This window comes from Janthinobacterium glycogeni, from assembly GCF_051380725.1.
Lineage (GTDB): Bacteria > Pseudomonadota > Gammaproteobacteria > Burkholderiales > Burkholderiaceae_D > Janthinobacterium.
Genome location: NZ_JBNYXP010000002.1, coordinates 112,745 through 228,087, shown reverse-complemented (window position 1 = coordinate 228,087; position 115,343 = coordinate 112,745). Strand labels below are relative to the sequence as shown.

The following is a 115,343-nucleotide window of genomic DNA, read 5'->3' as shown; positions in this document are numbered from 1 at the left end:
ATTTCGAGGACTTGAAGACGGGCGACTCGCTGCTCACGCACCGCCGCACCGTCAGCGAAGCGGACATCGTCGCCTTCGGCGGCATCTCGGGCGACTTCTTCTACATGCACTTCGATGAAATCGCGGCCAAGGAATCGCAATTCGGCAAGCGCATCGCCCACGGCTATTTCGTGCTGTCGGCCGCCGCCGGCCTGTTCGTCTCGCCTGGCGTCGGTCCCGTGCTGGCCAACTATGGCCTGGACAACCTGCGCTTCGTCGCCCCCGTCGCCATCGGCGACACCATCCGCGCGCGCCTGACGTGCAAGCGCAAGGTCGACCGCAACCGCAAGGACGTCTTTGGCGTGGGCCAGGGCGTGGTCGCATGGGACGTGCAGGTGACGAACCAGAACGAGGAACTGGTGGCCAGCTACGACATCCTGACCCTGGTGTCAAAGCGCGAGTAAGCGTTTACTGCAGAACTGGTTTGAACGGCGCCGCCCGCGATCTTCGCGCGGGCGGCGCTTTTTTTCATCATGAATTATCCATAAGTGTATGAAAAGTATAGTGAAACTGTGGTTTTGCACGGCGTGCTATTTAGATAAATCCCTCTAGAATGCGTGCTTTTTTCATGAAAAGGGGCGAAATAGCGCATTGCCTCAAGAAAACTTTCCAACGTAAAACCTTTTCTCTGTAGCATGGTTTTACTCACTGGTCACGCCGCCAAGCACGCTCCACGCCGCGCTGGCGGCGCGAAAAAAACGGACCCGGCCTTTTGCGGCCGGTGAGCCATCGACCTCGAGTCCAACTCCACGTTCACCGCTACGGGTATTTAATTACTATGAATAAACACGTCCTGATTTTCCTGTTGGCCATGCCCTTGGCCATCAGCCATGCCTACGCCGAGGAGGCTGCTGGCCCTGCGGTCAAGATCAGCGGTTATGGCACTGCCGCCCTGACCATGGCCGATACCGACAACGCGCAGTTCGCGCGCCCGAACCAGGCTGCCGGCGCCGGCCGCACCGCTCGCACGGGTATCGATTCCAACCTGGGCTTGCAAGCGAATGTCACTGTCAATCCGTGGCTGTCGGCCACCGTGCAGGGCCTGGCGCGCAAGGATGGCGAGGATGATTTTGGCGCCGAACTGGCGTGGGCTTTTGCCAAGGCCAAGGTGTCGGACAGCTTCAGCGTGCGCATCGGCCGCATGGGCCTGCCTGTCTTCATGATTTCCGATTACCGCAACGTGGGCTATGCCAACACCATGCTGCGCCCGCCCGGCGAAATGTATTCGCAGGTGCCCCTGAACAGCATCGACGGCATCGACGGCACCTACCAGTTCAGCGCGGGCGACACCAGCATCACCACGCAGCTGGCGCTGGGCCGCACCAAGGCCACCCTGGCCACGGGTCCCGCTTCGACCGTGCAGGTGGAAGGCAAGTCCATCGTCGCCTTGAACGTGGTGGCCGAACATGGCCCCGTCACCGTGCGTTTCGGCCGTGCCGAGACCAGGTTGACGATCAACGATTCTCCGAGCCTGAATACCCTGATGGGCAGCTTGCGCGCGGCCGGCAGCGGCTACAAAATCGCCCAGCTGGGCGCGCTGGCCGATGCGCTGGAAGTGAAGGACAAGAAGGCGTCGTTTACCTCCGTGGGCCTGGGCCTGGACTGGAACAACGTGCTGCTGCAGTCCGAATATGCGAAGCGCAAGACGGACAGCTATGTCAGCGACAGCACCTCGTGGTACATGATGGGCGGCTACCGCATGGGGGCCTTCCTGCCCTACTACAGCCACGCCAGCCTGAAGGCCGATGGCCGCGTGAACAACACCGTGCCAGCGGCTTGCCCGGCCGGCTATCCCGCCGCCTGTACGCCGACCCTGCGCGCCCTGTCGGCCGGCGTTGAGACCCTGGCCACCATGCGCAATCAGCTCGAGCAATCGACGGACAGTATCGGCGTGCGCTGGGACTTCCACCGTTCGGCCGCGCTGAAGGTGCAGATCGACCGCATCAAGCCGAAGAACGGCCCGGGCCTGTTCGTGCAAGCCAAGCCAGGCTTCCATGGTCCCGTCACGGTGGCTGCCGCCGCCATCGATTTCGTTTTCTGAGGAGCGCCGCATGAAACCATTGATCTTGACTGTGGCTGCCTTGCTGGCCTTGTCGACCGTCGTTCCCGCCATGGCCGAAGTGGTCGTGGTGGTCAATGCCAAGAGCGCCGCCGGCGCGATGACGAACGAACAGGTGGCGCAATTCTTTCTCGGCAAATCGACGGCCATGACGCCGATCGACCAGCCGGAAAGCGCGCCCGTGCGCGCCGAGTTCTACAAGAAGGTGACGGACAAGGAGCCGTCGCAAGCGAAGGCCCTGTGGTCCAAGCTGGTCTTCACGGGCAAGGCCACCTTGCCGAAGGAAGTAGCCAATAGCGCCGACGTGAAGAAGGCCGTGGCCGCCGATCCGAAGGCCATCGGCTATATCGAAAAGAGTGCCGTCGACGGCACCGTCAAAGTGGTGCTGACGGCGCCATAAAGCCTGATCGGGCCGCGCGCCATGCTGCGGCCCGATACACATACCATCAGGAGACAGCAATGAGCATCAAACGCAAGATATGGGCGCTGCCCGTCGTCTCGGCCGTGATTTTCGGGCTGGGATTGGCCGTCAGCGCCTATCTGTCCACGGCCACGCTCAATTCCATCCACGCCACGGAAAGCGCCGACTATCCCGTGCTCGACATGGCCAAGTCGCTGACCCTGGACGTGGCCGCCGTCGGCGACGCCCTGCGCGATGCCGTCAGCGAGGGCGACAAGGAGCGTATAGGGCAAGTAGGCGGCCAGGCGGTCAAGCTGCGCGAAAAACTGGCCGCCTTCGCGGCGATCCCCGGCCAGCGCCAGCACGGTGCGCGCCTGGCCAGGGAATTCGATGCCTATTATGCGCCGGCGCTGAGCGCGGCGCGCATCATGCTGGAAATGGAAGAGGGCGACCCGCAGGCGACCGTGGCGCGCATGCAGGGCGCGCTGGCCGTGCTCAATGCTGACCTGGCAAAGACCAACGAGCAGGCGCAGACGCAGTTCAGGCAGGGCATTGAACGCAGCGCGGCCAACGTGCGCAATGCGCTCAATACCAGCATCGCCGTGGCGCTGGCCGTCATCGTCTGCCTGGTGGTCGTGTCGCATTTCGTCGTGCGCGCCATCTGGCAGCAACTGGGCGGTGAACCCGAATACGCGTGTCAGATCGCGCGCGCCGTGGCCGATGGCGACCTCTCGATGGAGATTGCCACCGAGGCGGGCGACCAGGCCAGCCTGCTGGCGGCGCTGAAGGACATGCGTGCCAAGCTCGGCGGCATGGTTTCCGACATCAAGGCGTCGGCCGAAACCATCCAGGTGGCCAGCGCGGAAATCGCCCAGGGCAATGCGGACCTGGCCGCGCGCACGGAATCGCAGGCGGGCAGCCTGGATCAGACGGCGCGCAGCATGGACAGCCTGACTTCCACCGTGCGCGACAACGCCGCCAACGCGGGCCAGGCGCATGCACTGGTGGTGTCGGCATCGTCGGTTGCCGTGAAGGGCGGGCAGGTGGTCAGCCAGGTGGTCACCACCATGGGTGAGATCAATGACTCATCCAAACGCATCGTCGACATCATCGGCGTCATCGACGGCATCGCCTTCCAGACGAATATCCTGGCCTTGAATGCGGCCGTGGAGGCGGCGCGCGCCGGTGAACAAGGGCGCGGCTTTGCCGTGGTGGCGTCCGAGGTGCGTAACCTGGCGCAGCGCAGCGCGGCAGCGGCGCGCGAGATCAAGCAACTGATCGGCGATTCGGTGGCCAAGGTGAATATCGGCTCGAAGCTGGTCGACGAGGCGGGGCTGACCATGGGCCAGATCGTCGATTCCGTGAAAAAGGTGGCCGACATCATGGCCGAGATCAGCGCCGCGAGCCAGGCGCAAAGCGCCGGCATCGGCGACATCGGCGTGGCCATCGGCAGCATGGACCAGATGACGCAGCAAAACTCCGCGCTGGTGGAAGAAGCGTCGGCGGCGGCCGAATCGCTGCAGGAACAGGCCGTGCAGCTGGGTACGGCGCTGGCCGTGTTCAAGCTGGCGCAGGGGGCTGTGTCGGATTACGCGCTGCGCGCTAATCCGACCTACCTGGCGTTGCGGTGACGTCGGATGACGCGCCATGCGCCTCGGCGGCCCCGCCAATCCGACCTACCGGGCATTGGCGCATGCGTAGGTTGGATTAGCGCAGCGTAATCCAACACAGGAGCACCGGCTTACGTGCGCAAACCGAACGGATCGTCGATGCTGTGCGCCGGCTGCGTGAACCAGCGCGGACCGTTTTCCGTCATGTAGAAATGGTCTTCGTGGCGGATGCCGAATTCGCCGGGGATGCAGATCATCGGCTCGTTCGAGAAGCACATGCCCACGTCGAGCGGTGTCGTGTCGTTGCCCACCAGGTAAGGCCACTCGTGGATATCGAGGCCGATGCCGTGGCCCGTGCGGTGCGGCAGTCCCGGCAGCTTGTAGCCGGGGCCGTAGCCGTCCGCTTCCAGGGATACGCGCGCGGCGCGGTCCACGTCGCCGCAGGGCACGCCCAGCCGCGCGGCGGCGAACGCGGCGGCCTGCGCCGCCTTTTCGCTGTTCCACACGCTGCGCTGGCGTTCGCTGATCTGTCCGAAAACATAGGTGCGCGTGATGTCGGAGATGTAGTTCATCACCTGGCAACCCGTGTCGATCAGCACCATGTCGCCCGCCTTCAGGGTTTGCACATAGTTGACGCCATGCGGATAGGCCGTCGCTTCGCCGAACAGCACGATGCAGAAATACGAGCGGGGCGCGCCCACCTTGCGGTGCGCGCGCTGGATGAATTCTTCCACTTCCAACGTCGTGATGCCTTCATACAGCATGCTTGCCGTGGCCACGTGCACGGCCAGGGTCATGTCCATCACGCGCTGCATCAGGGCGATTTCCGCCTTTGATTTTCTGCTGCGGCAGTACGCGGTGACGGCGCGCGCGTTTTCCAGCGCATAGCCGGGGGCCAGCGGCCGGATGCCATCGTAGATGAAGAAGGCGGCGCTTTCGCAGATGCCCACGCGCGGCGGCTGATGCGCGTCCTGGGCGATTCCCATGCGCGCCAATACGTCGACGAACAGCTGGTACGGGCTTTCATGCTCTTCCCAGCAATTGACACGGCCCTCGATGAGCATGAAGCCTTGCAGGGTGCTTTCCTCGAAGGCGGGGGCGATGTATTCGATGTCGCCGCTGGCCGGCAGGATGGCGCCCACCATGCGTTCGCTGGCATACCATTTGGTGCCCGTGAAATAGGTGAGATTAGCGCCCGCGTTCAGGTAGATCGCGGCGATGCCCTGTTCGCGCATGAATGCTTGTGCCCTGGCGATGCGCTGCGCATGTTCGTCCTTGCCGATGGCGACCATGCCGCCCGTCATGTCCGACAGCGATGCCAATGCCTGTTCGATGGAAGTGCCACCTATGCTCATGCCTGCTCCTTTGCTCGATGCTGAATATGGAATGCGGGCATGATATCAGTTCGCGCCTTTCGGCTTGAGCCCGGGCGCGCCGCCGGCGGCATCGGGCGGGGCCAGCACCAGGTCGTGCGGGTACGTGAAGTGCCAGTCCGCGTAGCGCTGCTTGCGGCGCAGGCTGGCGTCTTCGTCGAGAAAATTGTCCTGCTTGATGGTGAGCTGCGGCGACAGTGAATGGATGCCGACGATGCGTCCCTCCTGCCGCAGCAGACCCCATTCCGCCTTGCCCGTGACGGGATCCGCATACAGTCGGCGCAAATGGCGCCGGGCGTTGGCAAAGCGCGGGTCGCGCAGCAGTTCCTGCAAGGTCAGTGGGTAGCGGGGCCGCCCGTCGCCCGGGGTGCTGTCGTAGTAGCGGCCCAGGGCATTGCGGAACTCATGGCCGATGAACAGCAGCTCTCGCTCTTTTTCGCGCCGCGCGGCCGTGGCATGCAATTCGCTGGCCAGCACCAGGCCCACGCCCATGAAGGCCACCAGCATCAGGGTCCAGATGTACGCGAAGCCCCGTACGCGGCGTTGAAAGCTAGAGCTGCTCAAAAGGGATGCCCTCGCGCGTCTTGCCCTTGGCGCCGCTGCGCACGTCGGCCACGCCGCCGATCTCGCCATTGGGCGAAGGGATCAATTGCCAGGTGGCGGCGGACTCCGTGACGGGGTCCAGCGGCACGCTGCGGAAGTAATGGTGGGTCACCAGGTCGGCCAGCGCGGCCGGATACTCTCCCTTGTCGGCATAGTATTTATCGAGGCCGCTTCTGAGCACCTGCAGGTTTTCCTTCAGGGCCACTTCCTTCGATTTTTCCACGGAGCCGAAATAGCGGGGAATGGCGATCGTCAGCAGCAGCGAGATGATGGCCAACACCACCAGCAGTTCGACCAGGGTAAAGCCGCGGCGCGGGGAAGAGGCGGGCATCGGTATCACCATTGATTGAGCGGCACGCCGTTCATGCCCACCTTGGTCGAGCGCGAGGCGACGTCGAACACGTCTTCGCCCTCGCTGGGATTGTCGGGCGGCGAGGCGTAGGCGCGCTTGCTCCAGCTGTCGGCCGCGCTGCCGGTTTCCCTGGGCTGGAACGGGTCGCGCGGCAGGCGGCGCAAAAAATAGATGTTCTGCTTCGAGGGGCTGCGCTGGTCGGGCACGCCCTCGACCAGTTCCTCGAGCTTTTTCGGATAGCCGGATGCGCCCAGCGACAGCTTGATGCGGCCATTGTCCGAGGCGCGCTTGTAGGCATCGATCGCCTCGCGCATCTCGATCAGGGCGCTGCGCAGTTCCTGCTCCTTCGCCCGTTGCAAGGCCACCTGCGCCATCGGCACGGCCACCGTGGCCAGGGTCGCCATGATGGCCAGGGTGATCATCAGTTCGATGAAGGTAAAGCCTTGTTGCTTCACTGGCCACCTTTGCCGGACTTGTCGCCGGCCGCCGGTGCCTCGTCGCCGCCCGTCATGGGCGAGCCGGCGCGCGGCGCGCTTTGCTCGGGCGCGGCGATGGCCTCGGGCGTGCCGCCGACGCTGGCGCGGCCGCCCACGGACGCCTCGGTGCCGGAATTGAACTCGGCCGTCATCAGGTCCGGGCGGCGGATGCTGCGCAGCAGGCGCGGCGTGATCGACAGCACGATCTCGCTGCGCATGGCGTCGTCCTTCTGGCTGCCGAACAGGCGGTTCAGCACGGGCAGTTCGCCCACGCCCGGCACCTTGTTGGCCGTGCCCCGGTCCTCGTCGCTGATCAGGCCCGCCAGCACCTGCGTCTCGCCATCTTTCAAACGCAACACGGTCGAGGCGCTGCGCGTGCCGATCTGGTATGCCTGCGTGCCCGTTTTGCTGATCACTTCCTTCACCACGTTCGACACTTCCAGGTTGATCTTGATGGCCACCTCGTCGTCCAGGTAGACGTTCGGTTCCACGTCGAGTTTCAGGCCCACGTCGATGTAGTTGACGCTGTCGGAACTGACGCCGTTATTCGTCGTGACGGTGATGACGGGCACGCGGTCGCCGATGAGGATCTTCGCCTTTTCCTTGTTGCGCACGCGGATGCGCGGGTTGGCCAGGATATTGCTGTCGCTGTCGGTCTTGTTTGCATTCAGGGTGACGCCGCCGATGCCCAGGTTGATGTTGTCGCCATTGATGCGGCGCAGGTCAGCCACCTTCAGGCCGCCCAGGCCATTGGCGGCGGCACCGGCCAGGGTCAGATTGGCCTGGTCCGGCCAGCGTATGCCCAGCTCCATCAGGCGCGTGCGCTTGACTTCCAGCACCTCGACTTCCAGCATCACTTCCGGGTCGGCCAGGTCCTGCACGTTGATGATGCGCTCGGCCATGCGCACCATTTCCGGCGTATCGCGCAGCATGATGATGCCCAGCCGTTCATCGGTGACAACGTCCTTGGCCTTGAGCAGGGTCTTGATGGAAAACGCCACCGTCTTGACGTCCGCATTGGCGAGGAAGAAGGTACGCACCACCAGCTGCTGGTAATCCTTTACCTTTTGCGGCGTGTTCGGGTAGATCGTGATCGACTTGTCGCTGGTGACGCTTTGCTCGAGCTGGTTGGCGCTCAGCAGCATGGCAATCGCCTCTTCGATGCTGGTGTCGCGCACGGAAATGGTGGCGCGCAGGGCGGGGTCGACCTCCTTGTCGAAGACGAAGTTCAGGCCCGACACCTTGCTGAGAAGATCGAACACGGCGCGCAGGGGCGCATCGCGAAACTCCAGGGTCACGGGTTTGCGGTAGGCGGCCGCCAGCTTGCCGCCGGCCGGACGGCTTTTGGCCTGCTCGTCGCCGATGCGGCTTTTCAAGGCCAGCGCCTCGCGCTGCGCGGGGCGCTCCTGCAGCACCTGGCGCAAGGCTTCCTGCGCCTGCGCGACATTCGCTTCGCCGCCGCGCTGGTAGCTGGCCTGCGCTTCCTGCACCAGCTTGCGGTGGCGTTCCTCCTGCGCCACGCCGGCCAGGCCCCGCTGCGCCACGTCGTTGCTGGCGTCTAGCGCCAGCGCCTGCTGGTACAGCGCTTGCGCTTCGGGCAGCTTGCCCTGCTGGCGCAGCGCCTCGGCGCGGCCATTGAGGTTGTTCAGCGCGCGCATCCTGCCGTTGGTGACGGCGATGCGGTACTTGGCGTTGGTCGGTTCGGCCTGCGCGGCCTGTTCCAGCAGGGCCAGGCCCTGTTCCGTGCGGCCGGCGCCCAGCATGGCCTGGCCGTCGGTATAGGCCTGGTTGCCGGCGCACGCGGCCAGCAGGGACAGCATCGGCAGCAGGGCGATGACAGTGCGTGACATAGGTGCGGCGCGTCGTTTCAATTGAGATCCCCTACGGCGAGTGTCTGTTTCAGGTTGAGCGGCAGATAGGTAAATTGCAGGGAACCCTGCACCACGCCGTCGAAGCGGTAGCGTTCTTCGAGCGTGTCGCCGGGCCGCGCCACCACGTTGCGTTCGCCCGCCTGGAGAAAATAGGCGGCCTTGCCTTCGTCGACGAAGCGGCCCAGGAATTGAAACGGCAGCGGTGGCGGCGCGTTCGTATCGGCGCGGGCAGCGGGCAGCGCGGCCTGGGCCGCCTGCTGGTCGAGCATGATCTTTTTCGGCGTCTCCGGCTGCCAGCTTTGCTTGGCGAACAGGGTGGCCGCTTCCTCGTCATCGAGCCCCCGGCGCGGTTCGATGGCCAGCGCGCGATGGGCTGGCGCAGCGGCAGTGGCTGCAGCGAGAGGCGCGACCGCCACCCGTTCCACCTGGCGCGGCGTGGCCGTGGCCGGCCCCACGATGCTGCCTTCGTCCTCGGGGGCGAAGAGGACTGCCAGCAATGTCGCGACGGCGGCGGTTCCCAGTACGGCTTTTTTCATCGGCGCACCTCCGCCTTTTTTACCAGCAGGATGAACTGAATGCGCGCATCGATCTCGCCCGCCTCGATCTGCTCGCGCTTGAACAGCACGGAGTCGAGCGTCAGGGTGGGCAGCGTCTGCAGGGCGTCGACGATAAAGGTTTGCAGCTGCGCGTATTCGGCTTTCACGGGCAGGGTGATCTGGTAGCGCAAAAAGGCCGTGTTGCCGTCTTCCTGCGGCTTGTAGTCGGCCTTGGCCAGGGTGACGCCGCTCTTTTGCGCCACTTCCAGCAAGGCCTTCAACTGTTCGGGAATGCTGTCATGCGCGGGCAGGTAGGCGTGAAAGGCGGCCAGGCTTTCGGCGTCGGCGTCGGCGTCGAGGGTGACGGGGGCCGGCGGCAGCGCCGCCTGTTTCGCCATCACGGCCAGCTGCGAGCGCAATGGCTGCTGGCGTCCGGCCAGCGCCTCGCCCTGCTGCATGGCGAAAGCGGCCAGCGCCAGGCCTGCCGCGCCGATGGCGCTGGGCCAGCCCAGCATGCGCCACAGACGCTGCGCTTCCCACGCCATGCGCGGCGGCATATGCAGCTGCAGGCGGGGACGGGCCGCAGGCGCGCCGGCTTTGAACACGGGTTTTATTGCCGCCATTGCGCCTCCAGCTGAAAACGGTAAGGGTGTGCGGGCGCCTGCGCGTTGGCGTTCATCTCGTGCTTGAGCAGATACACGGAACTGAACATGGGCTGCTGATTCAGAAAGGCCAGGTAATTGAGCATGTCTTGCGGGGTTTCCGCTTCGGCGGCGATTTTCAGCACGCTGGCGCCATCCTGACCCTGCTGCGCGTTCAGGTCCAGCCCCAGCAGGGCCACGCGCACGTCGCGCGGCGCCTGCACCGTTTTCACCAGGCGCGTGACGGGCAGATTGAGTTGGCGCACGGCGGCGGCCACCTGTTTCAGTTCGAGGTCGCGTTCGCGCTGCTGGCTCGCCGAGAGGGGCGCGCGCACGGGGCGCGCGGGCTGCAGTTGCGCCAGTTGCGCTTCCAGGCGCCGCGTTTCCTGCGCCTGCACCAGCCAGTACACGGCGGCCGGCAGCAGCAGCAAGCCGCCCGCCAGGCACAGGGCCAGACGCCAGCCCCTGAACGCCTGCGCGGCGCCGGGTGGCAGGAATTCCAGGCGGCTCAGGCCCATGCTGCCTCCCGCATCAGGTGCGCGCCGCTGGCCACGGCGATGGGCACGAAGCGTTCGGGCAGGTTTGCTTGCGGCACGCCGCTCAAGTCGATCAGCGCCACCTGTTCGATGGTGTCGAGCTGCGGCGCGCGCAGGTTCCAGCGCCGCCACGCCCGATCCAGTTCGTCGCCCCAGGCCGCGGCGCAGGACTGGCTGTGCAGGGCCGTGATGCGCCCGCCGCTGCTGGTGGCCAGCAGCAGCCGGCCCGCTTCCACCAGGGCGAAGGCGGCAGGTTTGCCACCGGCAGGTTTGCTGCCGGCGATGCTGCGCCAGGCCGGTCCGGCGATGGGTTCGATGGACAGGCAGCGCCGGCCATGTGCGGCCGCCGCGTCCTGCACGCCTTGCAGCAGGGCCGCATCGATGCCGCAGGCCAGGCGCGGCATGCCGTAAGGTGCATCGTCGGCGGCCAGGCGCCAGGTCCGCGCGCCTTCGCCATACACGGCGCCGAATTGGCTGTGCAGGAAGCGCTGTGCGCTGCTCCGGTCGAGCAGGGCGCCGCTCCACGGCACCATCAGCATGGCGCACCAGCGGCTGGCCAGGCTGACGGCCAGCGGCAGTTTTTTGCCGCCATCGTGTTCGAGCCAGCCACGCAAGGCGGCCAGCGCCACTTCCCAGCTGGCGTCGGGATTCGCAATGGGCAGGTGGAAGGCGCTGCCGGGCACGGGACGGCCGGCGCGGCGCAGCACGCCGTAGAGCGCCTGCGGCGCCAGGTGCAGGCACACGGTGGCGCGGCTGACACGTTCAATAAGTGACACGATTGAGCTCCGCTAGAGTGGTTTCGCCGCGCCGCACCAGGTGGAGGCCCGCCTCGCGCGCCAGGCGAAAACCGTTGCGCGCCGCCTCTTCCTTCATCTGGCTCAGGGGCGCGCGCGTGCAGATCATTTCGCGCATGGCGTCACTGAGCATCAGCACCTCGGCGACGGCCTTGCGGCCCTTGTAGCCTGTGCCGCGGCAGTGGCCGCAGCCCTTGCCGGCCATGAATTGCCAGTCCTGCACCTGGTGCAGGGCCAGGCCGCTGTCGCGCAGCTGCTGCGCATCGGCCAGCACCTCGGCGCTGGCGTCGACGGCGCAGTGGGCGCAATTGAGGCGCAGCAGGCGCTGCGCCACGATGCCGTTCAGGGCCGCCGCAAAGCTGTAGGCGTCGACGCCCATGTGCAGGAAGCGGCCGACCACATCGAACACGTTGTTCGCGTGCACGGTGGTAAACACCAGGTGGCCCGTCAGCGCGGCTTGCACGGCGATCTGCGCCGTTTCGTCGTCGCGGATTTCGCCGATCATGATCTTGTCGGGATCGTGGCGCAGGATGGAGCGCAGGCCGCGCGCGAACGTCAGGCCCTTCTTTTCATTGACGGGGATCTGCAGCACGCGCGGCAGCCGGTATTCGACGGGGTCTTCGATGGTGACGATCTTGTCACGCCCCGTATTGATCTCCGTGATGGCCGCGTACAGCGTGGTGGTCTTGCCCGAACCCGTGGGACCCGTCACCAACAGCATGCCGTGCGGCTTGGCGGCCAGGCGGCGGATCTGCTCGATGGCGTCCTCGTTCAGGCCCAGGCTTTCCAGGCGCAGCGCCTGCGCCGCTTCCGTCAGCGCGCGCCGGTCCAGCAGGCGCAGCACGGCGTCCTCGCCAAAGATATTGGGCATGATGGAGACGCGGAAATCGATCTCCGCTCCCTTCACGCGCACCTTGAAGCGGCCATCCTGCGGGATGCGGCGCTCGGCGATGTCGAGATCGGCCATGACCTTGATGCGCGAGATGATCTGTTCCGCCATCGCCAGTCCCTGCACCTGGCCCGCCTGCACCAGCACGCCGTCGACGCGGTATTTGATGACCAGGCTGGCCACGTCGCATTCGAGGTGGATGTCGCTGGCCTGGAATTTCAGGGCGTCGTAGATGGTGGAGTTCACCAGTTTCACCACCGGACTGCTGTCTTCGCTGATGCGGATCAGCGAGATGTCCTCGATGCTCTGGTCGAGTCCCGGCACGTCATCGCCATGCTGCATCTCCTGCATGGCCTGCTGCACGCTTTCCTGCTGCTGCAGGTAGGCGGCCAGGTCGTCCGGATGCGCCAGCGCCACCGTGAATGGCGTGCGCAGGGCGAAGTCGGCCCATTGCAGCAGGTCTTCGGCAAACGGGTTGCCGATGACGAGCACGGGCGGCGCACCCGGAGCATCGGGCTGCAGCAGCACGCAGTCGCGCTGGGCACAATCCGTGTAGGGCAGCAGGGCAAAGGCGGGCAAGGTGGCCTGCAGCTCGGCCATCGTCCACGCCGGATAGCGGAACAGGGCGGCCAGCTGGCGCAAAAAGACTTCGGGCGGCAGGGCCGCCGTTTCCTGCAGCACGGCCATCTGCGGGCGGCCCTGTTCCAGCGCGCTCGCATGGGCGCGGCGCAGCATGGCCGCATCGAGCACGGCCCGTTCTTCGTCGCGCGCGTTCATGGCATGACTTTCACGATAACGTTCACGATAAGCTCCCCGCCAGTTCAAAGATCGGCATGTACATCAGCACCACCACGCCGCCGATGACGACGCCGATGATGGTCATCAGGAGCGGTTCGAGCAGGCGCGAGGCCCAGTCCACCCAGCGGGCGAATTCCTCGTCGTGGAACTTGGCCGAGCGTTCCAGCATGTCGCCCAGGCGGCCCGTGTTCTCCCCCACCTTCAGCAGCGATTGCGCCACCGGCGTGGCCATGCCGGCCTGTTCCAGCGCGGTGGAAAACGGCATGCCTTCCTGCACCGCGCGGCGCGCCTGCGCCAGCTGTTCCTGCTGCGCCCGCAGCAGCATCGGCGCGACCATGGCCAGCGCCTTGTGCAGGGGGATGCCCGCGTGCAGCAGCAGGCTCAGGGCACGGTAGAAGCGGGCCAGGCGGAACTCCGCCGCCTTGCCGGCCAGTACGGGCAGGCGCAGCAGGCGCAAGACGAGGGCCTGGCGCGCGCCGGCATTGGCGACGCCGAAGACCACGGCACCGACGGCGGCGGCCAGCGCGCCGGCGCACAGCAGCGGATGCGCGGCCAGGGTCTGGCCAAAGCCGAGCAGCATCTGCGACATCCAGGGAATTTCGCGCCCCGAGCTTTCGTAGACGACGCTGAATTTGGGCACCACGTAGCCGAGCAGGAACAGCGTCACCAGGCCGCCGACGATGAGCAGCATGCACGGGTAGATGGCGGCGGAAATGAGCTTTTTGCGGATGGCGTCGAACTGCAGCTGGTAGCCGACGAAGCGCGCCAGCGCCTCGGGCAGGTTGCCCGAGCGTTCGGCCGCATGCACGGTGGCGATGTAGATGTCGGGGAAGATGTCGGGGAAACCGGCCAGGGTGTCGGAAAAGCTCTGTCCTTGCTGCAGGGTGAGCACGATGGCGGCCAGGGTGGCCTTGGCGCCAGGGCGCGTTTCCTTGTTGTGCAGGGTGGCCATGGCCTCGCCCAGGTTCAGGCCCGCTTCGAGCAGGGCCAGCAGCTCCTGGCTGAATTGCAGCAGGGGCAGGCCCTGTTTGCCGGGGCGCAGCGCGGCGCCCGCATCCGGCGCGGCGCCAGCGTCTACGGCCAGCACGCGCCAGCCGCCGCGCACGGCCGCGCGGATCGCCTCGGCCTCGCTGGCGGCATCGATGGCCAGCGCCTGGCTGCCCGCCGGGCCCTGTACTTGGAGGTGGAACTGCATGGCCGGCTCAGGCGAGCATGGTGGCAGGCGTAAAAATGGACAGGCTGGAATGGGGGAAAGCGCGTGCGGACAAGGTGGAAGTAGGCATCGGTCAGGAACCATCCAAAAAAGTTCAATTCGTCGCGGGTACCGGCAGCAGGCAAGATGCAATCACTGCCTCAGGGTAGACTGGAATTGCCAGGAAATCAATCGTGCTGTGCGGGCAAGCCTCGTTTCGATGGCTTGCCCGCAGGTTCAGCCGCTTACTGGGTAACCAGGCTGACCTTGTCGATCACGAACGAGGTTTGCAGCGACGCGTCCTCGGTGGCGGCGAACGAGATCTGCACGGTCTGGCCCTTGTAGGCGATCAGGTCGAAGGTGCGGATCTGGTAGCCGGCCGCCTTGTTCACGTTCGAGTACGAGGCCAGGGTGCCCAGCACCGTGCCGGCGCTGTTCTTCACGGTGACGACCAGCTTGTCGTACACGGTATTGCCCGTTTCCGCCGTGTCGATATGCAGCGCAAAGGTCAGGCTGGCGGACGTGGCGGCGGCCGGAATGGCCACGCTTTGCGTCAGCGATTCGCTGGCCGTCGCGCCATTGCCGCCCAGCCAGGCGTACTTCGTGCCTTCGTACGCGGTTTGCCCCGTAAACGTGCCGATGGCGCCCGTGGTGCCGCTCCAGCCCGTGGCGCCGGACTCGAAGCCGCCGTTCGTCACGCGTTCGGTGGCGCTGCTGGTGCCCACCGTCAGCGTGGCGTTGTTCGACGTGGCCGTCACGGCGGGCGACGAGGCATCCGTCACCGTCGCCTTGAAGACGGCGCCGCTGTCGGCCGCCACGGCCGTGAAGCTGTAGGCCGGCGACGTGGCGCCGCTGATCACGGCGCCGTTGCGGTACCACTTGTAGGTGTAAGGCGCCGTGCCGCCGCCCGCGCCCACGGCGAACGAGGCGGTGGCGCCCGGTGCGACGGTGATGCTGGCCGGCTGGCTGGTGATGGTCACCGCGCCGCCCGTCGTCGATTCATCGACGTCGGCCCCCACGTTGATGGCCGCATACGCGCGCTTGACGGCGATCGATTCCGCGCTGCCCACGCCATACAGTTCCTCGGCTGCCTGCAGCACCTTGTTGCGCGCGTCGGCGTAGTTGGTCGACGAGGTGAACTTGGTGGTGGCGGCCTTGAACCAGATGCGGTAAGCCTTGTCGCTGCCGATACCGGTCATGGCCAGCGGGCTCTTGTTCAGGTAGGAGCTGTAGTAGTCGCTGCTGGACGTGGAATTCGAGCCTTGCGACAGGAAGTAGAACATGCGGTTGTTCGGGCCGCTGCTGTAGTGGACGTCGAGGTTCTTGATGGTGCTGCTCCACGCATTCGGGCTGCTGCCATCCTTGCTCGGCTTGTATAGCCAGCGCAGCGGCTGGCCGTTCTTGGCGATTTCCTTGCCCGTCATCCAATCGTTGCCCGTGTTGGGGATGCTGGTGCCCGTGCCGCCGGCGCGCGCATACGCTTCCACCATTTCGCCTGCGATGTCCGAGCTCGACTCGTTCAAGCCGCCCGACTCCTGCGAGTAGATCAGGCCCGAGGTGGCATCCGTGATGCCGTGGCCCATCTCATGGCCGATCACGTCGATGGAGCCGAGGTTGTTGAACGAGCTGCCGCCGTCGCCGATGTACATGCATTTGCAGCTGCTGTCGTAGTAGGCGTTGTCGTAGGCCGTGTTGACGTGGGCGGCGATATGGGTGGCCGTGTTGTTGCCGTCCAGGCTGGACCAGCCCAGCACATTCTTGTGCGTGTCGTAGGTGTTCATCAAGCCCCACATCGCGTTCACGGCCGCCGTCTGGCCGTTGGCGTTGGTGGTGCTGCCGCCGCTGATGTACTGCTGGCCGTCGCCCCAGGTATTGCTGGTGCTGCTGTACACGCTGCCCGAGGTGGTGCCGTGGTTGGCGTTCGTGATGGCCATGCCGCCGAAGCTGCCGCCCGTGCCGCGGCTGGGGTCCTTCATGGTGTAGGTGCTGCCCGTGAGCGTGGTGTTGAGCGGCACCTGGCCGTTGTACTGGCTGTTGCCGATGCCGGCGACGGTTTTCAGGGCTTTCCATTGGCGCAGGATGCGGCCATCCCTGGCGCTGACGATGGTGTCGTAATACACGGGCTTGTTGCCGCTGATCATGCGCGTCTGCACCAGGTAGGCCAGCTCGTAGTGGTCGACCACGTCCTGCACGTCGAGGGCGTTCAGCGCCGCTTCCGACTTGTTCTCGGCGCCGGCCACGCGCACGGTTTTCATCACGGGGTAGATCAGCAGCTGCGCATGCGGCGGCACATGGTCGACGGCCGGCACGCCGATGCTTTTCACGGCGGCGGCGATGGCGGCGGCGGCGCTGACGGCCGGCGTGGTGTCGATATCGGTGGTGGCGCTGCGGGTGACGGAATTGACGCCGCCGCTGCCGAGGCCCGACGCGCGGTCCGACACGGACTCGCTGACGATGTCGCCGGCGCTGTTGCTGACCACCACCGTCTCGGAACCGAAGACGGGCAAGCCTTTGTAGGTGTGCTGTACGCGGCTCACGCGCGTGCCGCTGACACCCGGATGCTGGGCGCCGACGGCAAAGCCATGCTCGGTATTGAGGCCGCGGCTGCGTGCCTGCGCGGCCAGTTTGTTGACCAGGCTGGCGGTCTCTTGTGGAGAAGCCAGGGCGACCGGCGCGGCCATCAGGGTCTGTGGCAGCGGGGTGGCGGCATCGGCCGTGGTGGCCATCAGCGGCAGGGCGGCGATGGATGCGGCAACTATCGTCAAACGTAAATTCATTTCTGCTCCATGGTATCGGTTAAGGAAATGGTGAATGAGCTGGCCGCGATGCCTGATGGCCACCCCGGTGCGCCTGGCGGCGGGCGGATAGCCTGCCGTTTTGTGGTGGCATGACGCCGGGTAGGGGGACACTAAACTTGTCGAGATCGCGATGTCAAAAAATTCAAGAAATGGGTCACTCCGCGAATTTTTGTTAAGAATTGAACATTTATCGGCGTCGCATCGTTGGAAAGTTTGATCTACCACAAGCTGCAACTTTTGTTTTGGACTACTACCCCTATTGGCGCGCTCTGTTGGAAAAACACTGTTGCCTTTTCTAAATATTGCGATCTACACTAGCTCTTCGTATTGCCCCCAGCGGAGCACGCGAAGACAAAAAAAGCGCACGCGGCAATGACCGCGTCCAGATACAGCGCATCGGGAAAAAAATCGGGAGTTTCACATGATGTCAGTTCTGTTTTCTGCTGTTGGTTTCAGCCATTTCCCCTCTGGAGCGGCACTCATGCTGCATCCGCCTTCCTAGCCGCCGCCAGCCGGCTCTTCCCCCGCGAGGGGATTCTTTTCCTTAAGTCCGACCGCGCCGCCCGGCGCGGCCGCTGGCGCAGTGCATCTTTTTTTCAGGAAGGGTTGCCGGCTCCTGGTGCGTGCACCGGAATCACCGGCCCGACGAACTATGCTTTCGATAGCGACCAAAGTGGAACAGATCGTGATGGAATCGGCCTTTCTCAGCGAGGGATTGGGCCGTGGCTTGCTCAATCTGTCGGAGCTGGCGCGCCAGCTGCAGCCGCAATTGCAGACCGACTTATGGAAACCGGTGGGACAGGCCGCCGTGGTGATGGCGCTGCGCCGCCTGGCCGAGCGGATGCCGCAGCAGAAAAACGGCGAGATCGTGCTGGCGCACCGCGCGGGCGAACTGTCCACCCGCAGCGAATTGATGGTTTTTACCTACCGCTATTCCGACCAGACGTATGCCTGCCAGCGCCAGTTGCTGGCGCTGGCAGCGCCGCAGCGTGGCACATTCATCACCATTACGCGCGGCGTCAACGAGGTGATGGTGATCTGCAGCCGTTCGCTGCACGCGCTGGTGGAAGAGGTCTTCGGCGAAGAGCAGGAATTGGCGCGCCTGGAACGGGTGACGGCCGTGACCCTGCACCTGGCGGCCGAAACCTGCTATACGCCGGGCGTGTATCACGCCATCCTCAAGCGCCTGGCCTGGGAGCGCATCAACCTGATCAACATCATTTGCACGTATACGGAGCTGACCTTGCTGCTGGAAGCATCGCAGACGGGGGCGGCGTTTTCCGTGCTGTCGAAAATCGTCGCGCAATGAAAAAGGCTCTGTCCTCGTAAAATAGGGGAAATGCCGGAATCTTCCCATGGCGGTGCTGTCTGACTCTGCATACCCACCACACAGGGAGCAGATCATGCAGCCAGCCAAATGGATCCGCTTTATCGCGCAGTTTGCGCAGTTGAACCGGCGCCAGCGGCAGGCAGGCATGGCCCTGCTGCGTGGCAACACGCCACACGACGCGACCGTCGCGCTGCTGGAGGGCGTGGCGCAGCCGCGCCTGGCCTGTCCCGCCTGCCGTTCGGCTCACCTGCACCGGCATGGCCATGCGCACGGCTTGCAGCGCTACCGCTGTGTGCCTTGCGGGCGCACCTTCAATGCCTTGACGGGGACGCCGCTGGCTCGCCTGCGCCATAAATCGTTGTGGCTCGACTACGCCGATTGCTTGCTTGCATCGGATTCCGTGCGCAAAGCGGCGCTACAACTGGGCGTGCACCGCAACACCACGTTTCGCTGGCGCCACCGGTTTTTATCGTTGGCAAAAACGGACCGGCCGCATGGCCTGCATGGCATCGCCGAGGCCGACGAGCTATATGTGCTGGAATCGGAAAAGGGCTCCAGGCAGATGACGCGTCCGGCCCGCCGCCGTGGCGGCCGTGCGCAACGGCGCGGCATATCCAACGAGCAAGTCTGCATCCTGGTGGCGCGCGACCGCACGGGCCAGACCCTCGATTTCGTCACGGGCAAAGGGCAACTGACGAAGGCGCAATTGCACCGCTGCTTGTTGCCTGTCGTCGATAAGGATATTCTGCTGGTCACGGATGGCCATGCGGCCTACCGGGCGTTTGCGCGGGAAGCGGGCCTCAGTCATCAGGCCGTCAACTTGCGCGCCGGCATCCGCGTGCAGGGCGCCGCGCACGTGCAGAACGTCAACGCGTATCACAGCCGCCTGCGCGAATGGTTAAGGCCGTTTCACGGCGTGGCCACGCGCTACCTGCCAAACTACCTGGGATGGCGCTGGATACTCGATGCCAGGCGCATCCGCTCACCAGAAACGTTATTGAAAGCAACGCTGGGGGCATTCCCACATCTGACGGTGACATAGCCATGAAAAACGCCCCGCTGCATCGCTGCAGCGGGGCGCTGGCGGGACGCAGCCCGCTTATTTTTCCAGCTGCGTACGCACGCGGGCGATCGCGGCGCGCACCTGGCGCGGCGCGGTGCCGCCCACGTGGTCGCGCGCGGCTACGGAGCCTTCCAGGGTCAGCACGGCAAACACGTCGTCGTCCGTCAGCGGGGAAAACGCGCGCAGCTGCTCGAGCGACAGGTCGGCCAGGTCGCAGCCGGCATCGACGCAGGCGCGCACGGCCAGGGCCACCGCTTCATGGGCGTCGCGGAATGGCAAGCCTTTCTTGACCAGGTAGTCGGCCAGGTCGGTCGCCGTGGCGTAGCCCTGCAGGGCCGCCGCGCGCATCGCTTCCGGTTTCACCGTGATGCCGCCGGCCATGTCGGCAAAGATGCGCAGGGTGTCGATGACGGTGTCGACGGTGTCGAACAGCGGTTCCTTGTCTTCCTGGTTGTCCTTGTTGTAGGCCAGCGGCTGGCCCTTCATCAGGGTCAAGAGGCCAATCAGGTGGCCGTAGACGCGGCCCGTCTTGCCACGCGCCAGTTCCGGCACGTCCGGGTTTTTCTTTTGCGGCATGATCGACGAGCCGGTGCAGAAGCGGTCGGCGATGTCGATGAAGCCGATGCGCGGGCTCATCCAGATCACCAGTTCTTCGGCCATGCGCGACACGTGCATCATCAGCACGGCGGAGGCGGCGCAAAATTCGATGGCGAAGTCGCGGTCCGAGACAGCGTCGAGCGAGTTGTGGCACACATCGTCGAAGCCCAGCGTTTTTGCCACGCGCAGGCGGTCGATGGGGAAGGTGGTGCCGGCCAGGGCGGCGGCGCCCAGCGGCAGGCGGTTGACGCGCTTGCGGCAGTCGGCCATGCGCTCGGCGTCGCGGCCGAACATTTCGACATACGCCAGCATGTGGTGGCCGAAGGTGATCGGCTGGGCCACCTGCATGTGGGTAAAGCCCGGCATGATGGTGTCGGCATGCTGCTCTGCCAGGTCCGTCAGCGCGCTGCGCAACGTCGCCAGCAGCGTGGTGATGTCGTCGATGGCGGAGCGCACGTACAGGCGGATGTCGGTGGCCACCTGGTCGTTGCGCGAACGGCCCGTGTGCAGGCGTTTGCCCGCATCGCCTACCAGCTCGGTCAGGCGTTTTTCGATATTCAGGTGGACATCTTCCAGGTCCAGCAGCCATTCGAACTGGCCGGCGGCGATTTCCTGCGAGATTTGCGCCATGCCGCGCTGGATTTCCGCGTAGTCGGCCGGGCTGATGATGGCTTGCGCATGCAGCATTTCCGCATGGGCCAGCGAACCCTCGATGTCGAACAGCGCCAGGCGCTTGTCAAAAAATACAGAAGCTGTGTAGCGCTTGACGAGGTCCGAGACCGGTTCGGAAAACCGGGCCGACCAGGCTTCGCCCTTTTTGGAGAATTGATCAGTCATGAAAGAAGTCCTTTAGTGTACGGCGATTATAAACAAGGTTGGCCTGCGGTAGGGCTTTTAGGGGCTTGCAGGGCGCTGAAATGGCCAGGAACGGGGCTGGCCAGCCTCAAATGCCACGCCGAGGGGCTGTTGTGCGTTTCATCCGGGCTTTTTGTATTCTGTCCCGCAAATCGTGCGTTTGGTCGCAATCCGATGGCGGTTCAGGGGGGATCGGCCTACAGTTCAATCATCGCAGCACACAACCCGCCACTCAAAGGACACCATCATGAACATCGCTAAAAACATGGAAGCCATCTTCGTTGCCATCATCGCCGTCGCCGCGGCCACCAGCCTGGCCACCGCCGCCGTGCCGAAGTTCCGCGCCGCGCCCGTCTCCATCCTTGCCAGCGCCGATCAAGCCACCATGCACACCGTGTACGTCAGCGCCAAGCGTTTGAGCGCCGAAGAAAAAGCCGCCCTGTAAGCGCGGCGATGGCATTGCAGACAGTTCAAGAAGCATCGGCAGCAAACAGCAACACCGCATCACGGACAGGCAGAACGGGCGGCGCCCCCGGTTCTATCCAGCCCTGGTGACAGCCGCAGAAAAAAGGCCGATGATCGTGTTTTTCAACGATAGCAGGGCCAGCGCGATGTCACATTTGATGATCAGTACCGACAAGGCGGAACTCGACGTTCCAGCCATCCACCATTTTCTCAGCACGCAATCGACATGGGCCATCGGCATCCCGCTGGCAACCGTACAGCGTGCGATCGACCATTCGCTCTGCTTTGGCGGCACGCTGGACGGCCGTCAGGTGGCGTTCGCCCGCGTGGTCACCGACTACGCCACATTTGCCTATCTGGTCGACGTGTATGTACTGGAAGAATACCGCGGCCGTGGCTACAGCAAGCGCCTGATGGAGGCCGTGACGGCGCATCCCGGCTTGCAGGGCTTGCGCCGTTTCATGCTGGCCACCAGCACGGCGCATGATTTGTATGCGCGCTACGGCTTTACGGCGCCGCTCAGGCCGGAGACGCTGATGGAGCGGTATGTGCCGGATATCTACCAGCGTTGATTGTCTGAGCGGCTGGACCGGCGTTTACTGCCAGTGCATCAGGCACGGTGGAATCAAGAGCAGCAGCGCCAGCACCAGATAGATCAGCTGCAGCGGAATCATCCACTTGGCCCAGGTAATCCACGGCACGCGCGCCAGCGCCAGCACGCCGACAGTGATGCCGGACGTGGGGATCATCGGCGTGGTGAATTCGCCGAACTGGAAGGCCAGGATGGCGGTCTGGCGCGTCACGCCCACCAGGTCGGCCAGCGGCGCCATGATGGGCATGGTCAGCGCCGCCTGGCCGCTGCCCGAGTGGATGAAGAAGTTGATCACCGACTGCATGAAGAACATCTTCTGCGCGGCGAAGACGGGGCTCGACGAGGCCACCAGGGGCGTCAATGCATGCAATATGGTGTCGATGATCTGCGCGTCGCGCGCCAGTATCATGGTGCCGCGCGCCAGCGCGATGACCAGCGCCACGCTGACCATGTCGCGCGCACCCTGCACGAACGAGGCCACCAGGCTGTCCATGTCGAGCCGGCCGACCAGGCCGACGATGATGGCCATCACGAGGAACAATGCGGCGATTTCATCGATGAACCAGTCGTACTTGACGACGCCGACGACCATCGTCAGCAAGGTGGCCATGAAGATCCACAGCACGGCGCGGTGCGTGCGCGTCATGCCGGCAAAGCTGTCCAGGTCCATCGAATGTTCGCTGCGCTTTTCGATGTCGAGCAGGTAGGTCGGGCTCTTTTCCGGATGGCGCTTGATGCGCGCCGCGTACCACATCAAAAACACGATGCTGACGGCCGTGGCGATGGCCCACACGATCAGGCGGTAGCCGATGCCGGAAAAGATCGGCACGCCGGCGATGCCCTGCGCGATGCCGACGTTGAACGGATTTAAAAAGGCCGCGGAAAAGCCCACCTGCGAGCCGATGAAGGGAATCGACACGCCCGTGATGGTGTCGTAGCCCAGGGCCAGGGCCAGCGGCACGAAGATCAGGATGAAGGGAATCGCTTCCTCGTTCATGCCGAAGGTGGCGCCGCCCAGCGAAAACATGGTGAAAAAGACGGGGATAATGGCGGCGCGCACGAAGCGCGAACTGGTGTGCGCCTTGGCAATGGCCTTGATCAGCGAATCGAAGGCTTCCGTTTTTTGCAGCACGGCGAAGGCGCCGCCGACGATCAGCACGAAACCGATGATCAGGCTGGCGTCGACGAAGCCCTTGATGGGCGCCATCATCAGCGCAGCCAGGCCCTGCGGCTTGTTGGCTACGTAATGAAACGTGCCGGGGATGATCAGCTGCTTGCCGTTCACCAGCTGCGTGTCGAATTTCCCGCCCGGCACCAGCCAGGTCGCCAGCGCGATCATGGCCAGGATGGCGCACAGCAGGACGAAGGTATTGGGCAGCTTGAATGTTCTCATGGGTGGCATTTATTGGCTCAGCAGGCTGCCGCCGCGGAAGGCGATGCTGCCTGCGACCTTGCCGACGTTCATGCCGCGCAGGACGTGGCGGTGGGCGCTGCGCGCAAAAAAGACGCCGGCGACGGTGCAGCGCAAGGTCGTCGTCTCGCCGCTGACGGGGTCGATCAGGTCGGCCAGCGCGTCGCCGGCGGCCAGCACCTCGCCCATTTCGCGCAGGTAGACCAGCACGCCGTGATGCGGCGCGAGGATAGGTTCCACGCCGGCCAGCGGCGTCGGCTCGCATTGCGGCGCGGGCAGGTCGTCGCCGGCGCCGGCTATCTCCAGCACGCCCTCGATGGCGAGAAAGCGCAGCAGGGCGGCGGCGTCGCGTTCGGCCAGGGCGTAGCTCACTTCCACTTCGCCGCGCAGTTCGACGGTGGTCGACAGGCAGGCGGCGGGAATCGGATAGCGGCCGCCGAAGTGCGCGTCGAGGTCCCACCACAATCGGCTGCAGGCTTCGTCGAACGGCTCTTCGCCGGCCGCCAGTTCCAGCAGCACGGCGCGCGCGCCCAGGAGCGCGGACAAGGGCGCGATCTGCTTCGCCAGCGGCGTGCCCGTATAAATGTGCAGGGCCGCTTCGTTATCGCAATGCAGGTCGAGCACGATGTCGGCGTCGATGGCCATGCCCAGCAGGGTTTTCTTCAACGTTTCCGCATCCGTGCCCGGCCGCCAGGCGGCGACGGCGGCGCGCGCGTGCTCGCGTATCAGCGCCACGTTGGCTTGCGCATCCTGCCCCAGCTGGCCATCGAGCGTGGTTTTCAGTTCATCGGCCACGTGGCGGTAGGCGCGGTTGAAGTTGATGCCGGTGGTCAGGTCGAAACGGCCGAACGGCGCGCCATGGATGGCTTGCGCCAGGCCGATCGGGTTGGCGGCCGGCACCAGGATGATTTCGCCGTGGATCTTGCCCGCCGCTTCCAGCGCCAGCAGTTCGCGGCGCAAAAATTGCGACACCAGCATGCCCGGCACCTCGTCCGCGTGCAGCGCCGCCTGGATGTAGACCTTCTTGCCGCTGCGGCTGGTGGCGGCCGCGGTGCCGAAGTGGAAGCTGCTTAATTGGCATGACATGCCGGCGTGCGCGGTGGAGATGGAATGCTGTTGTACTTGCATGGTAGGCGCCCCGAAAAGGTGCATGGTTGATGGATTCCGGTCGATTATGTAGCAATATTTTCACGAAGTAAATCAATGAAAATCCTTTTACAAATATTTGTTGAGTTTTCTTTTTGATATGAGTACAGTAGTTTCCAGCGACCGATTTCGCCTTCCGCCAGTGATCCGCCGTCCCCAAGAATACAGGCCGCCAGTGATATGAGAGCACCCGCCAGTCCTGCCAGAAACAGCGCCCCCACGCTACTTGCCACCACGCTGGCATCGCCCGATGCCGCCTTCGTGCAATCGCCGCTGGGGCAGGCGCTGATGCACGTGCTGGCCGGCGGCTCGGCGTCGCAGCGGCAGATCGCCGATTACCTGCTGCGCAACCAGATGCGCGTGACGGCGCTGGGCATCGAGGAACTGGCCGACAGCTGCCAGGTATCGACGGCCACCATCAGCCGCTTCGCGCGCGACATCGGCCAGAAGAATTATTCGGCCATGCGCGGCGCCATGGCCGAAACCCTGCAATCGCTGTTGCAGCCGGTCGACAAACTGCGCCGCACGATAGAGCGGCGCGCGCGCGCCACCTCGCCCGTCACGGAAAGCCTGGAATATGCGGCCGCGAACATCGCCGCCACGTCCGACGCCCTGTCGCCGCACGCCATGCAGGCCGTGGTGCGTCGCCTGACGCGCGCCAAGGTGGTGTATGTGATGGGCTTCGGCCTGTCGGCCAACCTGGCCGGCATGCTGGTGCAGCATCTGCAGCCGTTTTGTCCGCATGTGGTGGAAGTGGTGGGCATCGGCGGCTCGGAAGTGGCGGCCGGCCACCTCGTCAACCTGACGGCGCAGGACGTGCTGGTGGTGATCTCGTTCCCCCGTTACACGCTCGACTGCATCGGCCTGGCCAGCTTCGCGCGCGACCGCGGCGCCTGCATCGTGGCGCTCACCGACTCGCCCGCGTCCCCACTGGCCGAACTGGCCGATCACGCGCTGTATGCGCAAAGCACGCATCCCGTCCTGCCCAGCAGCGCCAGCACGGCGCTGGCCATGATCGAGGCGCTGGCCGTGGCGTTGATGGTGTCGAACAGGAAGAACGTAGAAAAAGCGGCCCGCTTGAGCGAAGTCATCTCCGCCTATCTGTACGGCGGCGAGCATGGCGTGCAAGCTACCCGGAAAACAGCAGTAAAGCAGCGCAAGGCAGTACAAAAATCATGATAAAAATCAGACATACACCATCGGGGAGAGATGCAATGCAGATGAAAAGACAGGTCGGCCGTTCCGTATTGCCACGCGAGTCGGCGCTGGCGCAAGGCGTGCGCCTGGCGTTGGGCGCCGTGGGCGTGTCGGCGGCGCTGGGCATGCTGGCCGGCGGCGCGCAGGCGCAGGAGCAGGGGACGGATGTGGAGCCGGCACCGAAAAAAATGCAGCGCGTGGAAATCACGGGGTCGGCCATCAAGCGGCTGGAGTCGGAGACGGCGCTGCCCGTGCAGATCATCACGCGCGCCGAGATCGAAAAGGCGGGCGTGACGACAGCGGCCGAACTGATGGCGCGCGTGTCGGCCAACGTGGGCGGCCTGACCGATGGCGTCAGCATCAACGTGGGCGGCGACCAGCGCGGCTTCAACAGCGCCAACCTGCGCGGCGTGGGCACGTCGTCGACCCTGGTGCTGCTCAATGGCCGGCGCATGGCCAACTTTGCCTCGCCCGGCGACGATGCGGGCGTGGACCTGAACAACATCCCCGCCGCCGCCCTGCAGCGCGTGGAAGTGCTGCTCGACGGCGCCTCGGCCCTGTACGGCACGGACGCCATCGGCGGTGTCATCAATTTTATTACGCGCAAGGATTACCAGGGCGTGGAGTTGAATGCCTATGGCAGCGGCACGCAGGAAGGCGGGGCCGGCAAGCGCACGGCCAGCATCACGGCCGGCACGGGCGACCTGGCCACGGATGGCTACAATATCTTTGCCGTGGTCGACCTGCAAAAAACCGACCGCCTGAGCACTTCGCAGCGCAAGTTCGTTCCGAACCTGCATGTGGCGGAACGCCTCGGCCATTTGCTGTCCAGTTACACCAGTCCGGCGAATATCCGCCTCTCCAGCGACCAGCGCGACTACCTGCAGGAACAGGGCTTCCTGCTCAATGGCCAGCCGATCACGAATCGCCTGATTAATCTGTCGATTCCAGGCTGCAGCGGACCGGCCAATGTGTACCTGCCGGCTGGCACGGGCGGCGTCGATGCGTGTACCTATAACTACATGGGCGACACCGAGCTGTATCCGAAAACGGACAAGCAGAACCTGCTCACGCGCGGCGTCCTCAAGTTGAACAACGATCACCAATTGTATGCGGAGGTGGCGTTGAGCCGTTCGCGCAGCTATTACGTGGGATCGACGGCGCGGCCGGATGGCGAAATCGACGCCAGCATGGTGCCGCAGCTGAACGCTGCCGGCTTGACCGGCACGCTGGCCCTGCGCATCCGTCTGAACGAAGCGGGCATGCGCACCAGCGAATTGACCAGCGAAAGTCAGCGTTACGTGGTGGGCGCCACCGGCACCGTGGGCGGCTGGGATTACGACGTGGGCTTGAATCACAGCGTCAATGTGGTCAGGGACAAGGACACGCACGGCTACCTCCTGGCCGACCAGCTACAAAAGGGCATCACGGATGGCACCATCAATCCGTTCGGCCCGTCCAGCGCGGCGGGCAAGGCGCTGCTCGAGAGCATCCAGGTCAACGACGAAGTGCGGCATGCGCGCGGTGTCATGGACTCGCTCGACATCAAGGTGTCGCGCGCCTTGATGTCCATGGGTGGCGGTGACATGGCGCTGGCGGTGGGCGGCGAAGTGCGGCGCGAGCGCACGGATTTCCGGCCATCCGCATTGCTAATGAGCGGTAACATCACCAACGATGACGCGCCCGAAGGCGGCGTGGCCACCAGCGACAGCCGCAACGTGCAGGCCATCTATAGTGAACTGCTATTGCCGTTTAGCAAGCAATGGCAGGCGCAGCTGTCCGGCCGCTATGACCATTACCAGCAAGTGGGCGGCGCCCTCAGTCCGAAGATCGGCCTGACCTACATGCCCAGCAAGCAGGTGCTGCTGCGCGCCTCGGCCGGCAAGGGCTTCCGCGCGCCGTCGATGTCGGACCTGCATCGGCCCACTGTCTATAGCCAGACGGCGACCCTGCCTGATCCCGTGTACTGTGAAGCCGAGAACAACGACTACTCCGTCTGCGCCGACAACTGGCGTACGCGCCGCTACAGCAACGACAAGCTGAAACCCGAACGCAGCCGCCAGTTCACGGCCGGCGTGGTGCTCGAACCGAGCCGGCACTGGACCTTCAGTGCCGACTACTGGAACATCAGGCGCACGGATTTGATCAGCGAGATCGGCGATGACATCATTCTGTCCAACCTGTCCAAGTACGGCAACCTGGTGCACCGAGACGAAGACAATGGAATCCGCTACATCGAGCTGCGCAAGGAAAACCGCGGTGCGCAAAAAGCTGCGGGCATCGATATCACGGCCGACCTGCATGGCGTGAAAACGGCGTGGGGGCGCTTTGGCGGACATCTGAGCGGCACGTATGTGCTCGATTCGAAGATCCAGACCAGCCCCGGCGATGTCTTCATCAGCAATCTGAACAAGTTCGTTACGGACGGCGTGGTGCAGCGCTGGCGCCATACGATCACCCTCGACTGGGACAATGGCCCGTATTCGGCCAGCCTGTCGAACACGTATTCGAGCGGCTACGATGACCAGAACTCGGCCATCAATACCGACGACGGCAGCGTGGTCAAGCCGAACCGCGTGAAGGCGTACACGCTGTGGGACATGTCGGGCGCGTATGCGGTCAGCCAGCAGTTCAAGCTGCGCGCGGGCATACAGAATCTGTTCAATACCAGTCCGCCATACTCGAACCAGGCCTACTATTTCCTCTCCGGCTATGACCCGACCTACGCGGACCCGCGCGGCCGGCGCTTCTACGCCAGCGCCAATTACAGCTTCAAGTAAGCATTTTTACATAGAAGCGTGGAGATACCGCAATAACGCTGTCATATGCTGCAAGTAATATCGTGGTTCGATGCAGTTGGGTTGCAGGCAGCAGTTTTGGCAGCAAGGGCGCGCGCCGGGATCACCAAGTGCGCGCCCCTTTCCTTGTATTTGAAAGGCATCATGAAATCATTCTCAAGCCGGTATCACACTCTTTGCGCCGCGCTGCTGTTCGTGCTGGCATTGTGCAGCTTCCATGCCGTGGCGGCGCCCGGCGGCAGCGCCATCGGCAGCGCGCCGCAGGGCACGCTCGTCATCATCGGCGGCGGCCTGCGCGCTGACAATGCCGAAGTCTGGCAGCGCATCGTCAAGTTGTCGGGCGGTCCAGGCGCGCGTATCGCCGTGCTGGCCTCGGCCGCGATGAACCCGGAAAAATCGGGTGAAAGCATCATCAAGAAGCTCAATCAATATGGCGCGGACGCCTTTTTCGTGCCGCTGGCCGTCAAGCTGGCCAATCGCGATTACCGCAAGGCGGCCGAAGATCCGGCCATCGTCACGCAGATCAAGTCGGCCACCGGCATCTATTTTGCCGGCGGCGACCAGGGGCGCATCACGCAAGCCTTGCTGCGCCCGGACGGCAGCCGCACGGCCGCACTGGAAGCCATCTGGTCGGTCTACCGCAACGGCGGCGTGATCGCAGGTTCCAGCGCCGGCGCCGCCATCATGAGCACGACCATGTTCTACGACGCCAAACCCGTGCTCGACATGCTCAAGATGGGCGTCACGGATGGCCGCGAGATCGCGCCCGGACTGGGCTTCATCGGCAGCGACGTCTTCGTCGACCAGCATCTGCTGGTGCGCGGGCGTTTTGCGCGCATGATTCCCGTGATGCTGAAAAAAGGCTATCACCTGGGACTGGGCATCGATGAAAACAGCGCCATGGTGGTCGACGCCATGCGCGACGTGGAAGTGATCGGCTACAGCGGCGCCCTGCTGATCGACCTGTCGGGCGCCATCAGCGACCGCGGCGTGAAAAATTTCAATATCAGTAATGCGGCCATCAGCTATCTGGACCGGGGCGACAAATTCAATCTCGTCACGCGCGTGTTTACGCCCTCGCCGGACAAGGCCGACAACAAGCTCGATCCGAACCAGCCCGACATGCGCGAACCCGTGTTTACCAACGATATCCTCGGCAACAACGCCGTGCTCGACCTGATGGGCAACCTGATCGACAACGCGCAGCAGGAAGCCATCGGCATCGCCTTCGGCAACCCGCGCGACCCGTACCCGGACCTGGGCTTCGAGTTCCGCTTCAGTAAAACGGTCAACAGCGTCGGCTACAGCTCGACCGAGGCGGAAGCGTATTCGGTGCTTAAGCTGCGCCTCGACATCCGCCCGATCCAGCTGCGCCAGCCGCTGTACCGCTACAAGTAGCTTGCGCCGGTGCGCCGCCAGCGCGGCCACGCGGCGATCGTCAGGGCCCGCAGCAGCCACTCGACGGGGCCATACGCATGGCCGCGCAGCCACCAGCGGCTCAACGGCAGCTGCAGGCTGAAGATGATGACGGCCAGCGCCAGTGCACCCGGCGGCGAGACGCTGCCCATCAAGCGCGCGCCATACGCGAGGAACAGCCAGGCGCAGACGGCCGACTGCAGCAGGTAGTTCGACAGGGCCATGCGGCCCGTGTCGGCCAGCAGCGCAAACAGCATGCCGTCGCGCAGGCGTTCGAACAGGGCCAGCGCCAGCGCCAGGTAGGCGCCCGCCAGCAGCGGCGCGCTTGCCAGGCCCGCGGCCAGTCCCGCCACTTGCCATGCCTGGCTCTCCCCATACACCGAGGTCCAGGCATAGACGGCGGCGCCGGGCAGGCCTGCCAGCGCGCCGGCCCACAGCAGGCGGCGGCGCAGCGGCAGATAGTCGGCCGCGTGCAGCAGCATTTCGCGCTTGCCGGCGGCCAGGCCGCACAGGAACATGGCCAGCGCGCACGGCGCCTGCACCAGCAGCAGGACGATCCAGATCTCGCTCAGTTCACGCAGGTGCTGGGTAATCACGGCGGCCGGCGTTGCGCGGTAGGCGGCCAGCGCGCTTGCCGCCTTTTGCGCCATCGCCACGGCGTTGTCCGCCGCGTCGCCCGCCGGCTGCAGGCTTTGCAGCCATGCCATGCCGGTCCAGAATGCCACGCAGGCGACGACGAGGAGACAGGCCAGGGTCAGGGCGGGCCGCTCGCCGCAGCGGTGCAGCGCCAGCAGCACGATGCCCAGCACGGCGTAGGTGGTGAGTATGTCGCCATGAAACAGGAACACCGCATGCAGGGCGCCGATCAGCCACAGGCCAGCCTGCCGGCGCAGCATGCGCGGCACGAATGGCGCATCGGCGCGCGCGGCCGCCTGCATCTGCAAGGTGAAGCTGTAGCCGAAAAGGAAGGAAAACAGCAGGTAGAACTTGGTTTCGAACAGCAGGGCGACGAGAAAGTGCGTGGCGCGGTCCACGCCGCCGTGAAAGGCGGGATCGGTCAAGCCCAGGCCGAACCAGGGCGTGGCGAAGGCGCCGATATTGACGACCAAAATGCCGAACAGCGCGCAGCCGCGCAGGGCGTCGACGTCGGCGATGCGCGTGGGCCGGGTTGTCATGGCGGCGCTCATGCCAGGGCCGGGCGCAGGAAGCGCGCTAGCAACAGGTGCAAACCGGCGCGCTGCGCCAGCGGCGCGTAATCGGGATCGACGGCGACCCGGTTGAAGATGCCGTCGATCAGCGCGGCGATCCAGCCGGCCGTTTGCGCGGCGTCCAGCGCGGCGTCGATCTGGCCCGCCGCCGCCGCCTCTGCCAGCAAGGTTTGCAGGCCTCGGCGCAGGCCGGCGTCGTTGCGCGCCACCCTGGCCGCGATGTCCGTGTCGCGCATCGCCTCGGCGGCAATGTCCAGCGCCAGTCCCGCAAAGTTCGCGTCGGCCGCCAGCGCCAGCACCAGGTCCATGAAGTCGAGCAGGGCGCCGTACGCATCGGCGCTGCCTTGCACGCCGGCGAAATAGGCGGCCGTCTCGCTGCCTTCCTGGTCGACGATGGCGGCGATGATGGCTTGCTTGGAGGGGAAGTAGTGAAACAGGTTGCCGGGACTCATGCCCGCTTGCGCGCAGATGGCGGCGGTGCTGGTCTGGTGAAAGCCCTTGCGCGCGAAGCAGCTGCGCGCGGCGGCGAGAATGGCGTCGCGGCGGGCCGCGTGTTTTCCGGGATCGATGGTGCGCATGGCGGTTTGCTGTCCTTTTAATTAATCGACTAGTCAATCTAATATAAACCGATCGCCTTGCCTGGTCAAGCTGGGCGCTTTGCAGGCCTCATTCCTGTCGCTACAATGTGCCGCACCGGATTTTTCCATGCCCGCCGCTGGCGCCGCTGTTTGTTCGGAAAACCGTTTCTTTTACCCGTTTTTCTACCGTGTCAGGAATGAGATGCAACAGACTCCGATTCGATCCTTCCTTTGCGCGCTGGCGCTGGCCGCCGGCACCGTTCCCGCTGCGCAGGCCGATAATGCCCCGCTGCCGGCCACCATGCGCCTCGATTACCAGCACAGCGGCAATGCGCTGGGCGAACATTATGCGGTCGAGCGCGTGCTGGTCGAGCCGCTGCCTTGGCCGGGTAACCCGGCGCGCCCCATCGATGACAGCAACCGTGGCAACAATCTGCTAGAAGTGGTCGACATCAAGTCGGGCAAGGTGCTGTACTCGCGCGGCTTTTCCACCATCTTCGGCGAGTGGGCCAGCACCGACGAAGCGAAGACCACCACGCGCGCCTTCCAGGAGTCCGTGCGCTTCCCGCAGCCCGAGCACCCCGTGCGAATACGCATCCTCAAGCGCGACGAGCGCGGCTTGTTTTCCATCGTGTGGAGCACCGATGTCGACCCTGCCGCGCAGGACGTGATCCGCAAGCAGCCGCCGGCGCCCGTCAAGCCGATCCCGATCCGTGTCGAAGGCCCCTCGTCCGGGAAGGTCGACCTCCTGATCATGGGCGATGGCTACACGGCGGCCGAAATGGGCAAGTTCGAAGCGACGGCGCGGAAATTGGCCGAGCACCTGTTTACGGTGTCGCCATTTCGCGAGCGGGCCAAGGACTTCAACGTGTGGGCCATGGCCGCGCCGACGCAGGAATCGGGCGTGTCGCGCCCATCGACGGGCGTGCATCACGCTTCGCCCTTGGGCACGCGCTACGACATCTTCGGCAGCGAGCGCTATGTGCTGACGACGGACAACCGCGCACTGCGCGACCTGGCGCAATACGCGCCGTATGAGTTCATCGAAATCCTCGTCAATAACGATACCTACGGCGGCGGCGGCATCTTTGGCCAGTTCAGCACGGCGGCGGCGAACAACGACTGGGCCAATTACCTGTTCGTGCATGAATTCGGCCACCATTTCGCCGGCCTGGCCGACGAGTACTACACCTCGCCCGTGGCCTACCAGTCGAACGGCGAACGCCAGGAGCCGTGGGAGCCGAACGCCACGGCGCTGCGCGATCCGTCCAAACTGAAATGGAAGAGTCACGTCAAGACGAGTACGCCGCTGCCGACGCCCTGGCCGAAGCAAGCGTACGACAGCCATGCGCGCGAATACCAGAAGCAGCGCGCCGCCCTGCGCGCGGCCAACCGCCCGGAAAGCGAGATGAGCGATTTGTTCAAGGCCGACCTGGCATACACGCAGCAGCTGTTCTCGAAGGCGCCGCAGCGCCATGCGGTGGGCGCCTTCGAAGGCGCGAACTATGAGTCGTCCGGCTACTACCGGCCCGAGATGCAGTGCATCATGTTCGACCGCAGCGAGACGTTCTGTTCCGTATGCCAGGATGGCATCAGCACCATCATCGACCTGTATTCGCGTCCCGCCCCGGCGCCGGGAACATAATGCCGTACATGTCGTTGGAGTAAGCATGGCGGGCCATGTTGCATCGCAATAGCATGGCCCACCGTTTTACCGTGCCCCGCCTTGTGCCGCGCGCCACGGCGCCACGCCGATTGTTTTTCAGGCAATCTCCCCTCACTTTTACACGGCCGCTTTTTTGTGCGCCAGCCCGGTGATATTATCAAATAAGCACCGCGATTCGATTGCTTGTCAATTAGTTCATTTAAATAATATTGATGTAGAATTTGATTTATATCAATGTTGCATTGCCGCAATCGCACTTATAGTTGACCTAGCTCAAAACGATAAGCATGCGGACCGGACTCATCGCGAATCACGTATCTAAATGCTGTAGAGTAATTTTTGCCCTGTACCAGTTCCCCGAGAATGCACTGGTGCCGGCCTCGAATTTCAGTGACGGAAGCCGATCCATGAAGATGCAGACCCCCGCGCCTGACGCGTGCAGTACCCTCCATCCCCGCACACCGATTGCCTTGCCGTATGCGCGCGCCGGCGGCGTGACCCTGGCCATGAGCGCGGCCGCCGTCCGCGCCGGCGCGGTGCGCTGCGTGCAGGCGGCCACGCCGTGGCCCGCCCTGCGTCCAGTCCAGGCATGACGGCCGACTTGCGCCCGCACTTGCCCTTGCAGGGCAAGCGGGGCCTGGTGGTAGGCATCGCCAATGCGCAAAGCATCGCGTGGGGCTGCGCCAGCGCGCTGCACGCAGCCGGCGCCGAACTGGCCGTGACCTGGCTCAATGACAAGGCCAGAGCGCACGTGGAGCCGCTGGCGCAGCAAGTGCAGGCGGCCATCATGGCGCCGCTCGACGTGGCCGTGCCGGGCCAGCTCGAAGCGCTGTTCGCGCAGATCGAACGGCAGTGGGGCGCCATCGATTTCGTCGTCCATTCCATCGCGTACGCGCCGAAACACGACTTGCATGGCCGCGTGACGGACAGTTCGGCCGACGGTTTTGCGCAGGCGATGGATATCTCCTGCCACTCCTTCATGCGCATGGCGAAGCTGGCCGAACCCCTGATGCGGGACGGCGGCAGCTTGATGACCATGAGTTATCTGGGCGCCGAGGAAGTCATCGCCGACTACGGCCTGATGGGCCCCGTGAAGGCGGCGCTGGAAGCGTCGGTGCGCTACCTGGCCGCCGAACTGGGGCCGCAAGGCATCCGCGTCAACGCCATCTCGCCGGGTCCACTGGAGACGCGGGCCGCTTCCGGCATCGCCCATTTCGACCGCCTGATGGCCGACGCCATCGAACGCTCGCCCATGCGCCGCCTGGCCACCATCGAGGACGTGGGCGCGCTGTGCGCCTTCCTCGCCGGCGACGGCGCGCGCGCCATCACGGGCGGCACCCTGTACGTCGATGGCGGCTACAACATTCTGAATTGACTGGAAGAAGATGACCATGGCTGTTTCTGCTTTGCCCTACCGCGCCAGGATGGCGGCCTTCGCCGCCAGCCTGCTGCTGGCCGGTTGCGCCTCGCTGGCGCCCCCGTATGCGCCGCCGCCGTTGCCCGTGGCGGCGCAGTATCCGGAAACCGATCCGGCCGGCGTGCAGGCGCCCGACGTCGCCTGGCAAGCCTACTTTGCCGACCCGCGCCTGCAGGCGCTGATTGCGCAGGCGCTGGCCGGCAACCGCGACATCCGCATCGCCGCGCTGCGCGTGGAAGAGGCGCGCGCCGCGTATGGCATCCAGCGCGCGGAGCAGTTTCCCACCATCGCGCTGGGCGCCTCCGGCAGCCGCGCGCGCGTGCCGGGTGACCTGAGCGTGACGGGCCGCCCCATGACGAGCGCGCAGTACCAGGCGGGCTTGAACGTGAGCGCCTGGGAACTCGATTTCTGGGGCAGGGTGCGCAGCCTGAAGGACAGCGCGCTGCAAACCCTGCTGGCCAGCGACGAGGCGCGCCGCGCCGTCGGCGTGGCCCTGGTGGCGCAGGTGGCCAATGGCTACCTGGGCTTGCGCGAACTCGACGAGCGGGTGGAACTGGCGCGCGCCACGGTCGACAGCCGCGCCGAATCGCTGCGCATCTTCACGCGCCGCTTCGAGGTGGGGTCGATTTCCAAGCTGGACCTGACGCAGGTGGAAACCCTGCTCAGCCAGGCCCTGTCGCTGTCGGCGCAGCTGGAGCAGGCGCGCGCCGTACAGGCGCATGCGCTGGCCCAGCTGGTGGGCGGCCCCGTCGACCTGACGCCAGACACGCGCCGCTTCGACGACGCCAGCGTGCTGCAGCCGCTGCATGCGGGCCTGCCTTCGGCCTTGCTCACGCAGCGTCCCGACCTGATCGCCGCCGAGCACCAGCTGCGCGCCGCGCAAGCCAATATCGGCGCCGCGCGCGCCGCCTTCTTCCCCACCATTTCGCTGACGGCGGGTTATGGCACGGCCAGCGCGGAGTTGAGCGGCTTGTTCGACTCGGGCAGCGGGGCCTGGAATTTCGCGCCGCGCCTGGTGCTGCCGATCTTTGACGCGGGCCGCATCCGCGCCAATATGGACCTGGCCGAGGTGCGCCGCGACGTGGCCGTGGCCAATTATGAAAAGAGCGTGCAGGGCGCTTTCCGCGAAGTGGCCGACGCGCTGTCGAACCGGCGCTGGCTGGCGCTGCAGGTCGATATCGGCAAGACCACGCTGGCCGCGCAGAGCGAACGCGCGCGCCTGGCCAAGCTGCGCTACGACAATGGCGCCGCGCCCTATCTGGAAGTGCTCGATGCGCAGCGCGACCTGCTGACGGTCGAGCAGCAGCTGGTGCAGACGCGCCGCGCGCTGCTCGCGAGCCAGGTCAGCCTGTATGCGGCCCTGGGCGGCGGCGCGCCCGCCGCCTCTGCCGCCGCTTCCACCCACTAATTTGATCGCCCCGATACCATGACTCCACAACTGAAGAAAAAACTCATCCCCGCGGCGCTCGTCGTGGCCGTTCTCGTGCTGGGCTACGTGGCCTGGCAAAAAATGCTCCCCACGGGCCCTGGCGAAGGTTTTGTCAGCGGCAATGGCCGCATCGAAGCGACGGAAGTCGACGTCGCCACCAAGCTGGCCGGCCGGGTCAAGGAGATCCTCGTGCGTGAGGGCGACTTCGTCAAGGCGGGCCAGCCGCTGGCCACCATGCAGGTCGACTCGCTGACGGCCCAGCGCGATGAGGCGCGCGCGCGCCAGCAGCAGGCCTCCGACGCCGTGGTCGGCGCGCAGGCGCAAGTGGCCGTGCGCGAAAGCGACAAGGCGGCCGCGCTGGCCATGGTGGCGCAGCGCGAAAGCGAACTCGATGCGGCCAAGCGCCGCCTGGCCCGTTCCGAAACCTTGTCGAAGGAAGGCGCTTCCTCGGTGCAGGAACTCGACGACGACCGTGCCCGCGTGCGCAGCGTCGCCGCCGCCCTGAATGCGGCCAAGGCGCAGGTGACGGCGGCGCAGGCGGCCATCGATGCGGCAAAAGCGCAGGTGGTCGGTTCGCGTTCCGCCGTCGTCGCCGCCGAGGCGACCACGGCGCGCATCGATTCCGACCTGGCCGATGGCCAGCTGACGGCGCCGCGCGACGGCCGCGTGCAATACCTGGTGGCGCAGCAAGGCGAAGTGCTGGCCGGCGGCGGCAAGGTGCTCAACCTGGTCGACCTGTCGGACGTCTACATGACCTTCTTCCTGCCCGAGACGGCGGCAGGCAAGGTGGCGATGGGCGGCGAGGTGCGCCTCATCCTCGACGCGGCGCCCAATTACGTGATTCCCGCGACGATTTCGTTTGTCGCCGCCAGCGCGCAGTTCACGCCGAAGACGGTGGAAACGGCCAGCGAGCGCCAGAAGCTGATGTTCCGCGTGAAGGCGCAGATCAGCCGCGAGCTGCTGCAAAAGCACCTGGCCCTGGTCAAAGTGGGTTTGCCGGGTGTGGCCTGGGTGCGCCTCGATGCGAAGCAGCCATGGCCCGCTGAACTGACGGCGAAGGTTCCGCAGTGACCATGGACGTGACTTCCTTTGTCGTCAGCATCAAGGGCGTCAGCCAGCATTACGGCAAGACGGTGGCGCTCGACGGCATCGACCTCGACGTGCCGGCCGGCCGCATGGTGGGGCTGATCGGCCCCGATGGCGTGGGCAAATCGAGCCTGCTGTCGCTGGTGGCCGGCGCACGCGCCGTGCAGCAGGGCAGCGTGATGGCGCTGGGCGGCGACATGCGCGATGCGCGCCACCGCGACGACGTCTGCCCGCGCATCGCCTACATGCCGCAAGGCCTGGGCAAGAATCTGTATCCGACTTTATCTGTCGAGGAAAACCTGCAGTTTTTCGCGCGCCTGTTCGGCCACGACGCGGCCGAGCGCCGCCGCCGCATCGACCAGCTGACCCGCAGCACGGGTTTGCAACCGTTCCTCGCGCGCCCGGCGGGCAAGCTGTCGGGCGGCATGAAGCAGAAGCTGGGCCTGTGCTGCGCGCTGATCCACGATCCCGACCTGCTCATTCTCGATGAGCCGACCACCGGCGTCGATCCGCTGGCGCGCGCCCAGTTCTGGGACCTGATCGCCGGCATCCGCGTGCAGCGTCCGCAAATGAGCGTGATGGTGGCCACCGCCTACATGGACGAGGCGCAGCGCTTCGATTGGTTAGTGGCCATGGATGACGGCAAGGTGCTCGATACGGGCACGCCGGCCGAACTGCTGGCGCGCACCGATAGCGGCAATCTGGAAGCGGCCTTCATCAAGCTGCTGCCCGAAGCCAAGCGCGCCGGCCACCAGCCTGTCCTGATCACCCCGCTGGACGCCGCCAGCGCGCAGGACGTCGCCATCGAGGCCAAAGACCTGACCATGCGCTTCGGCGATTTTACCGCCGTCGATCATGTGAATTTCCGCATCGGCCGCGGCGAGATCTTCGGCTTTCTCGGCTCGAACGGCTGCGGCAAGTCGACCACCATGAAGATGCTCACGGGCTTGCTGCCGGCCACGGAAGGCAAGGCCTGGCTGTTCGGCAAGGAAGTCGATTCCAACGACATCGACACGCGCCGCAGGGTCGGCTACATGTCGCAGGCGTTTTCCCTGTACAGCGAACTGACGGTACGCCAGAACCTGGTGCTGCACGCGCGCCTGTTTCACGTGCCGGAGGGCGAGATCCCGGCGAGGATCGACGAAATGGCGCAGCGCTTCGACTTGCGCGCCGTGATGGACGACCTGCCCGACAGCCTGCCGCTGGGCATACGCCAGCGCCTCTCGCTGGCCGTGGCCATGGTGCACAAGCCGGAAATGCTGATCCTCGACGAGCCGACGTCCGGCGTCGACCCCATCGCGCGCGACAATTTCTGGCGCCTGATGATCGAGCTGGCGCGGCGCGACCGCGTCACCATCTTCATTTCCACCCACTTCATGAACGAGGCCGAGCGCTGCGACCGCATCTCGCTGATGCATGCGGGTAAAGTGCTGGTCAGCGATGCGCCGGCCGAACTGGTGCGCAAGAAGGGCGCGCCATCGCTGGAAGCGGCCTTCATCGCCTACCTGGAAGAGGCGGGCGGCGGCACGGCGCCGGCGGCAGTGCAGGAGACGCCGGCACCCGCGCAGGACGCGGCAGTGCAAGCACCAGCGCCGCCGCACCGGCGCAGCCGTTTCAGCCTGGGCCGCATGCTCAGCTACATGTGGCGCGAAACCCTGGAATTGCGCCGCGACCCCGTGCGCCTGACCCTGGCGCTGGGCGGCTCCGTGCTGCTGCTGTTCGTCATCGGCTTCGGCATCAGCCTGGACGTCGAAGACTTGAGCTATGCGGTGCTCGACCACGACCAGACCACTCTGAGCCAGAATTACACGAACAACCTGGCCGGCTCGCGCTATTTCGTCGAGCGCCCGCCGCTGCGCGACTATGCCGATATCGACAAGCGCATGCGCAGCGGCGAACTGTCTCTGGCCATCGAGATTCCGCCCGGCTTTGCGCGCGACGTGCAGCGCGGCGCGCCGGCGCAGGTGGGCGCGTGGATCGACGGCGCCATGCCGATGCGCGCCGAAACCGTGCAGGGCTACGTGCAGGGCATGCATCAGCTGTGGCTGGCCGACCAGGCCCTGCACCGCTACGGCATCACGATGAGCAATCCCGTCGCCATCCAGACGCGCTACCGCTACAACCCGGACGTGAAAAGCCTGCCCGCCATGGTGCCGGCCGTGATTCCCTTGCTGCTGCTGATGCTGCCGGCCATGCTGGCGGCGCTGTCGGTGGTGCGCGAAAAGGAACTCGGTTCCATCATCAACCTGTACGTGACGCCCGTCACGCGCCTGGAATTCTTGCTCGGCAAGCAGGTTCCGTACGTCGTGCTGGCCATGTTCAACTTCGTCCTCATGGCCCTGCTGGCAGTCACCGCCTTCGGCGTGCCGATCAAGGGCAGCCTGCCGACCCTGATCGGCGCCACCTTCATCTTCAATATCTGTGCCACGGGCATCGGCCTGTTCGCCTCGACGTTTACGCGCAGCCAGATCGCCGCCCTGTTCGTGACCATGATCGGCACCATGATCCCGGCCATCCAGTTTTCCGGCCTGCTCAATCCCGTCTCGTCGATGGAAGGCGTGGGCAAGGCCATCGGCCTGATGTACCCGGCCACGCACATGCTCAATATCAGCCGCGGCGTGTTCAACAAGGCGCTGGGCTTCGGCGACCTGCACGCCTCGTTCTGGCCCCTGCTCGTCGCCATTCCCGTGATCCTCGGCGTGACGGTGGCGCTGCTGAAGAAACAGGAGAGCTGATATGCGCCACCTTGAAAACATCTACCGCCTGGGCGTGAAGGAAATCTGGAGCCTGATCCGCGATCCGATGATGCTGATCCTGATTCTCTACACATTCACTTTGGCCATCTACGTGGCCGCCACGGCCAAGCCGGAAACCTTGCACATGGCGTCGATCGCCATCGTCGACGAGGATGGCTCGCCGCTGTCCGGGCGCATCGCCTCGGCCTTCTTCCCGCCCCAGTTCACGCCGCCGGCCATGATCAACCAGAGTCAGGTCGATGCGGGCCTCGATGCGGGCCGGTACACCTTCGTGCTGACGATTCCGCCCAAGCTGCAGGCCGACGTGCTGGGCGGGCGCCAGGCGGAATTGCAGCTGAACGTCGACGCCACGCGCATGAGCCAGGCCTTCAGCGGCAGCGGCTACATCCAGCAGATCGTCGCCGGTGAAATCTCCGAATTCGCCAAACGCTACCGGGGCACGACCGTCTCGCCCGTGGAACTGGTGATGCGCGCGCGCTTCAATCCCTCGCTGAGCCAGGCGTGGTTTGGCTCGCTGATGGAGCTCATCAACCAGGTGACGATGCTGTCGATCATCCTGACGGGCGCGGCCCTGATCCGCGAACGCGAACACGGCACCATCGAGCATTTGCTGGTGATGCCCGTGACGCCGGCCGAGATCATGCTGGGCAAGGTCTGGTCGATGGGCCTGGTGGTGCTGCTGGCCGCCGCCCTGTCGCTGAACCTGGTGGTGCGCGGCATGCTGCACGTGCCCATCGAAGGCTCGATCGCGCTGTTCCTGTGCGGCGCGGCCCTGCACCTGTTCGCCACCACCTCGATGGGCATTTTTCTCGCCACCGTGGCGCGCAGCATGCCGCAGTTCGGCATGCTCCTGATCCTCGTGCTGCTGCCGCTGCAGATGCTGTCGGGCGGCAGCACGCCGCGCGAGAGCATGCCCGAGCTGGTGCAGAACATCATGCTGATCGCCCCGACCACGCATTTCGTCGAATTGAGCCAGGCGATTCTGTACCGGGGCGCCGGCATCGACGTGGTGTGGAAACCGTTCCTGGCCTTGCTGGCCATCGGCACGGCCCTGTTTACCTTCGCGCTGGCGCGCTTTCGCAAGACCATCAGCCAGATGGCGTAGTCCCCGCGCCGGAATGGTCCGGCGTTTTTTGCATGAAAAGGATAGCCATGACAACCGAAGCTGCACCATTTTTCACCACCGGCGGCGTGCCGTCGCTGGGCATGCTGGGCGATTATGCGCGCGACTCGTGGCAGCGCATCGTGCTGTACGCGGACGTGATGCGCCGGCGCGGCAACCAGTACCAGGAGCACCTGGCCGAGGAAGTGCCGAACGTGCTGGACTTCCCCGCCGAACTGGTGATGTCCGGCCTGGAGCTGGCGCGCCCCGTCAACTATGGCCTGGCGCGCATTTTGACGCCCGATGCGCCCGAACCCGATCCATCGAAGCGGCCATTCGTCGTGGTCGATCCGCGCGCCGGCCACGGTCCCGGCATCGGCGGCTTCAAGGCCGAGAGCGAGATCGGCGTGGCCCTGCGCGCCGGCCACCCGTGCTACTTCATCGGCTTCCTGCCCGATCCCGTGCCGGGACAGACGGTGGAAGACGTGATGCACGCCGAGGCGGCCTTCCTGGAGCAAGTCATCGCCCTGCATCCGCTCAGCGAGGGCAAGCCCGTCGTCATCGGCAATTGCCAGGCGGGCTGGCAAATCCTCATGACGGCGGCCATGCGCCCGGAGCTGTTCGGCCCCATCATCGTGGCCGGCGCGCCCGTGTCCTACTGGGCCGGCTGGCATGGCCGCAACCCCATGCGCTACGCGGGCGGCCTGATGGGCGGCAGCTGGGCCACGGCGCTGGCCGGTGACCTGGGCAACGGCCGTTTCGACGGCGCCAGCCTGGTGCAGAATTTCGAAAAGCTCAACCCGGCCAATACCCTGTGGAGCAAGCAGTACAACCTGTACGCGAACATCGACACGGAAGCGCCGCGCTACCTGGAATTTGAAAAATACTGGGGCGGCCACGTCTTCCTCAACGATGTCGAGATGCAGTACATCGTCGACAATCTGTTCATCGGCAACCGCCTGGCCACGGCGGAACTGATCACCTCCGACGGCGTGCGCCTGGACTTGCGCAATATCCGTTCGCCCATCGTCGTGTTCTGCTCGAATGGCGACAACATCACGCCGCCGCCGCAGGCGCTGGGCTGGATCACGGACCTGTACCGCGACGATAACGACGTGCTGATGCACGACCAGACCATCGTCTACGCCGTGCATGACAGCATCGGCCACCTGGGCATCTTCGTCTCGGCCAAGGTGGGGCACAAGGAACACCAGAAATTCGCCAGCAATATCGACCTGATCAACCTGCTGCCGGCCGGTATCTATGAAGCGAGGATCGTCGACAAGACGCCCGACACGCCGAACGCCGACCTGGCCAGCGGCGACTATGTGCTGCAGGTCGAACACCGCGGCATCGAGGACGTGCGCGCCATCGTGCAGCCCAGCGTGGAAAACGACCGCAAGTTCGCCGCCGCCGCGCGCGTATCCGAGGTGAACCTGGCCTTGTACCGCACGTTCGCGCAGCCGTTGGTGCGCGCCATGGTCACGCCGCAGTCGGCGCGCTTCCTGCAGCTTGCGCATCCGCTGCGCGTGTCGTACGAGCGCTGGACCGACCACAATCCGCTGGCCAGGCTGGTGGCCAAGGAGGCGGAAAAAGTGCGCGCCCATCGCCAGCCGGTATCGCCCGACAATCCGCTGCTGGCCATGCAGGAAGCCGTCTCCGGCGCCATCACGGCCGGTTTGAACGGCTGGCGCGACTGGCGCGACATGCTGCAGGAAACCACATTCGACCTGGTGTACGGCTCGCCCCTGGTGCAGGCGCTGACGGGACAGGCCATCGGCGATGCCGCGCCGCCGCGCCCCCATCCCGGCATTTCGCCCGAGCACTGCGAATACGTGCGCTGCGAAACGCGCAAGATGGACGAGGACATGCAGCGCGGTGGCCTGGTGGAAGCGGCCGTGCGGGCGCTGTTCTACATCTACCGCTTCCGCATGATCGCCGACGAGCGCAGGGTCAACCTGGCCCTCAAATTGATCAAGCCGCAATACCGTCAGGAGGTCAGCATGGAGGAGTTCCGCGGCATCGTGCGCCAGCAGGCGCGCCTGATGCTGCATGATTTCGATGCGGCCATCGCCGCCTTGCCGGTCTTGCTGTCGCGCGCCGATCCGGACGACATCGGCGCACTGGCCGAATGGCTGCAGCAAGTGCTGCAAGTGCCGGAGGCACCGACGCCGGACGAGGAAGCGAGCCTGCAGCAGATGCTGGGCGTCTTCGACCGCGCGGTCAAGGCGCAAGCGAAGGCGCTGCCGCCGGACGCGCGCGCATCCCATGCCGGACCCAAAGCCAAACCGGCCAAACACATTACCTCTGCCTAGAAGACCACGATGACTACTACCCAAGACGATGATCTGAATATCGTGCGTAACCGCACCTTCGACCAGATCGCCATCGGCGACACTGCCAGCATCACGCGCACCCTGAGCATGGACGATATCGCCCTGTTCGCGGTGATGTCGGGCGATGACAACCCGCAGCACCTCGATACGGAATTTGCCGCCGCCACCCGCTACCAGGGCGTGATCGCCCACGGCATGTGGGGCGCGGCCCTCATTTCCGCCGTGCTGGGCACGCGCCTGCCCGGCGCCGGCACCGTCTACACGGGGCAGACCCTGCGCTTTTTGCAACCGGTGCGCGTGGGCGATACCTTGGCCATCAGCGTCACCGTCACGGCGCTTGAACCGCGCAACCGCCACGTGACCCTGGCCTGCCGCTGCGTCAACCAGCATGGCGCCGTGGTGCTTGACGGCGAGGCGCAGGTGATCGCGCCGGCCGAGCAGATCGAACGGACGCGCGCCACCCTGCCCGAAGTGCGCCTGCATAACGGCGACGGCACGCGGCGCCTGCTCGAGCATGCGCGCACGCTGGGGCCGATCCGGGTCGCCGTGATCCACCCCTGCGATGAACTGAGCCTGTCGGGCGCGCTCGACGCGCATGCGGCCGGCCTGATCACGCCCGTGCTGGTGGCGCCGCGCGCGCGTCTGGAAGCGGTGGCGCTGGAAGCTGGCCTGAGCCTGGCCGGCATCGCCATCGAGGACGTCGAGCATAGCCATGCGGCCGCCGCGCGCGGCGCCGAACTGGCGGGCAAGGGCGAAGTCGAGGCGCTGATGAAGGGCAGCCTGCACACGGATGAACTGATGTCGGCCGTGCTGTCGGCCAGCGCCGGCTTGCGCACCAAGCGCCGCATCAGCCATTGCTTCCTGATGCAGACGCCCGCCTATCCGCGCCCCTTCATCATCACCGACGCGGCCATCAATATCGCGCCGAACCTGGCCATGAAGGCCGACATCGTGCGCAACGCCATCGACCTGGCCCACGTGATCGGCGTGGCCATGCCGCGCGTGGCCATCCTGGCCGCCGTGGAAACGGTGAACGCGGACATGCCCGCCACCCTGGACGCGGCCGCCCTGTGCAAGATGGCCGACCGTGGCCAGATCACGGGGGCGATCCTCGACGGCCCGCTGGCTTTTGATAACGCCGTGTCGATTGCCGCGGCCACCGTCAAGGGCATCGTCTCCGAGGTGGCGGGCCGCGCCGACATCTTGCTGGTGCCCGACCTGGAAAGCGGCAACATGCTGGCCAAGCAGCTTGAATACATGGGCGACGCGGACAGCGCCGGCATCGTGCTGGGCGCGAAGATCCCCGTCATCCTCACCAGCCGCGCCGATTCGCGCGCCAGCCGCATCGCCTCGTGCGCCATCGCCGTGATGCTGGCCAACCATTACCGGAGCACGCCGCCATGAACGCGCAAATCCCCCACGCCGACGGCACCCTGATCCTGGTGCTCAATTGCGGTTCGTCGAGCATCAAGTTCGCCCTGTTCGAGCAGGCGGACGGCGTGCTGCCGCAGCAGGCGCAATGGAGCGGCAAGGTCGAAGGCATCGGCCGCGAAAACGCCACCTACCGCGCCGGCGGCCTGCCGGCGGTGGTCTTGCAGCTGGACCCGGAGCAGCCGCATCATGCGGCGCTCGAATACATCCGCGCGCAAGTGGTGGCGCAGCTGGCCGGGCGTCCGCTGCGCGCCGTGGCGCACCGTGTGGTGCATGGCGGCAGCAAGTATTTCGCCCCCGTGCGCATCGATTTTGCCGTGCTGGCCGACCTGAAAAGCTATGTGCCGCTGGCACCCCTGCACCAGCCGTTCGCGCTGGAAGCGATCGAGGTGCTGCTCGAATCGCGCCCCGACATCGCCCAGGTGGCGTGCTTCGACACGGCCTTCCACCACACGGTGCCGCAGGTCGAGCAGATGCTGGCCCTGCCTTACGATGCGTGGGAGCGGGGCTTGCGCCGCTATGGTTTCCACGGCCTGTCGTACGAATACCAGTCGCTGGTGCTGGAGCGGCGTTTTGGCGCTGTCGCGCGCGGCAAGGTCATAGTCGCCCACCTGGGCAGCGGCGCCAGCCTGTGCGCCATGGAGAATTTGCACAGCGTGGCCACCACCATGGGATTTTCCGCGCTCGACGGCCTGATGATGGGCACGCGCTGCGGTTCGCTCGATCCGGGCGCCGTGATCTACCTGATGGAAATCGAAAAGCTGTCGCTGGAAAAAGTGGCGCATGTGCTGTACCACGAGTCGGGCTTGCTGGGCGTGTCGGGCGTGTCGGCCGACCCGCCGGTCTTGCTGGCGCAGCAGGACCGGCAGGATGCCACGGGCGAGCGCATCCGCGCCGCGCTGGCTTTATATATCCGCCGCATCGTGCGCGAGATCGGCGCTCTGACGGCCGTGCTGGGCGGACTGGACATGCTGGTGTTTACGGCCGGTATCGGCGAACACAGCGCCGAACTGCGCCAGCGCATCTGCGCCGAGCTCGGTTTCCTCGGCCCCGTGCTCGATGCGCAGGCCAATGCGCGCAACGCCAGCCGTATTTCCACCGATGCCAGCCGCATCGTGGTGGGCGTGGAGCCGGCCAATGAAGAGTGGGTGGCGGCGCGCCACGCGGCCCTGGCCGTGGGCGCATGAGGATCTGAAGCGTAGGGCCGCGCTCGATGGGAAATTTGCCGATTTGCACATATTTCTCGTTGAGTGCGCTACCGCACTGTGTGGTTTGCCAGTTATCTTTACTATGAAGTCATGCCATTGCGCTACATCAAGAAACAGCGCGATGCCTGGCAAATTTTGAACATTTTGCCCGCCTTTAGTAAGAATAAAATTAAACCATATTGAAAGGTCTCATCATGAACAAATTACTCGCCGCACTGATCGCTACCCTGTTTGCTACCGCCGCCTTCGCTCAAACCGCGCCGGCCACGGAAGCTGTCGTGAAAGCCCAGGCTTCCGCGCAAAAAGACGTCAACAAGGCTGCCGCTTCGGAAGCCAAGGTCGATGCCAAGGCTGACGCCAATGTCGCCAAGGCCGAAATGAAGGCTGACGAAAAGAAAGCTGACGCCCATCACAAGGCGAACAAGACCAAAGCCAAGGCCCATGACAAAGTCGTCAACGCCGATGCGGAAGACAAGCTGAAAGCGGAAGCCAAGGCCGACAAGACCGATGCCAAGGCCGATGCGAAAGCCACCAAGGCTGCCGTAAAAGCGAACGCCAAGGTCGCCAAGGAAAAAGTGGAAGCGAATGCCGACAAGGCCCTTGCCGCCACCAAGACGGAAGAAGCCAAGGCCAAGGCCGACGCCGAAGTCAAGGCCGCCGCCGCCAAGTAATTCCCCGTTTGCGGGCCACGGCCCGCAAGCCAAAAAGACAGCTTCGGCTGTCTTTTTTTTCGTCCGCCACTTTTCCCGGGCACCGCTTGCCAGTCTTGATCTGGCGCAAATGCTCCTCCTGTCGCCGTGCCATAGTGATCTGGCCAACAGATGAAGGAGACATCATGAGCACCGCTAAAACGAAAAAATCACCGGCCACCGGTTCGGCGGAAGGCGCGCCGGCGATGCAGTCCATGCAGGCGATGCCGGTCGAGGGCGACATACAGGCCGACGCTGGCGGGGCAAGCAGCGACGATGCCATGTCCGGGTCGCGCCTGGGCATGTCGTACGCAGACCAGGCGGCGCTCTCGCAGGGCGCGGCCGCGACGAATGGCGGCGACATGCCGGGCGGCGGCATGCAGCAGGCGTCGCAGGGCATGGCCGGCGCCAGCTGCATGCACGTGGGCGATGGCGGCGGCATGGGGGGCGACCGCGACAGCGGGGGCGGCGGGGGCGGCATGGGAGGTGGCGGCGGCGGGCAGGGCGGCGGCACGCCGCAGGTGCGCACCTGCGCCACGATGGACGTGCATCGCCGCCTGCTGACCGAAGACCCGTCGTATGCAAATATCCGCGCCGATATTGAAAACCAGGCTGGCATGTACGAGGGCGCCGGCAGCGGCGCCGGACGTTCCGGCGTGACGCAGATACCGGTGGTCGTGCACGTGGTGTGGAATACGGCCGCGCAGAATATTTCGGATGCGCAGATCGCCAGCCAGATCGACGTGCTGAACCGTGACTTCCGGCGCGTCAATCCCGATGTCAACAGCACGCCGGCGCCGTTCCTGCCGCTGACGGCCGATGCGCGCGTGGAGTTCGCGCTGGCCACCATCGATCCGAACGGCGCGGCCACCAGCGGCATCGAGCGGCGCCAGACGACGGTGGCCTCGTTTGGCGCGGACGATGCCGTCAAGTCGCAGGCGACGGGCGGCATGAATGCCTGGCCGGCCGATACCTATCTGAATATCTGGGTATGCCAGCTGGGCGGCGGCCTGCTCGGCTACGCGCAGTTTCCCGGCGGCCCGGCCGCCACCGACGGCGTGGTGATCCTGCAATCGGCCTTCGGCACGACGGGCACGGCGGCGCCGCCGTTCCACCTGGGACGCACGGCCACGCATGAAATCGGCCATTGGCTGAACCTGAACCATATCTGGGGCGACGACGGCACCGGCTGCTCGGGCACGGACAACGTGGCCGACACGCCGAACCAGGGCGGGCCGAACACGGGCCAGCCCTCGTTCCCCCACATTTCCTGCAGCAATGGGCCGAATGGCGACATGTTCATGAATTACATGGACTATGTCGACGATCCCGCCATGTTCATGTTCACGGCGGGCCAGGTGGCGCGCATGCAGGCTTGTCTCGATGGTCCGCGCGCCAGCATCGGTACGGGGACGGGCGGCACGGGCGCCACGCCGCGCCAGAGCTCCTCTCCCGTCGTGGCCTGGGGCGCGAACCGCCTCGACGTCTTCGTGCTGGGCACGGACCGCGCGCTGTACCACAAGGCCTGGAACGGCACGGCCTGGGCGCCGTCCGTCACCGGCTATGAAGGCCAGGGCGGCATCTGCACCAGTGCGCCGCAGGTCGTGTCGTGGGCGCCGAACCGGCTCGACGTATTCGTCACGGGCACCGACAGCGGCTTGTTCCACAAATGGTGGAACGGCACGGCGTGGGGACCGTCCCTGACCGGCTATGAAGCGATGGGCGGCTTGTGCGTGGGCGACCCGCGCGCCGTGGCCTGGGGGCCGAACCGTCTCGACGTGTTTGTCGTCGGCACGGACCGGGCCCTGTATCACAAGTGGTGGAACGGGTCCGCCTGGGGGCCGTCGCTGACGGGGTACGAAGGCATGGGCGGCATCTGCCTGGGCCAGCCGGAAGCTGTGGCGTGGGGGCCGAACCGCCTCGATGTCTTCGTCATCGGCACGGACCGGGCCCTGTACCACAAGTGGTGGAACGGCACGGCCTGGGGACCGTCGCTGACCGGCTACGAGCGCCTGGGCGGCATCTGCACCTCGTCGCCGAAGGCGGTGGCGTGGGGGCCGAACCGCCTCGACGTCTTCGTCACGGGCACCGATGGCGCCCTGTACCACAAGTGGTGGGATGGCACGAAATGGGGGCCGTCCAACGACGGCTTCGAACGCCTGGGCGGCATCTGCGTGGGCGAGGTGGAAGCCGTGTCGTGGGCGGCCAACCGGCTCGACGTCTTCGTCATCGGCACGGACAGCGCTCTGTACCACAAGGCGTGGAATGGATCTGCCTGGAGTCCGTCGCTGACGGGCTTTGAAAACCTGGGCGGCATCTGCACCTCGCGTCCGCGCGCCACGGCCTGGGCGGCGAACCGTCTCGACGTGTTTGTCACAGGCACGAATGGCGCCCTGTTCCACAAGGCGTGGAACGGCACCGCCTGGTCGCCTTCCGTGAGCGGCTATGAAAGCCTGGGCGGCGTGGTATCGTGTTTCTGATGACAATCTGTTCAACGGGAGGCGGCATGCACGGCATGACAACGGCACTGCCCAGCGGCAGCTGGACGCATTCCTTCGAGGAGGATGCGGACGGTATCGAGGTGTACCGGCCCACGGCCACCTTCGCCTTTCCTCCCAGCCGCAAGGGGCGCAAGGTGCTGGAATTCGGCGCGCCCGCTGGCGCCATGGCGCAAGGGGCGGCGACCTTGACGTCGATGGCGCCCGGCCCCGACGACCGTCCCCGCGCCGGCCCCGTTGCCAAGCTGGTGCCCCTGGGCATGGGCCGCTATGCGCTCGGCGATGCGGCCGGGGCGCAAGACGTAATCGACATCGTCGAAGCGACGCCCGATGTGCTGCGCCTGGCGCGGCATCAAGGATGATCCCGCAGCTTGCAGGCGAGCGCCGTGCGGTTGGCCACGCCCAGTTTCTGGTAAATCGCATGCAGCTGGTTGCGCACGGTGGCCGGCGACTTGCCCAGCTCCCTGGCGATGCTTTTATACGGCAATCCCTTGGTCGCCATGGCCGCTACCAGCCGTTCGGCCGGGGTCAGACGCTGCATGGCAGCCTGCCTGAAACGTTGTTTGTCATCCTTGCTCTCCTGTCCGTGGGCGGCATGCCGATGGCATGCCTGCAGGGATAACGGGAGCGCGGCGCGTATCTGTAAAACTATTTTTGCCTGCCGCCCCTACGTGGCGACGGGCGAAAAAAAGACAGGCGAACCTGTCTTTTCGTATGGCCGGGTGGCGATTAACCGATGGCCGCCATGGACACCGGTTTCAGCTTGGCCGCCAGCGCCTTGCCCTTCTTGGCGCGCTTGCCGAAGTGTTCGGCCAGGGCCGTGGCGCCCAGCGAGGCATCCTGCGGTTTCGAGGCCCGGCCGATGCCCGAAACCACCACGCCGCGCTGGGTGATCGGCTGCACGGCCAGCAGCTTGTCCTTGGCATCGAGGTCGATCAGCTTGACGCCCGTGCCGCCCTTGGACAGGGTTTTCATTTCATCGAGGCCGAATACCAGCAGGCGCGCGCCTTCCGTCAGGCAGGCCAGGGCGCTGGCCGCCTCGGGGATGACTTTCGGTTCGAGCGGCACGTCGCCGTCGTCGAGGGTGATAAAGGCCTTGCCGCCTTTCAGACGGCTCGTCATGTCGCCTGCCTTGGCGATGAAGCCGTAACCGGCGCTCGACGCCAGCAGCAAGTTGGTGGCGCCATTGCCCGCAAAATAATGGAGGATGCGCACGGCGTTACCGGGCGTGCCGCCGCTCAGGTCGCACAAGGTCGTGATCGGCACGCCGTCGCCGCGCGCGTTGGGCAGCGCCGAGACGGGCACCGAGTAGATCTTGCCGTTGTTGCCAAAGCCCAGCAGAGTGTCGACCGTGCGGCACTCGAAGGCGCCATGCAGGCTGTCGCCCGCCTTGAACGTGAACTGGGCCGCGTCGTGGCCGATGCCGGTGCGCGCGCGCACCCAGCCTTTTTCCGAAATGATGACGGTGACCGGTTCATCGACCACCTTCTGTTCGGCCACGGCTTTCTGCGCTTCCTCGATCAGGGTGCGGCGCGCATCGCCGAACTGCTTGGCGTCCGCTTCGATCTCGCGGATGATGGCGCGCTTCATCGAGCCAGGGTTGTCGAGCAGGTCTTGCAGGGATTTTTCTTCCTTGCGCAGCTCGGCCAGTTCCTGCTGGATCTTGATCGTTTCCAGGCGCGCCAGCTGGCGCAAACGGATTTCCAGGATGTCGTCGGCCTGGCGCTCGGACAGCTTGAACGCCTCGATCAGGGCCGCCTTCGGTTCATCCGAATTGCGGATGATCTGGATCACCTTGTCGATATTGAGCAGGATCGCTTCGCGCCCTTCCAGGATATGGATGCGGTCCTTGACCTTGCCCAGCTTGTAGCCGGTACGGCGCGTGACGGTCTCGAAGCGGAAATCGATCCACTCGCGCAGGATGTCGCCCAGGCCCTTCTGGCGCGGACGGCCATCGCCGCCTATCATCACCAGGTTGATCGAGGTCGACGATTCCAGCGAGGTGTGCGCCAGCAGCATCAGCATGAATTCCGTCTGGTCCTGGTTCTTCGACTTCGGCTCGAACACGAGGCGCACGGGCGCGGCGCGGCCCGATTCGTCGCGGATGGTGTCGAGCGAATTGAGGATCAGCGCCTTCAGGGCCACCTGGTCCGGCGACAGCGCCTTCTTGCCCAGCTTGATCTTCGGATTCGTCAGCTCCTCGATTTCTTCCAGCACCTTTTGCGACGAGGTGCCCGGCGGCAGTTCCGTCACGACGGCTTGCCACTGGCCGCGCGCCAGCTCTTCGATCTTCCAGCGCGCGCGCACCTTCATGCTGCCACGGCCGCTCGCGTACATGTCCTGAATTTGCGAGGGCGGCGTGATGATCTGGCCGCCGCCGGGGAAGTCCGGGCCGGGCATGATGGCCATCAGTTCGGCGTGCGTGATCTTCGGATCGCGGATCATGGCGACGGCCGCCTTGGCCACTTCCGTCAGGTTGTGCGACGGGATTTCCGTTGCCAGACCCACGGCGATGCCCGAGGCGCCATTGAGCAGCACCATCGGCAGGCGGGCCGGCAGCAGCTTCGGTTCTTCCGTCGAACCGTCGTAGTTGGGCTGGAAGTCCACCGTGCCCATGCCGATTTCATCCATCAGCAGCTTGGCGATCGGCGTCAGACGCGCTTCCGTGTAACGCATGGCCGCCGCGCCGTCGCCGTCGCGCGAGCCGAAGTTGCCCTGGCCATCGATCAGCGGGTAGCGCAGAGAGAAATCCTGCGCCATGCGCACCAGCGCGTCGTACACGGACTGGTCGCCGTGCGGATGCAGCTTACCGAGCACGTCGCCGACCACGGCCGCCGATTTGCGCGGCTTCGCCGTGGAATTCAAGCCCAGCTCATTCATCGCATACAGGATGCGGCGCTGCACGGGCTTCTGGCCGTCGCACACGTCGGGCAGGGCGCGGCCCTTGACGACGGAGATGGCGTAATCGAGATAGGCGCGCTCGGCAAAGGTGGACAGGGTCAGCGCTTCGCCGTCGAATACCGGTTCATCCGGCTCGATCGGCTCAGGCTGGGCATCGTCAAATAAATTGGTTTGTGTGGACATGGCGCTTGTTTCGATGTTAAGTGGTTGCGGTTGAATTCGTGGGGCTGATTATGACAGCCCGGGTTTGGCTGACGACAGCCGGTAAGTCTGATACATATAGCGCAGGGTGAGATACAGCACGGCCAGGGCCAGTTCGACGCCGTTATGCATCATCGGCATGGCGCGGATGGCCGGGGCATGGCCGGCCAGCACGAAAGTGGCGATGGACGGCACCAGCACCACCGGCCAGATCGTCTTCCATTTGAAATCGGTGGGAGAAAACAGCAAGCCGGCACACGACCAGGCATACAGCGCGGCGCCCAAGAGGGCGGCCGGCAGCTGCTGCATATACAGCAACGACAGCAAGCCCGCGCAGCCGATCAGCCATGCCGCGCGCAGGCGGGGCAAGAGCGCCTCCGGCCAGCCGCAATCGCCATACAGGCCGGTGGCGCTGCGCAGAGCCAGGGCCGCCAGGCAAAACATCATCGGCATGGCGTCACCGACGGCCAGCGCCGACTGGCCCTTGCCGCTCATGAACATGGCGGCGAACAGCGACATGCCCAGGACCAGGAACAGCAGCATGCCATGCAGCAGCTGGCGGTTCATCGCATAGGCGAGCAGGGCCGACGCGCACAAGCCGGCCGCAGTGACGAGGCGCACGGTGTCGCTGCGTTCGGGCAGGAACAGCAGCAGGGCCAGCGTGAGGTAGGGCGCGATCCAGCCCAGTTGCCGCAAGCCGGGCCGCTGCCACAGCACGGGCAGGCGGTCCTGCAGCGCTTCCTGCAACGAGTCGAGCCGAGCGAACAGGGGCGCCGGCCAGCGCAAGGCATGCATGGCCAGCAGGCCAAAGGCGAGTGCCTGGAAACCGAGCAGGCTGGCATAGGCGGCCGCGTCGCCGAGCTTGAAGCCGGCCGCATCGAGCACGCCCGCAAGCATGAAGTGCAGCACGAAGCCCAGGCCGCCCGACGCGAGCGCCGTCTGCTTGAAGTAGCGCTTCGCATGGACGGCGTGTTCCCACTGCTCGAACAGGTCCGTATCGAGCTTGTAGGCCAGCATTTCGCCATGCTGCCAGCGTATCGCATGCAGCAGCTCGCGCAGCTGCAGCGTGAATTTTTGGTCGAACAGCTGGCGCGCGTAGGCCGACGGCGGCTGCTGCGACATGATGCAGTCCAGGCCGGGGTAGCTGTCGCGGTTGTCGCTGAAATGGGCGAACGAACGGTCGGCCCGGTAGCGCTGCACGGCGCTGCGCACCAGGTCCGCATGGCTGCGCGCCAGATAGGAAAAGTCGTGGTCCCAGCCCAGTTGCTCGAACAGGGCCTGGCGCAGCGCCAGGTCATAGCCGGCGCTGGCGCAATAGCGCAGCGCGCACAGCTCGAATTCCTCGCGCACGTCGAGGTTCAGCAATTCCTCGCGCTCGAGGAAGCCAGTCAGCAGGGCGGCCCCGTTGCGGCGCCGTGACTGCTCCATGAAAGCCTGCCACAGGCTGGCGCCTTCCTGGACGGGATCGATGGCGACCACGCCCCATAGTTCCGGCGGCCGTGCGCGTACCCGCGCCGCTTCGTCGGGGACTCCCCACAGCTCCGTTGGCGTTTCCTGCGCTTCCTGATTCTCCTGCCCTGCTTCGGCGATCACGCCCCACAGTTCGGCTACCGGCGCTTCCGCCTGGACCTCGTCCGCCAGCACCGGCGTCGGTTCCGTCAGGCCGGCGTCTGCCTGCAAGCCGGCAGCAGGATCGGAGGGCCGATCCATCGGGGCCGATTGCGCCAGCTCCGCGGCAAAGCGCGGCGCATGGCGCAGCGCATATTCATACGCGTCGCGTAGTTCCTGGAAGGCGGCCGGATCATCCTCGGGCCGCGTCACCTTCAGGCGCTTCGCGTAGGCGCGCTTGATGGCGCGCTCGTCGCCCGTCGGTGGCGTCTCCAGGATGGTCCACAGGCTGCGCTCAGCGCCATGCATGCCACCGTCCATCAGCGGTCGCTCCCGGGACGGGGCAGGTCGGGTGTAGTGGCCGGCTTGGGCATGGGCGCGCGTTCAGGCATGGACATTTTCTTGCTGGTTTTCATAGAACAGATTGGCCAAGATTACCATGGCGATGAGTGGCAGCAGGGCTTCCGGCAGCATCAGGCGGGCATCGGGCAAATTGGCAAAAAAGGACGTACTCGATACCAGCGTGATCTTGGCCAGCAGCAGGGCCGGCCATACCAGATGGCGGGAAATGCTGGGCATGGTGAATGCGTACAGCGGCACACCGGCCAGGCACCACATCCAGGCCAGCGCCGGAGCCAGGCCGGCCGGCAGCACGCCCGCCGCTGCGACAAAAAACAGCAGGGTGCCACCCAGCAGCCAGGTGATGCGCAAGCGGTGGTGCCACGCCTTTGGCAAGCCCAGGGCTGGATACAGTTGCGCGCCGCCGCGCGCCAACAGTATCAGTAGGCACAGGCTGAAAGCAAAACAGGCGCCGGTAGAAAAGGCGTCGAAGGCGGTTTCCCGCATCATCCAGGCCAGCAGCGAGGCAATCGGTAGCAAGAGCAGATAGGCGCGCAGCTTGAAGTGCGCCGAGGAAGCAAATACGGCCACTAGCGCGCAGACGGCAAGCAGGAGCGTGGCGCCGGAGACCAGCATTGGCGATGGATGGCTGACAAACAGCAGCAGCGATAGCCCGGCATAGGCATACACCCAGCCGAATTGCCACAGATGCCGATGCCGGTACTGCAGGTAGACGCCGAAGTGCTGCTGCCTGAACTGCGTCATCCGATCGAGCAGCGCGGTAGGGCGGTAAAAGGCGAACGCGGCGCATGCCGAGAAGGATAGCAGCTGTGACAGCACGAAGAAAATCGAGTAAAACGAGTCGATGGCGAAGAAACCCCAGCGCTCATGCATGAACAGCGCGAGTCCGTAGATGGCGAGGCCGGCTACCGCGGAACGTATGGCGGTACCGCCGAAGTAATTTTTGGCGCGCGCCTTGCGCTCCCACCAGGTGATCGACGCGGGATCGATCTTGTAGGTCAGCAGGTCGCCATGATGGGCGCGTATGCCCTCGATGAGCGCCAGCAGGGTTCGCGTCAGTCGCACATCGTGCAGGCAGAATGCGGATGCCGGTGGTGCGGCCAGCAGCAGATCGAGGCATGCGCCGTACTCTCCGCTGCGGCGCAAATAAACCAGTGAAGCCGTCGCATTGTGGCGCCCGACCAAGCCGCGTGCCGCTTCCGCATCCATTTTGTGCAGTTGCGGCAGCCGCTGATCCCACTGATAGTGCTCGATGAACTGGCCACGGGTGGCGTCATGGCACGCGGCAGTGGCGCAGTAGCGCAGAGCCAGGAGTTCAAATTCCTCACGCACGGCGAGGTGGGTCATCGCTTCGCGCTTTTCCAGCGTCGACAGCTTGATGCCGTTGCCGGAGGCCAGCCATTCCCGCCACAGGGTCTGCGCCTCTTTCCGGGGATCGGCTGTCGTGGCAGGCAATGCCGCCGGCAGCGGTTTGCCAAAGTCGATCTTGCCAGCTACCAGCGGGACAGGCGCGGGCGCCGTGGCCGGAGTGGCTGATGCTTTAGGCACCTGCCGTTCTTGGCCGTGCGCGGCAATGCGCAGCGCATAATCATAGGCGTCGCGCAGGCGCTGGAAGGCTTCCGCACCGTCCTCAGGACGGTTCAGCTTTAACTGGCGCGCATAGGCGCGCTTGATGTCGCGTTCATTGTCCGTCTCGGCGATGCCCAGGACATTCCAGATGCTCAGCGTATCGCTACCGGTCACAGGAAACTGTCACTTTCTATTTCCTTGAGCACCTCCGCAAACGCCGTACGCGCTTGCCGGATGGTGTTCGGATCCTGCGTTTCCAGCGCGGCCTGGAAATTGGCCGTGTGTGCCGCCAGGTACTGGCGCACGTCGCCCAGCGACTGTTCGTACAGGCGGTCGGCGCGCGTGACGAGGGTGCGGTTTTCCATCTGCTCGCGCGGGTGGATCTTCAGGTCGGCCAGTTCCGCAAAGCGCTGTTCGATCTGTTCCGGCGTCATCACGCCCGCGTTGTCGCTGATGATCATCTTGTGGCGTTCCTGCGTGGCCAGCACCGTCACTTCCGCTTCCAGCACGCCGCTGACGTCGTAGGTGAAGCGCACGTCGATGCCGATCTCGCCCGCCTTTTTCGCGGGTATCGGGAAGCTGATCTTGCCCAGGAAGACGTTGTCGGCCACCAGGCGCGACTCGCCCTGGAAGATCGCCACGTTGATTTCCTTCTGGTTGTCGTAGATGGTGGTGATGTTTTCCGTGCGCGAGACGGGCACTACGGAGTTGCGCTCGATGATGGGCAGGTAATGTCCGCCTTCGTACTGGTTCGCGCCGACCTGGCGCGAAATCGAAATGCCCAGCGAATACGGCGCCACGTCCGTCATGACCACTTCGTCGAGAGCGGAGTCGCGCATCTTCAGACCCGCCTGCACGGCGGCGCCCAGCGCCACGGCTTCGTCCGGGTCCAGGTGGATGGCGGGGAAGCGGCCGAACATGCGCGAGACGAGTTTGCGCACCAGCGGCATGCGCGTGGCGCCGCCGGCCAGCACCACTTCATTCAATTCCGCGGCGCGGATGGTGGCGTCGCGCAGCGCCCGTTCCACGGGCAGGCGCAAACGGGCCAGCAGGGGCTCGCACAGCTGCGCCAGCCTGTCTTCGCCGATCTCCCAGCTGTATTCCCTTTCCTGGTAGCGCGTGGCCATGCGCACGGACGGCTGGTCCGACAGCAACCGCTTGACGCGCTCGGCCTCGTCGCGCAGCAGCTGCTGCTGGCGCGGGTCGAGCAGGCGGCTGCCGACGGCGTCGCGCAGGCCGCTGCCTTCCATGAAAGCGTCGACCAGCACGGTGACGAAGTCTTCGCCGCCCAGAAAATTGTCGCCGGCCGAGGCGCGCACTTCCATCACGCCTTCGAACAGTTCCAGGATCGACACGTCGAAGGTGCCGCCGCCCAGGTCGAAGACGAGGAATTTGCTTTCCTGTTCCTTGTCGCGGATGCCGTAGGCCAGCGCGGCGGCCGTCGGTTCGTTCAGCAGGCGCTCGACGCGCAAGCCCGCCAGCTGGCCGGCGATGCGCGTGGCCTTGCGTTGCGCATCGCTGAAATACGCGGGCACGGTGATGATGGCTTCCTCGACCTTGTGGCCCAAAAAGGCTTCGGCATCTTCCTTCAGCGCGCGCAGCACCATCGATGACAGTTCTTCCGGGCGGAACTGCTGCGTGCCGAGGGTGATCTTCTTTTCGCTGCCCATGTAGCGCTTGAAGATGGCCGCCGTCAGTTGCGGGTGCGTCTGCAGGCGTTCGCGCGCCGCGCGGCCCACCAGCACGGTGCCGTCGTCATCGATGCTCACGCACGACGGCGTCAGGTGTTCGCCGAGCGCATTCGGGATAATGGAAGCCTTGCCGTCGCGCCAGATGGCGACCAGGCTGTTGGTGGTGCCCAGGTCAATGCCGATGATCATCAGATATCCGCCTCCGCCTCATTGCCGTGTTCCTCGATCCAGGCGCGGCGTCCTGCCGCTTCGCCCTTGCCCATCAACATATTGAAGCGGGATGCCGAGGCCATGTGGTCGACTTCGCCCAGGGTCACGGGCAGCAGGCGGCGCGTGTCCGGGTTCATCGTCGTTTCCCACAGCTGCTCGGCATTCATCTCGCCCAGGCCCTTGAAGCGCGAAATCGACCAGGCGCCCTGTTTCACGCCTTCCTTGCGCAGCTTGTCCTCGATGGCCAGCAGTTCGCCGTCGTCAAGCGCATAGATTTTCTGCATCGGCTTCTTGCCGCGCGCCGGCGCGTCCACGCGGTACAAAGGCGGACGGGCGATGCAGATGTGGCCCTTGTTGATCAGCGCCGGGAAGTGCTTGAAGAACAGGGTCAGCAGCAGTACCTGGATGTGCGAGCCGTCTACGTCCGCATCCGACAGGATGCAGATCTTGCCGTAGCGCAGACCTGACAGGTCGGGCGAGTCGCCCACGCTGTGCGGATCGACGCCGATGGCCACGGCGATGTCGTGGATCTCGTTATTGGCGAACAGGCGGTCGCGGTCCGTTTCCCACGAGTTCAAGACCTTGCCGCGCAGGGGCAGAATCGCCTGGAATTCCTTGTCGCGGCCCATCTTGGCCGAACCGCCCGCCGAGTCGCCCTCGACGAGGAACAGTTCATTGCGCGCGATGTCCGACGATTCACAGTCGGTCAGCTTGCCGGGCAACACGGCCACGCCCGAGGATTTTTTCTTTTCCACTTTTTGCAGCGAACGCTGGCGCGACTGCGCCTGCTTGATCACGAGCTCGGCCAGCTTCTTGCCGTAATCGACGTGCTGGTTCAGCCACAGTTCCAGCGGCGGCTTGGTGAAGGTCGAGACGAGGCGCACGGCGTCGCGCGAGTTCAGGCGTTCCTTGATCTGGCCCTGGAATTGCGGGTCCAGCACCTTGGCCGACAGCACGAAGGAAGCGCGCGCGAACACGTCTTCCGGCAGCAATTTGACGCCTTTGGGCAGCAGCGAGTGCATTTCGACGAAATTTTTCACGGCGCCGAACAGGCCGTCGCGCAAGCCCGATTCGTGCGTGCCGCCATTCGAGGTGGGGATCAGGTTGACATACGATTCGCGCACGATGGCGCCTTCTTCCGTCCACGCCACGACCCAGGCCGCGCCTTCGCCTTCGGCAAAGCCTTCCGAGTCCGGACCAGCGTATTGCGCGCCTTCGAACAGGGGAATCAGGGTTTCGCCATTCGATACCTGCGCCAGCGTTTCGGTCAGGTAGCCGCGCAAGCCTTCGGCGTACTGCCAGGTCTGCGTATCGCCCGTCTTCGCGTTGGTCAGCGTGACGGTCACGCCCGGCAGCAGCACGGCTTTCGAGCGCAGCAGGCGTTGCAGTTCCGCCTGCGAGATGTTGGGCGAATCAAAGTATTTTGCATCGGGCCAGGCCGTGACGCGCGTGCCGGATTTTTTGCCGTCGCGCGGGGCGGGGCGGGAACTCAGGGGCTCGATCACGTCGCCGTTCGCAAACACCATGTGGTGCAAGCCGTTGCCGTCGCTTTCCTTGCGCCAGACGGTGATTTCCAGGCGCGTCGACAGCGCATTGGTGACGGACACGCCGACGCCGTGCAAGCCGCCCGAGAACGCGTAGGCGCCGCCCGAACCCTTGTCGAACTTGCCGCCCGCGTGCAGCCGCGTAAACACGATTTCCACCGTCGGCACGCCTTCTTCCGGGTGCAGGCCGACGGGAATGCCGCGGCCATTGTCTTCGACGGTGATGCTGCCATCCGTGTTCTGCGTCACGGCGATATGCGTGCAATGACCGCCCAGCGCCTCGTCGGAGGCATTGTCGATCACTTCCTGAATGATGTGCAGCGGATTTTCAGTGCGGGTGTACATCCCCGGGCGCTGCTTGACGGGTTCCAGTCCTTTCAGGACACGGATGGATGATTCGCTGTAGTCGGATGCTGGTTTTTTAGTGGCCATACGTGTTCAAGCTAAGTAAAGACAGTGGTTGGAACGCCAGGCCAGGGCACTGCGGGCGCAATGACAGCGGCGGCGATAACTGTATGAATATACAGTATATCCCGTCCAGCGTCACTGGGGGAGGGCAGTGCGGCAGGCTTGGCGTCCTTGTGCGGACGCTCGCGCATTCTATCTTGTCCGGCGAGCAATAGCGCTACTCCAAGGCAACAACAGTGCGCCGCGCGCGTGGTTTTTCGCCAATTGTGATGGATTTTATGCGGTAAAGCCGCCTTTTTTACATCTTGTTTACAGCTGCCTTCCCAGTCTTTACGAATTTTTTAGACCCTTTTGGCTAATCTGCTCACTATCAAAACAAACCTGAATGAGGGTGGGAATGGATCTCGTGTATCTCGGCTTGATTGCCGTGTTTTTCGTCCTGGCGGCCGGCTTTGCCGTCGCCTGCGACAAATTAGGGAGCGTCAAATGAACGCGTTTTATGTGCTGGGCGCCGTCGTCTCGGCCGGCCTGCTCGTGTATTTGCTGGTGGCGCTGCTGAAGGCGGAGGAACTGTGATGACGACGCAATCGATACTGTTGTTGGTGGCCTTCCTGGCCGTCCTGCTGGCCGCCGGCTATCCGCTGGGCCTGTACATGGCCAGGGTGGCCGGCGATGGCCCCGTACGCGGCCTGGGCTGGCTGCAAAAGCTGGAAAACCTGCTGTACCGCTGGTCCGGCCTTCCCGCCGACAAGGCCATGGGGTGGAAAAGCTATGCCATCGCCCTGATCGTCTTCAATACCGTGGGCGCCGTCTTCGTCTACGGCCTGCAGCGCCTGCAGGGCTTTTTGCCACTCAATCCCCAGGGTCTGGGCGCCGTCAGCCCCGATTCCTCGTTCAATACCACCGTCAGCTTCGTCGCCAATACCAACTGGCAGGGCTACGGCGGCGAACAGACCATGAGTTATCTGACCCAGATGCTGGGCATGGCCTGCCAGAATTTCTTTTCGGCGGCCACCGGCATCGCCGTGATCTTCGCGCTGGTGCGCGGCTTCGCCTCGCGTTCGGGCAAATCGATCGGCAATTTCTGGGTCGACCTGGTGCGCTCGACCCTGTACATCCTGCTGCCGCTGTCGCTGGCCCTGTCCGTCGTCTTCATGGGCGAAGGCATGATCCAGAATTTTTCCGCCTACAAGGAAGTGACCCTGCTCGACCACGTGGCGTATGAAACGCCGAAAACGACGGCCGACGGCCAGCCAGTGCTGGACGCCGCCGGCAAACCCGTGATGGAAGCACAAATGGCGACGACGCAGACGATCGCCATGGGCCCCGTCGCGTCGCAGGAGTCGATCAAGCTGCTGGGCACGAATGGCGGCGGCTTCTTCAATGCCAATTCCTCGCACCCGTACGAAAACCCGACCGTGCTGTCGAACTTCCTGCAGATGCTGGCCATCTTCATCATTCCCGCCGGCCTGTGCTTCACCTTCGGCCGCATGGTGGGTGACCTGCGCCAGGGCTGGGCCGTGCTGGCCGCGATGACCCTGATCTTTGTCGTCATGACGGCCGGCGTGATGAGCGCCGAGCAGCAAGCCAGCCCCGCCTTGCAGGCACTGGGCGTGGACCAGCAGGCCAGCAGCCTGCAATCGGGCGGCAATATGGAAGGCAAGGAAACACGCTTCGGCATCAGCTCCTCGACCCTGTTCGCGGCGGTGACGACGGCCGCATCGTGCGGCGCCGTCAATTCCATGCACGACTCCTACATGCCCCTGGGCGGCATGGTGCCGCTGCTGCTGATGCAATTCGGCGAAGTGATCTTCGGCGGCGTGGGCACGGGCCTGTACGGCATGCTGATGTTCGCCATCCTGGCCGTCTTCATCGCCGGCCTGATGATCGGCCGCACCCCTGAATACCTGGGCAAGAAAATCCAGGCCTATGAAATGAAGATGGTGTCGCTGGCCATCCTGATTACGCCAGCCCTCGTGTTGACGGGCACGGCGATCGCCGTGATGGTCGAACCGGGCAAGATCGGCGTGGCCAATCCGGGTGCGCACGGTTTCTCCGAGATCCTGTACGCCTTCACGTCGGCCGCCAACAACAACGGCAGCGCGTTCGCCGGCCTGTCCGCCAACACGCCGTTCTACAACGTGATGCTGGCGATCGCCATGTGGTTCGGCCGCTTCGGCGTGATCGTGCCCGTGCTGGCGGTGGCCGGTTCGCTTGCGGCCAAGCAGCGCCTGTCGGCCAACGCCGGCACCATGCCCACGCACGGCCCCATGTTCATCGGCCTGCTGATCGGCGTCGTCGTGCTGGTCGGTGTATTGAATTACGTTCCCGCGCTGGCCCTGGGCCCGATCGTCGAACACCTGCAACTTTTCATCAAATAAGAGGCTACCATGTCACGCACAAGCCTGACTTTGTTCGATTCCGCACTGATTGGCCCCGCCGTCGTCGATGCGTTCAAAAAACTCGACCCCCGCACGCAGTGGCGCAGCCCCGTGATGTTCGTCGTCTATGTCGGCAGCATCATCACGACCCTGCTGGCCATCCAGGCCCTGAACGGCCAGGGTGAAGCGCCGTTCGGCTTCATCGTCGCCGTCGCCGTGTGGCTGTGGTTTACCGTGCTGTTCGCGAACTTTGCCGAAGCGCTGGCCGAAGGCCGCAGCAAGGCGCAGGCGGCCTCGCTGCGCGCCCTGAAGCAGACGGTGATGGCAAAGAAAATGCAGACGCCGAAATACGGCACCTCCTGGCTGCCCACGCCGGCGACCGACCTGCGCAAGGGCATGACGGTGCTGGTCGAAGCGGGTGACGTGATTCCCGCCGACGGCGAAGTGACGGCCGGCGTGGCCTCCGTCGACGAAAGCGCCATCACGGGCGAATCGGCGCCCGTCATCCGCGAATCGGGCGGCGACTTTTCCGCCGTGACGGGCGGCACCCGCGTGCTGTCGGACTGGCTGCTGGTGCGCGTTTCCGTCAACCCCGGCGAAGCCTTCATCGACCGCATGATCGCCATGGTCGAAGGCGCCAAGCGCCAGAAGACGCCGAACGAGATCGCCCTGACGATCCTGCTCGTGGCTCTGTCGATCGTCTTCCTGATCGTCACCGTGACCCTGCTGCCGTATTCGCTGTTTTCCGTGGCGGCGGCCGGCAGCGGCACGCCGGTGACGATCACGGTGCTGATCGCGCTGCTCGTGTGCCTGATTCCGACCACCATCGGCGGTTTGCTGTCCGCCATCGGCGTGGCCGGCATGAGCCGCATGATGCAGGCGAACGTGATCGCCACCTCGGGCCGCGCCGTGGAAGCGGCAGGCGACGTGGACGTGCTGCTGCTCGATAAAACGGGCACCATCACCCTGGGCAACCGCCAGGCGTCGAGCTTCGTGCCGGCGCCCGGCGTGACGGAGCAGCAGCTGGCCGATGCGGCGCAACTGGCCTCGCTGGCCGATGAAACGCCCGAAGGGCGCAGCATCGTCGTGCTGGCCAAGCAGAAGTTCAATATCCGCGAACGCGAGATGGCCAGCCTGCACGCCACCTTTGTGCCCTTCACGGCGCAGACCCGCATGAGTGGCGTGGACATTCCGGGCGAGCAGCAGGTGCGCCAGCTGCGCAAGGGCGCGGCCGACTCCATGAAGAAGTACGTGGAAGCGCTGGGCCAGCCGTATCCGGCCGAGGTGGGACGCGCCGTCGACGACATCGCGCGCCGCGGCAGCACGCCGCTGGTGGTGGTCGACGATGGCCGCGTCATGGGCGCCGTGGAATTGAAGGATATCGTCAAGGGCGGCATCAAGGAGCGCTTCGCGGAATTGCGCCGCATGGGCATCAAGACCGTCATGATCACGGGCGACAACAAGCTGACGGCAGCGGCGATTGCCGCCGAGGCGGGCGTGGACGATTTCCTCGCCGAAGCGACGCCGGAAGACAAGCTGAAACTGATTCGCAGCTACCAGTCCGAAGGCCGCCTGGTGGCGATGACGGGCGACGGCACCAATGACGCTCCCGCGCTGGCGCAGGCCGACGTGGCCGTGGCCATGAACTCGGGCACGCAGGCGGCCAAGGAGGCGGGCAATATGGTCGACCTCGATTCGAATCCGACCAAGCTGCTGGAAATCGTTGAAATCGGCAAGCAGATGCTGATGACGCGCGGTTCGCTGACGACGTTCTCGATCTCGAACGACATCGCCAAGTACTTCGCCATCATCCCGGCCGCCTTCGTGGGCACCTATCCGCAGTTGAAGGCGCTCGACATCATGCACCTGGCCAGCCCCGCCTCGGCCATCATGTCGGCCGTGATCTTCAATGCCCTGATCATCGTCGTGCTGATTCCATTGGCGCTGAAAGGCGTGCAATACCGGGCCATCGGCGCGGCCAGCCTGTTGCGCCGCAACCTGCTGATCTACGGCCTGGGCGGCATCGTCCTGCCCTTCATCGGGATCAAGCTGATCGACATGCTGCTGTCCGCCCTCAATTTAGTCTAAAGGAACCATCATGAGCACTATCGTACGTCCCGCCCTGGTCCTGTTTGCCGCGCTGACCGTGATCTGCGGCGTCGTCTATCCGTTTGCCACGGCCGGCATCGGACAGCTGGCCTTCAACGATGAAGTCAACGGCAGCATCGTCGAGCGTGGGGGCAAGCCCGTCGGCTCGATGCTGATCGGCCAGTCCTTCACCTCGCCCAAGTATTTCTGGGGCCGTCCATCGGCCACCGCGCCGATGGCCAATAACGGCGCCGGTTCGGGCGGTTCGAACCAGGGACCGACCAATCCGGCCCTGGTGGACGCCGTCAAGGCGCGCATCGCCGCCCTGCAGGCTGCCGATCCGGGCAACCGCAACCCGATCCCCGTCGACCTGGTGACGGCGTCGAGCAGCGGCCTGGACCCGGAAATCAGCCTGGCGGGCGCCCTGTACCAGGCGCCGCGCGTGGCCCGCGTGCGCGCCGTGCCGCTGGCGCAGGTGGAAAACGCCATCGCCAAGGTGCAGAAAACCGCGTATATCGGCTTTTTTGGCGAACCGCGCGTGAATGTGCTGGAATTGAATCTGGCGTTGGATGCAGCCGCGAAGTAAGATGATATCGGGGTCAGACCCGTCGGGTCTGACCCCAGCCCTTGTTCTTGGGCTAATCGACAATTAAAAGATGCCCATGCTCCCCAACGACAGCCAACGCCCCGACCCTGATGCCCTGCTGGCGCAAGTGCAGGCGCAGGAAAAGAAAGCCGCGCGCGGCCGGCTGCGCATCTATTTCGGCGCCTCGGCCGGCGTCGGCAAGACTTACGCGATGCTGGCGGCCGCCCGCAAATTGCTGGCCGACGGCCAGGACTTGCTGGTGGGCGTGGTGGAGACGCATGGGCGCCAGGATACGGCGGCCCAGCTTGACGGCTTGCCCGTGCTGCCCCTGAAGGCCATCGAGTACCGGGGCAAGACCTTGTACGAGTTCGACCTGGACGAAGCGCTGCGGCGCGCGCCGGCGCTGATACTGATGGATGAACTGGCCCATTCGAATGTGGCCGGTTCGCGCCATCCGAAGCGCTGGCAGGATGTCGAGGAGTTGCTGGCGGCCGGCATCGACGTGCTGTCGACTGTCAACGTGCAGCACCTGGAAAGCCTGAACGACGTGGTGGGGGGGATCACCGGCGTGCGCGTCGCAGAGACCCTGCCCGACACCGTGTTCGACCGAGCTGATGAAGTGGTGCTGGTCGATATCCCCGCCGACGAACTGCTGCGCCGCCTGAAGCAGGGCAAGGTGTATCAGCCGCTGCAGGCCGAGCGGGCATCGCAGCATTTTTTCCGCAAGGGGAACCTGATCGCCCTGCGCGAACTGGCCTTGCGCCGCACGGCGGACCGGGTGCAGGACGACGTGCAAGCCTACCGCGTCGAGAAATCGATCAATCCCGTGTGGAAGACGGGCGCCGCGCTGCTGGCCTGCGTGGGACCGCACGCGGGTGGCGAGCACGTGATCCGCAGCACGGCGCGCCTGGCCAGCCAGCTGAACGCGGAATGGCACGCGCTGTACGTGGAAACGCCGCGTTTGCAGCGCCTGCCGGCGAGCCAGCGCGAACGCATCCTGAAAACCCTGAAACTGGCGCAGGATCTGGGCGCGCGCACGGCCATTGTGCCGTCCGCCGACATCGCCGGCGCCGTGGTCGAGTATGCGCGCGGCGCGAATATCTCGAAAGTCATCGTGGGGCGTGGCAGTGGCGGTGCGCTGGCGCGCCTGTGGCAGGCGCCGCCGGCCGCACGCATGGCCAGCCTGGCGCCCGATATCGATCTGATCGAGGTGGGCTTGCCGCCTGCCGATGCGGCGCCCCGGCGCGCGGCGGGCGACGACGCGGACGCGCCGCGCCGGCCCCCGCGCCATTGGCGCTACATCCTGGCGGCCGGGGCCAGCCTGGGCACGGCCCTCGCCTCGGTCCCATTGCAGCCCTACCTGGACCTGGCCAACATCGCCATGCTGTCCTTGCTGACGGTGGTGCTGCTGGCCGTGCGCCTGGGGCGCGGGCCGGCGGCATTGGCCAGCCTGGTGGGCGTGGCCAGCTTCGATTTCATCTTCGTGCCGCCGCGTTTCTCGTTTGCCGTGGGCGATTTCCAGTATGTGATCACGTTTGGCGTGATGCTGGCCGTGGGACTGATCACGGGCCACCTGACGGCCGGTCTGCGCTTCCAGGCGCGCGTGGCCTCGCACCGCGAGGCGCGCGCCCGCGCCCTGTATGAATTTTCGCGCGAACTGTCCGGCGTGCTGCAGACGGAGCAGATTTTCGACATCACGAAAAGCGCCATCGAACGGGCTTTCCGCGCGCGCGCCACCTTGCTGCTGCCCGATGACGAGGGCAGCTTGCAGGCCTCGAATGGCGGCGAAGCGCTCGACATCGGCATCGCGCAGTGGGCTTTCGACCATGCGCAGGCGGCGGGGACGGGGACCGATACCTTGCCGGCATCGCCCATTTTCTACCTGCCGCTGATCGCGCCCATGCGCACGCGGGGCGTGCTGGCGCTGCTGCCGCTCGATGGCGCGCAGCGGGGGCGCTGGCTGCTGGTGCCGGAACAGCGGCAGCACCTCGATACCTTTGCCGCCCTGGCGGCCATCGCGCTCGAGCGCGTGCACTACATCGACGTGGCCCAGGGGGCGCTGCTGCAGATGGAGTCCGAGCGGCTGCGCAATTCGCTGCTGGCGGCCCTGTCGCATGACTTGCGCACGCCCTTGACGTCGCTGGTGGGCCTGGCCGAATCGCTGGCCTTGTCGCGGCCCGCGCTGTCGCCCGCGCAGCTGGACATGGCGCGCTCGCTGCAGTCCGAAACCGTGCGCATGAGCGCCCTGGTGGCGAACTTGCTGGACATGGCGCGCATCGAGAGCGGCCAGGTGCGCCTGAACCTGCAATGGCAGGCGCTGGAGGAAGTGGTGGGCAGCGCGCTGCGCGCCAGCGGCCCGCAATTGCTGCAGCATGCCGTGCAGACGCAGCTGGCGCCGGACTTGCCGCTGGTGCGCTACGACGCCGTGCTGATCGAGCGCGTGCTGTGCAACCTGCTGGAAAACGCGGCCAAGTACACGCCGCCGGGCAGCACCATCACGGTTTCGGCCGGGGTGCACGGCCAGTTCCTGCAGGTGACGGTGGCGGATGACGGCCCGGGCCTGCCGCCCGGCCGCGAAGAAGCCATCTTTGAAAAATTCACGCGCGGCGAGCGCGAATCGAACCTGCCGGGCGTCGGCCTGGGGCTGGCCATTTGCCGCGCCATCGTCGAAGCCCACGGCGGCACCATCCACGCGCAGCCGCACACGCCGGGACAGGGCGCCGCCATCGTCTTCAGCCTGCCGCTGGGTACGCCCCCGGCGCCGCCGGAGATCGAGCTCGAAGACGCGAACGACTTTGAAACAGGAAAACCAATATGAACGAACCTTCCGCCACCGCCTTGCTGGTCGAGGATGAACCGCAAATCCGCCGCTTCGTGCGCGCCGCGCTGGAAGACGAGGGCTGGCAGATTTTCGAATCGGCCACCATGCAACGGGGTTTGATCGACGCGGGCACGCGCCGGCCCGACCTGATCGTGCTGGACCTCGGTTTGCCCGACGGCGACGGCATCGATTTCATCGCCGACATCCGCAAATGGTCGGCCGTCCCCATCATCGTGCTGTCGGCGCGGGTCGACGAGCAGGACAAGATCCGCGCGCTCGACGCGGGCGCCGACGACTACCTGACCAAACCGTTCGGCGTGGGCGAACTGCTGGCCCGCGTGCGCGCCACCCTGCGCCGCCAGCGCCAGCCAGCCGCCAGCGACGATGGCGTGGTGCAGTTCGGCGACGTGCGCGTCGACCTGAAGGATCGCCTGGTGACGCGTAACAAGCAGCTGGTGCACATGACGCCGACGGAATTCCGCTTGCTGTCGGTGCTGGTGAAAAACGCGGGCAGGGTGGTCACCAATCCCCAGCTGTTGCGTGAAGTGTGGGGGCCGTCGAACAGCGAAAACGGTCACTACCTGCGCATCTACATGGGCCACCTGCGCCAGAAGCTGGAAGCCGACCCGGCCCAGCCGCAGTACCTGCTGACGGAAACGGCCGTCGGCTACCGGCTGCTGCTGCCGCTCTAACACCTGTCCATCCCCTGTTGGAAAACAGGCGCCGCGCGCGCCAGGGGGACGCTTTACCTTTTTTTTGCAGCGGCGGGCCAGCTGCGCCATGTTGGCAAAGGCCCATACCACCCATGAAGAAGAAAAAACCATGAATAAAATGCTACTTGCACTTGCCGTCGCGACCGCCTTTACGGGCAGCCTGGCCCACGCGGACGAGGCCAAGCCCGACAATGAAGTCAGTTTCAACGTGGCCGGCGTGTCCGACTACCGTTATCGCGGCATTTCGCAGACGCGCTTGAAACCGGCGCTGCAGGGCGGCGTCGATTACATCCACAACCCGACGGGCCTGTATGCGGGCGCCTGGGCTTCCACCATCAAGTGGACCAAGGATGCGGGCGGCAGCGGCGACGTGGAAGTGGATCTGTATGCGGGCAAGCGCGGCCAGTTGGGCGGCGATGTCGGCTATGACGTGGGCGTGCTCGCCTATGTGTACGCGGACAACGGCTTGAAGCACATCGCCGGCCTGGCCGACGCGGATACGCAGGAAGTCTACGGTCAGCTGTCGTATGGCCCCGCCTACGTCAAGTATTCGCACGCCGTCTCCAACCTGTTCGGCATCGTCAACAGCAAGAACAGCGGCTACCTCGATATCGGCGCGAATATCGACCTGACGAACGGCTGGACCGGCAACCTGCACGCGGGCCATCAGAAGGTCAGGAACAACGATGCGTCGAGCTACACGGACTGGAAAGTGGGCGTCACGCGCGATTTCGGCTTTGTTTCGGGCGCGCTGGCCGTGATCGGCACGAACGCGGGCAAGGCAGCGTATGCCTCACCCGTGAATGGCAAATTCATGGGCAAGACGGCGCTGCAGCTGACGGTCAGCAAGACGTTCTAATGGACTGAGTTGACTGAAAGGAGAGGCGGCGCATGCGCCGCCTTTTTTTCTCGCTAAAAACGGGGTCAGTCACTGCGTGATCGGAGCACGTCCCATTGGGGCGCGCTTCCCCGTCGGGTCTGACCCCGGCTATCGAGAGCTATGCTGCGCGGTGAGGGTTGTCGAAGACGGCACAATACAGTTGTCCGAAGCCGACCACGCGGGCGGCCGGAATCTGCGCCGCCAGCGCATGGGCGGGCGCTGCTTGCGCGTCCGTTGCCAGCAGGACGCGCAGGCCCGGATTGACGCTGCGCGCGTGCGCGATGCGGCGCGCCAGGTCCGCCTGCGCGGCGCCGTCGACGACGCCGTCGAGCGGCACCACCAGCACGCGCGCGGCGATCAGGGCCGAACGGCTGCCCATGGAATCGCGGCCTTCGCTGTCGATGACGATGTCGTGATAGCAGTGTACCAGGTGCTCCAGCTCCGGCTGCAAGCCCTTGGCGCTGATGGCGCGCGCCATCAGGCGCGGCCGCGTCAGGCTGCCGTGCATGGCGCCGTCATGCAGGTTCCTGGCCTGCGCCATGGCGCCCTGGCGCGGATCGGCATCGAGCAGCAATACCTTGCGTCCGGCCAGCGCGCGCGAGGCGGCCAGCCGCCCGGCCAGGATGGATTTCTCCATCCCCCCGCGTTCATCCGTGATGGCGATGATCATCTTGGCGCACGGCTGGCATGATGTTGGCGGGGGAGACCAGCTGCAGCAGACAGCCTTCGCGCGGCGCATCCCTGTCGCTGGCTGCCCAGACGGGCAGTTCCATCAAGGGTTCGAGTGCTTCGGCCAGCTTGTCCTGGCCGGCGGCCGACATCGGCGTCATCGGCAGGCGCAATGCGTCGCGCACCTTGCCCTGCATGGCCAGCGCCGCCTTGACGGGAGCGGGATTGGGTTCGGCAAACAGCAGGCGGATGACGGGCAGCATGGTCTTGAACAGGGCGCCGGCGGCGCCGTGGCGGCCCTGCCTGACGAGGTGGTACAGCTGCGCATACAGGTCGGGGCGCACCTGGGCGGCGGCCGACATGGCGCCGTGGCCGCCCATGGACAGGCTGGCCAGCAGCAGCGCGTCGTCGCCGCACAGCACGTCCAGGCGGGTGTCGAGCAGCAGTTCGCCCAGCTGCTGCAGCTTGCCGCCCGCTTCCTTGATGGCGACGAAGTGCGAGTCGCGCGCCAGCAGGGCGGCCGTCTGCGGTTCGATGTTGACGCCTGTGCGCGCCGGCACGTTGTACAGCACGATGGACTGGTCGGTGGCGGCGGCGATGGCCTGGAAGTGGCGCACGATGCCGTCCTGCGACGGGCGCACATACGCGGGCGCCGAGACCAGCAAGCCGGCCAGCGGATGGTCGTTGTAGTGCTGCACGGCGGCGACGACGCTGCGCGTATCGCTGCCGCCGACACCCATGACGACGGGGAAGCGGGGGCCGACGGCTTCGAGCACGCTGTCGAGCAGCATGGTCTGTTCGGCGGCGCTCAGCATGGCCGCTTCGCCCGTGGTGCCGCACACCACCAGGCCATCGATGCCGCTGGCGGCCAATTCGCACGCGAGCTGCTGGGCCGCGTCGAAGTCGATGTCGCCATCGCCGTCGCAAAATGGCGTGACCATCGGCACCCAGATGCCCTGGAAGTGCGCGGTGATGCGCGATGACGACATCGCCTGCTCGCAGGAATACTGGTTCATAGCGATTTCCCCTGGCTGATACGGCCAAATTCCGCCGCCGGCAGCAGGCGCATGACGGCATCCATGGTCAGACGCAGGGCCGGTTCCGTCACGCACAGCCAGACCTTCATGCGTTCGGCATGGTCGACCGCCTCGACGCGCATGAACGACAGCATGCCGCCGCAGGTTCTGACGACCAGCTGGCGCAGCTCGGCCAGGCAGGACTTGTCGACCGTGATGTGCATGAGGAAGGTGGGCAGGCGGGGATGGCGGTGGGGCAGTGCTTGATGCGCTTGATGCGTTTGCAGGCGTGAATGGGGTTCCATGGTGGCTTTGCAGCGGTGGTTGAGGTACGTTCAAGATTAGCAGCGGGGGCGTAAAGATTCTCTAAAAAGCGGGGCCCCCGGCGTAAACGGGCTGTATGCATGCGGCGCGAGTGTGTTGCGCAGATACCCCGCGCGTGGGCTTTTGTTACAAAATTGAATCGTGCTTTCGGAAGCAGGGGTTTATATTGAAAACGTCTCCGCTTTCAGTCAGCCTTGCCATGTCAGACGAAAAAGATCCCCAGCAGCCCCCATCCACCGATCCCGCAGCGCCAGCGCCGTCCCGGCCCGACCGGGTAGGCCGCCGGGCGCCCGACGATGAGCACCGCGCGCACGACGCCGCCCCCCGCTACCTGAAGGATAACGATACACCGCTGGCGCTGGCCTGGCGGGTGATCTCGTCGCGCTACCGTTCCATGCGCGACAAGGCCAGCCGCGATTTCATGCGGCGCACCCTGCGCATCGGCATCTCGGCGCGCATTTTCCATCCGGAGCCGGGCGCCACTGGCCTGCGCAGCAAGAACCTGCAATACCTGGAAGAGTCGATCGCCCAGTGGGTCATGTCGCGCGACGTGCTCGTGTTCATGATCCCGACGGTCAATACCAGCGGCCAGCTACACCCGAGCAACATCACCCTGCGCCACTATGCGCGCCATCTGGACGGCCTGGTGCTGCAGGGTGGCGCCGACGTCTCGCCGCAAACGTATTCCGAGGCGGCCACGCGGCCCGAATGGAACGGCGACCGCGCGCGCGACCTGTACGAGCTGGAACTGCTGCACGAATTCGTCGACGCGGGTAAACCCGTGCTGGGCATTTGCCGCGGCTGCCAACTGATCAACGTGGGCTTTGGCGGCACCCTGTACCAGGACATCGCCTCGGACGTGGCAGGCGCGGCCTCCCACGTCAACGACCTGTATGATCGCCACCGCCATACCATCGTCTTCCCGAAAGGCTCGTCCCTGGCGGGCATGTTCCCGAAGACGGGCGAGGCGCTCGTCAATTCCATCCACCACCAGTCGGTCAAGGACCTGGGGCGCGACGTCACCGTGGAAGCGTATTCGCAAGGGGACAATATCGTCGAGGCCATCCGCTACCAGCGGGCGCGCTTCGTCATGGGTTTGCAGTGGCACCCGGAATTCCATTCGGCGGGCGGCGTCGAGCTGCTCGATTGCACGCCCATCCTCGATAACTTTTTGCGCGCGGCGCGGGAGACGCGGTTTTGAGTACGCACCTGATCCGCCGGCGCGCCGTGCTGGCCGGCCTGCTGGCGCTGCCCCTGGCGGGCTTGCGCGCGGCACCGCGCCCGCATGAAGGTGCGCTGCCGTTTGCGCTGACGTCCGCCGCGCGCGCCCGCACGCTCAAGGCGCGGGTGGCGCCGGCCATCGCGGAACAGGTGGTCAAGGCGGCACGCAAGGACGCGGCGCGGCCCGTGCACCTGATGGCGGAAGTGCGCACGGGCGGCTTGCTGAAGGGAGAGGGCGGGCGCGAGACCAGCCAGCAGGCGCAGGAAGACTGGCGCCAGGCGCGCTTGCAGGCGCTGGCCTGGCGGCTGTCGGGCGAGATGCCGCATTTCGAGGCGGCGCGCCAGCTGCTGCTGGCCTGGAGCGGCAGCTATCAGCCCTCGTTCAGCCCTGTCGACGAGACGGAGCTGGCCAGCCTGCTGATGGGTTTTGATTTGGTACAGGAGCGCTTGAACGGCGTCGAGCGCGATCAGGTGCAGGCGTTTTGCCGCACCCTGGCGCAGGGGTATCTGAGCGATCCGATCAAGGTGGGAGGCCCGTCCACGGCGCGCAACAACTGGCACAGCCACCGCATCAAGATCGGCACGGCCGCCGCGTATGTCACGGGCGACGCCCTGCTGGTCGCGCGGGCGAAGGAACGCTTCCTGGCGCACGTGCCGCGCAATATCGGCGCCGGCGGCGTGCCCTTCGACTTCGAGCAGCGCGACGCCCTGCATTACACCACCTACAGCCTGGAGCCGCTGCTGACGACGGCCCTGATGGCGCAGGCGCATGGCGACGACTGGTATGGCGCGCCGGAAGCGCGGCGCCTGGCCGAGGCGCTGGCCTGGCTGGCGCCGTATGCGCAGGGCAAAAAGACGCACGAAGAGTTCGCGAAAAGCGCCGTGCCCTTCGACCGCAAGCGCGTGGCGGCCGGTGAAAAGGGCTTTACGGGGAACTGGGAGACCAAGGGCGCCGCCAATGTGTATCTGCTGGCGGCGCGCTTCGATCCCGCTTACCTGCCGCTGGCGCTGGAATTGCGCCCGCCAGCCTGGGCGCTGGCGCTGTATGGAAGCTGATTAAAACTTCGTGCGCACGGTGAACATCACATTGCGCGGTTCGCCGTAAAAGCCCGTCTGGAACAGGCCCAGGCCCGTGAAGTACTTCTTGTCCAGCAGGTTGTTGACGTTCAGGCTGGCCGTGACGTTCTTGCTGATCTCGTAGCGGGCCATCAGGTTGAGCAGCGCGTAGCCGCCCTGCTTGATGCGTGAATAATCCTCGATGGCGGGGTTCCAGATATTGCCGTAGTAGCTGCTTTGCCAGTTGATGCCGCCACCGACGGTCAGCTTGTCCAGGCTGGCCGGCAGGCGCCACGAGCCTTGCACGCGCACCAGGTGTGCAGGCTGCGTGGTTTGCAGCATGGTGGAAAAGACATCCTTGCCATCCGCGTCGCGCACGTGGGTGTAGGTATAGCCGGCGCTCAGCTTCACATCCTTCATCACTTCACCCGTCACTTCCATTTCCACGCCGCGGCTGGTGACGCCGTCGATGGCTTGATACGCTTCCTCGCCGTTGACTTCACCCACGGAGCTGGCCACGTTGCTCTGGCGGATCTGGAACAGGGACGCGCTGGCATTGACCTTGCCATCGAGGTATTCGGCTTTCACGCCTGCCTCGATACCTTTGCCGCGCACGGGCGACAGAAACCGACGGTTCACGTCGCGGTTGCTCTGCGGAGCGAAGATGCTCGTATAGCTGCCGAAGAGGGAATACGTCTTGTCGAGGTCATACACGACGCCCGCATACGGCGTGATGACGTTGCTTTCCTCGATGCGCGAGGTGATGCGTGCGGTCTTGGGGTCGAAGAAGCTGCGGTCCTGCTCCTGCCTGTAGTTGCTCACGCGTGCGCCGACGATGACGGACAGCGCATCGGCCGGATGCAGGCGCACGGCGCCATACAGGCCGCTCTGGCGCGTGCTGTCGTTGTCGTTGCCCAGGCGGCTAAATGCGGGTTCCGCATACTGGCCGCGCCAGTCGAAATAGCTGCCTTCGACGGGTGGGTAGACCGATTCGTAGACGGGGCCGTCCTGCTTCGCGCTGGAATGGGAATAGCCGAGCATCGCTTCATGGCGGCGGCCGAAGGCGGTAAACGGCCCGCTGGCGTCGACGTTGACGGTGGTCTGGTGGCGGTCGCCCTTGTATTTACCCATGAAGAAATAGGCGCCTTCGCCCGTGACGGGGTCGGGATTGCCGCCGCTGGCCGAACCGAGCACGCTGTCATGCTTGCTGCGCAGCTGGTTGGCGCTCAGTGTCAGTTTCCACGCGTTGGCGAACGTATGTTCGAGCGATGAGAACAGCGTGGTGTTCTGCATGTCGCGGCGGCTCCAGCCGGTGGCGGGATTCCACGCGGTGGGGAAATCCGTGCGCGAACCGTCGGCCAGCAGCACGGGGAAGCCCGTCCAGGTCGAGCCGCGCGGCTTGTAGTCCTGGTACGTGAAGCCGGCCGTCAGCAGGGTCACGGGTGTCAGGTCCGCCTCGACGATGCCGTAGGCGACGGATTTCTGCTGCGTGTAGCGGTCCAAGTAGGAGTGTTTGTCCTGGTAGGCGCCGACCAGGCGGCCGCGCACCGTGTGGCTGTCGTTCAGGGGACCGGAGACATCGGCTTCGCCCCGGTAATTGTCCCACGATCCCGCGCCCAGGGTGGCCGAACCCTCGAAGTGGGCTGTGGGGCGCTTGCGCACCATGTTGACGGTGGCCGATGGGTCGCCCGAGCCGCTCATCAGGCCCGTCGCGCCCTTCAGCACTTCGATGCGGTCGTAGATGGCCATGTCGCTGTTGGTCGTGCCCCAGTCGTAGACGCCGTCATAGATGGCCGACACGCCGTCGTACTGGAAATTGGTGACGGCAAAGCCGCGCGCCTGGAAGCTCCAGCGGTCGCTGTCGTAGTTTTGCACGCTCACGCCATTGACGTTCTTCATGACGTCGGAGACGGCGTTGCTGTTCTGGTCATCCATCTGCTGGCGCGTGACGATGGTCAGCGACTGCGGCGTTTCGCGCTGGCTCAGGGCCAGGCCCGTGGCGCCACTGGCGGGGCCGCCCGTATAGCTGCCCGTGCCGCTGGTGGCGGCGCTGCGCTCGGCCGACGCTACCACGGTGACGCCGCTCATGACGGCCATGCCGCGGCTGTCCGCCGTGGGAGTAGTTGCGCCGGCGGGGATATTTTGCAGCAGGTAGCCGCCATTCGATTGCGGCACGGCTTGCAAGCCGCTGCCGGCCAGCAGCACGCGGAAGCCATCGTGCAGGCTGTAGCTGCCTTGCAGGCCGGCGCTGCGCAAGCCTTGCGTGGTATCGCTGGAGAACGACAACAAAATGGCGCTGTCGCTGCCGAAGCGCGTCAGCACGTCGCCCAAGGAACCTGCGGGGATGCTGTAGCTGCGCACTTGCCGGCTTTGCGCCTGGGCGGATGCCGGCAGGGCCAGGGCCATGCCGATCTGCGCCAGGGCGCAGGCCAGAACGGTACGGGTAAGGAGGGAACGCGAAGCGTGGTGCATGGAATAAAGCCTTTCGTGGATGCGCAAGATGGAGACTGCCTATCTTCCAGGTCACGCGAGCACGGTAAAACAGCTCACTTTGCAGAAAATATTTTTCAGCGGGCCGCCAGTTCGATGCGCACCACCTGATGGCCCCAGAAGCGCGTGATGGTATTGCGCCGCAATTGCTGGCTGGCGCTGACGGCATCGACGATGGCATCGACGTCGGCCAGCGGGTAGGAACCGGACACGCGCAAACCGGCGACGGCGGGCGTGCAGCCCAGCGGATGGTCGCTGTAGCGCGACAGCTCGGCGAGGAAATCTGCCAGGCGCATGTCGCGCGCCACCAGCATGCCATTTAGCCTGGCGCCGCCATACGGCGCCAGGGCATGGCGGTGATAACCGTCACTGTCGAAATGGGCGCCTTCGCCGGGACGCAGCAGCAGGCGCTGGCTGCCGTCACCGCCCAGCACGGCGACGGCCCCTTCAAGCACGCCGGCGCTGGCATAGCCATCGTGCAGGCGCACGGTGAAACGCGTGCCCAGCGCCTGCAGGCTGCCGTGCGGCGTGCCGACGAAGAACGGGCGCTGCGCCGCATCCTTGCCGGTGGCGATGAAAATTTCGCCGGCCAGCAGGTCGATGCGGCGCTGCGCGCCGTCGAAAGCGATATTCACGGCGCTGTCGGTGTTGAGCGTGAGCTGCGTGCCATCGTTCAAGGTCACCACGCGGCGCTGGTTGATGCCCGTGCGGTAATCGGCCGTCCAGCCGCGCCATGGGCTGCGGCGTTCGAACGCATACAGCGAGGCGCCGCAGGCCAGCAGCAGGGCCAGCGTCTTGACGGCATGGCGGCGCGGGGCGTTGGCTTGCACGCAGGCGCGCAGCAGGGTCGCATGCATGGCGGGCGGCAGGTGTTCATGCTGCGTTTGCAGCTGCTGCCATGCCTGCGTGGCGCTGCCGGCCCGCTGCAGATGGCGTTTCACGGTAGCCAGCGAGATGCCGAGCTGGCGCGCGATATCTTCCTGCGGCAGTTCGTCGAGCTGGCGCAGTAAAAAAGCCCGTTTGACGGGAGGCGGCAGGCCGTCGAGCATGCGGTCCAGTTCAAACACGGTGGCCAGCAGCAGCGCGCGTTCCTCGGGCGAGGGCGCATGCAGGGACGGCAGCTGCGCCAGCACGTCGAGGTACGCCTGTTCGAGTTTCTGGCGGCGGTAATGGTTGAACAGCACGCGCTGCGCGACGGTGGCGAGCAAGGCGCGCGGCTCGCGCGCGGCGACGGCGTCTTCGCGGTCGAGCAGGCGCATGAAAGTATCGTGCGCCACATCGGCCGCGCACGCCGTGCTGCCGAGTTTTTTACGCAGCCAGCCCTGCAGCCAGCCGTGGTGGTCGGCATACAGTGTCGCGATGTCCTGGCGTTGTAGCGGCTCTGCCAGCGGCATCGCATTCCCTTTGCATTTTTAAACAATAATAAGAATCATTCTCATTGTAGCAAGCAGGAGAAGGGGTTGTAAATGAGGGGGAGGCGCGGTGTGGTTTTTTGGTTGGCGAACGGTAGGTCGGATTAGGTCCGAAGGACCGTAATCCGACAACATGGTTGGCAGCGCCAGTCGGATTACGCCCGACGGGCTAATCCGACCTACGTTGCCAGGCAGCGTAACGTCAGTAGTTCATGGGCTCGCCACGGAAGCAGCGGATCGCCGAATCGACCATGCCCTCGGCGCTGCCCTGCAGACTGTGCTGCTTGCGCAGGTATTGCGCGTCGCTCCACTGCTTGGCCACGTCCGACAGGTGTTTCAGGGCCGGCGTGCTGCCCAGCGCCTCGGCGTGCGGCTCCATCTTGCGCAGCGTGGTCATGATGTCTTCGCGCAGCGACATCGTTTCGTAGGTTTTCGGATGCGTGATGGCGCCATCGAGGCCGAAGCGGCAGGCCTGGAAGCGGTTGTAGTTATAGACGAGGTAATCGTCTTCTACCGGCGGCACCTCCTTGCGTTCGAGCAGGTAGCGGCACAGCGCCTGCAGATAGGCGGCCAGCGCGGCGGCCCGCTCCACCGTCAGCGGCGTGTCGCACACGCGCAGTTCGATGGTGCCGAATTCCGGCTTGGGACGGATATCCCAGTAAAAATCCTTCATGCTCTTGATGATGCCCGTGTTCTCCATCTTGGCGAAGTACTCGTTGGAGAACTGGTCCCAGCTCAGCGTAAACGGCGCGCGTCCGCTCATGGGAAACGCGAACACGGAGTTCAACCGGGCCGAATCGAACAGGGTATCGCGGCCCTGCACATAGGGCGAGGAAGCCGACAGGGCGATGAAATGGGGGATGTAGCGGTTCAGCGAATGCAGCAGGAACATGGCGTCGTCGCCCGAGGCGCAGCCGATGTGCACGTGCTGGCCGAAGATGGTGAACTGCTTGGCCAGGTAGCCGTACAGTTCCGAAATCTCCTGGAAGCGGGGCTTGGAAAAGATCTTTTGCGACGACCATTGCTGGAACGGGTGCGTGCCGCCGCCCGCGATGCCGATATTGAGCTTGTCGCCGGCCGTGATCAAGGTGTCGCGGATTTCCTGCAACTGCTCCAGCAGGGGACCATGATGCGTGTGCACGCTCGAGTTGATCTCGATCATGCTCTCGGTGATTTCCGGCGTGACGTTGCCGGGAAACGGCTTTTTATTCAGCAAATGCAGCAGGTCGGGGCTGGCGGCCGTCAGGTCATAGTCCGACAGGTTCACCAGTTGCAGTTCGAGTTCGACGCCGAAGGTCAGCGCGGCCGATTGGCCAAAGGGTTCCAGCGGCATTTAGCGCTCCTTGATTTCGTGGGTTTCTTTGGCCAGCATCAGTACGCGCTGCACCAGCACGGGTCCGATCAGTTCCAGGCCCAGGGTGATGGCGGCCAGGGCGTTCAATTCGTCGCCGAAGTTCACGCCATGCTGGCGCGCGTGTTCGAGCAGCAGGATGATGAAGACGGAGACGGGTGTCAGGGCCACCCCCGTCAGCACGCCCTTGCGCCAGGAAATGCCGCTCACATGCGAAAACGCGGCCACGCCGGCGACCTTCGTCAGCAATCGTCCGCCGACGACGGCCAGGGCCAGTCCCGCGCCGGCCGTCACGCTGGCCCATTCCAGGGTCGAGGCGGCATACACGAACAGCAGCACCGTCAGCAGCTCGCCCATGGCGCCGAAATTGCGCTGCGCCTGGCTGAAGGCGACCCTGCGGTGGCGCGCCACCAGGCCGAAGGTGAGGGTGGCCAGCAGCGGCGACAGGCTGGTGGTGTAGGTCAGGGCGACGAGCAGCATCACCGACAGCGCGAAGGCCACGGTGGCGTCCTGCGCCATGTTGCCCAGGCGGCGCAGCATGGCCGGCACGACGATGCCGAAGACGGTGCCGGCGGCCACGGAGGCGGCCAGCACGGCGGCGCTGCTGCTGCTCGCCTGGATCAGGTCGGTGGAGCTCTGGAACATCCAGAAGCCGACGATGATATTGAACGTGAAGACGGCCAGCACGCAATTGAGGGCGGTGAGGTGGACGATGCGTTCCGTCACCTGGCCCGAGCTGCGTTCCTCGTTGATGACGCGCATGATGGTGGCCGGCGAGGTGGACATGGCCAGCGATGCCAGCAGCAGCGCCGTCATCGAGGTGCTGCCGAATTCGATGCCGATGAAGTAGACAACGGCAAAGGTCAGCAGGGATTCGACCAGGCCCGTGACGGCGATCCACGGATTGTTCTTCAGCCAGCGCAGGTTGATGCGGTAGCCCACCTCGAACAGGATCAGGCCGAAGGCCACGTCGGCCAGCACCAGCATGGGGCCGGCGTCCGTCTGCGGCAGGATGCCTACCTGCGTCTGCGCGAGGACGAAACCGATCACGCCGTAAAAACTGATGCGCGGCAGGCCCGTCCAGCGGTGGCCGAATTCGCCCACCACCCAGGCCAGGGTGATGGCGAACGGCCAGGACAGGTCGGCGGCGATCGAGATCAGACTTTGCATGCTCATTCCTTTGAAAATGGCGCTGGCACCGGCCGGCAGCACGGGGGCTGGCGCGGCAAGGGCGTGGTGCAGCGATGGTGCATGGTTTGCGCAGAGCGCTGCGCCGATTCTACCGGAGCAGAAGGCGCGCACGATGTGCGCAATCGAACAGTGTCGCGACCATGGCGGCCGCGCACGGGATGCAGCAGGGTGGGGCAGGGCTGGTATCGGCGTATGGTACCCGCCCGTGGCGGAGATGCTCCGCACGGTAGTGCCGTGTCGCAGTGTACGGCATGGCGGCCCCATGCCGCCATGGACTTTTTGTTGCGTGCTTTTATTTACTGAGCAGACGCATGCCCCGTTCCAGCCCGTCGATCGACAGGGGGAACATGCGGTTGTTCATCAACTGGCGCATCACGCCGATCGACTGGCGGTACTGCCACAATCCTTCCGACTCGGGATTGAGCCAGATGAATTTCGGGAACGCCTGGGTAAAGCGTGCCAGCCACGCCGATCCCGCTTCCTCGTTGTTGTATTCGACGCTGCCGCCCGGCTGCAGGATTTCGTAGGGGCTCATGGTGGCGTCGCCGACGAAAATCAGTTTGGTGTCGGGCGGGTACTTGCGCAGCACGTCCCAGGTGGGAAAACGCTCGGCGTTGCGGCGCCGGTTGTTCTTCCACAGGTAGTCGTAGACGCAGTTATGGAAGTAAAAGAACTCCATGTTCTTGAATTCCGTCTTCGCGGCCGAGAACAGTTCCTCGGTGCGCTCGATATGGTCGTCCATGCTGCCGCCCACATCGAGCAGCATCAGCACCTTGATGCGGTTCTTGCGCTCGGGCCGCATCCTGATGTCGAGGTAGCCCGCGTTGTTGGCCGTGGCGGCGATGGTGGCGTCCAGCGCCAGCTCGTCTTCCGCGCCTTCGCGCGCGAACTTGCGCAGGCGGCGCAAGGCCACCTTGATGTTGCGCGTACCCAGTTCGCGCTCGCCATCGTAATCCTTGTAGCTGCGCGCTTCCCACACCTTCACGGCCGTGCGGTTGCCGCCCTTGCCGCCGATGCGGATGCCTTCCGGATTCGTGCCGCCATTGCCGAACGGCGAGGTGCCGCCCGTGCCGATCCACTTGCTGCCGCCCTCGTGGCGCTCCTTCTGCTCTTTCAGCAGCTCGTTCAGGCGGTCCATCAGCTTGTCGTAGCCGAATTTTTCCAGCTGCGCCTTCTGCTCCTCGGACAGCTCGCGCTGCATGCGTTTGAGCAGCCAGTCGAGGGGAATGGCCGCATTCGTGTCGAAAGCCGCATTGACGCCCTTGAAGTACTGGGCAAAGGCGCGGTCGAACTTGTCGAAATGGGCTTCATCCTTGACCAGGGTCAGGCGCGCCAGATAGTAAAAATCGTCCATCGAGGCGTCGATGACGTTCTTTTGCAGCGCCTCAAGTAGGGTCAGGAATTCCTTGATCGAGACGGGAATCTTCGCATCCTTGAGCGTGAAGAAGAAATCGATCAGCATGGCGCCCGCTCTCCCGCGCGGGGCAGTGCGGCGATGGGACGCTGCGCCAGCTTGTAGCGCAGGTGGGCGGCAATTTCCGGCCACTCGCCGCGCGTGATGCTGTACATGACCGTGTCGCGCACGGTGCCGTCGCGGCGCAGCGCGTGGTGGCGCAGCACGCCGTCCTTTTTCGCGCCCAGGCGTTCGATGGCCGCCTGCGAGGCGTGGTTGAAATTGTCGGTGCGCAGGCCCACCAGCGCGCAGCCGAGCGTGTCGAAAGCGTGCGCCAGCAGCAGCAATTTGCAGGTAGTGTTGACGTGGCTGCGCTGGCAGCGCTTCGCATACCAGGTGTAGCCGATTTCCAGGCGTTTGATCTCGGGCACCACGTCGTGGTAGCTGGTGGTGCCGAGCACCTCGCCGCTGGCCACGTCGATGACGGCAAAGGCGAAGCGCGTGGGGCGCATCTCGATGCCCTTGAAAATGTACTGGTCCACCTGGTCCGGCTCGGGCACGGAGGTGACGCGCAGATTCCACAGTTCCCCATCCATGGCCGCCGCGCGCAAGCCGGGCGCGTGGTGCGGCGCCAGCGCTTCGAGACGGATGCCGTGCAGTTCCAGGGGGACGAAGACCTTGTCCGGGCTGATGTCGTTCACCGGCGCTCCTTAGCGGTTGGTGCGCGACATGAACATCAGACGCTCGAACAGGTGCACGTCCTGCTCGTTTTTCAGCAGCGCGCCGTGCAGTGGCGGCACGACGGCCTTGTTGTCCTTGCTGCGCAGCGCTTCGGCCGGGATGTCCTCGGCCAGCAGGAGTTTCAGCCAGTCGAGAAATTCCGACGTCGACGGTTTTTTCTTCAAGCCCGGCACGTCGCGCACTTCATAGAAGGTTTGCAGCGCCTGCGCCAGCAATTCCTGCTTCAGGTGCGGGTAGTGGACGGCGACGATCTGCTCCATCGTATCCTTGTCCGGGAATTTGATGTAGTGGAAGAAGCAGCGGCGCAGGAAGGCATCCGGCAACTCCTTCTCGTTGTTCGAGGTGATGATGACGAGCGGGCGGTGGCGCGCCGTGACCATTTCGCGCGTTTCGTACACATAGAATTCCATGCGGTCCAGTTCGCGCAGCAGGTCGTTCGGGAATTCGATGTCGGCCTTGTCGATCTCGTCGATCAAGAGCACCACCGGTTCGGGCGCCGTGAACGCCTGCCACAGCACGCCCTTGACGATGTAGTTCTGGATGTCGCGCACGCGCTCGTCGCCCAGCTGCGAGTCGCGCAGGCGCGACACGGCGTCATATTCGTACAGGCCCTGCTGCGCCTTGGTGGTCGATTTGATATGCCATTGCATCAGCGGCATGTTCAGCGCGGCGGCCACTTCCTCGGCCAGCATGGTCTTGCCCGTGCCTGGTTCGCCCTTGATCAGCAGCGGGCGCTGCAGGGTCAGCGCCGCATTCACGGCCAGTTTCAGGTCGGCGGTGGCGACATAGCTGTCGGAACCTTCGAAGCGTTGGCCTTGCTGGGTGTGCTGTGCTTGCATGAGCGGTCTGCCAAAGTGGGGAAATGGTGAGTATAAACAGAACTGTGGCGCGGCGTCACGCGGACGGCCTGTGCCTGCCTGCCTACAATGCGGGTTTTATAGGTGGACTTGCAAGAATATCTTGGCTAGAATCGGCAAGCAGCAGATTAATTGTCAACCTTAATTGTCAACACATAAAATCAATAAAAACCAGCTCTGGCGTTTCTCCGATTACCTTTGTTCACATTGCCACTATGAAAAAAATATTTGCACTTCTCGTGCTTGCCGGCATAGCAAATGCCGTCACAGCGGCTGACATTGTAGGAAACGCCAAGGCAGCGACTGCCAAGGTGGAAATGTGTATCGGCTGCCATGGCATTCCCGGTTACAAGGCGACCTTCCCCGAAGTGTTCCAGGTGCCGATGATCGGCGGCCAGCCGGCGAAATATATCGAGAATGCGCTGCAAGCCTACAAGAAGGGCGACCGCAAGCACCCCAGCATGAAGGGCATCGCCAGCAGCCTGTCGGACCAGGATATCGCCGATGTCGCCGCGTACTATGCGCAACAAGCCAAGCCGAACTGAGGACCAGCCAGATGATGAAAACACTACTCGCCGCCCTCGTTTGCGCCACCGTCTCGTTGTCCGCCAGCGCCGCCGGCAATATCAACACGGGCAAGGCCCTGGCCGAAAAATACAGCTGCGCCACCTGCCACGGCAAGGATTACGGTTCGCCCATCGACCCGTCGTACCCGAAACTGGCGGGCCAGCACAAGGACTACCTGGAACACGCTTTGACGGCGTACAAACGGGGCGACAAGGCCAACGGCCGCAACAACGCCATCATGACGGGCCAGGTGAAACCGCTGAGCAACCAGGACATCAAGGACCTGGCCGCCTACCTGCACAGCCTGCCGACCACCCTGGTCATTCACCGCTGAGTTTTAGCCCGGGTCAGGCTTTCAAGCCGACCCGGCGCGCCAGCTTATGTAAATTGCTGGCGTCCAGCCCCAGCTGGCGCGCCGCGGCGGCCCAGTTATCCTGATGCAGCACCAGCGCTTGCCGGATGGCCTGGCGCTGGCTCGCTTCCACGATCTGATGCATGGACAGCGGCGCCGCCGGCATGCCGCACGCGGCCGGCGCAGGCGGCGGCGCGTCCGCGCCGGCCGGCGCTTCCAGCGCATCGAGGTCGAGCATATCCGTTTCCAGGGTCACGATGTCCTTGCGGTCCGCGCCGCGGATCACGGCTTTCAGCGCGGCCCGGCTGATCACATGTTCCAGTTCGCGCACGTTGCCCGGCCAGCGGTAGTGGCACAGCGCGTTTTCCGCCGCGGCCGACAGGCGCAGGCTGCGCAAGCCCAGGCGCGCGCGGTTCAGTTCCAGGAAACCGCCCGCCAGCAGCAGCACGTCATTGCCCCGCTCGCGCAGCGGCGGAATCGGCACGGGATACACGGATAAACGGTGATACAGGTCGGCGCGGAACGAGCCGTCGCGCACATGCTCGCGCAGGCTGCGGTTGGTGGCGGCGATCACGCGCACGTTGACCCGGCGCGGCCGGTCCGCGCCCAGGCGCTGGATTTCGCCATTTTGCAAGGTGCGCAGCAGCTTGGCCTGTATCGACAGCGGCAATTCCCCCACTTCATCGAGAAACAGGGTGCCCCCCTCGGCCGCCTCGAAACGGCCGGGCCGGTCGCTGACGGCGCCGGAAAACGCACCGCGCACATGGCCGAACAATTCGCTCTCGGCCAGCGATTCCGGCAAGGCCGCGCAATTGACGTGGATCAATGGCTTGCCCGCGCGGCGCGACAGCCGGTGCAGGCGGTGCGCGCACAATTCCTTGCCCACGCCCGTCTCTCCCAGCAGCAGCACGGGCAGTTCGGAATCGGCTACCACCTGCAATTCGTGCAGCAAGTGCGTGATGGCGCTGCTCTGGCCGACGAAATCGTGTTCCTCGCGCGGCGCCTGCGCATCGGCCAGCATGGCGCCGCCCGACAGGCGCAGGGCGCGGATTTCGCTCTCCAGACGGGTCACGCGCACGGCCGCCTCGATGGCGCAGGCCAGCTCGCCGAGGTCGCGCTGGGCCTGCGTATCGAAGGTGCCCACCCGCAGCGCGTCGAGCGTGATCACGCCCCAGCGTTCGCCCTCCAGGTCCAGCGCCATGCCCATGCAGTCGTGCACGGGCAGCGGTTCGCCGGCCCGCTCGGCGATCAGGCCATCGTAGGGATCGGGCAGGGAGCTGTCGTGATGGAAGCACAGCACGCCGCGCCGCTGCAGGATGGCGGCCAGGCGCGGATGGTCGGCGACGGCGAAGCGGCGTCCCAGCGCATCGCTGGCCAGGCCGGCCATCGCCACGGGGCGCAGGTGCTCGCCGTCGAGCTTGAGCAAGGCCACGGCCTCGCAGCCGAAGTGCGCGCGCAGGCTGCCCACCAGGCGCTGCAGGCGCACGGCCACGGGCAAGTCGGCGACCAGGTCGGTGAGCAGCAGCAGGTGGATGGCGGTGGTGGTCATAAGTACCATGCAGGGTACAACGAACCACGACAAACAAGGGTCATTACGACCCTGCATTTTTCAAATCGTTGATTTAAAACAAGTTTTTCCTGGCACACGGATTGCCTAGGTAAGGGGGCCGAACCGGCATACAAGACCAAGGAAAGCCTGATGAAAACGACTCCCTCCCTCCGCGCCATTGCCGCCGCCGTCTGCGTCCTGGCATTCCCTCTGTCCGTGCAAGCCCAGGCGAGCCTGCCGGCCGGCGCCGCCGCCACTGCGGCCAAACCTGCCGCCGCCGCCGCGCTCAAGCGCTATGAACTGCAAACCAATATCGTCGACGGCAAGATGGTATTCATCGATGCCAAGGGCCAGGTCAACCCCGTGCTGGCGGCCAAGGTGGGCGACACGGTCGAACTTGTGCTGAAAAGCGGCGAAGGCGCCGAGCACGACCTGCTGATCCCTGAACTGAACGTGGCGTCCGCCAAGTTCAGCGCCAATAGCGGCAGCACCACCGTGCGTTTCAAGGTCACGCGCGCCGGCACGTTCACCTATTACTGCTCGATTCCCGGCCACCGCCAGATCGGCATGGAAGGCAAGCTGGAAGTGACTGGCACCTCGCTGGCCGAGACGGCGGCGCCTGCCAGCGCAGCCGGCGAGTCGAGCCAGGCGGCCGCGCTAGCCCTGTACACGCCTGCGCCGTCGCCGATGCGCGGCCCCGATCCCTCGGCCGTCAGCGTGGCCGCCAATCCGGCGCACGTACCTTCCGCCATCGGCGCGCGCGCGCCGCAAACCCTGAAATACCGCATGGAGACGGTGGAACTGCCGGGCAAGCTCGATGACGGCACCAGTTTTACGTATTGGACCTTCAACCGGCAAGTACCGGGCCCGATGCTGCGCGCCAAAGTGGGCGACACGGTGGAACTGACCCTGTTCAATGCCAAGGACAGCAAGATGATCCATTCGATCGACCTGCACGCCGTGACGGGCGGCCATGGCGGCGGACAGCACACGCAGGTGGCGCCGGGGCAGGAAAAAACGGTGACCTTCAAGGCGCTCAATCCGGGCCTGTTCGTCTACCACTGCGCCACGCCGCTCGTGCCGCAGCATATCGCGGCCGGCATGTACGGCATGATCCTGGTCGAACCCGAAGGCGGCCTGTCAAAAGTCGACCGCGAGTACTACGTGATGCAGGGCGAGATGTACACGGGCCGTCCGCACGGCGCGCCCGTGCACCAGGAACCGAACCTGGAAAAAATGGCCAATGAACTGCCCGACTACTACGTCTTCAACGGCGAAGTGGGCGCCCTGAGCAAGACGCACAAATTGCAGGCCAAAGTCGGCGAGACGGTGCGCATCTATTTCGGCGTCGGCGGCCCGAACAAGATTTCATCGTTCCACATCATCGGCGAGATCTTCGACAAGGTGTACAGCGAAGGCTCGATCAGCAGCCCGAAAAACGACGTGCAAACGACGCTCGTCGCACCGGGCGGCGCCACCATCGTCGAACTCAAGGTACAGCACCCCGGCAGCTATCTGCTGGTCGACCATGCGCTGTCGCGCGCCGGCAAGGGTGCCGTGGGCGTGCTGGAAGTGACGGGCGACCCCGTGCCCGGCGTCTACCACGCGGGCGCAGTCCAATAAAACACCCCCCATTCATCCTCAAGGAGCATCTATGGAACTGATCGAACAATCTCTGGGCCAGCTGGCCCGCCGCATCCCTGGCGCCACGCGCCTGTTCGATGCGCACCGCCTCGATTTCTGCTGCGGCGGCAACAAGACCCTGCGCGCGGCGGCCGAAGCGGCCGGCGTGGACACGGCGCCCATCGTCGAGGAACTGCAAGTGCTGGCCGGACGCGCAGATGCCAGCGGCGAGCGTGACTGGCAGGACGCCTCGGCCACCGAACTGGTGGAACATATCCTGGCGCGCTACCACGCCGTGCACCGCGAGCAGCTGCCCGAGCTGATACGCCTGGCGCGCAAGGTCGAGCAGGTGCATGGCGACCGCGCCGACTGTCCGCACGGGCTGGCGGAACACCTGTCGGCCATGGCTCAGGAACTGGAAAGCCATATGCGCAAGGAAGAAGACGTGCTGTTCCCCATGATCGTGCGCGGGCAGGGGCCGCGAGCCGGCGCGCCCATCAACGTCATGCGCATGGAGCATGACGACCATGGCGTAGCCTTGCGCGCCATGGAGGCAATGACGAACGATATCACCGCACCTGGCGGCGCCTGCACCACCTGGCGTGCGCTGTACACGGGCTTGCGCACCTTCCGCGAAGACCTGATGGCGCACATCCATACTGAAAACAATATCCTGTTCGAGCGCTTTGCGCCGGCTGCGGTGCACTGACAAAGGAAAGACCCATGGGTCCCTACAAAAAACTCTGGTTCACCCTGATCGGTGTGCTGATCGTGACGTTTTCGCTGCTCGGCTACTACGGCACGGAAGTGTACCGGCAGGCGCCGCCCATTCCCGCGCAAGTGCTGGCGCAGGACGGCCGTCAGCTGTTCGACCGCGAGGGCATCCTCGACGGCCAGACGGCCTGGCAATCCGTCGGCGGCATGCAGCTGGGCTCCATTTGGGGCCACGGCGCCTACCAGGCGCCCGACTGGACGGCCGACTGGCTGCATCGCGAACTGACGGCCTGGCTGGAACTGGCCGCGCAGGAACAGCATGGCAAGGCGTACGCGGCGCTCGACGGCCCCGCGCAGGCGGCGCTGCGCGAAGCGCTCAAGCTGGAATACCGCGCCAACCGGGTCGACGATGCGCAAGTGCTGCGCCTGTCGGCGCGCCGCGTGCAAGCCATCGCCAACACGGCGCACTATTACGACCAGCTGTTCTCCGACGCGCCTGCGCTGCACGCCAGCCGGGAGCATTTCGCCATGAAGGAAAACACCCTGCCCAGCGCCGAGCGGCGCGCGCAGATGACGCGGTTCTTCTTCTGGACGGCGTGGGCCGCCGCCACCGAACGTCCGGGCCAGAAAGTGACGTATACGAACAACTGGCCGCACGAACCGCTGATCGGCAACCAGCCCAGCGGCGAAAACCTCGTCTGGTCGGTCGCCAGCGTGGTGGTGCTGCTGGCCGGCGTGGGCTTCCTCGTCTGGGGCTGGGCCTTCTTGCGCGACCACGACGAAGCGCTGCCGGCCGCCGGTGCGCGCGATCCGCTCACCACGTTCGCGCTGACGCCTTCGCAGCGCGGACTGGGCAAGTACCTGTTCCTGGTGGTGGCGCTGTTCATCTTCCAGGTCTTCATCGGCGGCTTCACGGCGCACTACACGGTGGAGGGGCAGCAGTTCTACGGCATCGACGTGTCGCGCTGGTTCCCGTATGCGCTCACGCGCACCTGGCATATCCAGGCCGCGCTGTTCTGGATCGCCACGGGCTTCCTGGCCGCCGGCCTGTTCCTCGCGCCGCTGATCAATGGCGGCAAGGACCCCAAGTGGCAGCGCCTCGGTGTCGACGTGCTGTTCTGGGCGCTGGTCGCCGTGGTGGTCGGTTCCTTCATCGGTAACTACCTGGCCATTGCGCAAGTGATGCCGCCCGAATGGAATTTCTGGCTTGGCCACCAGGGCTATGAATATGTGGATCTGGGACGCCTGTGGCAAATTGGCAAATTCGTCGGCATCCTGCTGTGGCTCGTGCTGATGCTGCGCGGCGTGGTGCCGGCCCTGCGCCAGCCGGGCGGCGACAAGAACCTGCTGGCGCTGCTGACCGCGTCCGTGGGCGCCATCGGGCTGTTCTATGGCGCCGGCCTGTTCTACGGCGAACGCACGCACCTGTCGGTGATGGAATACTGGCGCTGGTGGGTGGTGCACCTGTGGGTGGAAGGTTTCTTTGAAGTGTTCGCCACCACGGCGCTGGCCTTCATCTTCTCGACCCTGGGCCTGGTGTCGGTGCGCATGGCCACGACGGCCAGCCTGGCGTCGGCCTCGCTGTTCATGCTCGGCGGCATACCCGGCACCTTCCACCACCTGTACTTTGCCGGCACCACCACGCCCGTGATGGCCATCGGCGCGAGCTTCAGTGCGCTCGAAGTGGTGCCGCTGATCGTGCTGGGGCATGAAGCGTGGGAAAACTGGCGCCTGAAGGAGCGCGCGCCGTGGATGGAGCAGTTGCGTTGGCCCCTGATGTGCTTTGTCGCCGTCGCCTTCTGGAACATGCTGGGCGCGGGCGTGCTGGGCTTCATGATCAACCCGCCCGTGGCGCTGTACTACATCCAGGGTCTCAACACGACCCCCGTGCATGCGCATGCGGCGCTGTTCGGCGTGTACGGCTTCCTGGCGCTGGGCTTTACCTTGCTGGTGCTGCGCTACCTGCGGCCCGACTACCGCTTCAGCCCTGCGTTGATGAAGACGGCGTTCTGGGGCTTGAACGCGGGACTGGCGCTGATGATCTTCACCAGCTTGCTGCCGATCGGCATCATCCAGTTCCACGCCAGCGTGACGGAGGGCCTGTGGTATGCGCGCAGCGAAGGCTTCATGCAGCAGCCGCTGCTGCAGAACCTGCGCTGGATACGCACCTTCGGCGACGTGGTCTTCATCGTCGGCGCGGTCGCCATGGCGCTGCAGGTGGTGCTGGGATTGATTGTAAGAGGGCCTGCACAGGCCTTGCCGCAGCGCATGAAGGAGGCAGTAAAACCGATGTGAGGTAGTACTGGCACAACACCTGGCAAAACCGTAGCGAGCGGCAGCGATTTGTGGCTAAGAAGCGCAACCGTACTTTAGTACGGGGGCGCCGAGCCGGTGGGCATCGCAGGCCGCAAAGCGCGACGCGCAACAGGTTTTGACAGGTGTTCCTACCGGCGGCGCACGCAGTCGATATACGCATCCGTATCGGGCGGCAAGCCCGAGCGCTGGGACGCCCAGATCATCTGGCCCAGGCATTCCATCACTTCGTGCTGGGCCGCATGGGCCGAATCGAGGCGCTGGGTCAGTTGCTGGACGGCCGGGCGGATGCCGCGCGGCTGGTCCACCTGCACCTGCTCCGTGATCGACAGATGCATGGACAGGTGCAGGAACGGGTTGGCTTGTCCCCCTTCGACGGAATAGTCGCGCGCCAGCGCCGCTTCGACATCGGAGAGCTCGTTTTCATACTCGGGATGTTCGAGGATCCAGTCGAGCGCGATGGCTTCCATCGGCGTGAGGATCTCATGGGCGCGGTGCTTGCGCAAGGTGTCGCAAAAGAAGCGGCGCACATCGTCGGAAGAGGGGTTGAACATGGCTGAAGGACTATGGCTAAAGGGCAGCCGGCATTGTACCGCGTAGATACGCAAAGGGCATCGGGGATGCCCTTTTTGCCGTCCGGCTTCCGCGTGCATGACCCGATAGTCACCGCAATTTAATACCCTGGAGTAAGTATTATCCACTACCGCCGCAGCCCGGCGGCGCCAAATAACGGTGATAAAATCGCCGCTCTTGATATTTGCTCTGGACACGATGGCGATTTTGTTGCCATTCCGTGCTTCCATTGCCCGCACCTTTGCCACCAGATCTTGCTCCTGGCTTATCCCGGAGCGCGGCAGCATGCCTATCACCATCAACCTTGACCTGTCCGGCCGCCCTGGCGTTCCGGCTGGCCGGCTGTTTTTCATTCAACACAGCGATGGTGCCGCCACGGTGGCGCGCAAGAATCATCCTTCAGTATTCATAAACGGAGTTACGTATGCGTAAATCGCTATTACTTTTGATGTCGTGCCTGATCCTGGCGGCATGTGACAAGACCCCTCCGGCCTCGTCCGAAAAACCGGTCGACGTGCTGCTGATCGGCGCCGGCACCATGAGCGCCACCCTGGGCAGCATGCTCAAGGAACTCGATCCGTCGCTGACGATGGAAATGGTCGAGCGCCTCGATTCCGTGGCCGCCGAAAGCTCGGACGCGATGAATAACGCGGGCACGGGCCACTCGGCGTTTGCCGAACTGAACTACACGCCGGAAGCGGCCGATGGCAGCATCGAGACCAAGAAAGCCGTTGCCATCAATGAGCAATTCGAGATTTCCAAGCAATTCTGGGCCTATCAGGTCGCCAACAAGCACCTGGGCGCACCGCAGACCTTCATCAACAATGTGCCGCACATGGCCTTTGTCTGGGGCGACGACAATATTGCCTTTTTGAAGAAGCGCTACGCCGCGCTGCAAAAGGAAAACCTGTTCAAGGGCATGCTGTACTCGGAAGACCAGACGCAGATCGCGCAATGGGCGCCGTTGGTCATGCAAGGCCGCGACAAGGGCCAGAAAGTGGCCGCGACGCGCATGGATATCGGTACCGACGTCAATTTCGGCAACCTCACGCGCGGTCTCGTGAAATACCTGACGGATAGCCATGGCATGGTCCTGCACCTGCGCCACCAGGTGGAAGACATCCAGCGCGGCGCCGACGGCGTGTGGAACGTGACGGTGAAAGATTTGAACGCGGGCACGGAAAAGACCATGCGCGCCAAGTTCGTCTTCATCGGCGCCGGCGGCGGTTCGTTGCCGCTGCTGGAAAAATCGGGCATTCCTGAAGCCAAGGGCTACGGCGGCGTGCCGGTGGGCGGCCAATGGCTGGTCACCACCAATCCGGAACTGGTGGCGGCGCATGCGGCCAAGGTGTATGGCAAGGCGTCCGTCGGTTCGCCGCCGATGTCCGTGCCGCACCTGGACACGCGCATCATCGATGGCAAGAAAGCCCTGCTGTTTGGCCCATTCGCCACCTTCTCGACGAAGTTCCTGAAAAACGGTTCGTGGATCGACTTGCCTGCCTCGATCGGCACGGGCAATGTGAAACCGATGCTGCAAGCAGGTTACGACAATATTCCGCTGACGAAATATCTGGTGGAACAGGTCATGAACACGCCGGAAGACCGCCTGAAAACCCTGCGCGAGTACTTGCCGAACGCCAAGATGGAAGACTGGACCCTGCAAAACGCGGGCCAGCGCGTGCAGATCGTCAGGGATGACCCAGTCAAAGGCGGCTTGCTGCAGTTCGGCACGGAAGTCGTCGGCGCCGCCGATGGCAGCATCGTTGCCCTGCTGGGCGCTTCGCCAGGCGCCTCGACCGCGCCGCCGATCATGATCAAGGTGCTGCAAACGGCATTCAAGAGCCGCCTGGCCACGCCGGAATGGCAGGCGAAGATGGTGGAAATGGTGCCGTCGTATGGCCAAAAGCTGAACAACGACCCGGCCCTGGCCAACAAGATCCGCCACTACAGCAGCAATATCCTGGGTCTGAAAGCCATCACGCTCGATGTGCCAAGCGCCGCGCCGGCGCCGGCGGCAAATTAAATCAGCCTGACCGGCAGGGGAGTTTCCTGGCGGCATGAAAAAAAGGGGCAGCCTGTTCAGGCTGCCCCTTTTGCGTGGGAGAGTGCGTTCATTGCGGCGGACTACCCCTTGCCCGGCAGAATCAGCTCCGGCGTACACCCTTCGGCGGCGATGCCGTCGCAAGGCTTGGCCAGTGCCGCGCCGTCCTGAGCCCGTGGCGCATGGGGCTGGCGCAGGTAGCGCGACGTGTGGCGGTGCGCTTGCTGTGCGTTGCCATGCACGGGCCAGGTCAGGAAGCGGGACAGCTCCTGCAAGGCGCGCTGGTACACATCGCGTTTAAATTCAATGACGACATCGAGCGGGACCCAGTATTCATGCCAGCGCCAGGCGTCGAACTCGGGATGGTCGGTCAGGCGCAGATTGACGTCGTTATCGCGCGCGCACATTCTCAGCAGAAACCAAATCTGCTTCTGGCCACGGTAATGGCCGCGAATCTCGCGCTTGATGAAGTGGTCTGGCACTTCATAGCGCAGCCAGTCGCGGGTGCGGCCGACAATTTTGACGTGTTCCTGTCTGAGTCCGATTTCCTCTTCAAGTTCGCGAAACATGGCTTGTTCCGGTGTTTCGCCATATTTGATACCGCCTTGCGGAAACTGCCATGAGTGCTCGCGCACCCGCTTGCCCCACCACACCTCGTTCTGGGCGTTTAGCAGGATGATGCCGACGTTGGGCCGAAACCCTTCACGGTCGAGCATAATGCACCTCAAACTTTCTGCGACAGAGCGTCCTTTTTACATAATTACCCACAACTTCGCAAGCCGGTGACCTTTTCGGGGTGCGAAAAGCGCCGGAATCGCACCAATTGAGCGCATTTGTGTAAAGTATGGACGCATCAGCCAGCTAATCCTTTAAAATTAGGTTGATTATAACCCTCTCTTTTTAAAAAGAATTCACCGTTATGCGCGCCTCCCGTTTTTTTATTTCCACACTTAAAGATGCACCTTCTGACGCGGAAATCGTCAGCCACCAATTGATGATGCGTGCAGGCATGATCAAACGCCTCGGTTCCGGCATCTATACCTACATGCCGATGGGCTTGCGCGTGATCCGCAAGGTGGAAGCCATCATCCGTGACGAGATGAACAAAGCCGCCGCGATCGAACTGCTGATGCCGCTCGTGCAGCCAGCCGAACTGTGGCAGGAGACGGGCCGCTGGACCAAGATGGGCGACGAACTGATGCGCGTGAAAGACCGCCACGGCCGCGAATACGCGATCCAGCCGACATCGGAAGAAGTGATCACGGACGTCGTGCGCACGGAAATCAAGTCCTACCGCCAGTTGCCGCTGAACTTTTATCACATCCAGACCAAGTTCCGCGACGAGCGCCGCCCACGCTTCGGCCTGATGCGCGGCCGCGAATTCACCATGAAGGACGCCTACTCGTTCGACCGCGACCTGGCCGGCATGCAGGCGTCGTACAAGATCATGTTTGACGCCTACACACGCATCTTCACGCGTTTCGGCCTGCAATTCCGCGCCGTGGCGGCCGACAACGGCGCCATCGGCGGCTCCGGCTCGCATGAATTCCACGTCATCGCCCACACGGGTGAGGACGCGCTCGTGTACTGCCCGACCTCCGACTACGCCGCCAACATGGAAGCGGCCGAAGCGCTGCCGCCAGCGGGCGAGCGTCCGGCAGCAAGCCAGGCGCTGACGAAAACGGCCACGCCGGACACCGTCAAGTGCGAAACCGTGGCCGCCCTGCTGGGTATCGATCTGTCGCAAACCGTGAAAACCATCGCCCTGACGGTGGAAACGACGGGCAAGGACGAGAAAGTCACGAAACAGCATTTCATGCTGCTGCTGCGCGGCGACCATGAGCTCAACGAGATCAAGGTGGGCAAGGTTGCCGGCCTGGCCGGTCACCGTTTCTCGACGGAAGCGGAAATCCTGGAAGTCTACGGCACGATTCCCGGCTACCTGGGCCCGATCGGCACGAAGGCACCCGTCACCGTGGTGGCGGACCGCACGGTCGCCCACATGAGCGACTTTGTCTGCGGCGCGAATGACGCCGGTTTCCACTACACGGGCGCCAACTGGGGCCGTGACATGGCCGAGCCTGCCATCGTGGCCGACTTGCGCAATGTCGTCGCCGGCGACGCCTCGCCGGACGGCCAGGGCACGCTCGCCATCGAGCGCGGCATCGAGGTGGGCCACGTGTTCCAGCTCGGTACGGCGTACTCGGAAAGCATGAAAGCCACCTTCCTCGACGAAAACGGCAAGCCTGCGCCGCTGCAGATGGGGTGCTACGGCATCGGCGTGACGCGCATCCTGGGCGCCGCCATCGAACAGAACTTCGATGACAAGGGCATCATCTGGCCCGCCTCGATCGCGCCATTCGAGGTCGTGCTGTGCCCGATGGGCATGGACCGCAGCGAACTGGTCAAGGAAGAGACGGAGAAGCTGTACGCGGCACTGCAAGGCGCTGGCGTCGATGTCATCGTCGACGACCGCGGCTTGCGTCCAGGCGCCATGTTTGCTGACTGGGAACTGATTGGCGTGCCGCACCGCATCGTCATCGGCGAGCGCGGCCTGAAAGAAGGCAAGCTGGAATACCAGGGCCGCCGCGATGCGGAAGCGACCGGCGTGGCGCCGGACGAGATCGTCGCCTTCATCCAGGGCAAAATGGCGCAGTGAAGCGCCTATCCGTAAGCAAGACGGCCGGCGCGCTCGCGCTGGCCGCCTGCCTGGCCTGCGCTCCCCTGGCGCAGGCCGGCAACCAGAAAGAGGAGGCGCTGGCCGACTCTGTCCGCCTGGCCCTGTCGCATGCGATCCGCGACGAACGCCCGCCGCAGCCCAAATTTGCCACTTCCGCCGACTTGCAGCGCTACCAGCAATGGCTGGCGCAGATGTCGCAACGCCTGCAGCGCAAGCTGCCGGACGCCCAGCTGCGCACGGAATTCCTGGAAACCGTCTGGTACGAATCGCGCCGCGCGGGTCTGGAGCCGGCCCTGGTGCTGGGCCTGATCCAGGTCGAATCCGCCTATCGCAAATACGCGGTCTCGCTGGCCGGCGCGCGCGGCTACATGCAGGTGATGCCGTTCTGGACGGGCGTCATCGGCGACCACGACCGCAGCAAGCTGTTTCACATGCAGACGAATCTGCGCTACGGCTGCGCGATTTTGCGCATGTATCTGGATATGGAGCGAGGCGATTTGTATCTGGCGCTGGGGCGGTATAACGGCAGCCGGGGCAGGGCCGAGTATCCGAATGCCGTGCGGGCGGCGTGGCGGCAGTGGGAATTCAAATGAGGGCCGGGGTCAGCCCCCCCCCCTCGACCGTTAGCGCAAGCCCCTGAGTTGGCGGCATTGAGGGGCTGACCCCAAAAAAAATGCCCCGCTCGCAGTGATGCGACGGGGCACTCACTCGGCTGTTGAAGCCGGCGCGTATCTGATTTATTTCAAATGATCGGAGATCAGTTTCGTCATTTCAAACATGGAGACTTGGGCTTTGCCGCCGAAAACGGCTTTCAGCTTGTCGTCCGCATTGATCATGCGGCGGTTGGCCGGATCTTGCAGATCGAGTTTTTTGATGTAATCCCATACCTTTTTGGTCACTTCCGTGCGCGGCAGTGGTGCTGCGCCAACAACGGCGGCCAGATCTTTCGATGGCGTCATTGCTTTCATGAATGCTGCGTTTGGCTTGCGTGGTGTTGCCGGTGCTGCCGCTTTCTTCGCCGCTGCTGGTTTAGCTGCTGCCTTGGCTGCGGGTGCTGCTTTCTTGGCTGCTGCAGGCTTGGCTGCTGCTGCTTTGGCTGGCGCTGCTACTGGGGTTTTTTTGGCTGTTGCCATCTTCGAGCCTCCTTAACAAACACATGGGAAATTGCGCAATTAATCGCACGGCTAATATTGGTGTGGATTTACCTTGTATGCAAGTGTTTTTCACGTTTTCACGAGGAAAAAGCAGGGAAATGGCAATGCTGTCGCCCGGGCGCACCGCTTGGGAGCGCAGAACGGTGTTTTTGCCCGTAAAGGGCATGCTTGCTGGCTATGCGGGGAGGGGCACTGCGGGGGGAGGGAAGCGTGATGCCGGACACATGAAAATGCAATCCGGCATTATTTAGAACGATGTTTTTAGCCTATCGAGTTTTGACACGCGGCTTAATGAAGGCCTTCAAAATCACAGCGAGCGGATGGTATTAGTGGCCGAGAAGCGCAACCGTACTTTAGTACGGTGAGCATCGCCGGCCGCAAAGACCACCGCGCAGCGGATGTTGAAGCCTTCCACTACCTCATGCCAGGCATCATGCCCTTCATACTGCGCATCATCTTCATCATGCCGCCGCCCGACAATTTCTTCATCATCGTCTGCATTTGCTCGAATTGCGTCAGCATGCGGTTCACTTCCTGCACCTGCACGCCGGCGCCGGCGGCGATGCGGCGCTTGCGCGTGGCCTTGATCAGTTCAGGCTTGGCGCGTTCCTGCGGCGTCATCGAATCGATGATGCCGCACATGCGGCGCACCTGTTTATCGGCCTGATCCATGTTCTTGCCGCCTGCCGCCTGCTGGAACTGGGCCGGCAGCTTGTCCATCAGGTTGGCCATGCCGCCCATTTTCTTCATCTGGCCCAGTTGCGCCTTGAAGTCGTTCATGTCGAACTTGCCGCCGACCTTGATCTTTTGCGCCAGGTCGGCCGCCGCCTTGCTGTCGACGCCCTTGCGCGCCTCTTCCACCAGCGCGAGGATGTCGCCCATGCCCAGGATGCGGTTGGCCATGCGGGTCGGGTCGAACGCTTCCAGGCCATCGAGTTTTTCCGACACGCCGGCAAACTTGATCGGTTTACCCGTGATATGGCGCACGGACAGGGCCGCACCGCCGCGCGCGTCACCGTCGAGCTTGGTCAGCACGATACCCGTCAGAGGCAGCGCATCGTTGAAGGCCTTGGCCGTGTTGATGGCGTCCTGGCCCAGCATGGCGTCGACGACAAACAGGGTTTCGATCGGTTTCACGGCGCCATGGACGGCGGCAATTTCGCGCATCATCTCTTCGTCGATACCGAGACGGCCCGCCGTATCGATGATCAGCACGTCGTGGTAGTGCTTTTTCGCCCAGTCCAGCGCGGCCAGGGCGATATCGACCGGCTTGTCCGTGCTGGTGGACGGGAAGAAGTCGGCGCCTACCTGGGCGGTGACCGATTGCAGCTGGGCGATCGCGGCGGGACGGTACACGTCGGCCGAGACGGTCAGCACTTTCTTCTTCTTTTCTTCCTTCAGGTACTTCGCCAGCTTGCCGACGGTGGTGGTTTTACCCACACCCTGCAGACCGGCCATCAGGATGATGGCGGGCGGCTGCTGCGCAAAGCTGATCTGCGACGCTTCCGGCCCCAGGTCGGCGCCCATCAGGGCGGCCAGCTCGCGCTGCACCACGCCAACGAGGGCCTGGCCTGGCGTCAGCGAGGAAATGACATCCTCGCCCATGGCTTTTTCTTTGACTTTGGCGATGAATTCGCGCACGGCGGGCAGGGCGACGTCGGCTTCGAGCAGCGCCAGGCGCACTTCGCGCAGCATGTCGGCGGTGTTCGCTTCGGTCAGGCGCGCCTCGCCGCGCATGGTCTTGACGACTTTGGCAAGCCGTTGGGTGAGATTATCTAACATGATGAACCTGCAATGAAAAGCTTGGGAGTGGGCGGCGAAAGCCGGACGATGGGCGTCATTTTACCTTATCGCGGTTGGCTGGCGGTCCTGCGCTGCAGCGCCTGGCGGTTGGCCGCCTTTTGAATTAGTTGGTATTTCTGCCAATGCCGCGATTGCATCAAAGGCATTGCGCGGTTAGAATGAGAATAATTCTTATTTACATTCTCGGGTGACGCACGCCTGAGCGGAAAGGGATGCCATGCCGGCCGCCGATTTTGCACAGCAACAAGACCTGCACGCGCTCTACAGCAGCCATCACGGCTGGCTGCAGGGCTGGCTGCGGCATAAGCTGGGCAATGCGGGCGAGGCGGCGGACCTGGCGCAAGACACTTTCATCAGCGTGCTGACGGCCGATGCCGCGCCGCAGATCCGCGAAGCGCGGCCTTTTCTCGCCACCATCGCGCGGCGCCTGGTGGCGCACCGCTACCGCCGGCAAGTGCTGGAAGACGCGTATCTGGAGGCGCTCGCCTGCCTGCCGCCCGAGGTGGCGCCGGCGCCCGAAGAACGGCTGCTGGCGCTGGAAGCCTTGCAGGAAATCGACCAGGCCCTCGACGGCTTGCCCGCGCCCGTGCGCACGGCGTTCTTGCTGGCGCAGCTGGAAGGCCTCAGCTATGCCGAGATCGCCGCGCGCCTGAACGTGTCGGCCAGTTCGGTCAAGCAATACCTGACGCGCGCCAACCGTCAGGTGTTTTTCTCGCTGCCGGCATGAGCACGGCGGCAGAGCCGGCGGCACCGCCAGCCATCCGCGAGGACGTGCAGCAGCAGGCGGCCGAGTGGCTGACCGTGCTGATGTCCAGCGAGGTCAGCGAAGCGCAGCACGCCGCCTGGCAGCGCTGGCGCGGGGCCGATCCGGAACATGAACGGGCCTGGCGGCATATCGAGGCGGTGTCGCGGCGCTTCAACGGCTTGCACCGCGGCGCGGCCGCGCAGGCGCTGGCCGGCACAGAGCGGAAAGCCGTCAACGGCAAGCGGCGCCAAGTGCTGGCGTGGCTGGGCGTGGCGGCCGGCGGCGGCATGCTGGCCGCGCAGACGGGGGCGTGGGACGGCGTGCGCGCCCTGCGTGCCGACTACCGCACGGCCACGGGCGAGCGGCGCGAGGTGGCGCTGGACGATGGCAGCGTGCTCAGTCTGAATACGGGATCGGCCGTCAACGTGCGTTTCGACGCCAACCGCCGCCTGATCGAGCTGCTGGCCGGCGAGATCCTCGTCGTCAGCGGCCACGGCGCCGGCAGCGGCGCGCCTTTGGTGGTGGCCACGCGCGAAGGCCGGGTGCGTGCGCTGGGCACGCGCTTTGCCGTGCGCCAGCAGGATGACTTCAGCACGGTGGACGTGTTTGAAAGCGCCGTTGAAATCCATCCCCGCGACAGTGCCGGTCCACCGTTGTTGCTGGCGGCCGGGCGCGGCGTGGCATTTTCCCGTCAGACACTGGACGCGCCGCACGCCATCGCTGCGCATGCGCATGCCTGGTCGCGCGGGCAGCTGATCGTCGATGACGTGACCCTGGGCGATTTTCTGGCCGACCTGGCCCGCTACCGCCCCGGCGTGATCGACTGCGCGCCGGCAGTGGCCCAGTTGCGCCTGTCGGGCGTGTTCCCGCTGGCCGACACCCAGCGCATTTTGAACATGCTGCCCAACTCGCTGCCGGTGCAGGTGCGCAGCCGCACGCGGTACTGGGTGACGGTCGAACCGGCGCCGTAGTACCCCACAAAAAAAATTGCCCATCCGGCTGCCCGTTTTTCGTTTTCGCGGCACCTACCAAGTAGGTCGCCTATGTTCTACCGTCTGATGACGCCACTTTTCAGGACTTTTCATGCAACAGGTTTCGCATCTTGTCAATTTAGCATCGCATCGTCCTCAGCGGCACCCGCTGGCGCAAGCGGCCGCCGCCCTGTGCCTGGCCGCCAGCCTGCCGGCGCTGGCGCAGCAGGCCGCGCCTGTCGTTCCCGCGACGGAGCAGACCATGCTCGGCGTGTCCGTCACGGCGGGGCGCGATGCGACGACGGAAGGCAGCGGCTCCTACACGACGGGCGTGAGCAATACGGCCACCAAGCTGAATTTGTCGTTGCGCGAGACGCCGCAGTCGGTCAGCGTGCTGACGCGCCAGCAGATCGACGACCTCGGCATCACCACCCTGGACGACGCCGTGCAGTCGATCACGGGGCTGGTCACGCAAAAGGGCAACTTTACGGGCGATTCGGGCAGTTTCAGCGCACGCGGCTTTCCAGTCGACAACATCCTGTTCGACGGCTTGCCCACCAGCCTGGGCGCGAACGGCACTTTCAATGGCGATAATGACGACCTGGCCATTTACGACCGCATCGAGGTGGTGCGCGGCGCCACGGGCTTGATGACGGGCAGTGGCACGCCCAGCGCGGCCATCAACCTGGTGCGCAAGCGACCGACGGCCACGCCGCAAGCGTCGTTCTCGGCCGGCATCGGCAGCTGGAGCAACTACCGCCTGGAAGCCGATGCGGCCAACGCGCTCAACGCGGCGAAGACCCTGCGCGGGCGCATCGTCGTGACGGTGCAGGACAAGCAAGATTTTGTCGACGTGCTGCATGGCCGCAACCACCAGTTGTACGGCATCATCGAAGCTGACCTGCGTCCCGATACCACGTTGACGGTGGGCGCGCACTACCGCAAGACGGACAACGACGGCGTCACGACGGGCGTGGTGACGGCCGCCGATGGCCGCTTTTTGAACCTGCCCCGCTCCACCTACCTGGGCACCGACTTCGACGACTGGCGCCAGACGGATAAAACCATTTTCGCCGAACTGGAGCACCGCTTTGGCAACGGCTGGAAAGCCAGGCTGGCGGCCACGCGCAAGACGCCCGAGATCGACACGACGTTTTCCGGCATCAACCGCCGCGGCGACACCCTGCGCTTCAATTCGCAAAGCTACCGCGCCGAACTGGCCAATACCAGCTATGACGCGTATGCGAGCGGCAGCTACAGCCTGTTCGGCCGCGAGCACGAGCTGACCGTCGGCGCCAGCCACCGTCGTTCGTCGAAAAACAGCTATGGCGGCTGGGCCCCGTACAGCTGGGGCGCGGCCGCGCCCGTGGTCGACCCGTTCAACTGGGATACGGGCAGCGTGGCGCGCCCCGTCATCAACTACGCGCAGTGGCGCACGGCCAGCATCACCGAGCAAAGCGGCGTGTATGCGGGCACGCGCCTGCGCCTGGCCGACTCGCTGTCGCTGGTGCTGGGCGGGCGCATGAGCTGGTACAAGGACGATGCCGGCTACTCGGTGGCGCGCGAATTTACGCCCTACGCCGGCGTCGTGTATGACCTCGACAAGCAGCATTCCGTGTACGCCAGCTGGACCGAGATCTTCCAGCCGCAGGCGGCCACCGATGCCAATGCGCAGCCCCTGAAGCCGATCAGCGGCACCAACTACGAAGCGGGCGTGAAAGGCGAATACTTCGGCGGCGCCCTCAATGCCAGCGCGGCCGTGTTCCAGATCCGCCAGCAGAACCGCGGCGTGGACGACCTGGCTGGCCCGAATCCCTGCCCCGGCAGCACCTGGGGCTATTGCCAGCGCGCGTCGGGCGAAGTGCGCAGCGAAGGCGTGGAGCTGGACGTGGCGGGCGCGCTGACACTGGACTGGCAGGTATCGGCCGGTTTTACTTATGTGAAGGCGCAATTTACGCGCGACAGCGATCCGGCCAATATCGGCAAGGATTTCAACAGCCGCTATCCGCGCCAGCAGCTCAAGTTGGCCACCAGCTACCGCCTGTCCGGCGCAGCGCAGGGCTGGCGCGTCGGCGCGTCGGTGTACGGGCAGGGTGCGACCGAGTCGAGCGACGGCACCTACCATCTGCGCCAGGGCCGCTATGCGATCGTGGGCCTGAACGCGGCCTGGCAGATCGACAGCCGCGCCGAGCTGCGCCTGAACGTCAACAATGCGCTCGACAAGCACTATTACCAGAGCATCTATTCTGATGTCTTCGGCAATCTGGCAGGGGCGCCGCGCAACGTGATGCTGACATTGAACTACAAACTGTAAACAATCACTTTTGAATGACCTATCTTGATGAAGGATGCATGGCTTATGGATGTGCAGTTGAACCTGGCCCGCGATGGCGTGAGCGCGCTGGTGCCGCAGGGAGCGCCGCGATGATGAAGTCGGCCAACATGATGTTGTTCTCGCGCGTGCTTGCCGCCGTCTTTGGCGGCTATGCGCTCACGTCCGGCGTGGCCGTGCTGCTGGCGGCCGTGCTGCCGCTGTCGCGCGCCGAAGCCGTGCTGACGGCTACCCTGAGCGCCTTCGTCGTCTACACCTGCGCCGTGATCTGGGTCTTTGCCGTGCAAGACCTGCGCCGCGCCTGGCTCGGCATGCTGTTGCCGGCGATCCTGTGCGGCGGCATCGGCCTGCTGCTGTCGCGGGGTGCCGCATGAACGCCGTCAAGGTAGACAAAGTGGTGAAAACGCCGCAGCAGGGCGGCTTGCGCCAGGCCATGGCCTGGCTGCATACGTGGAGCGGCCTGTGGATTTCCTGGCTGCTGTTCGCCATCTTCCTGACCGGCACCCTGGCCGTCTTCGACGACCCGATCGGCCACTGGATGACGCCCGAACACGCTTTGGCCGAGGCCGCGCACGCGAACGATCCGCCGCTGCCGAAGGTCACGGACCGCGCGCACCGCCTGGAGCTGGCGCTCGATTTCATGGCGAAGGAGCACCCGAAGGCGGACATGTGGGAAATCTGGCCCGTGCAGCGCCCCGGCCATGGCCTGTCCGCCTACTGGTTCCAGCCCGGCGGCGGCTATGGCTCGGCGGACCTCGATCCGCTGACGGGCGCCGTCATCGAGCATGCGCGCGAGGCGACGGAACGGGAGACGATCGGCGGCCACCATTTCGTCGATTTCCACTACGAACTGCACGCGGGACGCATCGGCGTATGGATCGTCGCCATCACCACCATGATCATGCTGGTGGCGCTGGTGAGCGGCGTCATCACGCACAAGCGCATCTTCAAGGATTTCTTCACCTTCCGCCCGGCCAAGGGCCAGCGCTCGTGGCTCGATGCGCACAACGCGGTGGCCGTGCTGACCTTGCCGTTCCAGTTCATGATCGCCTACACGGGCCTGGCATTTTTCAGCGACGACTATGTGCCGGCCCCCGTGGCGGCGCAATACGGCATGGACAATCCCAAGAAGGCCTTCCTGGCCGACTGGAACGATGCGGGCAAGCCCGTGAAGACAGGCCAGCCGCTGGCCATTCCCGCGCTGGAATCGTTCGCGCAGCGCGCCGAACAGGCCATCGGCCAGGAAATCCGCGCCGTGGTGCTGGACAATCCGAACGACGCCTCCATGCGCGTGTGCATGTACGGATGGAACGAGGATGCGGAATTGCTAACGCGCCTGAGCGCCAATTCGGGCAGGGCCTGCTATGCGCTGGCAACGGGCGAGCAAGTCGCCGTGCGCCGGCCGGGCGAGTCGGATACGGGCGGCGCCGGCCTGACGCGCGCCGTCATGTCGAACCTGCACATGGTCGGTTTCGGCGGCACGCCGATGCGCTGGCTGTATTTCTTCTGCGGCCTGGCCGGCACGGCCATGATGGGCACGGGCGCCATCCTGTTCCTGGTCAAGCGGCGCCAGAAGTCCGGCGGCGAGTTCGGCGCCTATACGCAGCGCGTGTACCGCGTCATCGCATGCCTGAACGTGGCGGCCATTGCCGGCCTGGCGATCGCCTGCGTGGGCTTCCTGTGGGCCAACCGCTTGATCCCCGTCGGCATCGAGCACCGCGCCGGCTGGGAAGTGCGCGCCTTCTTCGGCGTGTGGTTTTTGATGCTGGTGCACGCCTGCCTGCGCGCGGAAAAGCGCGCGTGGATCGAACAATTATGTTTGCTGGCAGCCCTGTGCCTGCTGCTGCCGGTGCTCAATATCCTGAGCACGGGCGACAGCCTGGCGGCGCAGCTCGCGCGCGGCGACTGGGAAAGCGCCGGCGTGGAGCTGGGCAGCATGGCCTTCGGCCTGCTGGCCGCCTGGGGCGCGTGGAAAGTCCACAAGCGCAAGGAAAAACCGCTCAAAAAGACGGCAAGCAAGGAAACACCATCGGCCAGCCTGCACGTCACTACGGAAGGACAGTCATGATCCATACCATCCTGTGCGCGCTGGGCCTGTCGTATGCGGGCATGGCCAGCCTCTCTTTGGCGATGGACCGCCACCATGGCCAGGTCTGGGGCAGGGACGCGGCGCCGAACGTGCGGCGCGCGCTGCAGCTGGCCGGCGCGCTGTTGCTGGCGCTGGCCATCTGGCCCTGCGTGGCCGGCTGGAGCGCCACCGTCGGCGTGGTCGCCTGGCTGGGATTCATCGGGGTGGCCGCGCTGCTGGTGGCCTTGCTGCTGCCGTACGCCCCCCGATTGCTGTTGCGTAGTTCCCTGCTGGCAGCCGTCGCCGCGCTGGCAGGTCTTGTGACGTTCCTGCGGTGATGTCCACCGCTATTTTCAAGGATAGACCGATGCATTTTTTACGTTTGGCGACACCGATTGATGTTTTGACTGTATTGAAAGTGGTTTCCTGATGGCGGCCCGTCTGCCTTCGCGCCGCGCCCGCATCCTCGGCGGCGCGGTCTTGCTGGCGCTGTTCGGCGCCGGCGCCCTGTGGGCCACGCGCGGCCCGGCCACCGTGTTCGACACGGCGCCCGTCAAGCGCGGCAATATCGAAGCGAGCGTCACGGCCATCGGCACCCTGCAGCCGCAAACCTATGTCGACGTGGGCGCGCAGGTGTCGGGCCAGATCACGCGCCTGCACGTGCAGCCCGGCAGCGCCGTGGAGAAAGGCCAGTTGCTGGCCGAGATCGACCCCAGCGTGCAGCAGGCCACGGTTGACGCGGGCCGCGCCGCCCTGGCGGGCTTGCGCGCGCAGCTGGCCGACCAGCAGGCGCAGCACCGTCTGGCGGGCCGGCAGCACGTGCGCCAGCAGCAGATGGCCAAGTTCGACTCGACGCCCTTGGCCGACCTGGAGACGGCCGAAGCCACCCTGGCCTCGGCCGGCGCCAAGATCGACCACCTGAAGGCGCAGATAGACCAGACCCAGGCCAGCCTGAAGGCGGACGAGGCGCGCCTGGGCTATACGCGCATCTACGCGCCGATGGCCGGCAAGGTGGTGGGCCTGGACGCGAAGGAAGGGCAAACCCTGAACGCCACCTACCAGACGCCGAACATCCTGCGCATCGCCGACCTGTCGGCCATGACGGTGTGGACGGAAGTGTCGGAAGCGGACGTGCGCCGCGTGCGCCCGGACATGCCCGTGTACTTCACCACCCTGGGTGGCGACCAGCGGCGCTGGAGCGGCAAGGTGCGCCAAGTGCTGCCGGCGCCGCCCGTGCCCGGTGGTTCCGCCGCCGGCACGGCCCTGGCACCGTCGACCAGCAAGGTGATCTTGTATACCGTGCTGTTCGACGTCGATAACGCCGATGGCGAATTGATGCCGCAGATGACGGCGCAGGTGGTGTTTGTCACGGCTGCGGCGAACAATGTGCTGGCCGTGCCCTTGCCGGCCCTGAAACCAACGACCGGGGAAGGCGCCAAGCCGGGGCAGTTCACTGCCCGTGTGATGGATGCGGACGGCAAGGTCGATACGCGCACCGTCACCGTGGGCGTGCGCAACCGCCTCAGCGCGGAAGTGCTGCAAGGCTTGCGCGAAGGTGAATTGCTGGTCACGGGCGAACAGCCGGCCGGCAGCGGCAGCAGCAGGTTCCAGCTGTGAGCGCCATGAGCGAGGCCGCTTCTCTGGGGCGAGCAGGAGAACCGGGTCAGCCGGCTCCCCTGATCGAGCTTGCCGGCATCCGCAAGCGCTACGGCGGCCATGACGGCGCGCCGGCCGTGGAAGTGCTGCGCGGCCTGACCCTGGCGATCGGCGCCGGCGAATTCGTCGCCATCGTCGGCGCGTCCGGTTCCGGCAAGTCGACCCTGATGCATTTGCTCGGGTGCCTGGACCGGCCCAGCGACGGCAGCTACCGCTTCGCCGGCCAGGACGTGGCCAGCCTGAATCCCGATGAACTGGCGTGGCTGCGGCGCGAAGCGTTCGGCTTCGTCTTCCAGGGCTATCACCTGATCGCCACCGAATCGGCGCGCGAAAACGTGGAAGTGCCGGCCCTGTACGCGGGCATGCCGGCCGCGGCCCGTCACGCCCGCTCGGAAGCGCTGCTCAAGCGCCTGGGCCTCGGCGAGCGGCTCGATCACCGGCCCAACCAGTTGTCGGGCGGGCAGCAGCAGCGCGTGTCGATCGCGCGCGCCCTGATGAATGGCGGGCGCATCATCCTGGCCGATGAACCGACGGGGGCGTTAGATAGCAGCAGCGGCGCCGAAGTCATGGCGCTCTTGGGCGAACTGGCCGACGCGGGCCACACCATCATCCTGATCACGCATGACCGCAAGGTGGCGGCCCAGGCGCGCCGTGTGATCGAGATCAGCGACGGCGAAATCGTCGCCGACTCGGGCGCCGTCGCCATTCCACCTACGTCGACGGCCCTGCCGCCGCTGGACATGTCGCGCGCCGCCCACGACACGGGCGCGTCGCTGGGCACGGAATTGCTCGACGCGGCGCGCGCCGCCTGGCGCGTGCTGTGGATCAACCGCTTCCGCACGGGCCTGACCCTGCTGGGCATCGTCATCGGCGTCGCTTCCGTGATCGTCATGCTGGCCATCGGCCTGGGCACGCGCCAGCAGGTGATGGCCCAATTGGGCGCGTTCGGCTCGAATCTGCTGTACATGGCGTCGCGCGGCGAAAGCTCGCGCATCCCCGGGCGCAGCATCACCCTGGCCGACCTCGACGCGCTCAAGGACGTGCCGGGCATTTCCCACGTGCTGCCGAATGTCACGGGCAACAAGGTCATACGCCACGGCAACCTCGACGTGCAGACCTATGTGCGCGGCACGGGCCCGGCCCTGCCTCAGATCCAGACCTGGCCCGTGGCCAAGGGCGGCTTCTTTACCGAGGAAGACGAGCGAGAGATGGCCACCGTGGCCGTGCTGGGCGCGCACCTGGCCGAAAAGCTGATGCCCGACGTGCCCAACCCCGTGGGGCAGAGCATCCTGATCGGCAATGTGCCGTTCCAGGTGATCGGCGTGATGAGCGCGAAGGGCGCGCTGACGGGCGAGAAGGACGAGGACGACGTGCTGCTGCTGCCGTTTTCCACGGCCGGCATCCGCGTCTTCGGCCAGCGCGAGCCGACCTACACGGTGATGGCGGTGGCCGACGTCAAGCGCGTGACCGAGGTGGAGGCGGCGGTCGACGCCGCCATGTTCGAGCGTCACCGCATCCGCGACTACGGCATCAGCAACGCGGCCGCATCGATCGCAGCGGAAGCGAAGACGCAGGACAACATGACCATGATGCTCAGCCTGATCGCGGCCGTTTCCCTGGTGGTGGGCGGCATCGGCGTCATGAACGTGATGCTGATGACCGTGCGCGAGCGCACGCGTGAAATCGGCATCCGCATGGCGACGGGCGCGCGCCGGCGCGACATCCTGCGCCAGTTCCTCACCGAAGCCGTGCTGGTGTCGGTGGTGGGTGGCGTGGCCGGCATCGTGGTCGGCGTGACGGTGGCCGGCCTGCTGCTGGTATGGGACGTGCCCGTGATCTTTTCGCTCAGCGCCATCGCCGGCGCCTTTGCCTGCGCCGTGGTGACAGGGCTGGTGTTTGGCTTCATGCCGGCGCGCAAGGCGTCGGGACTCGATCCGGTGGTGGCGCTGGCGGGACAGTAGTGACAACGCCGGCAGCGTGGCTGCCGGCAAAAAAATGTTGCCCTGGCTTTAAGTAACCCCCAATAAATTATTGTGATTTCTGACTTCCATAACCGGCGCTGTGCGGTGTTGCCCGCAGCTAGCAGTGCTCGCACTGCGTCGCAGCGGACGCCTTGCACAACATCCGGTTCTGTTCGTCATAAATTCACAATAATTTCCCGAGGGTTACTTAACACACGGTACTATCTCCCCATAATAAAAAAGCCGTGTCTTATGCCCTGGCGGGCACATACCAACCACCACAGGAGAATCCGATGCAGAAAAAATCCACTTTGAAGACCGGTATCGCCGCCGCCGTCGTGCTGGCCTTCGGCATGGGCGCCGTCCAGGCGCAGGCGCAGGAAGTTGTGCGCCTGGGTAACTTGAAATTCGCCCATTACGGCGCCGTGTCGTACATCAAGGAAATCGCGCCCAAGTGCGGCATCAAGGTCGAAGAGCATGTCTTCGCCAAGGGCCTCGACGTGATGCAGGCGATTATCGCGGGCGAACTGGACGTGGGCGCGACGGCGTCCGAGGCGGCCATTTCCGGCCGCGCCGGCGGCGCGCCCATCTATGTGGTGGCCGGCTTTGCCAAGGGCGGCGCGCGCCTGGTGGCGGGCGCCGGGCAAAAGATCGCCAGCGTCAAGGAACTCAAGGGCAAGCGCGTGGGCGTGACGCGCGGCGGCATCCAGGAAGTGCTGCTGCTGGCCGAGCTGTCGCAGGCGGGCCTGACGTATTCCGAAACCAAGGGCAAGGATGTGCAACTGGTGTTCCTGGCCTACGCCGACTTGAACCAGGCGCTGATGGGCAAGAATATCGACGCCATGATGCAGTCCGAGCCGCAATCGTCGCAGGCCATCAACAAGGGTTTTGGTACCGAAGTCATCAAACCGTACGACACGCCGATCGGCGAGCCCGTGCGGACCATGGTGATGACGGAAAAGTTCTACAAGGAACGTCGTCCCGTGGCGGAAAAATTCATGCGCTGCTTCGTCGAAGCGACGAAAACCTTTATCGACAACAAGGCGACTGCGGAAAAGTACGTGCGTGAAGTCGTGTTCCGCGGCCAGATCACGAAGGATGACTTCGACGACGCGATCAGCAATTCGCCGTATTCGTACGACATCTCGCCCGAGCATATCCAGGTCACCACGGACGTGATGGTGAAAACGGGCGTAGGCCGCATGACGAAGCCGCCCGTGGCCAAGGACTGGGTCAAGACGGACTTGCTGGAGCAGGCGAAAAAGAGCCTGAACGTGAAGTAAATCAAGCAACCATAAAAAAACCTCCGTGCCAGCGATGGCGCGGAGCTTGTGGCGCGATGGCCTTAGCGGGCGTTAAAACCCATCCAGCCTTTTTCCGTCTGCCGGAAGCTCAAGGTGTAGATGCGCGTCAGTTCATCGCCCTTCTTGAGCTGACGGCTGATGATGGCGCCGTAATTGTCTTGCACGATCTGGTCCGACCATTGCATCAGGTTCTCGAAGCGCTCGGCCGTCATCGCCGCCTGGCGCGCCAGCAGCGGTGCGGGAATCGCCTTCTTTTCCTGTTGCTGCGTCCAGAACTCGCGGAACACCTTGTTTTCGCCGCCCATGCCGCGCGCCATCAGGCCCAGGCCCATGGTCATGCCCACGGAGCCGTCCGTCTTCGCCTCTGCCTCGAGCTTGTCGGCCACGTCGGCCAGTAATTCCAGGTAGCCCACCCTGGCGCGCAGCACGGCCGAGCCCTTGATCTCGTACTGTTCGTTCTCTTTCCAGCCATTGAGCTTTTCCAGCTTCGCGATGTCGAAGTAATGCTTGTACAGGTCATAGCCTTGGATCGAGGTACGGAAATACTCTTCGTACGTGGATTGTGAAGGCGCATCTTTCATGCAGCCGCTTAATATAGTGCAGGCGGCCAGCAGCAGGCAGGTCCAGGAAATTTTTTTGAAGGAAAACATGGCGATGGGGGCAGGTGGCGAAAGGTCGATGAATATTGCTCTGTGGACATAATTATAGGACTGGCTAATCAGGATGGCAACGTGGCCGCGACGCGGCGACTGTACATGGAAGGAAAGATTGCCGAAATCTTGAGGGTGCGCCACCCCGGCGCGCCCGAGGCGCGATATCATGGCAGGCTTGCGGTATCGGCGGCCGGCGAATTGCCTGCAGCCCATACTGTCGCTTGAATCGCGCTTGCCGGCTATGGTGTAAACTTAAACTATGCAGATCTATTTCTTTTTCATCGCCGCCCTGTTGTACGCGGCGTGCGCGGTGCTTCCCTCGTCCCGTGCCCGGCTCATTGCCGGCCTGACCGGCGTCGCCTGGCTGGCGCACGCGGCCACCCTGTGGTTCGACCTGATGGCGCCGGGCACCTTGCGCTTCGGTTTTTCCGCCATGCTGTCGGCCGCGCTATGGGTCTCGGTGGGTGCCTACTGGATAGAGAACCGCAATTTCAGCCTGGACGGACTGCGCCGCATGGTCATGCCCAGCGCCGTCCTCGCCATCGGCCTGGCCTGGGCCTTTCCCGGCAGCCAGGTCAGCATGGAAGGCAAGTCGGCCGTCTTCGGCTGGCATATCGCCGTGGCCGTACTCGCGTACAGCACCTTGACGATCGCCGCCTTTCACGCCGTGCTGATGGCGCTGCAGGAATCGCGGCTGCATACGCGCAGCGAAAGCCGCGGCTTCATCGGCAGCGCGCTGGACCAGCTGCCAGCCCTGCTGACGATGGAAAAGCTGCTGTTCCGTATGATCGGCCTCGGTTTTATTTTGCTCAGCCTGACCGTGCTGTCGGGCATCGTGTTCTCCGAGCAATTATTTGGCAAGGCGCTCAACTGGGATCACAAATCCGTGTTTACCATGCTGTCGTGGCTATTGTTTGCCGCCCTGCTGGCGGGGCGCCGCTTCCGCGGCTGGCGCGGCAAGACGGCCCTGAGCTTCACCCTGGCCGGTTTCGCCACCTTGTTGCTGGCCTATGTCGGCAGCCGTTTTGTACTGGAAGTGGTTTTACACCGAGGATTCGCATGACACGTGTTTTATTCTGGCTGGCGCTGGTGTTTCTGGTGCTGTTTGCTATCCGTAGCAAGATCCGGGGCATGCAGCAGCGCGCCCGCGCGCAACAGCCGCCGAATCCGTTTACGCCGCCGGGCCGGCCGCAGGAATTGCCCGATGCCGAGCTGATGCTGTGCTGCGCCCATTGCGGCGTGTACTACCCGGCCTCGGAAAACGTGCAGGCCAAGGGCCACGATTACTGCAGCCACGCGCACGCCACCGTGTAAGGGCAAGCGCGCAGCTTCGCGCGCGTTGCTCATCCGTATCGTAACGACCTCCGGCATTCGTCCGGCGTAGCATCTGCAGCAGGCGGTTCGCCACCGCCATTGCAGAAAGGCGCGCTCCCATGTCCACTCCCCGCACCAGCCAGCAGGCTGTGACCACCGCCGGCATGCCGGCGGCGCCGCAACTGAGCGGTAATTCGTTGCCCATGCAGGCGCTGCGCGCGCAGATAAGCCGCATCGCCCGCTGCGGCGCGCCGGTGGCCATCCGCGGCGAATCGGGCACGGGCAAGGAACTGGCGGCGCGCGCCATCCATGCGCAGGGCGCGCGCGCCAGCTTCCCGTTTATTGCCGTCAACTGCGGCGCCATACCCGAGGCGCTGATGGAAGCGGAATTCTTTGGCTGTCGCCCCGGCGCCTATACGGGCGCGCTGCACGAGCGCCAGGGCTTGTTCCAGGCGGCCCATGGGGGCAGCCTGCTGCTCGACGAAGTCGACGACCTGCCGCTGGCCATGCAGGTGAAACTGTTGCGCGTGCTGCAGGAGCGCCGTGTGCGCAAGCTGGGCGGCAGTGCCGACGAAGCGGTCGACGTGCGCATCCTGTGCGCCAGCCAGCATGGCCTGGCGCGCGGCGTGGCCGCCGGCACGTTCCGCCAGGATCTGTTTTACCGGCTCAATGTGATCGAACTGGCGCTGCCGCCGCTGCGCGAGCGGCGCGGCGATCTGCAGGTATTATGTGAGGTGATCCTGGCGCGCCTGTCGCCACGCCGGGCCGTGAGCCTGGCGCCGCCCGTGCTGGCGGCCCTGGCCGCGTATGCGTTTCCCGGCAATGTGCGCGAACTGGAGAACGTGCTGGAGCGGGCGCTGGCCTTTGCCGACGGCGGCGTGATCGCGCTCGACGGGCTGGCCTTGCCATGCGCGCCGGGCAGCATGCCGTTGCGGGCCGCGCCGGCATTGCCGGACTTGCCGGAGCGGCAACTGTGCCTGCCCGGCATGGCGGCATATGGCGTGAGCCCGGTCCTGCCGCTGGACGTGTATTTGCGCCAGGCCGAGCGCGACATGATCATGCGGGCGCTGGTGCAGGCGCGCTATCACCGCGCGCGGGCGGCGCGTCAGCTGGGCCTGAGCGTGCGCCAGTTGCGTTACCGCATGCAGAAATTGACGATACAGGAAGCCTTACTTGATGAACGCATGGACGATAGATGAAGACGGATGGTGCGACGGCGCGCTGCGCTATGACTCGCCGCACCACGATGCGCGCCCGGACGGTGCACAAGTCGACTTGCTGGTGATTCATAACATCAGCTTGCCAGGCGGCCACTTTGGCGGGCCGCATGTGTCGGACTTGTTTACGGGCCGGGTAGATTATAATGCCGATCCTTCTTTCGCCGACCTGCGTGGCTTGCAGGTGTCGGCGCACTTTTTTGTGCGGCGCGATGGTGCGTTGTTGCAATATGTTTCTACTGATCAACGTGCCTGGCATGCGGGCGCGTCCACCTTCGAAGGACGTCCGCAGTGCAATGGTTATTCCATCGGTATCGAAATGGAGGGCGCGGACGATGTGCCCTTCCAGCGGCGGCAATACCATGTGCTGGCGGCGCTGACGGCGGCGCTGGTGGCGCGCTACAGGCTGTCTCAGGTGCGCGGCCACGCGCATATCGCACCGGGAAGGAAGACGGATCCGGGGCCGTTTTTTGACTGGCATTTTTATCAAGAGTGCTGGCTGGAAACCCTGCGCGGCCAGCCTGCGTTAGCGCTTACTTCGCGGGGATTGGGCTTTCCATCCATGCCCTGAAAAGTCAATCGAAATCGTATATGGAATTACAAAAAATTACGCCGACGGATGCCCGAAAACTATTGCATCGCCCTTCGATGGGCACTACAATTAGTGCAGAAGTTGGATGTAAAGACTATATCTAGTGCCATCACAGACGTTTTCAGAATTATTGTCAAAGCTACCCGGATTGCTGATAAAGCACTGGAACTGGCGTTTATCACCCTTGATCGTGTTTCGCGCCAGCCGGGCAGTACGGTGTGGCGCTATGGATACTGACCTGTTTTATGTATTATGAATTTACTATTTAGCAACAATTACCTGAAGAAACCCTGACCATCGGGCGTTCTATTCAACAACATACGCGGCAGCAAAACTGCAGGCTGACTTTAGCTGACAACGGGAGCTTCAATGCAATCACCACAAGATATTTCCATCCATCCAACGCCAGTATCGCCAGCGCCAGGCGCGGCCAACAGCGTGGCGAGCACGGGCGCGGCATTGGGCGACTATCGCATCATCCGCCGCAACGGCGCGGTGGTGGCATTTGAGCCTTCGAAGATCGCCATCGCCATGACCAAGGCGTTTTTGGCCGTTAACGGCGGCCAGGGCGCAGCTTCGGCACGCATCCGCGAACTGGTGGAACAATTGACCGACGGCGTCGTCGCCGCGCTGGTGCGCCGCCATCCGGGCGGCGGCACCTTCCATATCGAAGACGTGCAAGACCAGGTGGAACTGTCGCTGATGCGTTCGGGCGAGCACGACGTGGCGCGTGCCTACGTGCTGTACCGCGCCAAGCACATGGAAGAGCGCCGTCTGCAGAAGGAAGCGCAAGGCGCGTCCGCGCAAGTGACCGCGCCCCAGCTGAACGTGACCGACAACGGCGTGCGCCGCCTGCTGGACATGCAGGAAGTGCGCGACCTGATCAACGCCGCCTGCGCCGGCCTGGAAAAGCACGTCGATGCCGACGCCATCCTGGCTGAAACGGTGAAAAACCTGTACGACGGCGTGCCCGTCGAAGAGCTGCACAAGTCGGCCATCCTGGCGGCGCGCGCGCTGATGGAAAAAGACCCGGCCTACAGCCAGGTCACGGCCCGCATCCTGCTGCACACGGTGCGCAAGGAAGTGTTCGGCAAGGAAGTGCCGCAAGCGGCCGCTGCCGCCGAATACCTGACGTATTTCCCGCAATACATCGCCAAGGGCATCGCCGCCGAGCTGCTGAACCCGGTACTCGCCAGCTTCGACCTGGAACGCCTGGCCAAGGCTCTTGTTGCCGACCGCGACTTGCAATTCGGCTACATCGGCCTGCAAACCCTGTACGACCGCTACTTCCTGCACATCCAGGACGTGCGCATCGAAATGCCGCAGGCGTTCTACATGCGCGTGGCCATGGGCCTGGCGCTGAACGAGGCGGACCGCGAAGCGCGCGCCATCGAGTTCTACAGCCTGCTGTCCTCGTTCGACTTCATGAGCTCGACCCCGACCCTGTTCAATTCGGGCACCCTGCGCTCGCAGCTGTCGTCGTGCTATCTGAGCACCGTCTCCGATGACCTGGAAGGCATCTACGACGCCATCAAGGATAACGCGCTGCTGGCCAAGTTCGCTGGCGGCCTGGGTAACGACTGGACGCCGGTGCGCGCCCTGGGCGCCCACATCAAGGGCACCAACGGCAAGTCGCAAGGCGTGGTGCCGTTCCTGAAAGTGGTCAACGACACGGCCGTGGCAGTCAATCAGGGCGGCAAGCGCAAGGGCGCCGTCTGCGCCTACCTGGAAACCTGGCACATGGATATCGAGGAATTCCTCGACCTGCGCAAGAACACGGGCGACGACCGCCGCCGCACGCACGACATGAACACGGCGAACTGGATTCCCGACATGTTCATGAAGCGCGTCATGGAAAAAGGCGATTGGACCCTGTTCTCGCCGTCGGACACGCCAGACCTGCACGACAAGGTCGGCAAGGCTTTTGAACAGGCTTACCTGGGCTACGAAGCCAAGGCCGCCGCCGGCGAAATCCGCGTCTTCAAGAAGATCGCGGCGCTGGACCTGTGGCGCAAGATGCTGTCGATGCTGTTTGAAACGGGCCATCCATGGATCACGTTCAAGGATCCGTGCAACATCCGCAGCCCGCAGTCGCACGTCGGCGTCGTGCACAGCTCGAACCTGTGCACGGAAATCACGCTGAACACGGGCCCGGACGAAATCGCCGTCTGCAACCTCGGTTCCGTCAACATGCCGGCGCACATGAAGGAAGGCAAGCTCGATCACGTCAAGCTGGCC

General features: G+C 64.7%; 95 protein-coding genes and 1 pseudogene (2 of these 96 running past the window's edge). 56 read left to right on the top strand and 40 right to left on the bottom strand.

All coding sequences use genetic code 11. The features are described 5' to 3' along the window. From paaZ to ACQ4W4_RS06540, 4 genes are all read left to right on the top strand, one after another. A protein-coding gene (paaZ, locus tag ACQ4W4_RS06555; protein WP_436541280.1) for a phenylacetic acid degradation bifunctional protein PaaZ crosses the window boundary here: on the top strand, positions 1–443 show its final stretch. 1,609 nt of this gene lie to the left of the window's left edge; 443 of the gene's 2,052 nt are visible here — the last part of the coding sequence; the start codon falls outside the window, past its left edge; the stop codon is at positions 441–443. 374 nt (positions 444–817) lie between these two features. Beyond that, positions 818–2,080, top strand: a complete 1,263-nt coding sequence (locus tag ACQ4W4_RS06550; RefSeq protein WP_436541279.1) for a hypothetical protein — start codon at positions 818–820, stop codon at positions 2,078–2,080. Between the two features lie 10 nt (positions 2,081–2,090). Beyond that, a complete protein-coding gene (locus ACQ4W4_RS06545) occupies positions 2,091–2,498 on the top strand; it encodes a type 2 periplasmic-binding domain-containing protein (protein WP_436541278.1) in 408 nt (135 codons plus the stop codon). A 59-nt stretch (positions 2,499–2,557) separates the two neighbouring features. Beyond that, positions 2,558–4,129 (top strand): methyl-accepting chemotaxis protein, encoded by a 1,572-nt coding sequence (locus ACQ4W4_RS06540; protein ID WP_436541277.1) that lies wholly within the window; start codon positions 2,558–2,560, stop codon positions 4,127–4,129. Positions 4,130–4,239: 110 nt separating this feature from the next. On the opposite strand, the gene ACQ4W4_RS06535 is transcribed toward ACQ4W4_RS06540, so the two are convergent. From ACQ4W4_RS06535 to ACQ4W4_RS06480, 12 genes are all read right to left on the bottom strand, one after another. After that, complete coding sequence (locus ACQ4W4_RS06535) at positions 4,240–5,463, bottom strand: M24 family metallopeptidase (RefSeq protein WP_436541276.1); 1,224 nt, start codon at positions 5,461–5,463, stop codon at positions 4,240–4,242. Between the two features lie 45 nt (positions 5,464–5,508). Then, positions 5,509–6,045, bottom strand: a complete 537-nt coding sequence (locus tag ACQ4W4_RS06530) for a type II secretion system protein (RefSeq protein ID WP_436541275.1) — start codon at positions 6,043–6,045, stop codon at positions 5,509–5,511. Further along, on the bottom strand, positions 6,032–6,415 hold the full coding sequence (locus ACQ4W4_RS06525; protein WP_257626127.1) for a type IV pilin protein: 384 nt from the start codon (positions 6,413–6,415) through the stop codon (positions 6,032–6,034). The genes ACQ4W4_RS06530 and ACQ4W4_RS06525 overlap by 14 nt, the downstream gene beginning before the upstream one ends. A gap of 5 nt (positions 6,416–6,420) precedes the next feature. Continuing rightward, the gene (locus ACQ4W4_RS06520; RefSeq protein WP_436541274.1) at positions 6,421–6,891 is read right to left on the bottom strand and encodes a type II secretion system protein; all 471 of its coding nucleotides are present in this window, start codon (positions 6,889–6,891) and stop codon (positions 6,421–6,423) included. Continuing rightward, positions 6,888–8,762, bottom strand: coding sequence for a secretin GspD/PilQ domain-containing protein (locus ACQ4W4_RS06515; RefSeq protein WP_436541273.1), 1,875 nt, complete (start codon positions 8,760–8,762; stop codon positions 6,888–6,890). Before ACQ4W4_RS06515 ends, ACQ4W4_RS06520 begins: the two co-directional genes overlap by 4 nt. A gap of 17 nt (positions 8,763–8,779) precedes the next feature. Then, positions 8,780–9,319, bottom strand: a complete 540-nt coding sequence (locus tag ACQ4W4_RS06510) for a hypothetical protein (RefSeq protein ID WP_436541272.1) — start codon at positions 9,317–9,319, stop codon at positions 8,780–8,782. Continuing rightward, a complete protein-coding gene (locus ACQ4W4_RS06505; RefSeq protein WP_436541271.1) occupies positions 9,316–9,942 on the bottom strand; it encodes a hypothetical protein in 627 nt (208 codons plus the stop codon). The genes ACQ4W4_RS06510 and ACQ4W4_RS06505 overlap by 4 nt, the downstream gene beginning before the upstream one ends. After that, the gene (locus ACQ4W4_RS06500; RefSeq protein ID WP_436541270.1) at positions 9,930–10,478 is read right to left on the bottom strand and encodes a hypothetical protein; all 549 of its coding nucleotides are present in this window, start codon (positions 10,476–10,478) and stop codon (positions 9,930–9,932) included. The genes ACQ4W4_RS06505 and ACQ4W4_RS06500 overlap by 13 nt, the downstream gene beginning before the upstream one ends. After that, positions 10,469–11,272 carry a hypothetical protein gene (locus tag ACQ4W4_RS06495; RefSeq protein WP_436541269.1) on the bottom strand — a complete coding sequence of 268 codons (804 nt, stop codon included), beginning with the start codon at positions 11,270–11,272 and terminating at the stop codon, positions 10,469–10,471. The genes ACQ4W4_RS06500 and ACQ4W4_RS06495 overlap by 10 nt, the downstream gene beginning before the upstream one ends. Next, positions 11,259–12,956: a GspE/PulE family protein gene (locus ACQ4W4_RS06490; protein ID WP_436541268.1), complete on the bottom strand. Its 1,698-nt coding sequence runs from the start codon at positions 12,954–12,956 to the stop codon at positions 11,259–11,261. The genes ACQ4W4_RS06495 and ACQ4W4_RS06490 overlap by 14 nt, the downstream gene beginning before the upstream one ends. A 22-nt stretch (positions 12,957–12,978) precedes the next feature. Continuing rightward, positions 12,979–14,172, bottom strand: a complete 1,194-nt coding sequence (locus ACQ4W4_RS06485) for a type II secretion system F family protein (RefSeq protein ID WP_436541267.1) — start codon at positions 14,170–14,172, stop codon at positions 12,979–12,981. A 242-nt stretch (positions 14,173–14,414) separates the two neighbouring features. Next, on the bottom strand, positions 14,415–16,946 hold the full coding sequence (locus ACQ4W4_RS06480) for a M4 family metallopeptidase (protein ID WP_436541266.1): 2,532 nt from the start codon (positions 16,944–16,946) through the stop codon (positions 14,415–14,417). 673 nt (positions 16,947–17,619) lie between these two features. On the opposite strand from ACQ4W4_RS06480, the gene ACQ4W4_RS06475 reads away from it, so the two are divergent. Both ACQ4W4_RS06475 and ACQ4W4_RS06470 read left to right on the top strand, forming a co-directional pair. After that, positions 17,620–18,276: a hypothetical protein gene (locus ACQ4W4_RS06475; protein WP_086137136.1), complete on the top strand. Its 657-nt coding sequence runs from the start codon at positions 17,620–17,622 to the stop codon at positions 18,274–18,276. A gap of 94 nt (positions 18,277–18,370) precedes the next feature. After that, complete coding sequence (locus ACQ4W4_RS06470) at positions 18,371–19,339, top strand: IS1595 family transposase (RefSeq protein WP_436541265.1); 969 nt, start codon at positions 18,371–18,373, stop codon at positions 19,337–19,339. A gap of 57 nt (positions 19,340–19,396) precedes the next feature. On the opposite strand, the gene argH is transcribed toward ACQ4W4_RS06470, so the two are convergent. Then, positions 19,397–20,794, bottom strand: coding sequence for an argininosuccinate lyase (argH, locus tag ACQ4W4_RS06465; RefSeq protein ID WP_436541264.1), 1,398 nt, complete (start codon positions 20,792–20,794; stop codon positions 19,397–19,399). 265 nt (positions 20,795–21,059) lie between these two features. On the opposite strand from argH, the gene ACQ4W4_RS06460 reads away from it, so the two are divergent. Together ACQ4W4_RS06460 and ACQ4W4_RS06455 are read left to right on the top strand one after the other, a co-directional pair. Next, positions 21,060–21,257 carry a hypothetical protein gene (locus ACQ4W4_RS06460; RefSeq protein WP_436541263.1) on the top strand — a complete coding sequence of 66 codons (198 nt, stop codon included), beginning with the start codon at positions 21,060–21,062 and terminating at the stop codon, positions 21,255–21,257. Between the two features lie 166 nt (positions 21,258–21,423). Continuing rightward, positions 21,424–21,849: a GNAT family N-acetyltransferase gene (locus tag ACQ4W4_RS06455; protein ID WP_436541262.1), complete on the top strand. Its 426-nt coding sequence runs from the start codon at positions 21,424–21,426 to the stop codon at positions 21,847–21,849. 24 nt (positions 21,850–21,873) lie between these two features. Here ACQ4W4_RS06455 and ACQ4W4_RS06450 read toward each other — a convergent pair whose 3' ends face one another. Both ACQ4W4_RS06450 and ACQ4W4_RS06445 read right to left on the bottom strand, forming a co-directional pair. After that, positions 21,874–23,262 carry a YfcC family protein gene (locus tag ACQ4W4_RS06450; RefSeq protein ID WP_162995779.1) on the bottom strand — a complete coding sequence of 463 codons (1,389 nt, stop codon included), beginning with the start codon at positions 23,260–23,262 and terminating at the stop codon, positions 21,874–21,876. Between the two features lie 9 nt (positions 23,263–23,271). After that, positions 23,272–24,408 (bottom strand): succinylglutamate desuccinylase/aspartoacylase family protein, encoded by a 1,137-nt coding sequence (locus tag ACQ4W4_RS06445; protein ID WP_436541261.1) that lies wholly within the window; start codon positions 24,406–24,408, stop codon positions 23,272–23,274. 198 nt (positions 24,409–24,606) lie between these two features. On the opposite strand from ACQ4W4_RS06445, the gene ACQ4W4_RS06440 reads away from it, so the two are divergent. The 3 genes from ACQ4W4_RS06440 (at position 24,607) to ACQ4W4_RS06430 (ending at position 29,819) form a co-directional block, all read left to right on the top strand. After that, positions 24,607–25,605 carry a MurR/RpiR family transcriptional regulator gene (locus tag ACQ4W4_RS06440; protein ID WP_436541260.1) on the top strand — a complete coding sequence of 333 codons (999 nt, stop codon included), beginning with the start codon at positions 24,607–24,609 and terminating at the stop codon, positions 25,603–25,605. A 35-nt stretch (positions 25,606–25,640) separates the two neighbouring features. Continuing rightward, the gene (locus ACQ4W4_RS06435) at positions 25,641–28,403 is read left to right on the top strand and encodes a TonB-dependent receptor (protein WP_436541259.1); all 2,763 of its coding nucleotides are present in this window, start codon (positions 25,641–25,643) and stop codon (positions 28,401–28,403) included. Between the two features lie 162 nt (positions 28,404–28,565). Next, the gene (locus ACQ4W4_RS06430) at positions 28,566–29,819 is read left to right on the top strand and encodes a cyanophycinase (RefSeq protein ID WP_436541258.1); all 1,254 of its coding nucleotides are present in this window, start codon (positions 28,566–28,568) and stop codon (positions 29,817–29,819) included. On the opposite strand, the gene ACQ4W4_RS06425 is transcribed toward ACQ4W4_RS06430, so the two are convergent. Both ACQ4W4_RS06425 and ACQ4W4_RS06420 read right to left on the bottom strand, forming a co-directional pair. After that, a complete protein-coding gene (locus tag ACQ4W4_RS06425; protein ID WP_436541257.1) occupies positions 29,810–31,012 on the bottom strand; it encodes a DUF418 domain-containing protein in 1,203 nt (400 codons plus the stop codon). The two genes, ACQ4W4_RS06430 and ACQ4W4_RS06425, sit on opposite strands and share 10 nt — an antisense overlap. A gap of 8 nt (positions 31,013–31,020) precedes the next feature. Next, positions 31,021–31,623, bottom strand: coding sequence for a TetR/AcrR family transcriptional regulator (locus ACQ4W4_RS06420; protein WP_436541256.1), 603 nt, complete (start codon positions 31,621–31,623; stop codon positions 31,021–31,023). 202 nt (positions 31,624–31,825) lie between these two features. Between ACQ4W4_RS06420 and ACQ4W4_RS06415 the strand changes: the two genes are divergently transcribed. The 13 genes from ACQ4W4_RS06415 to ACQ4W4_RS06355 all read left to right on the top strand — a co-directional run bounded on the left by ACQ4W4_RS06415 (position 31,826) and on the right by ACQ4W4_RS06355 (position 49,603). Beyond that, positions 31,826–33,268, top strand: coding sequence for an IgA Peptidase M64 (locus ACQ4W4_RS06415; RefSeq protein WP_436541255.1), 1,443 nt, complete (start codon positions 31,826–31,828; stop codon positions 33,266–33,268). Positions 33,269–33,696: 428 nt separating this feature from the next. Beyond that, on the top strand, positions 33,697–33,882 hold the full coding sequence (locus tag ACQ4W4_RS06410) for a hypothetical protein (RefSeq protein ID WP_436541254.1): 186 nt from the start codon (positions 33,697–33,699) through the stop codon (positions 33,880–33,882). Further along, positions 33,879–34,664 (top strand): enoyl-ACP reductase FabI, encoded by a 786-nt coding sequence (fabI, locus tag ACQ4W4_RS06405; protein WP_436541253.1) that lies wholly within the window; start codon positions 33,879–33,881, stop codon positions 34,662–34,664. The genes ACQ4W4_RS06410 and fabI overlap by 4 nt, the downstream gene beginning before the upstream one ends. Before the next feature lie 10 nt (positions 34,665–34,674). Then, entirely contained in the window at positions 34,675–36,114 is a 1,440-nt protein-coding gene (locus ACQ4W4_RS06400; RefSeq protein WP_436541252.1) for an efflux transporter outer membrane subunit, read from the top strand. A gap of 18 nt (positions 36,115–36,132) precedes the next feature. Further along, positions 36,133–37,206, top strand: coding sequence for an HlyD family secretion protein (locus tag ACQ4W4_RS06395; protein WP_436541251.1), 1,074 nt, complete (start codon positions 36,133–36,135; stop codon positions 37,204–37,206). Between the two features lie 2 nt (positions 37,207–37,208). After that, a complete protein-coding gene (rbbA, locus tag ACQ4W4_RS06390) occupies positions 37,209–39,956 on the top strand; it encodes a ribosome-associated ATPase/putative transporter RbbA (protein ID WP_436541250.1) in 2,748 nt (915 codons plus the stop codon). A gap of 1 nt (position 39,957) precedes the next feature. Next, positions 39,958–41,082 carry an ABC transporter permease gene (locus ACQ4W4_RS06385; protein ID WP_436541249.1) on the top strand — a complete coding sequence of 375 codons (1,125 nt, stop codon included), beginning with the start codon at positions 39,958–39,960 and terminating at the stop codon, positions 41,080–41,082. A gap of 47 nt (positions 41,083–41,129) precedes the next feature. Next, positions 41,130–43,394 (top strand): DUF3141 domain-containing protein, encoded by a 2,265-nt coding sequence (locus tag ACQ4W4_RS06380; RefSeq protein ID WP_436541248.1) that lies wholly within the window; start codon positions 41,130–41,132, stop codon positions 43,392–43,394. Positions 43,395–43,403: 9 nt separating this feature from the next. Further along, on the top strand, positions 43,404–44,819 hold the full coding sequence (locus ACQ4W4_RS06375; protein ID WP_436541247.1) for a bifunctional enoyl-CoA hydratase/phosphate acetyltransferase: 1,416 nt from the start codon (positions 43,404–43,406) through the stop codon (positions 44,817–44,819). Then, entirely contained in the window at positions 44,816–46,033 is a 1,218-nt protein-coding gene (locus tag ACQ4W4_RS06370) for an acetate/propionate family kinase (protein WP_436541246.1), read from the top strand. The genes ACQ4W4_RS06375 and ACQ4W4_RS06370 overlap by 4 nt, the downstream gene beginning before the upstream one ends. A 215-nt stretch (positions 46,034–46,248) precedes the next feature. Next, positions 46,249–46,725 (top strand): hypothetical protein, encoded by a 477-nt coding sequence (locus ACQ4W4_RS06365; protein WP_070224288.1) that lies wholly within the window; start codon positions 46,249–46,251, stop codon positions 46,723–46,725. 164 nt (positions 46,726–46,889) lie between these two features. Then, positions 46,890–49,223 (top strand): DUF8189 domain-containing protein, encoded by a 2,334-nt coding sequence (locus tag ACQ4W4_RS06360; RefSeq protein ID WP_436541245.1) that lies wholly within the window; start codon positions 46,890–46,892, stop codon positions 49,221–49,223. Between the two features lie 26 nt (positions 49,224–49,249). Next, on the top strand, positions 49,250–49,603 hold the full coding sequence (locus tag ACQ4W4_RS06355) for a hypothetical protein (RefSeq protein WP_436541244.1): 354 nt from the start codon (positions 49,250–49,252) through the stop codon (positions 49,601–49,603). Here ACQ4W4_RS06355 and ACQ4W4_RS06350 read toward each other — a convergent pair. The 6 genes from ACQ4W4_RS06350 to ACQ4W4_RS06325 all read right to left on the bottom strand — a co-directional run bounded on the left by ACQ4W4_RS06350 (position 49,594) and on the right by ACQ4W4_RS06325 (position 59,757). After that, positions 49,594–49,782, bottom strand: coding sequence for a response regulator transcription factor (locus tag ACQ4W4_RS06350; RefSeq protein ID WP_436541243.1), 189 nt, complete (start codon positions 49,780–49,782; stop codon positions 49,594–49,596). The two genes, ACQ4W4_RS06355 and ACQ4W4_RS06350, sit on opposite strands and share 10 nt — an antisense overlap. 188 nt (positions 49,783–49,970) lie before the next feature. Next, a complete protein-coding gene (gene parC / locus ACQ4W4_RS06345) occupies positions 49,971–52,325 on the bottom strand; it encodes a DNA topoisomerase IV subunit A (RefSeq protein WP_436541242.1) in 2,355 nt (784 codons plus the stop codon). A 48-nt stretch (positions 52,326–52,373) separates the two neighbouring features. Then, entirely contained in the window at positions 52,374–54,260 is a 1,887-nt protein-coding gene (locus ACQ4W4_RS06340) for a hypothetical protein (protein ID WP_436541241.1), read from the bottom strand. Between the two features lie 75 nt (positions 54,261–54,335). Continuing rightward, on the bottom strand, positions 54,336–56,054 hold the full coding sequence (locus ACQ4W4_RS06335; RefSeq protein ID WP_436541240.1) for a hypothetical protein: 1,719 nt from the start codon (positions 56,052–56,054) through the stop codon (positions 54,336–54,338). Next, positions 56,051–57,760: a molecular chaperone HscC gene (locus ACQ4W4_RS06330; protein ID WP_436541239.1), complete on the bottom strand. Its 1,710-nt coding sequence runs from the start codon at positions 57,758–57,760 to the stop codon at positions 56,051–56,053. Before ACQ4W4_RS06330 ends, ACQ4W4_RS06335 begins: the two co-directional genes overlap by 4 nt. Next, positions 57,760–59,757 carry a DNA topoisomerase IV subunit B gene (locus ACQ4W4_RS06325; protein WP_436541238.1) on the bottom strand — a complete coding sequence of 666 codons (1,998 nt, stop codon included), beginning with the start codon at positions 59,755–59,757 and terminating at the stop codon, positions 57,760–57,762. The genes ACQ4W4_RS06330 and ACQ4W4_RS06325 overlap by 1 nt, the downstream gene beginning before the upstream one ends. Positions 59,758–60,219: 462 nt before the next feature. On the opposite strand from ACQ4W4_RS06325, the gene kdpF reads away from it, so the two are divergent. The 7 genes from kdpF to ACQ4W4_RS06290 all read left to right on the top strand — a co-directional run bounded on the left by kdpF (position 60,220) and on the right by ACQ4W4_RS06290 (position 69,181). Further along, positions 60,220–60,309, top strand: coding sequence for a K(+)-transporting ATPase subunit F (gene kdpF, locus ACQ4W4_RS06320; RefSeq protein ID WP_034746483.1), 90 nt, complete (start codon positions 60,220–60,222; stop codon positions 60,307–60,309). Beyond that, on the top strand, positions 60,309–62,114 hold the full coding sequence (kdpA, locus tag ACQ4W4_RS06315; protein ID WP_436541237.1) for a potassium-transporting ATPase subunit KdpA: 1,806 nt from the start codon (positions 60,309–60,311) through the stop codon (positions 62,112–62,114). Before kdpF ends, kdpA begins: the two co-directional genes overlap by 1 nt. A 9-nt stretch (positions 62,115–62,123) precedes the next feature. Continuing rightward, a complete protein-coding gene (kdpB, locus tag ACQ4W4_RS06310) occupies positions 62,124–64,202 on the top strand; it encodes a potassium-transporting ATPase subunit KdpB (protein ID WP_251350246.1) in 2,079 nt (692 codons plus the stop codon). A 10-nt stretch (positions 64,203–64,212) separates the two neighbouring features. After that, the gene (gene kdpC / locus ACQ4W4_RS06305) at positions 64,213–64,788 is read left to right on the top strand and encodes a potassium-transporting ATPase subunit KdpC (RefSeq protein WP_436541236.1); all 576 of its coding nucleotides are present in this window, start codon (positions 64,213–64,215) and stop codon (positions 64,786–64,788) included. 76 nt (positions 64,789–64,864) lie between these two features. Next, on the top strand, positions 64,865–67,606 hold the full coding sequence (locus tag ACQ4W4_RS06300) for a DUF4118 domain-containing protein (RefSeq protein ID WP_436541235.1): 2,742 nt from the start codon (positions 64,865–64,867) through the stop codon (positions 67,604–67,606). Next, the gene (gene kdpE / locus ACQ4W4_RS06295) at positions 67,603–68,301 is read left to right on the top strand and encodes a two-component system response regulator KdpE (protein WP_034746496.1); all 699 of its coding nucleotides are present in this window, start codon (positions 67,603–67,605) and stop codon (positions 68,299–68,301) included. Before ACQ4W4_RS06300 ends, kdpE begins: the two co-directional genes overlap by 4 nt. Positions 68,302–68,431: 130 nt before the next feature. Further along, entirely contained in the window at positions 68,432–69,181 is a 750-nt protein-coding gene (locus tag ACQ4W4_RS06290) for a TorF family putative porin (protein WP_436541234.1), read from the top strand. A 139-nt stretch (positions 69,182–69,320) separates the two neighbouring features. Here the strand turns inward: ACQ4W4_RS06290 and ACQ4W4_RS06285 are convergent, their stop codons facing one another. From ACQ4W4_RS06285 to ACQ4W4_RS06275, 3 genes are read right to left on the bottom strand one after another with little or no spacing between them, the layout of a single operon-like run. Further along, complete coding sequence (locus ACQ4W4_RS06285) at positions 69,321–69,839, bottom strand: P-loop NTPase family protein (protein WP_436541233.1); 519 nt, start codon at positions 69,837–69,839, stop codon at positions 69,321–69,323. Positions 69,840–69,849: 10 nt separating this feature from the next. Next, positions 69,850–70,887, bottom strand: coding sequence for a 4-hydroxy-tetrahydrodipicolinate synthase (dapA, locus tag ACQ4W4_RS06280; protein WP_436541232.1), 1,038 nt, complete (start codon positions 70,885–70,887; stop codon positions 69,850–69,852). Next, entirely contained in the window at positions 70,884–71,192 is a 309-nt protein-coding gene (locus ACQ4W4_RS06275) for a hypothetical protein (protein ID WP_243136064.1), read from the bottom strand. The genes dapA and ACQ4W4_RS06275 overlap by 4 nt, the downstream gene beginning before the upstream one ends. Positions 71,193–71,410: 218 nt before the next feature. On the opposite strand from ACQ4W4_RS06275, the gene ACQ4W4_RS06270 reads away from it, so the two are divergent. Both ACQ4W4_RS06270 and ACQ4W4_RS06265 read left to right on the top strand, forming a co-directional pair. Beyond that, on the top strand, positions 71,411–72,412 hold the full coding sequence (locus tag ACQ4W4_RS06270) for a gamma-glutamyl-gamma-aminobutyrate hydrolase family protein (protein ID WP_436541231.1): 1,002 nt from the start codon (positions 71,411–71,413) through the stop codon (positions 72,410–72,412). After that, positions 72,409–73,488: an alginate lyase family protein gene (locus ACQ4W4_RS06265; RefSeq protein WP_436541230.1), complete on the top strand. Its 1,080-nt coding sequence runs from the start codon at positions 72,409–72,411 to the stop codon at positions 73,486–73,488. Before ACQ4W4_RS06270 ends, ACQ4W4_RS06265 begins: the two co-directional genes overlap by 4 nt. On the opposite strand, the gene ACQ4W4_RS06260 is transcribed toward ACQ4W4_RS06265, so the two are convergent. The 8 genes and pseudogenes from ACQ4W4_RS06260 to ACQ4W4_RS06225 form a co-directional block, all read right to left on the bottom strand. Beyond that, positions 73,489–75,960: a TonB-dependent siderophore receptor gene (locus ACQ4W4_RS06260; RefSeq protein WP_436541229.1), complete on the bottom strand. Its 2,472-nt coding sequence runs from the start codon at positions 75,958–75,960 to the stop codon at positions 73,489–73,491. 95 nt (positions 75,961–76,055) lie between these two features. Beyond that, a complete protein-coding gene (locus tag ACQ4W4_RS06255; protein WP_436541543.1) occupies positions 76,056–76,835 on the bottom strand; it encodes a FecR family protein in 780 nt (259 codons plus the stop codon). 54 nt (positions 76,836–76,889) lie between these two features. After that, positions 76,890–77,372 (bottom strand): annotated as a pseudogene (locus ACQ4W4_RS06250) (sigma-70 family RNA polymerase sigma factor); the annotation flags it as partial. A gap of 220 nt (positions 77,373–77,592) precedes the next feature. Continuing rightward, positions 77,593–78,723: a YbdK family carboxylate-amine ligase gene (locus ACQ4W4_RS06245; RefSeq protein ID WP_219327933.1), complete on the bottom strand. Its 1,131-nt coding sequence runs from the start codon at positions 78,721–78,723 to the stop codon at positions 77,593–77,595. Beyond that, positions 78,724–79,911, bottom strand: coding sequence for a cation:proton antiporter (locus ACQ4W4_RS06240; RefSeq protein WP_436541228.1), 1,188 nt, complete (start codon positions 79,909–79,911; stop codon positions 78,724–78,726). Between the two features lie 313 nt (positions 79,912–80,224). After that, on the bottom strand, positions 80,225–81,394 hold the full coding sequence (locus tag ACQ4W4_RS06235) for a vWA domain-containing protein (RefSeq protein WP_436541227.1): 1,170 nt from the start codon (positions 81,392–81,394) through the stop codon (positions 80,225–80,227). Continuing rightward, complete coding sequence (locus ACQ4W4_RS06230; RefSeq protein ID WP_436541226.1) at positions 81,388–82,026, bottom strand: GNAT family N-acetyltransferase; 639 nt, start codon at positions 82,024–82,026, stop codon at positions 81,388–81,390. Before ACQ4W4_RS06230 ends, ACQ4W4_RS06235 begins: the two co-directional genes overlap by 7 nt. Before the next feature lie 9 nt (positions 82,027–82,035). Then, positions 82,036–82,905: an AAA family ATPase gene (locus ACQ4W4_RS06225; protein WP_034746522.1), complete on the bottom strand. Its 870-nt coding sequence runs from the start codon at positions 82,903–82,905 to the stop codon at positions 82,036–82,038. Positions 82,906–83,138: 233 nt separating this feature from the next. On the opposite strand from ACQ4W4_RS06225, the gene ACQ4W4_RS06220 reads away from it, so the two are divergent. Together ACQ4W4_RS06220 and ACQ4W4_RS06215 are read left to right on the top strand one after the other, a co-directional pair. Then, entirely contained in the window at positions 83,139–83,468 is a 330-nt protein-coding gene (locus tag ACQ4W4_RS06220; RefSeq protein ID WP_092796428.1) for a c-type cytochrome, read from the top strand. A 14-nt stretch (positions 83,469–83,482) separates the two neighbouring features. Next, positions 83,483–83,824, top strand: coding sequence for a c-type cytochrome (locus tag ACQ4W4_RS06215; protein WP_215409088.1), 342 nt, complete (start codon positions 83,483–83,485; stop codon positions 83,822–83,824). A 13-nt stretch (positions 83,825–83,837) separates the two neighbouring features. Here ACQ4W4_RS06215 and norR read toward each other — a convergent pair whose 3' ends face one another. Continuing rightward, positions 83,838–85,391, bottom strand: a complete 1,554-nt coding sequence (norR, locus tag ACQ4W4_RS06210; protein ID WP_436541225.1) for a nitric oxide reductase transcriptional regulator NorR — start codon at positions 85,389–85,391, stop codon at positions 83,838–83,840. Positions 85,392–85,541: 150 nt separating this feature from the next. On the opposite strand from norR, the gene nirK reads away from it, so the two are divergent. The 3 genes from nirK to ACQ4W4_RS06195 are packed head-to-tail and all read left to right on the top strand — an operon-like array spanning position 85,542 to position 90,023. After that, the gene (nirK, locus tag ACQ4W4_RS06205) at positions 85,542–87,014 is read left to right on the top strand and encodes a copper-containing nitrite reductase (RefSeq protein ID WP_436541224.1); all 1,473 of its coding nucleotides are present in this window, start codon (positions 85,542–85,544) and stop codon (positions 87,012–87,014) included. 31 nt (positions 87,015–87,045) lie between these two features. Next, a complete protein-coding gene (gene ytfE / locus ACQ4W4_RS06200) occupies positions 87,046–87,723 on the top strand; it encodes an iron-sulfur cluster repair protein YtfE (RefSeq protein ID WP_326457682.1) in 678 nt (225 codons plus the stop codon). Positions 87,724–87,737: 14 nt separating this feature from the next. Then, the gene (locus ACQ4W4_RS06195; protein WP_436541223.1) at positions 87,738–90,023 is read left to right on the top strand and encodes a nitric-oxide reductase large subunit; all 2,286 of its coding nucleotides are present in this window, start codon (positions 87,738–87,740) and stop codon (positions 90,021–90,023) included. 149 nt (positions 90,024–90,172) lie between these two features. Here ACQ4W4_RS06195 and ACQ4W4_RS06190 read toward each other — a convergent pair whose 3' ends face one another. After that, complete coding sequence (locus tag ACQ4W4_RS06190; protein WP_070218599.1) at positions 90,173–90,595, bottom strand: DUF1841 family protein; 423 nt, start codon at positions 90,593–90,595, stop codon at positions 90,173–90,175. Positions 90,596–90,899: 304 nt separating this feature from the next. Here ACQ4W4_RS06190 and ACQ4W4_RS06185 point away from each other — a divergent pair, with 304 nt between their 5' ends. Next, positions 90,900–91,046 carry a hypothetical protein gene (locus ACQ4W4_RS06185; RefSeq protein ID WP_409027832.1) on the top strand — a complete coding sequence of 49 codons (147 nt, stop codon included), beginning with the start codon at positions 90,900–90,902 and terminating at the stop codon, positions 91,044–91,046. After that, positions 91,039–92,637 carry a malate dehydrogenase (quinone) gene (mqo, locus tag ACQ4W4_RS06180; protein WP_436541222.1) on the top strand — a complete coding sequence of 533 codons (1,599 nt, stop codon included), beginning with the start codon at positions 91,039–91,041 and terminating at the stop codon, positions 92,635–92,637. The genes ACQ4W4_RS06185 and mqo overlap by 8 nt, the downstream gene beginning before the upstream one ends. Before the next feature lie 101 nt (positions 92,638–92,738). On the opposite strand, the gene ACQ4W4_RS06175 is transcribed toward mqo, so the two are convergent. Continuing rightward, positions 92,739–93,371, bottom strand: coding sequence for an RNA pyrophosphohydrolase (locus ACQ4W4_RS06175; protein ID WP_076566319.1), 633 nt, complete (start codon positions 93,369–93,371; stop codon positions 92,739–92,741). 203 nt (positions 93,372–93,574) lie between these two features. Here ACQ4W4_RS06175 and ACQ4W4_RS06170 point away from each other — a divergent pair, with 203 nt between their 5' ends. Then, positions 93,575–95,314, top strand: a complete 1,740-nt coding sequence (locus tag ACQ4W4_RS06170) for a proline--tRNA ligase (RefSeq protein WP_436541221.1) — start codon at positions 93,575–93,577, stop codon at positions 95,312–95,314. Beyond that, positions 95,311–95,928: a lytic transglycosylase domain-containing protein gene (locus ACQ4W4_RS06165; RefSeq protein ID WP_436541220.1), complete on the top strand. Its 618-nt coding sequence runs from the start codon at positions 95,311–95,313 to the stop codon at positions 95,926–95,928. Before ACQ4W4_RS06170 ends, ACQ4W4_RS06165 begins: the two co-directional genes overlap by 4 nt. A gap of 144 nt (positions 95,929–96,072) precedes the next feature. On the opposite strand, the gene ACQ4W4_RS06160 is transcribed toward ACQ4W4_RS06165, so the two are convergent. Continuing rightward, positions 96,073–96,468 (bottom strand): SWIB/MDM2 domain-containing protein, encoded by a 396-nt coding sequence (locus ACQ4W4_RS06160; RefSeq protein ID WP_071650146.1) that lies wholly within the window; start codon positions 96,466–96,468, stop codon positions 96,073–96,075. 435 nt (positions 96,469–96,903) lie between these two features. After that, on the bottom strand, positions 96,904–98,271 hold the full coding sequence (gene ffh, locus ACQ4W4_RS06155; protein ID WP_034746567.1) for a signal recognition particle protein: 1,368 nt from the start codon (positions 98,269–98,271) through the stop codon (positions 96,904–96,906). 238 nt (positions 98,272–98,509) lie between these two features. On the opposite strand from ffh, the gene ACQ4W4_RS06150 reads away from it, so the two are divergent. The 9 genes from ACQ4W4_RS06150 to ACQ4W4_RS06110 all read left to right on the top strand — a co-directional run bounded on the left by ACQ4W4_RS06150 (position 98,510) and on the right by ACQ4W4_RS06110 (position 109,308). Next, a complete protein-coding gene (locus ACQ4W4_RS06150) occupies positions 98,510–99,019 on the top strand; it encodes a sigma-70 family RNA polymerase sigma factor (protein ID WP_436541219.1) in 510 nt (169 codons plus the stop codon). Next, positions 99,016–100,008: a FecR domain-containing protein gene (locus ACQ4W4_RS06145; protein ID WP_436541218.1), complete on the top strand. Its 993-nt coding sequence runs from the start codon at positions 99,016–99,018 to the stop codon at positions 100,006–100,008. Before ACQ4W4_RS06150 ends, ACQ4W4_RS06145 begins: the two co-directional genes overlap by 4 nt. A 112-nt stretch (positions 100,009–100,120) precedes the next feature. Beyond that, positions 100,121–102,322, top strand: coding sequence for a TonB-dependent siderophore receptor (locus ACQ4W4_RS06140; RefSeq protein ID WP_436541217.1), 2,202 nt, complete (start codon positions 100,121–100,123; stop codon positions 102,320–102,322). A gap of 110 nt (positions 102,323–102,432) precedes the next feature. After that, positions 102,433–102,714, top strand: a complete 282-nt coding sequence (locus ACQ4W4_RS06135; protein ID WP_083287002.1) for a hypothetical protein — start codon at positions 102,433–102,435, stop codon at positions 102,712–102,714. After that, on the top strand, positions 102,711–104,408 hold the full coding sequence (locus ACQ4W4_RS06130) for a PepSY-associated TM helix domain-containing protein (protein ID WP_436541216.1): 1,698 nt from the start codon (positions 102,711–102,713) through the stop codon (positions 104,406–104,408). The genes ACQ4W4_RS06135 and ACQ4W4_RS06130 overlap by 4 nt, the downstream gene beginning before the upstream one ends. Continuing rightward, positions 104,405–104,746 (top strand): DUF3325 domain-containing protein, encoded by a 342-nt coding sequence (locus ACQ4W4_RS06125; protein ID WP_436541215.1) that lies wholly within the window; start codon positions 104,405–104,407, stop codon positions 104,744–104,746. Before ACQ4W4_RS06130 ends, ACQ4W4_RS06125 begins: the two co-directional genes overlap by 4 nt. A gap of 91 nt (positions 104,747–104,837) precedes the next feature. Then, positions 104,838–106,025, top strand: coding sequence for an efflux RND transporter periplasmic adaptor subunit (locus ACQ4W4_RS06120; protein ID WP_436541214.1), 1,188 nt, complete (start codon positions 104,838–104,840; stop codon positions 106,023–106,025). 5 nt (positions 106,026–106,030) lie between these two features. Beyond that, entirely contained in the window at positions 106,031–108,025 is a 1,995-nt protein-coding gene (locus ACQ4W4_RS06115) for a MacB family efflux pump subunit (protein ID WP_436541213.1), read from the top strand. 353 nt (positions 108,026–108,378) lie between these two features. Then, positions 108,379–109,308, top strand: coding sequence for an ABC transporter substrate-binding protein (locus tag ACQ4W4_RS06110; RefSeq protein WP_436541542.1), 930 nt, complete (start codon positions 108,379–108,381; stop codon positions 109,306–109,308). A 62-nt stretch (positions 109,309–109,370) separates the two neighbouring features. On the opposite strand, the gene ACQ4W4_RS06105 is transcribed toward ACQ4W4_RS06110, so the two are convergent. Further along, positions 109,371–109,910: a hypothetical protein gene (locus ACQ4W4_RS06105; RefSeq protein ID WP_436541212.1), complete on the bottom strand. Its 540-nt coding sequence runs from the start codon at positions 109,908–109,910 to the stop codon at positions 109,371–109,373. Between the two features lie 331 nt (positions 109,911–110,241). On the opposite strand from ACQ4W4_RS06105, the gene ACQ4W4_RS06100 reads away from it, so the two are divergent. From ACQ4W4_RS06100 to ACQ4W4_RS06080, 5 genes are all read left to right on the top strand, one after another. After that, on the top strand, positions 110,242–111,045 hold the full coding sequence (locus ACQ4W4_RS06100; protein ID WP_121670454.1) for a cytochrome C assembly family protein: 804 nt from the start codon (positions 110,242–110,244) through the stop codon (positions 111,043–111,045). Then, a complete protein-coding gene (locus ACQ4W4_RS06095; protein WP_436541211.1) occupies positions 111,042–111,296 on the top strand; it encodes a PP0621 family protein in 255 nt (84 codons plus the stop codon). The genes ACQ4W4_RS06100 and ACQ4W4_RS06095 overlap by 4 nt, the downstream gene beginning before the upstream one ends. Before the next feature lie 119 nt (positions 111,297–111,415). Beyond that, on the top strand, positions 111,416–112,495 hold the full coding sequence (locus ACQ4W4_RS06090; protein ID WP_436541210.1) for a sigma 54-interacting transcriptional regulator: 1,080 nt from the start codon (positions 111,416–111,418) through the stop codon (positions 112,493–112,495). Beyond that, positions 112,473–113,084, top strand: a complete 612-nt coding sequence (gene ampD, locus ACQ4W4_RS06085; RefSeq protein ID WP_436541541.1) for a 1,6-anhydro-N-acetylmuramyl-L-alanine amidase AmpD — start codon at positions 112,473–112,475, stop codon at positions 113,082–113,084. The genes ACQ4W4_RS06090 and ampD overlap by 23 nt, the downstream gene beginning before the upstream one ends. Before the next feature lie 390 nt (positions 113,085–113,474). Then, positions 113,475–115,343: the 5' portion of a ribonucleoside-diphosphate reductase subunit alpha gene (locus ACQ4W4_RS06080; RefSeq protein WP_436541209.1), read on the top strand. Its footprint extends 1,083 nt past the window's final position; only the first 1,869 of its 2,952 coding nucleotides appear in the window; it begins with the start codon at positions 113,475–113,477; its stop codon lies off the right edge, out of view.

Bases quoted from the DNA above. Each gene is read 5' to 3' on its own strand.
- ACQ4W4_RS06550 (WP_436541279.1), top strand. From the start codon at position 818: ATGAATAAACACGTCCTGATTTTCCTGTTGGCCATGCCCTTGGCCATC.
- ACQ4W4_RS06545 (WP_436541278.1), top strand. From the start codon at position 2,091: ATGAAACCATTGATCTTGACTGTGGCTGCCTTGCTGGCCTTGTCGACC.
- ACQ4W4_RS06540 (WP_436541277.1), top strand. From the start codon at position 2,558: ATGAGCATCAAACGCAAGATATGGGCGCTGCCCGTCGTCTCGGCCGTG.
- ACQ4W4_RS06535 (WP_436541276.1), bottom strand. From the start codon at position 5,463: ATGAGCATAGGTGGCACTTCCATCGAACAGGCATTGGCATCGCTGTCG.
- ACQ4W4_RS06525 (WP_257626127.1), bottom strand. From the start codon at position 6,415: ATGCCCGCCTCTTCCCCGCGCCGCGGCTTTACCCTGGTCGAACTGCTG.
- ACQ4W4_RS06515 (WP_436541273.1), bottom strand. From the start codon at position 8,762: ATGTCACGCACTGTCATCGCCCTGCTGCCGATGCTGTCCCTGCTGGCC.
- ACQ4W4_RS06510 (WP_436541272.1), bottom strand. From the start codon at position 9,319: ATGAAAAAAGCCGTACTGGGAACCGCCGCCGTCGCGACATTGCTGGCA.
- ACQ4W4_RS06505 (WP_436541271.1), bottom strand. From the start codon at position 9,942: ATGGCGGCAATAAAACCCGTGTTCAAAGCCGGCGCGCCTGCGGCCCGT.
- ACQ4W4_RS06500 (WP_436541270.1), bottom strand. From the start codon at position 10,478: ATGGGCCTGAGCCGCCTGGAATTCCTGCCACCCGGCGCCGCGCAGGCG.
- ACQ4W4_RS06490 (WP_436541268.1), bottom strand. From the start codon at position 12,956: ATGAACGCGCGCGACGAAGAACGGGCCGTGCTCGATGCGGCCATGCTG.
- ACQ4W4_RS06485 (WP_436541267.1), bottom strand. From the start codon at position 14,172: ATGCAGTTCCACCTCCAAGTACAGGGCCCGGCGGGCAGCCAGGCGCTG.
- ACQ4W4_RS06480 (WP_436541266.1), bottom strand. From the start codon at position 16,946: ATGAATTTACGTTTGACGATAGTTGCCGCATCCATCGCCGCCCTGCCG.
- ACQ4W4_RS06475 (WP_086137136.1), top strand. From the start codon at position 17,620: ATGCTTTCGATAGCGACCAAAGTGGAACAGATCGTGATGGAATCGGCC.
- ACQ4W4_RS06470 (WP_436541265.1), top strand. From the start codon at position 18,371: ATGCAGCCAGCCAAATGGATCCGCTTTATCGCGCAGTTTGCGCAGTTG.
- argH (WP_436541264.1), bottom strand. From the start codon at position 20,794: ATGACTGATCAATTCTCCAAAAAGGGCGAAGCCTGGTCGGCCCGGTTT.
- ACQ4W4_RS06460 (WP_436541263.1), top strand. From the start codon at position 21,060: ATGAACATCGCTAAAAACATGGAAGCCATCTTCGTTGCCATCATCGCC.
- ACQ4W4_RS06455 (WP_436541262.1), top strand. From the start codon at position 21,424: ATGTCACATTTGATGATCAGTACCGACAAGGCGGAACTCGACGTTCCA.
- ACQ4W4_RS06450 (WP_162995779.1), bottom strand. From the start codon at position 23,262: ATGAGAACATTCAAGCTGCCCAATACCTTCGTCCTGCTGTGCGCCATC.
- ACQ4W4_RS06445 (WP_436541261.1), bottom strand. From the start codon at position 24,408: ATGCAAGTACAACAGCATTCCATCTCCACCGCGCACGCCGGCATGTCA.
- ACQ4W4_RS06440 (WP_436541260.1), top strand. From the start codon at position 24,607: ATGAGAGCACCCGCCAGTCCTGCCAGAAACAGCGCCCCCACGCTACTT.
- ACQ4W4_RS06435 (WP_436541259.1), top strand. From the start codon at position 25,641: ATGCAGATGAAAAGACAGGTCGGCCGTTCCGTATTGCCACGCGAGTCG.
- ACQ4W4_RS06430 (WP_436541258.1), top strand. From the start codon at position 28,566: ATGAAATCATTCTCAAGCCGGTATCACACTCTTTGCGCCGCGCTGCTG.
- ACQ4W4_RS06425 (WP_436541257.1), bottom strand. From the start codon at position 31,012: ATGACAACCCGGCCCACGCGCATCGCCGACGTCGACGCCCTGCGCGGC.
- ACQ4W4_RS06420 (WP_436541256.1), bottom strand. From the start codon at position 31,623: ATGCGCACCATCGATCCCGGAAAACACGCGGCCCGCCGCGACGCCATT.
- ACQ4W4_RS06415 (WP_436541255.1), top strand. From the start codon at position 31,826: ATGCAACAGACTCCGATTCGATCCTTCCTTTGCGCGCTGGCGCTGGCC.
- ACQ4W4_RS06410 (WP_436541254.1), top strand. From the start codon at position 33,697: ATGAAGATGCAGACCCCCGCGCCTGACGCGTGCAGTACCCTCCATCCC.
- fabI (WP_436541253.1), top strand. From the start codon at position 33,879: ATGACGGCCGACTTGCGCCCGCACTTGCCCTTGCAGGGCAAGCGGGGC.
- ACQ4W4_RS06400 (WP_436541252.1), top strand. From the start codon at position 34,675: ATGACCATGGCTGTTTCTGCTTTGCCCTACCGCGCCAGGATGGCGGCC.
- ACQ4W4_RS06395 (WP_436541251.1), top strand. From the start codon at position 36,133: ATGACTCCACAACTGAAGAAAAAACTCATCCCCGCGGCGCTCGTCGTG.
- rbbA (WP_436541250.1), top strand. From the start codon at position 37,209: ATGGACGTGACTTCCTTTGTCGTCAGCATCAAGGGCGTCAGCCAGCAT.
- ACQ4W4_RS06385 (WP_436541249.1), top strand. From the start codon at position 39,958: ATGCGCCACCTTGAAAACATCTACCGCCTGGGCGTGAAGGAAATCTGG.
- ACQ4W4_RS06380 (WP_436541248.1), top strand. From the start codon at position 41,130: ATGACAACCGAAGCTGCACCATTTTTCACCACCGGCGGCGTGCCGTCG.
- ACQ4W4_RS06375 (WP_436541247.1), top strand. From the start codon at position 43,404: ATGACTACTACCCAAGACGATGATCTGAATATCGTGCGTAACCGCACC.
- ACQ4W4_RS06370 (WP_436541246.1), top strand. From the start codon at position 44,816: ATGAACGCGCAAATCCCCCACGCCGACGGCACCCTGATCCTGGTGCTC.
- ACQ4W4_RS06365 (WP_070224288.1), top strand. From the start codon at position 46,249: ATGAACAAATTACTCGCCGCACTGATCGCTACCCTGTTTGCTACCGCC.
- ACQ4W4_RS06360 (WP_436541245.1), top strand. From the start codon at position 46,890: ATGAGCACCGCTAAAACGAAAAAATCACCGGCCACCGGTTCGGCGGAA.
- ACQ4W4_RS06355 (WP_436541244.1), top strand. From the start codon at position 49,250: ATGCACGGCATGACAACGGCACTGCCCAGCGGCAGCTGGACGCATTCC.
- ACQ4W4_RS06350 (WP_436541243.1), bottom strand. From the start codon at position 49,782: ATGCAGCGTCTGACCCCGGCCGAACGGCTGGTAGCGGCCATGGCGACC.
- parC (WP_436541242.1), bottom strand. From the start codon at position 52,325: ATGTCCACACAAACCAATTTATTTGACGATGCCCAGCCTGAGCCGATC.
- ACQ4W4_RS06340 (WP_436541241.1), bottom strand. From the start codon at position 54,260: ATGCATGGCGCTGAGCGCAGCCTGTGGACCATCCTGGAGACGCCACCG.
- ACQ4W4_RS06330 (WP_436541239.1), bottom strand. From the start codon at position 57,760: ATGATCATCGGCATTGACCTGGGCACCACCAACAGCCTGGTCGCCATC.
- ACQ4W4_RS06325 (WP_436541238.1), bottom strand. From the start codon at position 59,757: ATGGCCACTAAAAAACCAGCATCCGACTACAGCGAATCATCCATCCGT.
- kdpF (WP_034746483.1), top strand. From the start codon at position 60,220: ATGAACGCGTTTTATGTGCTGGGCGCCGTCGTCTCGGCCGGCCTGCTC.
- kdpA (WP_436541237.1), top strand. From the start codon at position 60,309: ATGACGACGCAATCGATACTGTTGTTGGTGGCCTTCCTGGCCGTCCTG.
- kdpB (WP_251350246.1), top strand. From the start codon at position 62,124: ATGTCACGCACAAGCCTGACTTTGTTCGATTCCGCACTGATTGGCCCC.
- kdpC (WP_436541236.1), top strand. From the start codon at position 64,213: ATGAGCACTATCGTACGTCCCGCCCTGGTCCTGTTTGCCGCGCTGACC.
- ACQ4W4_RS06300 (WP_436541235.1), top strand. From the start codon at position 64,865: ATGCTCCCCAACGACAGCCAACGCCCCGACCCTGATGCCCTGCTGGCG.
- kdpE (WP_034746496.1), top strand. From the start codon at position 67,603: ATGAACGAACCTTCCGCCACCGCCTTGCTGGTCGAGGATGAACCGCAA.
- ACQ4W4_RS06290 (WP_436541234.1), top strand. From the start codon at position 68,432: ATGAATAAAATGCTACTTGCACTTGCCGTCGCGACCGCCTTTACGGGC.
- ACQ4W4_RS06285 (WP_436541233.1), bottom strand. From the start codon at position 69,839: ATGGAGAAATCCATCCTGGCCGGGCGGCTGGCCGCCTCGCGCGCGCTG.
- dapA (WP_436541232.1), bottom strand. From the start codon at position 70,887: ATGAACCAGTATTCCTGCGAGCAGGCGATGTCGTCATCGCGCATCACC.
- ACQ4W4_RS06275 (WP_243136064.1), bottom strand. From the start codon at position 71,192: ATGGAACCCCATTCACGCCTGCAAACGCATCAAGCGCATCAAGCACTG.
- ACQ4W4_RS06270 (WP_436541231.1), top strand. From the start codon at position 71,411: ATGTCAGACGAAAAAGATCCCCAGCAGCCCCCATCCACCGATCCCGCA.
- ACQ4W4_RS06260 (WP_436541229.1), bottom strand. From the start codon at position 75,960: ATGCACCACGCTTCGCGTTCCCTCCTTACCCGTACCGTTCTGGCCTGC.
- ACQ4W4_RS06255 (WP_436541543.1), bottom strand. From the start codon at position 76,835: ATGCATGCGACCCTGCTGCGCGCCTGCGTGCAAGCCAACGCCCCGCGC.
- ACQ4W4_RS06245 (WP_219327933.1), bottom strand. From the start codon at position 78,723: ATGCCGCTGGAACCCTTTGGCCAATCGGCCGCGCTGACCTTCGGCGTC.
- ACQ4W4_RS06240 (WP_436541228.1), bottom strand. From the start codon at position 79,911: ATGCAAAGTCTGATCTCGATCGCCGCCGACCTGTCCTGGCCGTTCGCC.
- ACQ4W4_RS06235 (WP_436541227.1), bottom strand. From the start codon at position 81,394: ATGCTGATCGATTTCTTCTTCACGCTCAAGGATGCGAAGATTCCCGTC.
- ACQ4W4_RS06225 (WP_034746522.1), bottom strand. From the start codon at position 82,905: ATGCAAGCACAGCACACCCAGCAAGGCCAACGCTTCGAAGGTTCCGAC.
- ACQ4W4_RS06220 (WP_092796428.1), top strand. From the start codon at position 83,139: ATGAAAAAAATATTTGCACTTCTCGTGCTTGCCGGCATAGCAAATGCC.
- ACQ4W4_RS06215 (WP_215409088.1), top strand. From the start codon at position 83,483: ATGAAAACACTACTCGCCGCCCTCGTTTGCGCCACCGTCTCGTTGTCC.
- norR (WP_436541225.1), bottom strand. From the start codon at position 85,391: ATGACCACCACCGCCATCCACCTGCTGCTGCTCACCGACCTGGTCGCC.
- nirK (WP_436541224.1), top strand. From the start codon at position 85,542: ATGAAAACGACTCCCTCCCTCCGCGCCATTGCCGCCGCCGTCTGCGTC.
- ytfE (WP_326457682.1), top strand. From the start codon at position 87,046: ATGGAACTGATCGAACAATCTCTGGGCCAGCTGGCCCGCCGCATCCCT.
- ACQ4W4_RS06195 (WP_436541223.1), top strand. From the start codon at position 87,738: ATGGGTCCCTACAAAAAACTCTGGTTCACCCTGATCGGTGTGCTGATC.
- ACQ4W4_RS06190 (WP_070218599.1), bottom strand. From the start codon at position 90,595: ATGTTCAACCCCTCTTCCGACGATGTGCGCCGCTTCTTTTGCGACACC.
- ACQ4W4_RS06185 (WP_409027832.1), top strand. From the start codon at position 90,900: ATGCCTATCACCATCAACCTTGACCTGTCCGGCCGCCCTGGCGTTCCG.
- mqo (WP_436541222.1), top strand. From the start codon at position 91,039: ATGCGTAAATCGCTATTACTTTTGATGTCGTGCCTGATCCTGGCGGCA.
- ACQ4W4_RS06175 (WP_076566319.1), bottom strand. From the start codon at position 93,371: ATGCTCGACCGTGAAGGGTTTCGGCCCAACGTCGGCATCATCCTGCTA.
- ACQ4W4_RS06170 (WP_436541221.1), top strand. From the start codon at position 93,575: ATGCGCGCCTCCCGTTTTTTTATTTCCACACTTAAAGATGCACCTTCT.
- ACQ4W4_RS06160 (WP_071650146.1), bottom strand. From the start codon at position 96,468: ATGGCAACAGCCAAAAAAACCCCAGTAGCAGCGCCAGCCAAAGCAGCA.
- ffh (WP_034746567.1), bottom strand. From the start codon at position 98,271: ATGTTAGATAATCTCACCCAACGGCTTGCCAAAGTCGTCAAGACCATG.
- ACQ4W4_RS06150 (WP_436541219.1), top strand. From the start codon at position 98,510: ATGCCGGCCGCCGATTTTGCACAGCAACAAGACCTGCACGCGCTCTAC.
- ACQ4W4_RS06145 (WP_436541218.1), top strand. From the start codon at position 99,016: ATGAGCACGGCGGCAGAGCCGGCGGCACCGCCAGCCATCCGCGAGGAC.
- ACQ4W4_RS06140 (WP_436541217.1), top strand. From the start codon at position 100,121: ATGCAACAGGTTTCGCATCTTGTCAATTTAGCATCGCATCGTCCTCAG.
- ACQ4W4_RS06135 (WP_083287002.1), top strand. From the start codon at position 102,433: ATGATGAAGTCGGCCAACATGATGTTGTTCTCGCGCGTGCTTGCCGCC.
- ACQ4W4_RS06130 (WP_436541216.1), top strand. From the start codon at position 102,711: ATGAACGCCGTCAAGGTAGACAAAGTGGTGAAAACGCCGCAGCAGGGC.
- ACQ4W4_RS06125 (WP_436541215.1), top strand. From the start codon at position 104,405: ATGATCCATACCATCCTGTGCGCGCTGGGCCTGTCGTATGCGGGCATG.
- ACQ4W4_RS06120 (WP_436541214.1), top strand. From the start codon at position 104,838: ATGGCGGCCCGTCTGCCTTCGCGCCGCGCCCGCATCCTCGGCGGCGCG.
- ACQ4W4_RS06115 (WP_436541213.1), top strand. From the start codon at position 106,031: ATGAGCGAGGCCGCTTCTCTGGGGCGAGCAGGAGAACCGGGTCAGCCG.
- ACQ4W4_RS06110 (WP_436541542.1), top strand. From the start codon at position 108,379: ATGGGCGCCGTCCAGGCGCAGGCGCAGGAAGTTGTGCGCCTGGGTAAC.
- ACQ4W4_RS06105 (WP_436541212.1), bottom strand. From the start codon at position 109,910: ATGAAAGATGCGCCTTCACAATCCACGTACGAAGAGTATTTCCGTACC.
- ACQ4W4_RS06100 (WP_121670454.1), top strand. From the start codon at position 110,242: ATGCAGATCTATTTCTTTTTCATCGCCGCCCTGTTGTACGCGGCGTGC.
- ACQ4W4_RS06095 (WP_436541211.1), top strand. From the start codon at position 111,042: ATGACACGTGTTTTATTCTGGCTGGCGCTGGTGTTTCTGGTGCTGTTT.
- ACQ4W4_RS06090 (WP_436541210.1), top strand. From the start codon at position 111,416: ATGTCCACTCCCCGCACCAGCCAGCAGGCTGTGACCACCGCCGGCATG.
- ampD (WP_436541541.1), top strand. From the start codon at position 112,473: ATGAACGCATGGACGATAGATGAAGACGGATGGTGCGACGGCGCGCTG.